We start from the raw sequence: 113,584 nt of genomic DNA, 5'->3' as shown, positions 1-113,584 counted from the left end.
ACGTGCGCGCGGGCGCGGCCTCCCGGCTGGCCGCGCTCGCGCACGCCGCGATCCTCGGCGTCATCGTGTTCACCGCCGCCGACCTGGTCGCCCGCATCCCGCTGGCGGCCCTGGCGGGGGTGCTGCTGGCCACCGCGGCGCGGATGGTCGAGGTCGGCTCGGTGACGTCGATGCTGCGCTCCACCCGGGCCGACGCCGTCGTCCTGGCCTCGACCGCGGTCGCGACCCTCGTCCTCGACCTGGTCACCGCCGTCATCCTCGGCCTGATCGTGGCCGGGGCGCTCGCGCTGCGCGCCATCGCCAGGAACGTGCGCCTGGACACCGTGCCCCTGCAGCCCGACCTGCCCGGCGACCACGGCGCCGAGGAGCACGAGCTGCTGGCCGAGCACATCGTCGCCTACCGGCTGGACGGGCCGCTGTTCTTCGCCGCGGCGCACCGCTTCCTGCTGGAGCTGTCGGAGGTCGCCGACGTCTCGGTGGTGATCCTGCGCATGTCCCGCATCACCACGATCGACGCCAGCGGCGCCCTGGTGCTCGGCGACGCCATCGCCCGCCTGGAACGACGCGGCATCACCGTGTACGTCTCCGGCATCCGGGACGGCCACCACCGGCCGCTGCGCGCCCTGGGCGCGATCGCCCGCCTGGACGAGGCCGGTCAGGTGTTCGCCTCGACGCCGGAGGCCATCGCGGCGGCCCGCCACCATCTCCACCGCACCGGCGTCCTGCCCGCCCCCATCGGCTGACCACCGACGAAGGCGGGCGGGCCGGTGTGGTGCCGCGATCAGTAGCAGTACCAGGAGAAGGCGTTGTGCTCGTCGTGGAAGGCGGCGTGGGACAGGGCCGCGCCGTGCTGCCAGCGGCACGCGTCGTGCATGTTGATGCCGTGCATGGTGCCGTCCACGCCGACGCAGCGCCAGCTCCAGACCGACTTCGGATTCTGGGCCACCGAGTTGAGGTGGCCCAGGCTCTGGCAGTACGCGTGCAGGCGGTCCAGGCCCGGCTGGCCGGTCGCGGGGGCCGCCTGGGCGGGCGACGCGGTCGTGGCGAGGGCGGCCAGGCCGAGCCCGGCGGCGAGTGCGGTGGCGGCGAGGGCCGCCATGACCTTACTGGTCCCGGGGCGCGGTGCGCTGGATGCGTTCACGGGTCTCTCCTTCGCTGCGGGCGGCCCGGTCGGCCGCCTCGCACCCCACGCAACCGGCCGGGCCGGGGTGTCCAACAGCAGGTCGGACGGACCCGGACGGACTCGTCTGGCATCCGCCCGGTCCCGCCCGCCCGGCCTCATTCGGGAGTCTGGTCCAGCAGGCCCTGGGCCAGCCGGCGGACGGCCGTGCGCAGCTCCGGCGGCGACAGGATCGTGAACGGGAAGCCGAGCCCGGCGAGCATGGCGGCCATGCCGTCCAGGGACTCGGCGCGCATCCGCAGCAGGACTCCGTCCGGGGTCTCGGTGAGCGTGGCCACCGACGGCGGGACGCGACGGGCCGCCTCGGCGAGGGGCACGCGCAGCACAACCTCGACGAGGTGCGCGTACGGCACCCGGGCCAGCGACGCGGTGACCTGCCGCACCGGGTCGGACTCCGCGGGGATCTCGTAGGAGGCCGTCCCCGGGACGACCGAGGAGATCCGGTCGAGGCGGAAGGTGCGCAGCTCGCCGGACAGGTGGTCGAGGCCGGTCACGTACCAGCGGCCTGAGTGGAAGACCAGGCCGTGGCCGTCCAGTTCGCGTTCGGTGGTGGAGCCCTTCCAAGAGCGGTAGCCCAGCGTGACCCGGCGGCGGTCACGGATCGCGGCGGCCAGGGTCAGCACGGCCCGGCCGGCGGGGGTCCGCGCGGCGCGGGCGGCGAGGGTGAAGTCGAGGGTCTCCTCCAGCGCGCCGGCCTGCTGCCGCAGCGTGGCCGGCAGCACCCGCCGGATCTTGGCCAGGGCGGCCTCGGTGGCCTCGGCGGCCAGGCCCAGGCGGCGTCCGGCGAGCAGGCCGAGGACCACGGCGGTGGCCTCGTCGTCGGTGAGCATCAGCGGCGGCAGCTTGTAGCCGGGCATCAGCCGGTAGCCGCCGTACCGGCCGCGCTCGGCGGCGACCGGGATGCCCAGGTCGGCGAGCCGGGCGGCGTAACGGCGGACGGTCCGTTCGTCCACGCCGAGCCGCTGGGCGAGGTCGCGGCCGCCCAGCCCGTGGTGGGCCTGGAGCAGTTCGAGCATCGCCAGCATCCGGGTCGCCGGATATGACACAGGTCACCCTCTTAATCCGGGCGGGTTCTGTCCGCTTTCGGCCTTAGCGTAGCGACATCGGTTCACTTGGAAGGACGACGAGATGGCGAACTACGTGCTGGTGCCCGGATTCTGGCTCGGCGCCTGGGCCTGGGACGAGGTGGCGGACGAACTGCGCGCCGCCGGGCACCAGGTGCGGGCGGTCACCCTGACGGGGGTGGCGGAGCGGGCCGCCGAGCTGTCGCCGGAGGTCGGCGTGGAGACACATGTCGCCGACATCCTGGCGGCGATGGACGGATGGGACGAGGTCGTCCTGGTCGGGCACAGCGGGGCGAGCGTCCCGGTGACCGCGGTCGCCGACCGGCATCCCGAGCGGCTCAGCCGGGTCGTCTACGTGGACGCCGGGCCGCTGCCGTCCGGGGCGGCGGTGATCGACTTCAACGACGAGGACACCCAGAAGGCCTGGCGCGCCCAGGTCGGGGACGGCCACGCGCTCGACGTGCCCGCCTACGAGCAGGGGCAGGGCAGGTTCGCGGGCCTGACCGAGGAACGCTGGGAGCAGATCCGCGCGAGGGCGACGCCCCAGCCGTGGGGCGCGGCCGTGCAGCCGGCGCAGCGGCCGGAGCGGATCCCGGCGACGCCGAAGACCATGGTCGCCTCGACCATGCCGGTGGCGGTGATCCGCGAGCTGATCGCCTCGGGGAACCCGGCGTTCGCCGCGCTCGGCGCGCCCGAGTGGACGTTCGCCGAGCTGCCGACCGGCCACTGGCCGATGTTCTCGCGGCCGGCCGAGCTCGCCGCGCTGCTCTGACGTCCGCGCGGGCGTTTCCGCCGGAAGGGGTGGGGTCAGCGCGGGTTCCCGCGGACGGGGGCCTGCTCGGGCGGGCGCGGCGTGCCGTCCAGGTAGGCGAGCACGGCGCGGACGCGGCGGTGGCCGGAGTCGTCCGGCGCCAGGCCGAGCTTGGCGAAGACGTTGCCGATGTGCTTGTGGACGGCGTTGTCGGAGATGCGCATGCGCTCGGCGATGGTGGCGTTGTCGTGCCCCTGCGCCATGAGGGCCAGGGACTCCCGCTCACGGGCGGTGAGCGCGGCGAGGGGGTCGTCGGCGCGGCGCGCGAAGAGCTGGGCGACCACTTCCGGGTCCATCGCGGTGCCGCCGGCCGCGACCCGCCGCAGGGCGTCGACGAACTCGGCCACCCGGCCGATGCGGTCCTTGAGCAGGTAGCCGATGCCGCCGCGGCCGTCGGCGAGCAGCTCGCCGGCGTACTCGCGCTCGACGTACTGCGAGAGCACCAGGATCGGCAGCGCGCCGTGCTCGCGGCGGGCCCGCAGCGCGGCGTGGATGCCCTCGTCGCGGAAAGACGGCGGCAGCCGCACGTCGACGATGGCGATGTCGGGGCGGTGCTCGGCGACGGCGCGCAGGAACGCCTCGCCGTCGCCGACGACCGCGACGACCTCGCAGCCCTTGGCCGCCAGCAGCAGCTTCAGCCCGCTGGCCAGCAGGACGTTGTCCTCGGCGATCACGACCCGCACGGGACCTCCTTCGACGATCCCGATGCGCACGGCATCCGGACGGCGAGCGTGGTGGGGCCGCCCGGCGGGCTGTCGAGGCGCAGGGTGCCGTCGAGGGCGGTGACCCGCCGGCGCATCCCGGGGATCCCGGTGCCGCGCGCCTCGTCGGCGCCGCCCCTGCCGTCGTCGGTGATCTCGATGGACAGCACGTCGCCGGCGCGCTCGATCCGCAGGGACGCCCGCGTGGCGGCGGCGTGCTTGGTCACGTTCGTCAGCGCCTCGGCGATCACGTAGTAGGCCACCGTCTCCACGGACGGCGGCAGCGCGCCCAGGCCGGCGAGCTCGATGTGGACCGGCACGCTCGACCGGGCGGCCAGCGCCGTCAGCGCGCCGTCGAGCCCGCGGTCGGCCAGGATCGGCGGGTAGATCGTCTGGAGCACCGCGCGCAGCTCGGCCATCGCCTCCTCCGTCGTCTCGTGCGCCTCCTGGAGCAGCAGGGCGACCGTGTCCGGGTCGTCGGCGAGCGACTCGCGGGCCAGGCCCAGATGCATGGCGATGGTCACCAGGCGGGCCTGCGTCCCGTCGTGCAGGTCGCGTTCGATGCGCTGGAGCTCCGCGCCGTGGGCGTCGACCACGCCGACCCGGCTCCTGGTCAGCACGTCGACCCGCTCGGTGAGCCGCTCGCGGGCCGACGGCGCGAGCAGCGCCAGGCACAGCCGCGCGTGCAGCCGCGCCAGCGCGGGCAGCCCCCACCAGGCCGCCGCGCCGAGGACGGCGATCTGCGCCGCCCCTCCGGCCAGCGCGGTCACCCAGTCGTCCACGGGGACGTCGAAGAACGAGAACAGCGTGGGACGCGTGTCCGCCGGGAACGCCTGCCACAGAACCATCGCCACCGCGGCGACCACGATGTTGCCCAGGCACAGCAGGGCGGCCAGCCCGAGCGGGAACCCGGTGGCGACGTGCGCGAGCGCCCAGGCGAGATCCCGCCGCCCGCCCGGCACCCCGCCGGCCGGGACGCCGAGCAGCCGGCCGGCCCGCCGGCGGTGCCAGCCCGCCCAGCCCCGCCCCGCGGCCGGCGCGAGCAGCACCGGGAGCACGAGCGCCGTGGCCACGGCGGTGGCCAGCGTGCCCAGCAGATAGACCGAGCCGGAGAACGACCGGGAGAGCGAGCCGGACGACAACAGGGAGGCCGAGCCGGAGAACAGCCGGGAGATCGGGCCGGGGAAGGCACGGTCACGCATGCGCACCTCCTCCTGACCTGCGTACCGGGGCACCAGTATCCCGGCACCGTCCGCGGCCGGACACTACAGCGGGCTGTACCAAGGGCCTGCGGCCGGCTGTATCGTGCCGGGCGTCCGGCCGGAATAGCGTCCCCGGCCATGAAACCGACACGTGTGCGGCCGCTCGGCCGTCTGGTCCCGGCCCTCGCCCTGATCGCCCTGTCCGTCGCCGTCGCGCCCCCGGCCGGGGCCGACGCCGGCGCGTCCGTGGCGACCGGCCGGAAACCTCCGGCGCTCGACTGGAAACGCTGCTCCCTGGGCCCGGACGACGCCGTCGGCGGGCAGCTCGACCGGGCGGGCGGGCGCTGCGCGGAGCTCGCCGTCCCGCTCGACCACTCCAGGCCGGGCGGCCGCACCATCAAGCTCGCGCTGTCCCGCATCCCGGCGACCGACCGCGCCCATCGCATCGGCACCCTGGTGCTCAACAGCGGCGGCCCCGGCGAGAGCACGCTCGGCATGCCCCTGCGGACGCGCGCGGCCATGAAGGACGTCGCCGCCCGGTACGACATCATCGGCCTGGACCCGCGTTTCGTCGGGCGCAGCACGCCGCTCGACTGCGGCTGGCCCATCGGCCTGTGGCTGCGCTCGGCCGGCTCGACCCGCGCCCGGTTCGACCACCAGGTGGCGATGCAGCGCGACCTGGCCGAACGCTGCGCCCGGCGGCACGCCGACGTGCTCCCGTACGCCAACACCCGCGACACGGCCCGCGACATCGACCTCGTGCGCCGCGCGCTGGGGGAGCGCCGGATCTCCTTCCTCGGCTACTCCTACGGCAGCTACCTGGGCGCGGTCTACACCCAGATGTTCCCCGGCCGTACCGACCGGGTGGTCCTGGACAGCCCGGGCAACCCGGACAAGTGGGGCCCCCGGGCGATGCAGGGCAGTGAGGACGAGGCGGACCGCGCGCTGCGCGCCTGGGCAGCCTGGGCCGCCGGACGCCACGCCGCCTACGGGCTCGGCGCCACCCCCGCCCGCGTGCTCGCCACCGTGGACACGATCGTCGCCGCCGCGGAGGAACGCCCGCTGCGCGTCGGCGCGTACGAGGTGGACGACCAGGCGGTTCCGTACCTGCTCTCCGTCGGCTCCGCCAGTGACCGTCCCGAGGCCCGCGCCGAGTTCGCCGCCACCGTCCGGACCCTGAACGAGGCCGCGCACGGCCGCCCGGCCGAACCCGGCGCCGAGTTCGCCGGATTCCTCGCGTTCGTCCTGACCAGCGCCGGTTCGCCGTTCGCGAGCCCGGCCGCCGCGATCACCTGCGGCGACCGGGCCGCGCCGGGCGACCCCGACGTCTACTGGGACGACGTCCAGCGCAGCCGGGCGCGCCACCCGCTCTTCGGCCCGGTCAAGAACAACATCTGGCCCTGCGCCTTCTGGCCGGACCCGCCGCGCGAGCGGCTCACGCACGTCGCCAACCCCACCCCCGCGCTGATCGTGTCGGCCACCGGCGACACCGCCACCACCTACGAGGGCAGCAAGGCCATGCACCGGGCGCTGACCGGCTCCCGCCTGCTCACCCTGCGCGGCGCCATCGCCCACGGGATCTACGGCGAGTACGGCAACGCCTGCGTGGACGCCAAGGTCAACGCCTACCTGGCCACCGGCGCGCTCCCCGCCGCCGACCAGACCTGCCGCCCCTGACCGTCCCGGCCCGCCCGCGGGTGGGCAGGCCGTGATCGGCGCCCGCGCTAGCGGCCTCTCACCCGTACCTCCGCCAGGGCGAGCGGGTCGGTGCCGGAGGAGAGCTGGATGCGCACGTGCCGGCCGGTGGTGCCGGCGGGCAGCTTGACCGTGCTGGGCCGGCCGGCCTGTTCCTGCACGTGCACGGCGGTCACACCCGGGGAAGTGCGGGCCGCCTCCAGGCCGTCGGCGGTGATCGGCTGCTCGGAGGACATCACCCAGTAGTCCCGCAACCGGTCGGCGCAGCAGTCGGTGCGGTTCCAGATCTCCACGCTGTCCAGGGCGGCCGAGGCCCCCAGATCGACCTGCCACCAGGCTTCCCTGGCCGGTTCCTGGGTGTGGGTGACCGAGCCGTTCCAGAAGCCGCCGTCGGTGTTGCCGTCCACGGCCCGTCCGGCCGGGGCGTCGTAGCCGGTGCTCTGCTGGGTGGCCGGTTTGCCCTCGGCCAGGTTCGGCAGGACCACCGAGACGGGGATCCGGTACGGCGCGCGCAGCCGTCCGGACCTGAGCGTCGCCTGGATCCCCAGCGCGGCGGGCTCGGCCCCGGGCGGCACGGTCACGGTGACGGGCACCTCGACGGCGGCCCCGGCGGCCAGGTGGCCGATCCGGGTGCTCGCCGGGGTCACCGTCCAGCCGGCGGGCGCGGTGAGGGTCAGCGAGGCCGCGCGCAGCGGCGTGGAGCCGGGGTTGGTGACGGTCACCTTGCCGGTGAGGCTCTCACCGGCCTGCACGTGCTCGGGCAGGTCCGTGCCGAAGCGCGGCAGGGCCGACACGCCGGGCGTCTCGATCTTGAACGAGTAGGCGTACTGCCCGGTCTCGGCGGGCGTGGTGACGACCACCCGGCCCTGCTCGTCGCGCTGCCACGGCAGCGGGCCGGCGTCGGAGCCGAGCAGCGTGATCCGCGTCCCGGGGCCCACCGGCACGTCCGCGCCCAGCGTGAGCCGCTCGCCCGGCCACTTCAGCGCGGTCGCGTAGAGGACGCCGTCCTTGGCGGTGTACCGGACGTCGTCCGGGCCGCCCTTCTCCTCGGCGCGCGTCCAGTACGTGGTGCCGTACATGGCCTCGCCGTTGACCTTCAGCCAGGAGCCCATGTCCAGCAGCCGTTCCCGCTGCACGTCAGGGATGGTGCCGTCGGCCTTCGGGCCCACGTCCAGCAGCAGGTTGCCGTTCTTGCTGACGATGTCCACGAAGGAGTCCACGAGCTGGTCGGAGGTCAGGTAGTCCTCGATGGGCTCGTTCTGGTTGTAGCCGTAGGAGTGCGCGATGCCGCGGCTGGCCTCCCACTTGACGGGGTCGATGTCCGGCTTGACGGAGTACTCGGGCGTCTGGAAGTCCAGCTCGTGGCTCTCCAGCGCGCCGCTCTCGATCTTGCACCGGTTGGCGACCGCCACCTCCTTGCCCTTTTGGGCCGCCTGGTTGTAGTAGTCGGCGATCACCCCCGCGGTCTGCCACTGGGCGGCCGAGCGGTCCCACTGGCCGTCGCACCACAGGATGTCGGGGTCGTAGCCGTCGATCAGCTCGCGCATCTGCGGGAGCATGTAGTCCTTGACGTAGTCGCCGCTCTGCGGAGCCCCGGTGTAGGGCACCGGCTGACCGGTGTACGGGTTGGTCGCCGGGCGGCCGGTGAACAGCGGGTTGTACCACTCCATGAGCGAGTAGTAGAAGCCCGCGCGCAGCTTCCCGTCGGCGCGGGCCGCGGTGAACAGCTCCTTGGCCAGGTCACTCTTCGGACCCAGCGCCATGGTGTCGCGCTCGCTCACCTTGCTGTCCCACAGGGCGACGCCCTCGTGGTGCTTGGAGGTGAGGACGAAGTACTTGGCCCCGGCGTCGTTGAAGAGCTTGACCCAGTCGGCGGCGTCGAACTTCTCGGCCTTCCACTGCTCGGCGAAGCGGTCGTAGGCGAAGTCCGGCCCGTAGGTGTCCCGGTGGTAGCTGTTGGTCGCGTTACCGGGGGAGTTCATGTAGTACCAGTACCACTCGGCGTAACTGCCGCGCGGGCCCCAGGCCGGGACGGAGTACGCCCCCCAATGGAGGAAGATGCCGAACTTGTCGTTGTTGAACCACTTAGGGGTCGGGTGACTGTTCAGGGATTCGACGGTCGGCTCGTAGGGGCCGTCCGTCGCGGCCTGAGCGGGAGCGGGAAGACATCCGATGACACTGAGCAGGGAGACGGCAAGAAGGCGACGTAAGCGAGCCATGTCCACTCCAAGGCGGGGGAGAGATTGGACGAAAGGTAGCCCGATCCCTGTTCCGTCGGCAAGAGTTGTGCGACGATTCATCCGATGTCTGTTCCGGAAGGGCGGGAAGGCGCTACGCCTGGGCCGCACCCGCCGCCGCGCTCCAGCGCCACGGCGGGACGTCGGTGCTGGACAGGGTCTGCCCGCCGGAGGCCGCCGCGTAGAGCTGCTCCAGGACGGTGTCGGCGGCGAGCCCGGCCGCGCCGGTGATCGATCCGCGTTCCTTCAGCGCCGAGGTGACGATCGACGGCGCCGGGCGTACCGTGCACAGGGCCTCGACGTGCCGGCGGAGCGGCTCCAGGAAGGTGTCGCCGGCGCGCGCGTTGCCGCCGCCGACCACCACGATCTCGGGGTCGATCGCGAGCACGAGCGCGGCGATGCCGATCGCGATCTCCCCGCTGAACCGGTCGACCGCCTGTACGGCCGCCGCCTCGCCGTCGGCCGCGGCGGCGAACACCTCCTCGCGGTTGAGCCGCCGCCCGTCGGCGAGCCGCACGTCGTGCAGGAACTCCTGGGCGTGCTCCCAGCCGACGTGCGGCAGCGCGCCGATCTCGCCGGCCGCGCCGTTCGCGCCGCGGACGACCATGCCGTTCAGCACGAGCCCCGCCCCCGTGCGGTTGCCCGAGTGCACGTAGATCATCGACGTCGCGTCGGTGGCGCTGCCCTTCCACGCCTCGGCGAACGCGGCGAGGTTCGAGTCGTTCTCCACCGCGATCGGGCACTCGAAGTGCGGTTCCAGCGCCGCGCGCACGCTGAAGCCGGCCCAGCCGTGCGCGCCCTTGGTGATGACGTCCTGGTAGACCACGGCGGGCACGGCCACGCCGATCGCCCACGCCTCGGCCCGCCCGCGGCCCTGCTCGGCCAGCAGCCGGTCGACGACCTGCACGGCGGCGGCGACGAGGTCGCCGGGGGCCTCGGAGACGGACGAGGCGACCGACCCGGCGGTCAGCACCTCGCCGTTCAGGTCGGCGATCTCGGCCCTGGTGGTGTGCTGGCCGATGTCGATGCCGACCACCACCGCCGCCTCGGCGCGGAAGCGGTAGCGGCTGGCCGGCCGCCCGGCGCCGGTCGGGGCCAGCGGCTCGACCGGGGCGGCCCAGCCGAGCGTGACGAGGTTGGCGACGACGGAGTCCGCGGCGGTCTTCGAGAGCCCCGTGGCCTGGGCGACCATCTGGATGGTGAGCGGCTCCCGCCGGATCGCCTCGATCACGGCCAGGGAGTTCAGGCGCCGCAGCCGCGACTGGTCTCCGGCGCGGCGCAGCGGGCCCCGCTCACGTCCGATCAGCACACTCATCCACAACCCTCTCGATTCCCGTGGCGCCGGATGACGCACGAAGTACGGTCAAGGCTCTTCCATTAATACAGAAACTGTCTTTATTATTGCGCAGCGCAGCCCCGTCTCGCGTCGCACGGCACTCCGTAGACGCCTGCCCCCAGAAGGGAACAGCAATGCGCAACGGCATCCGTGTCACGGCCGTCGTCGGCGCGCTCCTCGTCCTGAGCGCGTGCGGCACGAAGCTCCAAGGCGGCGAGTCCTCCGCCGCCCCGTCCGGTTCGGCCGCGAAACCCCTGGTCTACTGGGGGAAGTGGGCCAAGGGCACCCCGCAGGCCACGCTCTTCGAGAGCGTCATCGCCGACTACGCCAAGCAGACCGGCGTCAAGGTCGACGTGCAGTGGCTCGGCAAGGCCCAGGAAGAGCAGATCAAGAACGCGATCGCGACCGGCGAGGGGCCCGACTTCTTCGACACGGCGATCGACCACACCGCCGAGTTCCGCGCCGCCGGCGCGCTCGGCGACATGTCGGACGTCTTCCGGACCAGGATCCCCGGCGAGAACGCCACGATCGAGGAGGTCCTGCCCAAGAGCGTGCTGAAGGCGATCAGCGACGACAAGGGGTACGGGTTCGTGCCCCACAGCGTCTTCTCCGTGGGCCTGTGGTACGACGCCGCCCGCCACCCGGACTTCGCCACCACGCCGCCCAGGACCTTCGCGGACTTCCTCGCCCTCGCGGGCAAGGAGAAGGCCGCGGGACGCCGGCCGATCGCCCTCGACGGCACGGTCAACTCCTACAACGCGTTCTGGCTCTACCAGCTGCTGCTCTCGACGGCGGGCCCCGGCACGCTGCGTCAGCTCGCCGAGGACCCCGCCGCCTGGGACCGTCCCGACGTGAAGCGGGCCGTGACGGAGCTCGAATCGCTGGTCAAGGCCGGGCTCTTCCAGCCCGACCACATGGCCACGAAGTTCCCCGACGCGCAGAACGCCTGGGCGGCCGGCGACCACACCTTCAACCTCAACGGCACCTGGCTCGGCAGCGAGACGGCCTCGCTGCGCGCCCCGGCGGTCAAGGCGCGGATCATCGCGTTGCCGCCGGTCGACGCCTCGAAAGGCGCGGCGGTCACGATCGGCGCGCTCGGCTGGGGCGTGAACCCGAAGTCGGCGAACCGGCGGGCGGTCTCCGACTTCCTGGCGTTCGCGATGCAGAAGAAGTACATCGACCGGATCGCGACCGACGCCGACAACATCCCCTCGCGCTCCGACTCCCCGGCCCCCGAGGAGCTCACCTCGATCCAGGAGTCGATCCGCACCGCGACGGCGGTCAGCCTCGACTTCGACGGCGTCGCCACGGTGGCGCCCAAGTGGTTCAACGACGTCTTCCTCCCGCTCGACGACAAGCTCGTCGGCGGGTCGATCGACGCCGGGAAGTTCCTGGCCGAGGGCAAGGCGCAGACCGCCGAGCTGGGGGACTGATGGTCGCGGACACCGTGGCGCGGCCCGCGGCACGGCGGGGGCGGGTGCGGGCCGCCGGTGGCGCCCTGCACGTCGAGCGCCGCTGGCTGTACCTGCCGTTGCTGCTGCCGGCACTGGTCGCCTACCTGATCTTCTTCGTCGTGCCGTCGATCTTCGGTGTCGTGCTCAGTTTCGCCGAATGGTCGGGGCTGGGCACCGAGTTCTCCTGGGCCGGCCTCGCCAATTACGCCGAACTCCTGTCGAGCCGGATGTTCCTGTCGTCGTTCCTGAACACCGTCCTGCTGACGCTGGTCGTCGGGGTGGCGCTCTTCCTGATCGCGGTCGCCGCGATGGTCGCGCTGCGCACCGCCCGCGCCGGCGCCTTCATCCGGTCGGCCGTCTTCCTGCCGTTCATGATCTCACCGATCGCCGTCGGTCTCGCGGTCTCGTTCCTGTTCAACCCGAACGGCATGGTCAACAGCGTCCTCGGGCTGGCCGGGCTGGACGCGCTGCGCCAGCCGTGGCTCGGACCCGAGCTCATCTTCCGGGTGATCATGGCCGGGGTCGTGTGGAGCGCCGCCGGCTTCTACGTCGTCCTGGTGATGTCCGCGGTGGACGGGATCCCCCCGAGCCTGTACGAGGTGGCCCGCATCGAGGGCGCCGGCCTGATCCAGCAGTTCAGGTACGTCACCCTGCCACTGACCCGCGACATGATCGCGACCGCCGCGGCCCTCTGGGCGATCGCCGGCATCAAGACGTTCGAGATCGTCATCGCCTTCGTCGGCACGGCCGGCACCCCGCCGCCGGAGGCCAGGACCCTGGCCGTCGAGCAGTACCTGCGGGTCACGGGCGGACGCGTCGGCGGCCTGGCCCGGCTCGGTGAGGCGGCCGCCATCGGGGTGGTCATGACGGTCGTCACCGTCGGGCTGATCGTGCTGTCCCGCCGCATCCAGCGGCGCGACCGGCTGGAGTGGTCATGACCGGCCCCGCGGGCCGACGCCCGGCCGACGCCTTCGGCTCCGCGGCGATCCTCCTGGTCAGGGCCGGATTCTGGCTCTGGGTGCTGCTCAACCTGGCCATGGTCCTGTGGGTCATGCTGAACTCGGTCAAGACCTCGCGGTCGATCTTCGCCGACCCCGTGGGGCTGCCCGGCACCTGGATGTGGGAGAACTTCGCCACCGCCTGGTCGACCTCGGGGCTCGGGGCCGCCACGCTCAACTCGGTGGTCCTGGTGGCCGTCTCGGTCGCGGTCATCATGGGGCTCGGCATCCCGGCCGCGTACGCGGTGGCCCGGCTGGGCGGGCGGTCGAGCGGGCCGGTCGCGACGTTCTTCGCCGTCGGCATGAGCATCCCGTTCCAGGCGTTCGCCGTTCCGATGGTGCTGATCAGCGCCGGACTGTCGCGGTTCATGATCGACTGGATCACGGGGGCCTGGGACCCGCGCATCACCGTGGCGCTCTTCTACGTCGTGCTGAGCCTGCCGTTCAGCGTCTTCGTGCTCATCGGCTACTTCCGGTCGCTGCCCGGCGAACTGGAGGAGGCCGCGGCCCTGGACGGCGCGACGCCGTTCAGGACGTTCTGGCAGATCATGGTCCCGCTCGCCAGGCCCGGCATCACGACCGTGGCCGTGCTGAACGTGCTCAGCCTGTGGAACGAGACCGTGATCGTGCTGATGCTGGTGCCCGACCAGCGCATGCAGACGCTGAACGTCGCGCTGCTCAACTTCTACTCCAACATGCAATACACCTCGAACTGGGGCGGTCTCTTCGCCGGCGTCGTCATCGTCGTGCTCCCCATGATCGCGATCTACCTCTGGTTCGGCCGCCGCATCGTCAACGGCATGACGCAAGGCATCGGCAAATGACCGGCAATCACGCGGAAACGGATGGTCACCACATGCACGGAACGGTCGGACTCATCGGCGCGGGCGGCATCGCCAACGCGCATCTACCGGCCTGGCTCGACCTCGGCTACGACGTCGTGGTCTGCTCCGTCGCCGACGACGCGGAGCAGCTCATCGCCCGGCACGGCGGCGGCCGGCCCGTGGCCGATCTGGCGGCGCTGTTCGGCGCGGCCGACGTCGTCGACATCTGCACGCCCACGCACACCCACCGCGAGCTGGCCCTCGCCGCCCTGGAGCACCGCCTCCCGACCGTGTGCGAGAAACCCCTGACCCGCACCCTCGCGGAGGCGGAGGATCTCGTCGCGCGGTTCGCCGAGGCCGGGGTGCCGCTCTTCCCGGCGCACGTCGTCCGGTACTTCGCCGAGTACGAGGAGCTGTGGCACGCGGTGCGGCGCGGCGACGTGGGCCGGGTCGGCGTGCAACGCCACACCCGGCAGGGACGCAGCCCGCGCAGCGGCTGGTACCTGGACGAGCACCGCTCCGGCGGCGTGCTGCTCGACCTCATGATCCACGACATCGACATCGCCCGCTGGATCGGCGGCGACGTCGAGCGGGTGTTCGCCCGGACGAACGTCGTGGACGGCAGCCAGAGCACCCAGGCGTTCCTGACGCATGCCGGCGGCGCGATCTCGCTGCTCACCGCGACCTGGACCACGGCTCCGATCGAGTTCCGCACGCAGTTCGAGGTCGCCGGCTCCGACGGCGTCGTGCACGGCGACTCCGCCGAGCGCCGCGCCTTCCGCTACGAGGGAAGCGCCGAGCCCGGCGGGGACCTCCTGCCTGACTTCTCCCCGCTGACCAGCCCCTATCGCGCCGAGCTGGCGGATTTCCTGCACTCCATCGCGAGCGGTGCCGCGCCGAGGGTCACCGCCCTCGACGGCCTCGAGGCCATGCGCATCGCGGACGCCGTGGCCCGCTCGGCCGCCAGTGGCCTGCCCGTCGACCTTCAGCCCGCCACGGAAGAGGTATCTGCCGCATGAGGATCGGACTCCTCTCCTTCGCCCACCTGCACGCGACCGAGTACGCCGCCGCCCTGCGACGTGCCGGCGACATCGAGATCGCGGCGTGCGACCCCGGCCACGCCGACCGCCCCACCGGTGAGCTCGGCGGCCGGGCGCTCGCCGACGCGCTCGGCGTCGGCTACTTCGAGACCGAGGAGGACCTCTGGGCGTGGCGGCCGGACGGCGTGGTGATCTGCGCCGAGAACGTCCGGCACCGCGAGCTGGCGGTGCGCGCGGCTTCCGAGGGCGTGGCCGTGCTGTGCGAGAAGCCGCTGGCGACGTCGCTCGCGGACGCGGCCGAGATGCTCGACGCCGCGCGGGCCGCGGGCACCGTGCTGATGACGGCGTTCCCGGTCAGGTTCGCCCCCGTCTACGCCGAACTGCGCGCGGCGGTACGGCGCGGAGACCTCGGCCGGATCGTCTCCGTCGCGGCCACGAACTGCGGCGGCGTGCCCACCACCCGGGGCTGGTTCGTCGACCCGGCGCTCAGCGGCGGAGGCGCCCTGACCGACCACGTCGTGCACGTGGCCGACCTGCTCGCCGACCTCCTGGACGAGGACCCCGTCGAGGTGTACGCGATCGCCAACACGATCCCGAACCCGGGCCGCGACGGCGCCGCCGCACCGGTCGAGACGGCCGGGCTCGTCTCGCTGCGTTACCGCGACGGCGCCATCGCCTCGATCGACTGCTCCTGGTCGCGGCCGCCCGGCCGGCCCAACGCCGGCGACCTGGTGACGCTGACCGTCGTCGGCACCGAGGGCGTGGCCGAGATCGCGCCCTTCGCCGGCGTCCTCACCGGCTGGAACAGCAAGGGCGCGGTCGCCGCCGGTTACGGCGCGCCGCTGGACGACCTGCTGATCCGCGCCTTCCTCGACGCGGTCCGCACCGGCGAGGCCCGCCAGCCCGACGCGCGGGCGGGCTACCACACCGTCGCGCTGGTCGAGGCGGCGTACCGGTCGCTGACCGGGGCCGTCCCCGTACGTCTTGAGATGGGGAACCGATGAGCCGCGGCCTGCTCGGCGTCGCCCTGTCCGTCGCGGTCGCCGCGGCCCTGGCCGTCGTGCCGGGCCACGCCGCCACTGCCGCCGCCACTGCCGCCGCCACTGCCGCCGCCACTGCCGCCGCCACTGCCGCCGCCACTGCCGCCGAGACCCCGGCTCCCCGCACGACGGTGACCTTCACCGACACGCACGAGGTGCTGCACGGCAACCCGTACACCGGCACCGCCTTCGACATCAACTCGCCCAAGCCCGCGGGCCGGCGCGGCTACGTCTTCACCGACGATCCCGCGATCACCGCGTTCGTCGACGGCAAGGAGAAGATCCCCGACGACGCGGACATCGTCCGGCTGCAGATCGCGTGGGCCGACTTCGAGCCCGAGGACGACGCCTTCACCTGGGACCGCCTGGACGCGTTCATGAAGCGCGTCGTCGAGCAGGGCAAGACCGTCGAGTTCCAGCTCCTCATGTCCGAGGCGCCCGACATCGAGAACGACCCCAGCGTCTTCGCCTACGAGTACCCGCCCGCCTGGCTCTTCGACAAGCTCGGCGCGGGGTTCCGGCTCGCGCCGTACAACACGGTCTACAAGTCGCGGCAGCCCATCTACCACGACCCGATCTACCTCGCCGAGCTCAAGGAGGCGGTCGGCGCCTTCGCCGCCCGCTACGACAAGAACCCGGGGATGGCCTGGGTCGACCTGCGCGCCTTCGCGCTGTTCGGCGAATGGTCGGGCTGGAACGACGCGATGAACTTCCCGTGGCCCGACAACGCCACCCGCTCGGCGACGCTGCGCGCGATCATCGACATCTACGCCGACGCCTTCACCGAGACGATGGTCATGATGCCGAACCCCGGCGCCGACGTGATCGCGTCCGACCCCGACGCCGACACGCAGGCCAAGCGGTACGTCGCGTTCGGCTACGACCAGGCCGCCCGCAACGAGAACTGGGGCCTGCGGTCCGACACCGTGAACAGCGCGTTCCCGTGGATGCAGTACGGCACCGGCAGCGAGAACGTGTGGATCAACCGCAAGCTCCGCCGTGACCTCATCCAGGTCTCGGAGGGAGCGGGCTGGGACAGCGGGATCATGCTGAACAACCCGCGGCTCGTGGTCAAGAACGCGCTGGAGGGCTACCACTCGAACCTCCAGGGCATCAACAACACGAGCTTCGCGCAGTGGCAGGCGATGAAGGACGCCTACGGCGAGTGGTTCACGACGCTCGGGCGCTACTCCGGCTACCGCTTCCTCATGCCGCGGGCGACGTACGACTCGCAGGTCACGCCCGGTGGCCGGTTCACGCTCGCCCACACCTGGACCAACAACGGCGTCGGCTTCAGCCCGCGCAGGTACCCGCTGGAGGTGCGCTTCACCGACCGCGCCACGGGCGAGGTGGTGTGGCGCGGCACCGACGACTCGCTCGACCAGACGAAGTGGTTCAAGGGGGACGTGCGCGAGCTGCGGTCGGAGTTCACGCTGCCCGCCGGCGTCCCGGCCGGGACCTACGACGTCGCGGTGGCCATGCTCGGCGCCGACGGCAGGCCGCGCATCGAGCTGGCCATGCCGGACGGCGCCGGCAAGGTGTACCCGATCGGCACGGTCGAGGTCGTGCCCGGGGCCACGCCGCCGGCCGCGCTCGCGGCGCCGCTCGTCCAGTTCAAGGTCGAGAACGAGGACTACACCGAGGCCAGGGGCGCGTACGGCGTCGAGGCGCCGCCCGAGGGCGGCTTCGGCTCGGTCTACCTGGACGAGGCCGGCGAGTGGGCCGAGTACGACAACGTCGTGGTGCCCGCGAGCGGGACCTACCGGGCCGAGTTCCGGGTGTCGTCCGAGCAGGGCAACCGGTTCCGGGTCGAGGTGGACGGCCGGGACGCGCTGGGGACGGTCACCGTGCCGGACTCCGGCGGCTACAACGTCTACCGGACGGTCGAGCGCGACCTCGCCCTCTCCGAGGGCCGCCACACGATCCGGATCATCCGCGAGGACGGCCGCTGGTTCTTCATGAACTGGATGCGGTTCACCCGCGAGCGGCCCGAGTCGATCACGATCCAGGCCGAGAAGCCCACCGCGCAGGAGGGCGTCTGGCTCGCCGCCGAGGACGCGGTCAGCGACGACGGAACCCCCGGCGTCTCCGTCGTCGACACCGGCGACTGGCTGCGGTACGACGACGTCGAGATCCCCGCGAACGGCGACTACCTGCTGCAGTTCCAGTACTCGACGGTCAACGCCGACCCGCTGAGGTTCCGGGTCGAGGTCGACGGGGCCGACGTCTCGGGCGTGCTGAGCCTGCGCGACACGGGCGGGGTCAACCGGATCAGGACCGAGGACTTCGTCGTCAGGCTGACCGCCGGCAGGCATGCGATCAAGGTGGTGTGGACGGAGGCCCACTCCAACATCGTGTGGAACCGGATGCGCTTCGACCTTCAGGGCGCCGCCGCGCAGACGATCGAGGCGGAGCACTACACCATGCAGTGGAACCTGGGCCAGGAATGGGCCTGGAAGGGGGCCGACACCGGCGTGGTCGTGGGCGCGTACCAGGGCGCCGACGGCCCCGTGCGGGCGGTCGGCCATGTGGACGAGGGCGACTACCTGCGCTACGAGAACGTCTTCGCGCCGCACACCGGGCTCTACCGGGTCGGGTTCACCGCCGCGTCCGGCAAGGACACCTCCTTCCGCTTCGAGGTGGACGGCGACCGGTACCCGGTGCACGTGCCGGACACCGGCGGCGACGGCCACTTCACGACCGTCGGCACCTGGGTGAAGCTCACCGCGGGCGCGCACACGTTCCGGATCGTCGCCGAGGGGAGCGGCCTGCTGCTCGACGCGTTCACCGTCACCGCGGGCACCGCCGCGACCAAGGCACTGGTCGTGACCGGCGCCACCGCGCTCAAGGCGGGCGAGAGCGCCACGCTCACCGTCGAGGCCGTGCGCGCCGACGGCAGCCGCGTCCCGGTCTCCGACGGCGTCACCTACCTCAGCTCGGACCCGTCGGTCGCGACGGTGGACGCGCACGGCGTGGTGAAGGCGGTGTCCTGGGGCTCGACGACCATCACGGCGATCCACGACGGCCTGTCGGACGGCTACCCGCTGACCGTCACCGACCCCGCGCTGATCCTCACCCACGTCAACGACGACGATCAGCGGGTGAAATACTCCGGCGCCTTCGGCGTGGACCGGAACCGCGGTCTCGGCGACTACGGCGACGACGTGCACTACTCCACCGAGAAGGGGGACTACGCCGAGCTCACCTTCACCGGCACCGGCATCAGCTTCCTCACCGAGCGCTACACCGACATGGGGGTCGTCGACCTCTACGTGGACGGCGAGCTGCGCGCCTCGGCCGACTGCTACGGCCCCGTCCGTCAGGGACAGCAGCGGGTGTTCCGGGCGAGCGGCCTGAAACTGGGCGAGCACACGATCCGCGTCGTGAACCGGCAGAGCGCCGCCGACACCGGACGGATCGCCATCGTGGACGCCTTCGTCGTGGAGGTGCCGCGCCCGTGGGCCGACGGCGCCCAGCTGACCGCCGAGACGAAGAAGACGTCGGTGCGGCTGGCCTGGCCCAGGTCGCCGATCGCGACCGGCTACGCCGTCTTCGACGGTGACACCGAGGTCGCCCGCGTCCCGGCGAACCGGACCAAGGCGAAGATCGGCCCACTCGTGCCGGGCTCGGCCCACACGTTCACGGTGCGGCCCGTCCTGCCGGGGGGCACGGTGCTGTCGTTCGGGCTGACGGTCGAGGTCACGCCATGACGATCCTGCGCGAGGGAAGGCTCCGCGTCGAGGGGGCCGCCGACCCGGTCTCCGGGACGCTGCCGATCCTGTCCGGCGTGCGCCCGGCCACCGGCGACGGCGTGGGCGTGGACGACGAGATGCGCCGGAACCTGGTCTACGGCCGGCCGCGCTCACTCCTGCCGTACACCCGGCAGTGGGGGTACGGCCGCGACCGCGCCGAACGCGAGCTGCCCACGGCGGTCCTGGAGAACGACGTGCTCACAGCGACGTTCCTGCCGGGCTACGGCGGCCGCCTGTGGTCACTCGTGCACCGGCCCAGCGGCCGGGAACTGCTGCACCGCAACCCGATCCTGCAGCCCGCCAACCTCGCGCTGCGGGACGCGTGGGTCGCCGGCGGGGTGGAGTGGAACCTGGGCACGACCGGGCACTGGCCGCTGACCTGCGAGCCGCTGCACGCGGTCCGGGCGACCGCCGCCGACGGGACGCCGGTGCTGCGCATGTTCGAGTTCGAGCGGCTCCGGCGGCTGGTCGTGCGGATCGACGCCTGGCTGCCCGCCGGGTCGCCGGTGCTCTACGTGCACGTCTCCCTGCACAACCCCGCCGACCAGGTGACGCCGGTCTACTGGTGGTCCAACATCGCCGTGCCGGAGAGCGAGAAGGTCCGGGTGATCTCCCCGGCCGAGCACGCCTTCCACTTCGACTACGTGAGCGATCTGCGGCACGTGGACTTCCCCGGGACGGACGGCGCCGACCGCAGCTACCCGGCGCGGGCCGTCCGGGCGGCCGACTACTTCCTGGACCTGCCCGAGGGGGCGCGCCGCTGGATCGCGGCCCTGGACGAGGCCGGGTCGGGGCTCGTCCAGACGTCCACCGGCATGCTGCGCGGCCGCAAGCTGTTCTGCTGGGGGACCACGACCGGCGGCCGGCAGTGGCAGGAGTGGCTGTCCGGCCCCGGCGCGCCCTACCTGGAGATCCAGGCCGGGCTCGCCAGGACCCAGCTGGAACACCTGCCGATGCCCGGCGGCGCGACCTGGTCCTGGGTCGAGGCGTACGGCCGGCTCGACGTCGACGCGGCGGCCGTGCACGGGAGCTGGCGGGAGGCGTGCGCGGCGACGGCCGAGGCCCTGGAACGGCTCGTCACTCCGGCGCGGCTGGAGGAGGCGCTGGGGGAGGCGGCGGCGTTCGGGCCGAAGGAGGATTGGCTGGCCGAAGGCTCCGGCTGGGGCGGCCTGGAAGGACTCGCCGGCTTCCCGCCGCCGGGCCCCGAACAGTCGCCCTGGCAGGAGTTGCGAGCCACCGGCCGCCTGCCGGTCTGCGACCCGCCCGCGTCCCCGATCACCGGACGGCGCTGGCGGGAGTCGCTGGAGAGGAGCGCGGACGACTGGCACGCGTACTACCACCTGGCTCTGATGCGCCTGGCGGACGGCGAGGACGACGCGGCCCGCGACGCCTGCGAGCGGTCGGTCGGGGCGCGCAGGACCCCGTGGGCGCTGCGCGTCCTGGCCTTCCTCGCCGCGTCGCCGGACGAGGCGGCCGACCTCATGATCGAGGCGCACCGGCTGCGCCCGGACCTGCGGGAACTGGCCGTCGAGACCCTTGACGCGCTGCTCGTGGCCGGGCGGTCCGCGGCGGCGCTCGCCCTGATCGAGGCGCTGCCGTACCGCGACCACGGTCGCGTCCGGCTGGCCGAGGCCAGGGCCGCGCACGCGACCGGCGACCTCGGCCGCCTGCGCCGTCTGCTGGTGGACGGGATCCGCGTGGACGACCTGAGAGAGGGGGAGGTCTCGCTCGACCGCCTCTGGCTGGCCGTCCACCCCGGCGAACCCGTCCCGCCCCGGTACGACTTCCGCATGTCCGAACCCGGCTAGAAGTAGTCCGCCGGCCAGTGGGCGGCGTTCGCCGCGCCGGTCACGGGGGCCGGGTCGCCCAGGATCGCGCGGGCCATCCCGGCGCGGTCCCGCTCCCGGACGACGCTCGCGAACAGGTGCGGCAGGGCCGGCTCGGCCCAGGTCAGCCTGGCCCTGCCGGTGCGGACGCCCCTGGCCGCCGCCTCGGCGGCCAGCGCGGAGAGCACCTCGGGCAGGTCTCCGGCCACCTCCAGCACGTCGAGTACGCCGCCGTCCCATCGCACGGCGGCGTACCCGGCGTCCCCGGCCAGCAGCTCGACCGGGTCGCCGTACCAGATCGGCAGCCGGTCCCGCCAGTGCGCCTCGTCGCGCACGGCGGTCAGCGGACGCCGCGCGTTGTGCCGCTCGTACACCTCCCGCAGGATCGCCGCCTCGCCCACGGGGATCCGGCGCAGCCCGCGCCCGGCCGGGCCGGTACGGCGCAACGGGCCGGACACCGTCCGCAGCTCGAAGCCGGTCCACTCCTTGTAGACCCCCGGCGTGCCGGTGAACAGCAGGGACCAGGCGCAGCCGTCGGCCGCCATCGCCTCGGCCGCCATCGCCAGCAGCCGCCGGACGTGCCCGCGCCCGCGGACCGACGGATGGGCGGCGACGTTGGCCACGCCGCCCGCCCGCACCTCGCCGCCCTGGCCGTCGTGCAGCCGGCGCGGCAGGTAGTACACGCAGGCCGACACGTCGCCGGTGACGAACGTCCTGCCGTACCGGCCGGGGTCGGTCTCGTACAGGGGCACCACGTGCGGGGCGTCGAAGCAGGCGGCCCACAGCGCGTAGAGCGCCTCCCGGTCGCCGGGACGTGCGGTGCGCAGGGACGTCATCCCATCCTCCCCAGCAGCTCCGGGGTCACCTCGTGCGCCAGCGGGACGCCGCCGGCGTACCGGGCGATCTCCTCGACCACCAGCCGGCCCTGACGGGCCCGGCCCGAATCGGTGCCGGCCGCCTGATGCGGGGTGAGCAGCACGTTCGGCAGCGCGCGGAACGGGTGCCCGACCGGCAGCGGCTCCTCGTCGAAGACGTCGATCGCCGCGTCCAGCCGTCCCGTACGCAGCTCGGCCAGCAGGGCGGCCTCGTCCACCAGCCACGACCTGGCGGTGTTGACCAGCCCGGCGCCGTCGGGCATCAGCGCCAGCTCCCGCGCCCCCAGCAGGTGGCGCGTCTCCGGCAGCGCCGGCGCGTGCACGGCCACGATCCGGCTGGTGGACAGCAGCTCGTCCAGCTCCACGGCGCCCTCGTGGTACGGGTCGGCGACGGTGACCTCGGCGCCGAGCGCGCGGACGAGGTCGAGGTAGGCCCGGCCGGTCCTGGAGGCGCCGATGACGCCGATCGGGCAGCCGAGGATCTCCCGCCTGGCCGGCGCCCGCTCGGCCGCCTCCCACGGCCGGCCGCCGCGCAGGGCGTGGTCGAAGCGGTGCACCTGGTGCAGCAGCGCCAGCGTGAACGTCAGCGCCACCTCGGCGACCGACCGGGCCATGGCCGCGCCCGCCTGCGTCACCCGGACGCCCCGCGCCCACAGCTCGCCGGTGACGAACGGCTTGACCGTCGCTCCGGTGTGCGCGACCAGCCGCAGCCCCGGCGCCCGGTCGAGCAGCTCGGCGGTCAGCGGCGGCACCCCCCACGAGGTCACCAGCACCTCGGTGCCGGGCAGCGCCTCGGGCAGCGCGCGGTGGTCGTCGAGCAGCCGCACGTCCCCCAGGGCCAGCAGGGCGGCGGGGTCGGGGAAGAACTGCGCACGCAGCGGCGGCGGAACGCTGACCAGGACGCGCACGGCGGAGTCAGCCGAGCCAGGCATCGCGGTGCTCCGCCACGAAGTCGTCGTCGGTCAGCCACGGGTAGGCGGCGCTGACGCGGGTCAGCTCCTCGGCCTGGCCGGGGGAGAGGCCCTCGTCCGGGTCGAGGCACCAGGTGCCCGCCAGCAGGCCCTGCCTGCGCAGCACCTCGTGCACGCCGGCGATGCAGCCGGCGAAGGCGTTGGCGCTGTCGAAGACGGCGGCGTTGGCGTCGGTGAGCGCCGTGGCCCGGCCCCACCACGGCGCCGGGTCGTCACGCAGGGCGTCGACCATCTCCACCGCCGCCCGGGTCCACACCGCCCACTGGCCGAGCAGCCCGCCGGCGAAGCGCAGGCCGCCGGGCAGCTCGGCCAGCAGGTCGCCGATGATGTGGTCGTCGTTGCCCGTGTAGAGCGTGACCTGGTCGGCCCGGTCGGAGGCGGCCACGCCGTGCGCCACGTCCAGCGAGCGGTAGCGGTCGAACGCCGCCACCTTCACCGCGACCGTGGAGGGCTGGTCGGCCAGGGCCCGCCAGAAGCCGCGCGACAACACCGGCCCGCCGATCGCCGCCTGGAGGTAGAAGCCGACGACCGGCAGCACCTCGCCCACGGCCCGCGCCCGCGCCAGCAGGTCGTCCTCGGAGGCGCCCGGCACGACCGGCGAGAGCAGCACGGCGTCGTACCCGAGCGAGGCGGCCAGCTCGGCCTCGGCCACCGCCTGCGCGGTCGGCCCGCACGCCCCGGCGACCAGCACCGGCCGCTCCCCGGCGGACTCACGGGCGGACTCACTGGCGGACTCACGGGCGGACTCACGTGCGACGTCGGCGGCCAGCCGGAGGACCGGCTCCAGCAGCCCGGCCCCGCGGATCTCGAACTGGGTCGTGTGCACGCCCACGGCCAGGCCGCCGGCCCCCGCCGCCAGGTAGTACCGGGTGAGCGCGGCCTGGCGGCGCTCGTCCAGCGTCCGGTCCGCGGTCAGCGCCAGCGGGTGGGCGGGGATGACGGTCCCCGCCCGCAGGCGCGACAGCGCGGGGTTCGGCGTGGGCATCAGAATCTCCCGTCTCGTACGGCGAACTTGGTGGGCTTGCCCGACGTCGGCAGCCCGGCGGTCAGCCAGTCGGCCTGCCAGTCGACCAGCGTGCCCAGCGGCACGTGCGGGTAGCCGAAGAGGCGGTGGCAGAGCGTGGCGTCGTTCAGCAACGCCGTGCCGGCCTCCGAACCCTCGAAGGACACCGGCGTGCCGAGGCGCGCGCCGAAGGCGGCGGCCACCCGGCGCACCGAGGCGGTCTCGGGACCGGTCAGGTTCAGCGTGAACGGCGTGCCCGCCGTCGCGTGGGCCAGCGAGCGCAGCACGACCTCGTTGGCGTAGCCCTGCCACACCACGTTGACGTGCCCGGTCGTCACGTCCACCGGAGCGCCGGACAGCACCCGCTGCCCGATGTCGGCCAGCACGCCGTACCGCAGGTCCACGGCGTAGTTGAGGCGGACGATCGTCACGGCCGTGCCGCGGGTGGCGGCCGCGTGCTCGAAGACGCGCTCGCGGCCGAGGCAGCTCATCGCGTACTCGCCCACCGGCCCGACCGGGTCGCCCTCGACGCTCCCGCCGGACGACAGCGGCACCAGCGGGTAGACGTTGCCCGTGGACAGCGCGGCGACGCGCGCCCCGCCGTACCGCTCGGCGACGCGGGCGGGCAGGGCCGCGTTGACGACCCAGGCCAGGTACGGCGCGGCGGACGTGCCGAACTTCGCCCCGACCATGAAGACCACGTCCGCGGCGTCGGGCAGCGTGCCCAGGTCGCCGTCGAGCAGGTCGAAGGGGACGACGTCCACGCCGTGCCCGGCCAGTGCGCCGGCCGCCGCGCGGTCGGACCAGCGCGAGACGGCGAAGACGCGGTCCGCGCCGCGCCCGGCGGCGTCCAGGCCGCGCCGGGCCAGGCGGCACAGCGTGGGCCCCATCTTGCCCCCGGCGCCCAGCACGACCAGGTCGCCGGAGCCGGCGGCGAGGTCGGCGACGAGCGACTCGGACGGGCGGGTGAGGTGCTCTTCCAGATCGTCGACGGAGGTGAACATCAACCCTTGATCCCCGACATCGTGACTCCTTCGGTGAAATAACGCTGGCCGACCAGGTAGGCGGCGAAGATCGGTACGAACGCGACCGTGGCCCCGGCCAGCACGACGCTGAGCGGGACGTTCTCCGTCTGCAGGGAGGCGATGCCCACGGTGAGGGTGCGCATGTCGGCGCCGCCGCCGATGATGAGCGGCCAGAGCAGGTCGTTCCAGTGCCACAGGAAGACGAAGACGCCCAGCGTGGCCAGGATCGGCTTGCACAGCGGCAGGACGATCCTGATGAAGATCCGCCATTCGGAGGCGCCGTCGAGCCGGGCCGCCTCGAACAGCTCGTCCGGCAGGCCCATGATGAACTGCCGCATGAGGAAGACCGCCTGCGCGTTGGCGAGCGTCGGCAGGATCAGCCCCCAGTACGTGTCCACCCCGCCCAGCTCGGCGATGAGCATGAAGGTCGGGATGAGCGTCACGTGGTAGGGCACCATGACCATGGCCAGGAACGACCAGAACATGGGCTCGCGGCCGGGGAAACGTTTCTTGGCGAAGGCGTATCCGGCCAGCGAGGCCAGCAGCAGCACGGCCACCACGCTGACCACGGAGTAGATCAGCGTGTTGACCGTCCAGGTGACCAGGTCGCGGCCGCCCAGCACCTCGCCGTAGGCGCTGAAGTCGACCGGCCAGGGCAGCATGCTCTCCGGGAACGTCACGGCCGTGCCCGGCTTCAGCGACAGGACGACCATCGCGTAGAACGGGAACAGCGTGACCGGCGTGGCGACGGCCAGCAGGACGAACCTGGCGACCTTCCCGGCCCTGGTCGGTTCCAGCGCCTTGTACGGGCGGTATGTCGTCACTTCGACCTCCCGATCATCAGGCGCTGGATCAGCGCGACCACGAGGGTCATGACGAACAGCGCGACGCCGATGGCGCTGGCGTAGCCGAAGTCGAAGTTCTTGAACGCCTGCTCGTACAGGGCCATGACCAGCGTGAAGCTGCCGTGCGCCGGGCCGCCGCCGGTCATCACGTAGACCAGGTCGAACACCTGGAAGGAGTTCGTCGTCTCGATCACGGCGACGAAGAACAGCGCCGGGCGCAGCTGCGGGGCCACGATGTAGCGGAACCGCTGCCAGGTGGAGGCGCCGTCGGTGAGCGCGGCCTCCTCCAGCTCCCGCGGCAGGTCCTGCAGCCGGGCCAGGACGATCAGCATGCCGTAGCCGAACCTGGACCAGACCGAGACGATCACCAGGGCCGGGATGACCAGCGTGGTGGAGGCCAGCCAGGACTGCCCGGTGAGCTTGGTGATCGGCCCCTCGGAGGAGAACAGCCAGGTGAAGACCGTCCCGGCCAGGACCAGGCTGGTGACGACGGGCAGGAAGAAGACCGAGCGGAAGAAGGCGGCCCCGCGGAAGGCGCGGCGCACCAGCAGCGCCATGCCCACCGAGGCGGCCATCGACGCCGGAACGTACAGGATCGTGTAGATCAGCGTGATGCGCAGCGACTCCCAGAAGACGGGGTCGGCGGCCATCCGCCGGTAGTTGTCCACGCCGGTCCACTCCGGGCTGGCGCCGATGGAGGAGTCGAAGAACCCCAGCAGCACCCCGGCGACGGACGGGCCGAACCGGAACAGCAGGAAGAGCAGGAGGCACGGCAGGACGAACAGCAGTCCGGTCCGCGCCTCCCACCGCCTGACGTCGATCGCCGCCATCAGCCACCCAGCAGCGCGTCCGCGGCCTTGGCCGCGTCGGCGAGCGCCTGCTCGGGCGTCTTCTTGCCGATCAGCGCGGCCTGGATCTCGGGAGCCAGGACGCCCATCACGTCACGCGCCTTCTCGTGCAGCGGCCCGGCCGTGGTCAGGTCGAGCGCCTTCTCCACCTCGGCCTGCACCGGGTCGGCCGCGTACAGCGAGCCGGTGGACTTGCGCGGGGAGAAGTAGCCGGAGGCCAGGTCGTAGGCCTTGCTCGGGGCGGCGCCGGTGGCGAAGCCGATCCACTTGCCCGCCGCCTCCTTGTGGTCGGACGCCTTGAGCAGGGCCAGCGAGCCGACCGTGCCGTAGGCGACCTGCTTGGCGTCGGTCAGCGGAGGCAGGACCTTGATGTTCTCCTTGCCCCAGAACGACTCGACGTCGGCGGGCAGCTGCTGCCAGGTGCAGGCCACCTTGTTCTGCGCGGTCCTGGTCTGCTCGAACTTGGGCAGGCCGGTCAGCAGGTCCTTCTCCACGTAGCCGCCGTCGGCCAGCTTCTTCAGGAAGGTCAGCGCCTTGACGCCCTCGGCGCCGCCGAAGGCCGCCGACTTGCCGTCGGGGCTGAACACGTCGCCGCCCGCCTGCCACAGCAGCGGGTAGAACGACTGGTTGAGGGTGGCGGCGGGGTCGGCCCAGTAGTTGGTGACGTCGACGTCCTTGGCCTTGAACTTCGGGGCCAGGGCGAGCACGTCGTCCCAGGTCTTGGGGAACTCGGTGACGCCGGCGGCGTCGAACGCCTTCTGGTTGCAGACCAGCGGGTTGGCCGACATGAGGATCGGCGCGCCCATGACCTTGCCGTCGATGGTGACCGACTTCAGGGCGTTGTCCCGGTAGTCGGCCTTGTCGGCGAGGTAGGCGTCCACCGGCTCCAGCGTCCTGGCGTACTTGGGGAGCTGGTCGGGGATGAGGTAGACCACGTCGGGCGCCTTGTTGCCGGCGATCGCCGTGGACAGCGCCTCGTCGCGCTTGGCCCACGGGTAGATCTCGACCTTGACGTCGATGTTCGGGTTGGCCGCCTCGAACGCCTTGGTCTGCTCGTCCCAGAACGCCTGGTGCTTGGGCTGGTCGGCGATGTTCGGGTAGATCCACATGGTCACGGTCTGCTTCTCGTCGCCTCCGGAGCCGCCGCCGCAGGCGGTCAGCGTGCCGAGGGCGGCCGCAGCGGCGGCCAGCGCGCGCAGTCGCATGATGGTTCCTTCCTAGGATGCGGGCACGGTGACGACCGTGCCGCTGTGCCGGGCCTTCTCGGCGGCGAAGACCGCGAGGTGGCTGTGGAGCGACTCGGTGGGGCCCGAGCGCACGTGTGCGGGGTCGCCGGTGGCCAGCGCGGTGACGAAGGCGTCCATCACGCCGTCGTCGCCGCCGCCGTGGCCGTCGCCGGCGTTCGAGCCGGTCTCGGCGACGCTGCGCCGGCTGCTGCGGCCGTCGCGGAAGTCGAGGACCTCGACCGACTCGCCGTCGCCGATCAGCCGCCCGTGGGTGCCGAAGATCCTGGTCTGGCGGTGGGTCTGCTCGGTGAAGGCGGTCATGGTGAACGTCGCGGTCGCGCCGCCGGTCAGCTGCATGGCGAGCACCTGGTGGTCGACCACGTCGTTGTCGCAGGCGTAGACGCACCTGCCGTACGGGCCGGTGCGCAGGGCGTCCATGACCTGCTCCTCGTTCTCGCCGAGGACGCTGGTCGGCCAGTCGTAGCCGCGGTTCAGGTAGAGGCGGGGAGCCGAGTACGGGCACCCGGGCTCCAGGACGCAGTCGAGGCAGCGGTCGGCGGCCTGCTCCGGGCGCCGCTCGGGCCTGAAGTGGCCGAGCGAGCCGAAGCTGGCGACCTGCTCGATCCTGAGCCCGGTGACGTAGGTCAGCCAGTCGAGGTCGTGGGAGGACTTGGCCAGCAGCATCGGGCTGGCCAGGCGCTCGCTGCGCCAGGGGCCGCGCACGTAGGAGTGCGCGTGGTGCCACCAGCCGACCGGCTCCAGGTGCTCGACGCTCATGACCTCGCCGAGCACGCCGCTGTCGACGGTCTGCTTCACCAGCGCGGTGTAGGGCGTGTAGCGCAGCACGTGGCAGACGGCGAGGAGCACGCCGGTCTCGCCGACGGCCGCCACGATCTCGCGGCACTCCTCCTCGGTCGGCGCCATGGGCTTCTCGACGAGCAGCGCGTAGCCCGCCCGCGCCAGGGCTATGGCGGGCTCGACGTGCAGGCGGTCCTGGGTGGCCAGGACGACGGCGTCGGCCACCCGCTCGCGCAGCAGGTCGCGCCAGTCGCCGAACTCGCGCACGCCGGGGCCGGCCAGCCTGGCCCGGCGGGCGGGGTCGGGGTCGGCCACGGCGACCAGCTCCGCGCGATCGGGGTGCGCGGCGATCCAGGAGGCGTAGGTCTGCCCCCGGTTGCCCGCTCCCGCGACCGCCAGCGTTATCTTTCGCACCTAAATCACCAGATTTCCTGATGTGAGGACCTTCGGGCCGTCGGCCGGCAGCTCCCTGGCGACGCCCTCCTCGACGTTGCCCGTGTGCTGGACCACCTCGAAGGCCTTGATCGACAGACGGCCGCCGCCGAACTGGCAGCCGGTCGCCGCGTAGCGGTTCCTGCCGGCGTCGAGCTGGACGTGGGCCCCGGCGTTCTGGCTGCGGACCCCGGCCAGCTGCCAGGAGACGAGCCCGGCGGCCGCCACCCGCGACAGCCCGGCCTCGGCCAGCTCGGTGCCGCCGTCGAGGCGGATGCGCTGGTCGGCCTTGCCGGCGGCGGCCAGGCCCACGTTCTTGACCGTGCAGCCGGTCAGCGACACCGAACCGGCCAGGACCAGCGGGGCCGCGCCCTCGGCGCCGTTCAGCGTCGAGCCGGACAGGCGCAGGTCGGCGCCGTTGAAGGCGTTGCCGCTCAGGCCGTGGAACGTGGTGCGGCTGACGTGCAGCGGCGCGGTCACGTTCGCCTGGACGATCTCGCTCTTGGCCGGGACGGTGAAGACGCAGCCCTCGATCAGGTTGGGCCGGCGCGACAACTTCGACTGCTGGGAGACGATCAGCGTGTGGCTGGCCGAGCAGCCGCGCATCTGCACGCCGTCGGCGTTGACCCAGATCATGCCCGAGCCCTCCAGTGACGGCTTGCCGATGACCTGGAGGTCCTCCAGCGTCAGGTCGGTGACCTTCACCCGGGCCACGAACCACGAGCAGACGTGCTTGCGCACCGTGATCCGCTTGGCCGCCGAGCCCCAGGCCGCGCCGGAGTTGGCGAAGGTCATCAGGCCGGAGTTGCCGGTGTAGGTCAGGTCGTGCTCGTACTGGCCGTGGGTGACGAACGGGCCCTGGTCGTCGCCGTCGCCGTGGCAGTTCTCCACGTAGCAGTAGGCGCTGGCGGTGAAGTCGTTCAGGTGGCGGGCGTTGGCCGTGTGGCAGTCGCGGACGTGGCCGTACAGGCAGTAGATCTGCTGGGTCAGGTAGCCGGCCCCGCCCCAGGTCACGCTGGCGGGGTTCTTCAGGGTGCAGCGCTCGGTGCGGAAGTGGGTGGCCCAGCGCCGCATGACCAGCGGCCAGAACGTGCCCGTGCCGTGGATGCCCTCGACGTCGCAGTGGACGGCGTACTCGTAGGCCAGCGGGTGCGAGCCGGTGTACTGGTCGCCGTCCGCGACGCCCTCGAAGCGCAGGTTGCGCACGTGCACGCGCTCGACCGGCTCGACGAGGGTCCAGGTGATCGTGCGGCCGGCGGCCAGCTCCCAGCCGTTCTTGTAGTTGACCCGGATGTGCGTGCCGTCGACGATCTGGGTGACCTCGACCAGCTTCTGCAGCTCCCGCTCCCAGCGGCCGGACAGCGCGTTGACCTCGGCGCTCCACCACTGCCCGACCTTGAAGGCGGCGGAGTCGGCGACCTCGAAGACGTCCGACAGGTCGGGCACCGCGGCGCTCAGCTTGTGGCTGACCGTGGTGGCGGTGACCTTGCCGCGGAAGAACATGACCGCCGCGAACGGGTCGTCCTGGCCCGCCTTCTCGATGCCGGCGGTGGTCATGGTGTGGCCGCCGAAGTCCAGCACCAGGTCGGAGCGCTGGAACTTGTGGCGCTTGACGAAGTTGAGGTCGGTGTGGGCCTCGATCCTGGAGACGGCCGGGTCGCCGACCATGGCCTCCAGCGCGGCGTCGGCGGGCGTCTTGGTGTCGAAGACGCCGAAGGCGCGGAAGTCGAGGCAGCCGTCGTGCAGCTGGATCCAGCGGCCCTTGGGCGCGGAGCCGAGCACGGTGCCGCCGTTGGCGGGAGTGGTCGAGGCGGCGTCCCAGCGGACGAGCTTGCCGCCGCCGTCGCCCGGCTTGAGATAGCCCGCGACCTGCGCCAGCGTACCGTCCGCCAGTTTGGCGGCCTCGAAGGCGAGCAGCTCGGCGACGGTGGCGACCGCGTGCACCTCGTCCTTGGGCTTCTTGTCCGGCTCGGCGAGCGCGGGCTTGGCCATCAGGACGGTGCCGACAGCCGCTAAACCGGTGACGCGCAGGATGTCACGACGTTCCATGGGGTGGTTCCTTACAGTGCGAGGGTGTCGGCGATGAGGACGCGGGGGCCGGCGGGCGGGAAGGCGCGCTCGACGCCCTCCTCGGTGCAGCCGGTGTGCACCAGGACGGTGGCGGCGGTCAGGTCGAGCCGACCGCCGGTGAACCGGGAGCCGGTGGCGCGAAAGCGGTTGGCGCCGGTGGCCAGCTCGACGCGGGTGGCGGTGGCCGTGCAGGCGGCCAGTTCCCAGGTCAGGACGCCCGGACCGGCGGCCCGGCCGACGGTGGAGTTCTCCAGCGCGACGCCCTCCAGACGCAGCCGCTGGTCGCGTACGGCGCTCAGTTCGAGCTGCACGCCGTCGAGCCGGCCGCCGCTGATCACGACGTCGGCCGAGCCCACCGAGACCTTGCCCGACCCGCTCAGGACGCAGCCGGTGAAACGCAGGGCGCCGGAGCCGCGCAGGGTGGCGCCGTCGAGACCGGTGACGGCGCACTCCTTGAAGTGCAGCGTGTTGCTCACCGGCGTCTGCACCAGCACCTGGTCCTTCGGCAGGTCGAAGGAGCAGCCCTCGATGACGTTGGGCCGTCCGGAGCGGTTGGATCGCTGGCCGATCGCGACGGTCTTCGCCGAGCAGCCGCGCATGTGCAGGCCGTCGGCGTTCACCTGGAGCGTTCCCGCCGGGTCGAACGTCGAGCGCGGGATCACCCGGACGTCCTCCAGCGTCAGGTCGGTGATCTTCGTTCCGGCGACGAACCACGAGCACAGGTGCTTGCGCACGGTGATCCGCTTGGCGCTGGTGCCCCAGAGGGCGCCGCTGTTGGCGATGTCCATGAGGCCGGAGTTGCCGGTGAAGACCAGGTCGTGCTCGTACTGGCCGTGGGTGGTGAAGGGGTTGCCGCCCTCGTCGTCGCCGTCGCCGTGGCAGTTCTCGACCGTGCAGTAGGCGCTGGCGGTGAAGTCGTTGAGATGGCGGACGTTGGAGGTGGTGCAGTCGGCGACGTGGCCGTACAGGCAGTAGATCTGCTGGGTCAGGTAGCCGGCTCCGCCGTACATGACGGTCGGGGGGTTCTTCAGGCTGCAGCGCTCGGTGCGGAAGTGGGTGCACCAGCGTCGCATGATCACCGGCCAGAAGCTGCCGGTGGCGTGCACGTCCTCGACGTCGCAGTGGACGGCGTACTCGTAGGCGACGGGGTGCGAGCCGGTGTACTCGTCGCCGCCGGGGGCCGCCTCGAAGCGCAGGTCGCGCACGTCGACGCGCTCGACCGGGTCGACCAGCGTCCAGGTCAGCGTACGGCCGGCGGCCAGCTCCCAGCCGTTCTTGTAGTTGACCCGGACGTGCCGGCCGTCGACGACCTGGGTGATCTGGACCAGGCGCTGGAGCTCGCGTTCGTACGTGCCGGCCAGCGCATTGACCTCCACGGCCCACCACTGGCCGACCCGGAACCGCCCGGAATCGACCTCGAAGACGTCGGCCAGGTCGGGGATCGTGGCCGTGAGCGTGCCGGTGACGGTGGTCCCGGTCCGCTCGCCCTGGAAGAACAGGACCGCGCCGAAGGGGTTGTCGTGGGAGTTCTTCTCGATGCCGGCGGTGGTCATGGTGTGGCCGCCGAAGTCGAGCACCAGGTCGGAGCGCCGGAAGGTGTGGCGCTTGACGAAGTTGAGGTCGGTGTGGGCCTCGATCCTGGAGACGGCCGGGTCGCCGACCATGGCCTCCAGCGCGGCGTCGGCGGGCGTCTTGGTGTCGAAGACGCCGAACGCGCGGAAGTCGAGGCAGCCGTCGTGCAGCTGGATCCAGCGGCCCTTGGGCGCGGAGCCGAGCACGGTGCCGCCGTTGGCGGGCGTGGTCGAGGCGGCGTCCCAGCGGACGAGCTTGCCGCCGCCGTCACCGGCGCGGTGATAGCCCGCGACACGCAGCAGCGTGCCGTCGGCGAGTCGGGAGGCGTCGAGCGCGAGAAGGCGCGCGACGTCGGCTACATGGTTCATGGGGGGAGGCCTTCGGGAACGGGGTGATGGGAAGGCCGGGCGACGTGCGAAGGCGGGCAGGCGGCGGTGCTGCGGCCCAGACGTCCGGCGCCGGGGGCCGCGGCGCTCGGAGTCGGATCTTCGCCCGAAACGATTGGCGAGGACGCTAGACAGTGGTGAGGGATATGTCAAGCCGTCACGTGGCATGCCCGAGCTGCTGGGAGATCATCGCCGCCGTCTCTCTCACCTCCCGGCCGAGCTCCTGGTAGCGCCAGGCGGGCAGGTCGCGCTTGAGCGAGGTGATGCTGATCGCGCCCACGCAGGCGCCGGTGTGGTCGCGCAGCGCGCTGCCGATGCAGAAGATGCCGTCGGCGTCCTCCTCGTCGTCGACCGCGTAGCCGAGCTCCCTGACCGTCTTCAGGTGGGCCAGCAGCAGCGGCAGCTCGGTGATCGTGTTGCCGGTCCGGCGCGGCAGGCCGACGTGGCCGACGACCCTGGCGACCTCCTCGTCGCCCATCTCGGCCAGCAGCGCCTTGCCGAGCCCGGTGCAGTGGGGCAGCTCCCTGGTGCCCATCCGCAGGTCGACCTGGATGCGCTCGCCGTTGCTCACCTGGTCGACGACGACGGCCTGGCCGGCCTCGGGCACCGCGAGCCGGGAGTTCATCCCGGTGCGTTCGGTGAGCTCGACCAGCGCGGGGCGGGCCACGTCGCGCAGGGAGAGCTGCTCCTGGGCCCTGGCGCCCAGCCTGGCCAGCGCCATGCCCAGCCGGTAGCGGCGGTTCATGCCCTCGCCGTCGTCGGCGACCAGGCTGTAGCCGCGCAGCGTGTAGAGGGTGGCGAAGGCGGCGCTCTTGCTCAGCCCGCAGGCCGCGGCGACCTCGGTCACGCTCATGCCGCCCCCCGGCCCCACGCGGGACAGGACCTCCAGCACCTCGGCGGCGCGGGCGACGCTGCGGACCCAATATCGCGATTCCTCAGCAGCAGTGTTCGTCACAGCCGAACAGCTTAGCGGAATTCATCGTTGACCCCCACCCGTTCTCGTGTTTCAATCTCCCTCGTCTGTTCGGTATTGCCAAACACTGTTCGGAATTTGTGGCGGATGATCAGCGCTTCCTGGCCGGGCCGGGCCGGGAGGCGCGTCGGAGGAGAGAGAGATTTGAAGCACCTAGCCGAGCGCGCACGCCAGGTCATCCCCGGCGGCGTGAACAGCGGGCAGCGCAGCATCCCCGGGCTCACCGACCTGGTGATCACCCATGCCGCCGGCGCCCGCTTCCGCGACTCGCAAGGGCGGGAGTTCGTCGACTACCACGCCGCCTTCGGCCCGCCGCTGCTCGGCCACAACGACCCCGACGTCGCCGCGGCCGTCGCCGAGGCCGGCCGTACGGTGGACCTGTGCGGCGTCGGCGTCACCGCCGGCGAGGTCGAGCTCGCCGAGACGCTGGCCGAGCTCGTGCCGAGCGTGGAGAAGGTGCTCCTGACCAGCACCGGCAGCGAGGCCACCTTCCACGCCCTGCGCGTGGCCAGGGCCGCGACCGGCCGCCGGCTCGTGGTCAAGTTCCAGGGTTGCTACCACGGCTGGCACGACGCGGTCAGCCTCAACGTGATCTCCGCGCCGGAGAAGGTCGGCACGCACGACCCGATCTCGACCGGCATCCTGCCCGAGGTGCTGCAGGCCACGCTGGTCCTGCCGTTCAACGACCCCGAGGCGGTACGCCGGGCGTTCGCCGAGCACGGCGACGACATCGCCGCCGTCATCCTGGAGCCGGTGCCGCACAACGTCGGCTGCCTGCTGCCCGAGCAGGAGTTCCTGCAGACGCTGCGAGATGAGTGCACCAGGGCGGGCAGCGTGCTGATCTTCGACGAGGTCATCACCGGCTTCCGCCACCACCTGGGCGGCTGGCAGGCGATCTCCGGGATCACCCCCGACCTCACCACCATGGGCAAGGCGATCGCGAACGGCTACCCGGTGGGCGCGCTCGGAGGCCGCGCCGATCTCATGGAGCTGTTCAGCTCGCGGCCCGGCGGCCCCGCCTTCTTCGCCGGCACCTACAACGGCCACCCCGCCGTCGTGGCGGCCGCCCTGGCCACGCTGCGCAAGCTGCGCGAGGAGCCGGTGCACGAGCACGTCTTCCGCCTCGGCGAGCGGATCAGGACCGGCCTGGCCGAGGTCTTCGCCTCGCTGGACATCCCGGCGCTGGTCAGCGGGTACGGCTCGGTCTTCGTCGGCTACTTCATGACCGGACCCGCCCGCACCTACGACGACCTGCTGCGCAATGATGCCAACATGTTCATCGGGTACCGCCGCCGGCTGCTGGAGCACGGCATCTTCGAGCTGCCACTGAACCTCAAGCGCAGCCACGTCTCCTACGCCCACACCGACGCCGACGCCGACCACCTGCTGGAGGCGGCCGCCACCGCGGCCAGGCTCGCCCGCGGCGACGTGCTCGACCTGACCGACGTCAGCACCATGGGCGGCGCCGATGCTCACCGTTGACACCAGCCGCCCGGCCGGTCCCGCCGGCCGGATCAGCCGCGTCGAGACCCTCTCGCTGGGCACCGCCTGGCGCGACTTCTCCTACGTACGCATCCACACCGACGAGGGGCTGAGCGGCATCGGCGAGATCACCCACCCCTACCGGGGCCGGGAGACCTGCTCGCTGACCGAGGCCATGGCGCAGCGCCACCTGATCGGCGCCGATCCCTTCGACGTCGAGGAGATCTGGCTGCGGATGTACCAGGGCGACTTCCTGCGCGGCGGCGACGTCGGCGGCATCGTCGTCTCCGGCGTCGACCAGGCGCTCCACGACATCATGGGCAAGGCGCTGGGCGTGCCCGTCTACCGGCTGACCGGCGGCGCCTGCCGCGACCGGGTGCGGGTCTACGCCAACGGCTGGTACACCGGCGAGCGCGACCCGCAGGTGTTCGCGGCCAAGGCCAAGGAGGTCGCCGCCCGCGGCTACACCGGGCTGAAGTTCGACCCGTTCGGTGCGGGGCTGGGCGAGTTGTCCCGGGCCGAGCTGCGGCTCTCGGTCGACATCGTCGCGGCGGTCCGCGAGGCCGTGCCCGACCTCGACCTGTTCGTCGAGGGGCACGCCCGGTTCGCGATGCCGACCGCCGTCCGGCTCGTGCGCGAGCTGGAGCCGTTCGACCTCGGCTGGTTCGAGGAGCCGCTGCCGTGGACGCACATCGAGCGCTACGCCGAGCTGCGGGCCCGCGCCGCCATGCCCATCTCCGGCGGCGAGCACTTCCACAACCGCTACGAGTACGCCCGGCTGTTCGCCACCGGCGCGGTCGACATCATCCAGCCCGACCTGTCGATGGCCGGCGGGTTCACCGAGATCAGGAAGCTGGCCGCGCAGGCCGACGTGCACGCCATGCTCGTCGCCCCGCACAACTCCAACTCCCCGCTGTGCACCACTGCCTCCGTGCACGCAGTGCTCGGCATGCCGAACCTGCTCGTCCTGGAGACGTTCGACGGCATGCTGGAGCCGTACGTCTTCGACGCGCTGAAGGGCGCCCTGCCGGTGGTCGACGGCCACGTCGGCCTGCCGGAGCGGCCCGGCCTCGGCGTCGAGCTGGCCGACGAGGTCTTCGCCGAGCACCCGCCGTCCCACCGGTTCTGGAACATGTTCAAGGAGGGCTGGGAGAAGCGTGATCGTTGACGTCCACTCCCATCTGTTCAGCTGCCCGGACGACGTCGGCGACCCGTTCGCGGCCGAGTCCGCCCGCGCGCACGGCGGTCACGTCGACCTGACCGTGCGCTGGGCGGACTACGCCGCCACCTCGCCCGCCGGCACCCGTACCGTCGTGGTGGGCGGCAAGGCCAGGCGCTCGGGCCTGTGGGTGGACGACGCCGCCGTGGCCGCCTACGCCGGCGAGCACCCCGACCGGCTCATCGGCTACCTGTCGCTCGACCCCACCCAGCCCGGCTGGCGCGACGAGCTGGAACACGGCCACCGCGACCTGGGGTTGCGCGGCATCAAGCTGATGCCGATGTACGCCGGTTTCGACCCGGCCGCGCCCGAGCTGGACGACCTGTACGCCTACGCCGCCCGCCACGGCCTGCCGCTGCTCGTGCACACCGGGACCACGTTCGTCTCGGCCGCGCCCCTGCGCTACGCGCTGCCGGTGCACCTGGACGAGGTCGCCATCAGGCATCCGGAGCTGCGCATGGTCCTGGCCCACCTCGGCCACCCGTACGAGGGCGAGTGCATCGCGGTGATCCGCAAGCACCGCCACGTCTACGCCGACGTCTCCGCCCTGCACTACCGCCCCTTCCAGCTCTGGCACAGCCTGCGCCTGGCCCAGGACTACGGGGTGTGGGGCAAGCTCCTGTTCGGCAGCGACTACCCCTTCACCACGGTGGACGCCTCGATGGCGGGGCTGCGGACCGTCGGCGCCGTCCCCGGCATCCCCGGCCTGCCGCCCCTGGACCGGGAGGAGATCGAGAAGCTGATCCACCGCCCGTCGCTCGACCTGCTGGGGCTGTCATGACCGGACTGGCCGTGGTCACCGGGGCCGCCAGGGGCCTCGGCCAGGCCATCGCCGCGCGCCTGACGGACGACGGCTACCGGGTGATCACCGTCGACCGGCCGGGTGCGGGCTGCGACTACGGCTTCGACCTGGCCGACACCGAGGGCCTGGCCGGGCTGGCAGACGCGGTCCGCCGCGACCACGGGCCGATCCACGTCCTGGTCAACAACGCCGGGGTGGCCCGGCTCGAACACTTCAACGAGATCACCGTGGCCGGCTGGCAGGCCGTCATGCGGATCAACTGCGACGCGCCGTTCTTCCTGGCGCAGCGGGTGGCCGAGCACATGATCGCCGACGGCGTGCGGGGGCGGATCGTCAACGTCTCCTCCAAGAACGGGCTCATGGCCGAAGCCGGGCTGGCCCACTACAACGCCTCCAAGGGCGCCCTGGAGCTGATCACCCGCTCGCTCGCCGCCGAGCTGGGCGCCCACGGCATCACCGTCAACGCCGTGGCGCCCGGCATGATCGCCACCCCGATCGACGGCGACTTCCCCTTCGACCGCGCGGCCTTCGAGGCGGCCTGGGAGGAGCGCATCCCGCTGCGCGGCGGGTACGGCAGGCCGGACGACGTGGCCGGCGCGGTCGCGTACCTGGCCTCGGATTCGGCCCGCTACGTCACCGGCGCCACCCTGGTCGTGGACGGCGGCGTGCTGGCCGACCAGATGCCGAGGACGCGGTTCATGCCGCCGTACCGGAACTCGTTGCGGCCCGGTTCCTGACCTGCGGCGTCGGCGGGGTTCGGGTCAGTCGGCGGGGCTCGGGCCAGTCGCCGGGGCTCGGGTCAGACGGCGTCCAGAGGGTTGGCGGCGATCCGCCCCGCGGCGTCGTTACGGACCGACGCCGCGGCGGCGCTGTCCGGCTTGCGCCTGGCCTGATCCTGGAAACACGCCAGGAACTCGGCGCCGAAGCCCAGCCTGGGGTAGCGGGCGAGCAGCTCCGCCCTGGCGTCCGGCGCGAACTCCTCGGGCCGCCGCCCGACCACGTCCCAGCTCGTGGCGACCTGCAGCAGGTGGGCCTCGGGGTCGGCGGCGGCGGACACGTCGGCGCGCATGTGCAGCCTGATGATCTCGGTGGCCCGCTCGGCCCGCTCCGCCGGCCAGCCGGCCGCCGTGCCGAACACCCAGGCGAGCTGCCCGCCCGCCTCCTCGAACGGCAGCCGGTGGCTGTCGAAGGGCTCGGTCAGCCCCATGTCGTGGAGCAGCGCCGAGACGTAGTAGAGCTCGTCGTCGAAGGCGATGCCGTGGGCCGCGCCGTACATCGCTCCCCACAGGTAGGCGCGGACGCAGTGGTTGAGCAGCGCGGGCGAGCAGTAACGGCCGGCCACCGACAGCGCCGCCGCGGCGGCGGGAGTCTCCGGGAACATGCCGCCAGCCTCTCATCCGGCCGCCGGATCTCGTCGCAGGGGCCGCCACTTGCCTTCTGGATACCATAGGGGGGTATAGTGTCTTCAACGGCAACGAGCCGAGGGAGGGCTGGCATGGCTGGACACGGCAGTAACAAGCAGGACCAAGGGATGCGGTTGCGCCGCATCGAGGGGCAGGTCCGGGGCCTGCAGCGCATGGTCGAGGACGACAAGTACTGCATCGACATCCTGACCCAGGTGTCGGCCGCGACCAGCGCCTTGAAGTCGTTCTCCCTGTCGTTGCTGGAGGACCACCTGGCCCACTGCGTCGCCGAGGCCACCTCGAAGGGCGGCCCGGAGGCAGAGGCCAAGGTCAAGGAAGCCTCCGACGCCATCGCCAGACTTGTTCGTTCCTGACCGGATTGAAGGAGAGACCGATATGAGCACCACCACCTACACCGTCAAGGGCATGACCTGCGGCCACTGCGTCAGTTCGGTCAAGGAAGAGGTCGGCGAGGTCGCCGGAGTGACCGGCGTCGAGGTCGATCTGGCCTCCGGCCTGCTGACCGTCGAGAGTGACAGCCCGATCGAGGCGGCGAAGATCGTCGCCGCCGTCGAGGAGGCCGGGTACGAAGTGGCGAACCAGTCGTGAACACCGTAGCCAAGCTCGGCTCCTACGCCCTGGGGCTGGCCGTCGTCTTCGGCGGCGCCCTGGGCGTCGGCAAGGCCGTGGGCCCGGTCGGGGCCGCTCCCGCCGCCGACCACAGCGCCATGACGGCCACCACGGAGACCGCGGAGACCACGCAGAGCGCGGGCCACAACCAGCACACAGCCCAGCAGACGACGACGACGAAGACGAACGATACCCCTGGGGGGCTCCAAGTGTCCGAGAACGGTTACACCCTCAACCCGCTCACCACGTCGATCAAGCCCGGTGAGCCCGCCGACTTCCGCTTCTCCGTGACCGGCCCCGACGGCCGCCCGGTCACCGACTACCAGGTCCAGCACGACAAGAAGCTGCACTTCATCGTGGTCTCCCGAGACCTGGGCAGCTTCCAGCACGTCCATCCGGAGATGTCGGCCGACGGCATCTGGTCGGTCAAGGTCACCTTCCCCGAGGCGGGCGGCTACCGGGCCTTCGCCGACTTCGCGCCGACCGGCGGCGAGGCCCTGACGCTGGGCGCCGACCTGGCCGTGGCGGGCGACTACCAGCCCAAGCCGCTGCCGGAGACCGGCCGCGCGTCGAAGGTCGACGGCTACGAGGTCACCCTCGACGGCGACCTGACGCCGGGCCAGGCCAGCAAGCTCACCCTCAAGGTAAGCAAGGACGGCAAGCCGGTCACCGACCTGCAGCCCTACCTCGGCGCCTTCGGCCACCTGGTCGCCCTCCGCGCCCGTGACCTGGCCTACCTGCACGTCCACCCCGACGGCGAGCCGGGCGACGGCAGGACGCAGCCGGGCCCCGAGATCGTCTTCTACGCCGAGGTGCCGAGCGGCGGCGACTACCGCCTGTTCCTGGACTTCCAGCACGAGGGCGAGGTCCGTACCGCCGACTTCACGCTTGCCGCCGGGCCGAGGCCCGCCACCCCCGACGCGTCGCCGACGCCCGCCGGGCACGGCAACCACAGCCACTGAGAAAGCCACTGGGAAAGGGGAACGGTGATGACCTCTGTCACCGATGACCGGCAGAACGCGGTCGAACTCTCGATCGGCGGCATGACCTGCGCCTCGTGCGCCAACCGCATCGAGCGCAAGCTCAACAAGATGGACGGCGTGACCGCCACGGTCAACTACGCCACCGAGAAGGCGAAGGTCACCTTCCCCGAAGGCGTCGATCCGCAGCAGCTGATCGCCCAGGTGGAGGCGGCCGGCTACACCGCCGCCCTGCCCGCGCCGCCCAGGACCGAGGGCGAGCCGGGCGAGCAGGAGCCGGAGGACGAGCTGCGGCCGTTGCGCAGCCGGCTGATCACTTCGGTGGTGCTGGCGGTGCCGGTGATCGCGATGGCGATGATCCCGCCGTTGCAGTTCACGAACTGGCAGTGGATGTCGCTGGTGCTCACCGCGCCGGTCGTGGTCTACGCGGGCTGGCCGTTCCACAAGGCCGCCTGGACGAACCTGCGCCACGGCGCCGCCACGATGGACACGCTGATCTCGGTCGGCACCATCGCCGCGCTCGGCTGGTCGCTGTGGGCGCTGTTCTTCGGCACGGCGGGCACGCCGGGCATGACCCACCCCTTCGCGTTCACGATCGAGCGCACCGACGGTTCGGGCAACATCTACCTGGAGGCCGCGGCGGGGGTGACCGCGTTCATCCTGGCCGGGCGCTACTTCGAGGCCCGCTCCAAGCGGCGGGCGGGCGCCGCCCTGCGCGCCCTGCTCGAACTGGGCGCCAAGGACGTCGCGGTGCTGCGCGACGGCGTGGAGACCCGCATCCCCAGCGACCGGCTGGCCGTGGGCGACCGGTTCGTCGTGCGGCCCGGCGAGAAGATCGCCACGGACGGTGTGATCGAGGAGGGCACCTCCGCGGTCGACGCCTCGATGCTGACCGGTGAGTCCGTGCCCGTCGAGGTGCGTCCCGGCGACGCCGTGACCGGCGCGACCGTGAACGCGGGCGGCCGGTTGGTGGTGCGGGCCACCCGGGTCGGGGCCGACACGCAGCTCGCCCAGATGGCCAAGCTGGTCGAGGACGCCCAGACGGGCAAGGCGCAGGTGCAGCGGCTGGCCGACCGCGTGTCGGGCATCTTCGTGCCGATCGTGATCGCGCTGGCCCTGGGCACCCTGGGCTTCTGGCTCGGCACCGGCGACGGCGTCGGCGCGGCCTTCACCGCCGCCGTGGCCGTGCTGATCATCGCCTGCCCGTGCGCGCTCGGCCTGGCCACCCCGACGGCGCTGCTGGTCGGCACCGGCCGGGGCGCGCAGCTCGGCATCCTGATCAAGGGCCCGGAGGTGCTGGAGTCCACCCGCCGCATCGACACGGTGGTGCTCGACAAGACGGGCACCGTCACCGAGGGCAGGATGACGCTCACCGGCGTGCACCTGGCCGAGGGCGAGGACGAGGCCGAGGTGCTGCGCCTGGCGGGCGCTCTGGAGCACGCCTCCGAGCACCCGATCGCCCAGGCCATCGCCAAGGGCGCCGCCGCCCGCGTCGGCGACCTGCCCACCCCCGAGGACTTCGCGAACGTCGAGGGTCTCGGCGTCCAGGGCATCGTCGAGGGGCACGCGGTCCTGGTCGGCCGGCCGAGGCTGCTGGAGGAGTGGTCCCAGCACCTGTCGTCCGACCTGGAACGCGCTCTGCACGCCGCCCAGGCGGGTGGCAGGACCGCCGTGGCGGTCGGCTGGGACGGCAAGGCCCGCGCGGTGCTGGTGGTCGCCGACGTGATCAAGCCCACCAGCAAGGAGGCCATCCAGCAGCTCCGGGCGCTCGGTCTCACCCCGGTCCTGCTGACCGGCGACAACGAGGCCGTGGCGAAGACGGTGGCCGCCGAGGTCGGCATCGAGGAGGTGATCGCCGAGGTGCTGCCCGCCGACAAGGTCGACGTCGTCAAGGAGCTCCAGGGCGAGGGCAAGGTCGTGGCGATGGTCGGCGACGGCGTCAACGACGCGGCCGCGCTCGCCCAGGCCGACCTGGGCCTGGCCATGGGCACCGGCACCGACGCCGCGATCGAGGCGTCCGACCTGACCCTGGTGCGCGGCGACCTGAGGGTGGCCGCCGACGCGATCAGGCTCTCCCGCCGGACGCTCGGCACGATCAAGGGCAACCTGTTCTGGGCCTTCGCCTACAACGTGGCCGCCCTGCCGCTGGCCGCGCTCGGCCTGCTCAACCCGATGATCGCGGGGGCCGCGATGGCCTTCTCCAGCGTGTTCGTGGTCAGCAACAGCCTGCGGCTGCGCCGCTTCAAGTGAACAACCGCCACAGTTGAACATCCGCGAAGAGGGCTCCGAGCGCGACGCTCGGAGCCCCTTTCGCGTCCCCGGCCGGAGCGCCGCCGCTCCGGCACCCGAGAAGGAGCGACACCCGTTGGCCACCCACCCGGACGACATCCTCACCGCCCTCACCACCGAGGAGCTGCGCCGGCGAAACAGCGTCAAGTGGCGCGAGTTCCCGCCGGACGTCCTGCCCATGCGCATCGCCGAGATGGACACCCCGCTCGCCGGGCCCGTCGCCGACGCGCTGACGACGGCCGTCACCCGCGGCGACACCGGATACGCGCTCCCCGGCCGCCTCCCCGCGGCCTTCGCCGGGTTCGCCGCGCGCCGCTACGGCTGGTGCCCCGACCCCTCCACGGCACGACTGGTCCCGGACATCATGTCCGGCATCGTGGAGGTCCTCCGGATCGTCACCGAACCCGGGGACCGCGTCGTCGTCAACACCCCCGGCCACCCGCCCGCCTTCTCCTGGCTCGAACGCATCGGCCGCCGGGTGGTCACCAGCCCGCTGGCCCACGGGCCCGGCGGGCACCGCCTCGACCTGGACCGGCTGGAGCACGACTTCGCCTCGGGCGCGCGGGCGTACCTGCTGTGCAACCCGCACAACCCCACCGGCCTGGTGCTCAGCCGCGAGGAGCTGACCCAGGTCGCCGTGCTGGCCGACCGCCATGACGTACGCGTCGTCACCGACGAGATCCTTGCGCCCCTCACCTATCCGGGCCACCGGCACGTGCCGTTCCCGTCCCTGGACCACCCGGCGGCGGCGCGTTCCGTCGCCTTCGTCTCGGCGTCCAAGGCCTGGAACGTGGCCGGGCTCAAGGCCGCGCTGGCGGTCCCAGGGCCGGACGCCCGCGCCGACGTGGCGGCGATCCACGAGACGGTCAGCGAGGGGGCCGGGCTGTTCGGCGTGCTCGCCTCCGAGGCCGCCTTCACCCACGGCCTTCCCTGGCTCGACCACGTGATCACCGCCCTCGACGGCAACCGGCGGCTGCTCGCCGACCGGCTGGCCGTCCTGCTGCCCGGCGTCGGCCACCACCCGCCGCAGGGCGGCTATGTCGCCTGGCTCGACTGCCGGTCGCTGGGCCTGGGCGACGACCCCGCCCAGGTGTTCCTGGACGAGGGCAGGGTCGGCCTGTCGTCCGGGCTGCGGTTCGGGCCGGAGGGGTGCGGGTTCGTCCGGCTCAACTTCGCCACCTCACCGGCCCGGGTCGCCGAGGCCGTCGAGCGGATGGCCGCCGCCGTCGCCGGTCAGGGGCGGACCGCCCCGAGCAGCCGGGTGCGCCAGTAGTCGTCGAGGTCGACCACCTTGACGACGTCCCCGGTCTGGGGCGCGTGGACCATCTTTCCGTTGCCGGCGTACATGCCCATGTGCCCGAGCCCCTTGCTGAAGAGCAGGTCGCCGGGCTGCAACGCGTCGAGCGAAACGCGTCTGCTCGCGCCCCAGGCCCATTGCGTCCAGGTGGTGCGGGGCAGCTCGACCCCGGCGGTGCGCCAGGCGGCCTGGGTGAGGCCGGAGCAGTCGAAGGAGTTCGGGCCCTCGGCGCCGTACTGGTAGGGCTTGCCGACCTGGGCGAAGGCGAACTGCAACGCCTGGCGGGCGTTTCCGGAGGCCGAGCCGGTGTACCTGATGCCGGCGCTGTTCGGATCGCCGGCCCGGAAGGCGCCCAGCCTGCGCAGGAGCTTCGTCTGCGCCTCGACCAGCTTGTCGACCTTCGCCTTCTCCGCCCGCACCTTGTCGCGCGCCGCGTCGGCCTCGGCGAGGACGGTCCGGGCCTCGTCGCGCCGGGCCCGCAGGTCCTTGGTCGTCGCCTGGAACGCGGCCAGTTTCGCCGCCCTGGCCCGGGAGATCTGTTCCAGGGCGGCCATGCCGCTCAGGACCTCGTCGGGGGTGCCGTCGGCGACGAAGCGGCCCCAGGTCGTGAGCGGGCCCGACTGGTAGTCGCTGACCACCGCCGAGACGAGGTCTTTGCGTAACCCGTCCGCCTGGGCGTTCTTGCGCGCGACCTCGGCGTTGAGCGCGTCGTACTTCTGCTTGGCCTTCTTGTGCGCCTCGGTGGCCTGGTTGTACTGCTCGACCACCTCGTCGGCGCGTTCGTTCAGCTTCACCAGCCTGGCCCTGGCCTTGGCGGGCGACGGATCGGCCGAGGCGACGCCCGGGATGGAGACCGCCGCGACCGCCGCAAGTGTCACGGCCACTGCCGCTCGCCTCAGCCTCGTCGCCACGACCACTACGATGCCTCCTCGTACGCCTCCATACCTGAGGCGGAATAGTACAGAAGTTCGCCCTGCTTGTTGGCATTTCGCCGGTACTATCCGGCGTAACAGGCCGTCGTTCCGGCTCGTTGGGGGATACGCACGCCGCGTTCGGCGCGTTCACCGGAACGCCGAAACGCCCGGCTCCGGTGGGAGCCGGGCGTTTCTCGACGACCTCAGCGGGCCGCGCGGTGCTCGGCGGCGCGACGGGCGTCGGCCAGCGGCTTGGACGGGACGATCAGCGTGGGCCGCGCGGTGGCGTGCATGACGTGGGTGGACGTGCTGCCCGACAGCAGCGCCCGCAGCCCCTGCCGCCCGCGGGAGCCCAGGACGATCAGCGAGGCGTCGACCTCCTCGGCGGCGTCGACGATGGCGGCGGCGACGACCTCCTCCGGGACCGAGGCGACCCGCGGCTCGGCCCGCAGCCCGAGGGAGCGGGCGAGGTCGGCGCCCTCGGCGGCCAGCCGTTCCGAGGCGTCCATGGTCCTGGCGTCGATGTCCCGCAGGTCCTCCAGGGCGGGATGCCCTTCGAGGTGGGCGGCGAGGCTCTCCAGTGGCTGACGGGCGTACAGCACCACCGCGGACGCGCCGGGGAACAGCCGGGCGGCCTCCTCGACGGCGTGGCGGGCGTCGGGTGAACCGTCGTAGGCGATGAGGATGGACATGGGGATCTCCTTCGGAGCTGTGAGCGTCGAGGTCAGCCGCGGGTGGCGGCGGTCTCGGCGGTGTCGGCGGCCTCGGCGGGTGCGGCGCCCCGCGAGCGGAGCGTCAGCGCGGCGATCAGGGCGCCGGCGACCGCGATCCCGGCGGCTCCCACGAAGGCCGAGGAGAAGCCGTCGGTCAGCGCGGGCAGGTTCCCGAGCTGGGCGGCGCCATTGGCGGCGGCGACGGCCGTCATGGCGGCCAGTCCGAGTGCCGAGCCGACCTGGTAGCTGGTGTTGACGATGCCGGAGGCCAGGCCGCCCTCCTCGGGACGGGCGGAGGAGATGGCGGTGCCGAGCGAGGGGATGAAGGCCAGCGACATGCCGAGCGCGGCCACCAGGCTGGCGGGCAGGACGTCGACCGCGAAGCTGCCCTCGGGGCTGATCAGCGACAGCCAGCCCATCCCGACGGCGAGCAGGACGAGGCCCGCCACCGTGACGGCCTTGGGGCCGAACCGGTTGATGGCGCGCGGCGCCAGGACGATCATGCCGAGCATGATGAGGACGGTCATCGGCACCAGGGCCGCGCCGCTGGGGAAGGCGCTGTAGCCGAGGACCTGCTGCAGGTACAGGTTCAGGAAGAACCACATCGGGATCCAGGCCCCGCCGAGCAGGAGCTGGGTCAGGTTGGCGGCGGCGAGGTTCGGCGTACGGAAGATCGACAGCCTCATCAGCGGCTCGCGGCGGCGGGCCTGGATCGCGAGGAAGGCGATGAGCAGCGCGATCGCGGCGGCCAGCACGCCCCAGGTCTGGGCGGAGCCCCAGCCGACCTCGGGTGCCCGGACGATGGCGTAGACGGCCGCGCCCAGACCGGCGGTGACGGTCAGCGCGCCGAGGATGTCGATGGAGCCGCGCTGGGACTGGCCGGCGGGCATCAGCGGGCGGGTGGCGAAGAGTGCGACGAGCGCGATCGGGATGTTGATGTAGAAGACCCAGGGCCAGCTCAGGTACTCGGTGATGACGCCGCCGAGGAACACGCCCGCGGTGCCGCCCGCCGGGGCGGCCGCGCCGTACAGGGCGAGGGCCTTGGTGAGCTCCTTGGGGTCGTGGCCGAACAGCATCATCAGCAGGGTCAGCGCGGACGGGGCGATCAGGGCCGCGCCGACGCCCTGGACGGCACGTCCGGTGAGCTCGACCCACACCTCGGGGGCGATGCCGGCGACGAGCGAGCCGGCGAGCAGGATGAGCCAGCCGGCGCTGAACAGCTTGCGTGCACCGAACAGGTCCGAGAGCCGGCCGCCGAGCAGCAGGAGCCCGCCGAAGGCGACGACGTAGGCGTTGAAGACCCACGACAGGTTCTCCTGCGAGAAGCCGAGGTCTTCCTGGATGCGGGGGAGGGCCACGCCGATGATCGACGTGTCCATGATGACGATGAACTGGGCCGTGGCGATCAGGGCCAGGGCGGTCCATCGCCGGGGGGATGGTGCGGACATGAGCATTCTCCAGCACTACGCCGTACCCCGGTGGGGGATGCGGGCGGGTCTTTGGGTTCCTCGGAAATACCGGTAGGGGGTATCTGGCGATGAACATACATACACCGGGGGGGTATCTGTCAAGTCCGCGCGCCGAAGATCGCATCAGCGACACCGCGGAACGGCCGGTCCACGTGCGCTGCCGATTCGTCCCGGCGGCCGGGCGACTGCCGCATACCCGCAGCTCCGGGGCTCTATGGCGACGCGTCGGAGGGCGGGGTGACGCGTCACGGAGCCGCGACGGGGGGCGTGTCGGGGCGGGGTTGCGCGGGATTAGTCGCGCGGCATGAGGGGCGGGGGTATGTGGGACACGTCACCGGTCGGCTGCGTGCGGGGGGTGTGCGGGGCACGTCGCGCAGTATGCGGGGTGGGGGTATGTGGGACGGGTCAGGGGGCGGGGTGTGCGGGCGAGGGGTATGCGGAGAAGCGTCCAGGGGGGCTGGGGGCTTTGAGTGCCGGGAAGCCGGGTGTGTGGGCTGCGTGTCGCGAGGGGCGGGATGTCGCGCTCTCCTGGTCGGGGACGGGGACCGCCCGTGGTGGCGCCAGGAAATCCGGCTCATGGCCGCGAGCCGGGGGCGTTGTGTTCTGCGGGCTCGGCGTCGAGAGGCGGCCCTTGCGGTGGCGGGAGAGGCCCGCTCATGGCGGCGGGACGGGTGTCCGCGAGCGGGCCCGCCTCTCGTCCGGGATCCCTGGGTGATCGCGGACGGCGGCGGGTCGGCTCATGTCGTGCCTGGGGCGACGGCCGGTCAGTGGCCGTGGTGGCCCTGGTGACCTTGGTGGTCCTCATGACCTTGATGGCCGCCGTGGCCGCCGTGGCCGCCGTGGCCGCCGTGGCCGCCGTGGCCGCCGTGGTCGCCGTGGCCCTGGTGGTACTGATGGATCACGGCGTGGCCCTTGCCGCGGGAGATCAGCCACTTGTTCACCGGCGTCGTCAGCAGGAACGCCACCAGCAGCGACCCGGCCAGCGCCACCCAGAACAGCCAGTTGGCCAGCCCGGCGTCCATGGCGCCCGGCACGGTCACCATCACGGTGTTGTCCAGCACCTCCATCACCGCGATCGAGATGGTGTCGGCGGCCAGCGCCACCTTCAGCGCCGCCTTGAAGTCCAGCCCGGCGCGCAGGACGCCGCGCATGGTCAGCGCGTAACCGAACACGAAGGCCAGCGCCACCGAGAGGATCACGGTGGCGAGGTTGGACAGGCCGACCGCGGTGCCGATCACCATGCCGAGCACTTCGCCGATCGCGCACCCGGTCAGGCAGTGCAGGGTCGCCTGGGCGGCCATGGCCCACGTGGCGGCGGGCGGAGCGGCGTGATGTTGCTCGGAGGAGGAGGAGGGAGGGTGATGTCCACTATGGTCCATGGTGATACTCCTTAGGTGGGGTGACCGATTTTAGGGGTATGGGGTATGCCGGTAAAGAGGCAGGTGAGCCTCCTGTGGGCGGCATGTGGACGAAGGGAGAGGTCGGGGATCGGCTTCGCGTGGACGGACCATTCTACTATCCTGCATAGTAGCTATCCTCGTCGGTGTGCGGGGCGAGGGCATGGCCCCGACGCCGTCCGATCCTCACGGCCTGCGCGGATCCGTCTCGGGAACGGCCCGCCCCCGTTCGGGCGGGCATGAACAGGCGAGGGCACGGTGGCGTGGTGGCTGCGCTGGACCGTGCCCTGTGGCTCCATGGAGATCCGGCCCGGCCCTGCGCGCTGCGTGCGCGGAAACTCCGTCCATACCCGTGGCGCAGGCCATGTCGCTGTTCGTCCAGGCCTTCGTCACGCTGCTCGACGCGGTCGGCCGGGCCGGGGGCCGTCGCAGCGACGATGCCGGACGCGCTGGGGCGTCGCCTGGCGCCGACCGCTACTAAGGAAAGTAGTAGGTCAGAGGGACAGCAGTGAGTGGCAGTGGTGGGCCAGGAACGAGCCGACCCCCGGCGCCAGCGCCACCGCCGCGGGCCCGCCGAGCAGCGCGCTGACCGCCAGCAGCCCGGTCAGCCGTTCGCGGCGGCCGAGCGGTTCCTCGGGGCCGAGCAGCCGGCGTACGCGGCTGAGCGCCGTCTCCCCGCCCGCCCCGAGCGTGAACGCGGGCGCGCGCCCGGTGGCCAGGCTCACCAGCGCCGCGGCGATCTGGGCGCGCGGGTGGCGGCGGGCCGCGACGTCGTCGGCGAGCAGCTCGACCAGCCGGGCGATCTCGGTCCTGGCCCGCTCGAACAGCGGCACCCTGGGGAAGGCCCGCACCAGGGCCTCGGCCCCGGCCAGCACCAGATGATGACGGCCGCGCAGGTGCGCCCGCTCGTGCTCCAGCACGGCGGCGATCTGCTCCGGGGTCAGCGCCCGCAGCGCGCTCGTGGTGATGACCGTCTGCGCGCGCCGGCCCGGCACGCAGTACGCCAGCCGCTCGTCGTAGTCGATCACCACCACGCCCAGCTCGGCGTCGCGCCGCCCGAGCAGCCGCAACATGGCGGCGTGCCGGCGACGCTCCACGGCGGCTTTCACCAGCACCGTCCCGCCGCACCAGAGCACCCTGGCCAGGACCGCGCCGGCCGCCAGCATGGCCGCGAACCCCACCCGGGACACGCTCGAGCCGTCGCCCAGCATGTCGGCGCACGCCTCGAACAACCCCGCCAGCCCGTGGCCCACGATCTCGGCCGGCACGGCGAAGGCCAGCGCGGCCAGCACGGCCGAGGCGACCACGGACGCCGCCCCCGCCTGCCACAGCGCGATCGCCAGCCGCGGCGCCCGGTCGGACCATTTCGCGGCCCGCTGCCCCAGCACGGGCAGCCAGAGGGCCGCCACCACCGTGTAACAGGCCAGGACGACGGCGGCGATCATGCGGGCCGGCCCCGGTGCGGGTAGACCTGCAGGGCCGCCTCCAGCGCCGCGGCCTCCTCGGGGGTGAGCCGTTCGAGGAAGTGCACGAGGGTGGCGGCCTGGTTGCCGCTGCCCGCGAGCGCGCGGCGCATCAGGTCGGCGGTGTAGGCCTCCTTGGAGGCGACCGGTTCGTAGACGTAGGCGCGGCCGACGGCCTCGCGCCGGAGCATGCCCTTGGTGTGCAGCTTGTCCATCACGGTCATCACCGTGGTGTAGGCGATGGTCCGCCGCTGCTTGAGGTCTTCGAAGACGTCGCGGACGGAGGCGGGACGCCGCCTGGCCCACATCCAGTCCATGATCGTGGATTCGAGCTCGCCAAGGCCACGCATCATGCCGGTCATGCTACCCGCGGTCGTAGTCAGAGCGCCTCGCCCGCGGCGATGGACCGCTTGAGCCTGATCAGGTCCTTCGGCGCGTTGACGGCGACCGCGCCCACCAGCACGCCCTCACGGGCGAAGGCCACGGCGAAGCGGTCCTCCTCCGGGTCGCCGGCGACGACGCGCGCCTCGTCGGCCAGATGGGGCAGCCCGGCCGTCTGGATGCGGGCGCCGTGCACGTGGGTGGCGAAGTTGGGCACGTCCGCGAACGGCTGCGCCTCGTCGGGCCCGGCCAGCAGGTTGCGGGCGGCCACCGCGCCCTGCTCGTTGGCGTTGGACCAGTGCTCGACGCGGATCAGGGCGTCGCCGTACAGACGGTGCGGCCAGCGGGCCACGTCGCCCGCCGCGACGACGTTCACCGAGCCGGCGGCGTACAGCGTCGGCTCGCACAGCACGCCGTCGTCCACGGCCAGGCCGCTGCCCGCCAGCCATTCGGTGTTGGGCGTCACGCCCATGCCGCCGACGACCAGGTCGGCGGAGAGGACGCGGCCGTCGCCGAGCCGCACCTGACCGCCGGTCACCTCGGTGACACGGACGCCGGTGACGAGTTCGACGCCGTTGCGCTCGTGGTGCCCGGCCAGCCAGCGCGCCGCCTCGGCGCCGAGGCCCGCGTGCATGGGGTGCGGGCCGGAGTCGACCAGGGTGACCTTGCGGCCGAGCTGCCTGGCCGTGGTCGCCACCTCGCCCCCGATGAACCCGCCGCCGATGACCAGCACGTGCTCGTGGCCGGACTCCAGTTCGGCGCGCAGGGCCAGGGCGTCCTCGAGGGTGCGCAGGGTGTGCACGCCGTCGAGCCGCCTGGGACGGGCGCCGCTCGCGACGACCAGGCCGTCGTAGCCGAGCTCGGCGCCGTCGTCGAGGACGACCGTGCGGCTCGTGGCGTCCAGGCGGACGGCCTGCCTGCCGCGCAGCCAGTCGTCACCGAGCTCCTCCGCGCCGGGGAGCGTGACGTCCTCGTCGCCGCGCAGGACACTCTTGGACAGCGGCGGCCGGTTGTACGGCACGTGCGCCTCCGCGCCGACCAGCGTGAGCACGCCGTCGAAGCCCTCCCGGCGCAGGGTCTGGACGGCCCGCAGCCCCGCCAGCGAGGCGCCGACCACAACGATCTTGTCAAGGGTTCTCATGCGGGGCAACCATACCGGGTGGGGGTATAGGTGAGGCAATGTGACGCGCGTCTCATATACCCCACCGCCGTATGGCTTGCCTTTCCGGAAGATCGGGCGTACGTTCTCTTCGACATACCCGGCCGGGGTATTATGAGAGGAGCGAGGCGATGAGCACGAAGACCTACACGGTGTCCGGAATGACCTGCGGCGGCTGCGCGGGCACCGTCAAGACCGAGATCGGCAAGGTCGCCGGGGTCTCCTCGGTCGACGTCGAGCTGGCCACGGGGCAGGTGACCGTCACCTCGACCGACGCCCTCGACGACGCGAAGATCAGGGACGTCGTCGAAGAGGCGGGCTACGAGCTGGTGGCCGGCTGAGCACGCGAGACCACCGAAGCGGCGCCGGGCCGACCCCGGCGCCGCTTCGGCATGTCCGGGGCTGATCCCGCCGGCGGTTCGGCTTGGTCGGCGGGATCGGCGCCGGGCCGGTTCAGGGCTCGCGGGTCAGCACCTGGTGGAGGCCCCGGCAGGCCCGGGTTAGCGAGGTCGAGCCGCGTCTGCCCGCGTGGGCGGCCACCTCCGGGATCCCGCCGCGCGCGCCGGCCCACATGGCGACCTCCGTGGCCAGCACGACGGCGTCGGTGTGCGCACCCCGGGCCCGCTCGCCCTCGCGCGGGAGGAGGACGGCCAGGAAGTGGCGCAGGATCGTCCACACCTCGGCGTGCGCGCCCTGTCGGGCGGCCAGCTCCAGTGACGGCAGGGCGAGGCCGGCCCCCGAGCCGCTGCGGCGGCTCAGCATGCCCAGCAGGCGGCCCGTCTCGGCGGCGGGGAGCGCGCCCCTGGCCGCCAGTTCGAGCAGCGGGGGCACCGCGTCGTCGCCCTTCACGGTGAGCAGGTAGGCCAGGACCAGGGCCGTGGCCGGGCCGGACCCGCCTTCGGCCAGCGCCAGGCCGCGCAGGTCGTCGATGCCGGGCGGAACCGCGTGGTCGAGCAGGCCGAGCGCCAGGTGGGCCGCCGCGAGCTCCCGGTGGTGGGGCGTCATCCCCGGCCAGAAGTCACGTGCCCCGCGCCGGAAGTCACGCCTCCCGGAGGGCGCGGCCAGCAGGGCGTCGACGTGGGCGAGGCCGGTGGGCTCGGCAGGCGGCCAGCTCACGCCGGTGATCCCGCGCCGGTCGAGGACATGGTCGTGGGGCACCGAGCCCGGATCGGTGGTCCAGGTCACCTCGACCCGCGGGGGAGAAGGCGCGCCGCGGCCGAGCCGGCGGGCCACCGTGGCGGCGGCCGCCGAGCCGATGCCCTTCGCCCGTTCGGCCAGGTCGGGGGCGGGATCGGGCGGCAGGCGCAGCAGGGCCTGTGCCAGGTCGAACGGCAGCGGTTCGCGGCCGGAGCGCGCGCACCCGGCCAGGCGGCTGAGCAGGGTCTCGGGGTCGAGGTGGCCGTCGGCGCGGGTGGGTGTGGCCAGCAGGACCGGGGGCAGGGCTCCGGCCTTCGCGGCGCGCAGCAGCTCGTCGAGGCGGGACAGCAGGAAGGCGTGGGGGCCGACGCATCCCTCCCGGTGGGGGAGGCGGTTCCAGTCGGCGGGCGCCGGTCGGGCGGCGGGGTCGTAGGGATCGGTCTCGACGTCGTCCGTCCGCAGCAGCTCCTCCTGCACGTCGTCGGGCAGGTCGTGCAGCGGGAGCATCGTGCGCAGGCCGGGGAGCAGCCGGAAGGCCGTGGCCGCGAGGTTCACCATGCCGTCGTACAGGGCCTGCCCGAAGTCGTCGGGCGAGCCGGGCCCGCTCCGGTACGGCGGCCACCGCCGCGGCGGACGCGAGCCGGGCGGCCCGGGATCCTCGCCCGGGTTGACGAGCTCCCTGGCCAGCGCGGTGCACCAGTCGCGCGGCGACTCCCACACCGGCATGTCGTAGAGCACCGGCCGCAGCTCCTCGCCGAACCGCCGGGCCAGCGTCTCCCGCAGCGGGCCGGGGTTCGCGTGGGCCTCCCGCACGACCGCCGCCAGCCACGCCTCGACGGCGATCCAGCCGGTCTCCGCCGGCGGCCCGGCCTCCGGGCCGCGGACGGGGAACGGGCCGGGGACGGTGACATCGGGCAGTCGGCCAGGGGTGAAGTCGCCGGTCCGGCCCGCGCCGAAGCGTTCGTGGAGCCTCCGGGCCGCGGACGGGGGCAGCAGCTCGGCCCCCTCCAGGAGCGCGGCGGTGTCGGTGAGGTGGCCGGCGTACTTGAGGGTGAGGGCGACCGCGCGGTCGCGCACCTCGTGGGAGGCGTGCGCGTACGCGTTGGTCAGCGCCGTGACGTGGTCGTTCACCCGTTCCGGGTGGGGGCCGAGGTCGCGGTCGAGCCAGGTCAGGCCCTTCACCGCGAGCTTGGCCTCCGGGCGGAAGGTCATCGACTCGACGGCCTCGGCGACGTCCGCCGGGTCGAGCCGGGCCCCGCGCACCTGCCGCCAGGCCAGCTCGGCCACCGGGCCCGGCGCGGTGGCCAGCAGCCGCAGGTAGTCGCGCACCCGCCCGGCCGTCTCCGCCGGCGTGGGCGCCACGAGCGTGTGCAGCCGGACGAAGAAGCGCAGGTCACGCGTGTCGCCGCCGAGCAGGAAACGGCGCACGCAGCCCGCGATGGCCTGCTCGCGCGGCAGCGCGCGGCCGGTCAGGGCCAGCCAGTGGGACGGCTCTGGGGTGAGCCTCTCGTCGGCCAGCGCCCGGCCCGCGCCGGCCGCCTCGAAGATCCGCGGAAGCAGGTGGGGCGTCAGCGGGTCGTCGGCCACGGCCGCCGCCGACAACCAGGCCGCCACCAGCGGCTCGTGGTCGGGCGGGGTGACCGCGCCGTCGCGCAGCAGCGCCAGGGCCAACGGCGCGGCCCGGTCGTCGGGACGGCGGACGCGGCGCGCGAGCCGGACCGCCAGATCGGCCCGCCAGGCCGCCGGGCGGCCGGAGACCGCTCTGACCAGCCGGTGCGGGCTCGGCGCGCCGGACGTTCCCGGATCGAGGTCGCGCTTCATCAGCCACGTGGCCGCGCCGGCCGGGCCGGGAACGGTCGCCGCGCCCACCATCATCAGCGCCTCGGCGGGACCGGTGAGCTGGTCGAAGGCGCCCCAGCGGGCGGTGAGCAGCCGCGGGCGCAGCTCGGCGAGCAGGCCCGGCAGCTCGGCGGCGACGGCGGCCCGCTCGTCGCCGGTGAGGTTCGGCAACCGCGAGGCCAGCCGCTCGGTGTCATGGGCGAGCACGAGGCGCCTGACCTCGGCGCGGACGTCGTCGGCGGTCATGAGGTGGCTCCGGTGAGCTGGGCGTGGAGGCGCCGGCACGCGTGGGCGAAGCGGGTCGTCCGGCGGCTGCGCGCGAACTCGGCGACGACCGGGATCTCCCCGCGCGCGCCGGTCCAGAGCGCCACGTCGGTGGCGAAGGCGACGAGCCGGGTGTGGCTCACGGTGACGCGCCGCCCCTCGCCGGGCAACATCACGGGCAGCAGGGCCCGCATGACGCGCCACACCTCGTGGTGGCCACCGGCCTCGGCCAGCCGGGTCAGGGCCGCGATGGCAGGGGTGGTCTCCTGCCAGGTGCGGCGCAGCACCAGCGAGAGCTGGCGGCCGATCGCCTCGGCGGGCAGCTCGCCCCTGGCGGCCATGCGCAGGACCAGCGGGATCATCTCGGGCACCTCGCCGGCCAGGAGGAAGGCGAGGATCACCGCGGTGGACTCGCCCATCGGCCCCTGGGCGATCTCCAGGCCGGTGATCTCCGCCGGGGCGCGCCAGGTGCCCCAGTGGCCGCGCAGCAGGTAGGGCAGGAAGTTGACGGCCACGACCTCGCGGTGGGAGGGCAGGACGGCGGGCCACGCCCACAGCGTGTGGCCGGACTCGCTGCCCATCCAGTCGGGCGGTTCGCGCAGCAGCACCTCGTCGATCAGCCGATGACCGGTCGGGGCCGTCACCCGCAGCACGGGCCGCAGCCTGACCTCGGTGAAGTGTTCCGGCTCACCGTCGCCGAACTCGACCATGGACGCGTTGACCATGTGACGCCACACGTGGCCGCACTCGGGGTCGGCCATGCCGTCACCGGCGAGCCAGCGGGCGGCCGACCGCGCCGCCTCCGACTCGACCTTGGCGGCCCGCTCGGCCGCCGCCGGATGGCGGCCCCGCGGCAGCCGCAGCAACGCCTGCGCCAGGTCGGCCGGGAGCGGCTCCACCCCGGCGGCGGCGCACGTCTCCAGCCGGCCGACCAGCACGTCGGGGTCGAGGTGGCCGCTCGTCCAGGTCGGCGTGGCCAGCAGCACCGGCGGGAGGGCGCCCTCGCGCAGGGCCGCGGCGAGCTCCGCGTAACGGTGCAGCAGGAAGTCGTGGGGCGGGGCGACTCGGCCGAGGAGGGGCAGCCGGTTGCGCCGCCGCCACTCGTCCTGCTCGGACAGCGCCCCGGGCAGGTACGAACGCCGCCGCGGCGGGACGAACACGACGGTCACCTGCGCGAGCGGCTCGTCCGGGCCCGGCGGGGGCACCGGTTCCCCCAGTCGCATCGCCGCGATCCGGACGGGGTCGACGCCCAGCTCGAGCATCTGGTCGTAGGCGTGGTCGAGGACGTGGTACGGCATGGCCTCCACGGAGTCGTCGTACCGGACGCCGGGCCTCTTCCGCACCGGGTGGAGATCATCGGGCTCGTTCAGCCGGATCCGGCCTCCGGCGAAGGGGATCTCCTGGTCGCCCTCGCGGGCCACCGCCTTGGCCGGGCCCTCGTCGCTGGTCCAGGTGATGACGAAGGCGCGCAGCGGGGCGTCGTCGTCGAGGAAGCGACCGGGCCGGTAGGCGCCGCCCATCACGATCCGCCTGGTCGACGGCTCCGGTTCGGGCTCCTGCCCGCGGGTGACGGCGTGCACTCCCATGGAGTGGCCGGCGCGGTCCCAGAACCTCTCCGGCTGGATCGGCGGGAGCTCCGGCACGCTGCCGGGGGTGACGAGCTCGGCGGCCAGCGCCGACTGCCAGTCGCCGGGATGGAGGCACACGTCGCTGGGCCGCCAGTGGCCGTGGGCCTGTTCGACGTGGAACGCGAGCGTGCTGCGCAGCTCCGCGCGGTCGTCGGCGACGCCGGTGACGAAGGCCGCCAGCCAGCGCTCCTGCTCGATCCAGGGCTCGTGCGTGCCAGGGGAGATCGACGGCTCGGGGAAGGGCCGCGCCTGCGCAGGTTCGGGCAGCGGCGGGAACTCCTTGGGCTCCAGCAGCTCCTCGACCGGGATCTCCCCGCCGAACCGCGCGGCCAGCTTCGCACCCAGGTCCGCGGGGAGGCCGCGGACGGCGTCGAGGATCGCCTCGGCGTGCTCGGTGAGCAGGCCGGCGTGTTTGAGGGTCAGCTCGACCGCGCGGTTGCGCACGTCGAAGGACGTGTGCGCGTACGCCGTGGCCAGCGCGGTGACGAAGTCGGCGGCGGTCTCCGGCGTGGCCCGGATCGCCTGGTCGAGCCAGCGCAGGCCGGTGGCGGCGAGCTTGGCCTCGGCCCGGAAGGTGAGCGCGTCGACCGCCTCGACCAGGTCGGCGTGGTCGAGCGGCATCGCGGCGCGAACCTGCGCGGCGGCCAGCTCGGCGACCGTGCCCGGCGCCGACGGCAACAACCGCAGGTAGTCGCGCAGGCGGGGAGCCGACTCCGCGGGCGTGGGATCGAGCAGCGTGTGCAGCCGGACGAAGAACCGCAGGTCCTGCTGCTCGCCGCCGCGCAGGAACCGGCTCACGCAGCCGTCGAGCGCCTGCTCCCTGGGCAGCGTGCGGACGACGGCGGCCAGCCAGCGGGAGGGCCGGGGCTGCAGCGACTCCTCCCGCAGGACGCGGCCGGCGCCGTCGGCGTCGAAGACCCGGGGCAGCAGCACGGGGGCCAGCGGGTCACCGGGCACGGTCGGCAGGGACAGCCAGGCGGCCACCAGCGGGTCGTGGTCGGGCGGCACCGCGCCGGACTGGCGCAGCAGCTCCACGGCCAGCGGCGCGATGCGGTCGGCGGGACGGCGCACCCGCCGGGCCAGCCGGACCGCGACGTCCCGGCGCCATTCCGGCGGACGGGCGGCCGCCACCCGGCACACCTGACCGGCGTTGACGGCCGGCGCCCAGCGGCGGTTGACGTCGCGGCCGGTCATCCACGTCACCGCCGCGGCCGGGCCGGTGATGAGGCCGACGCCGGCCAGCAGCAGCGCCCCGGCCATGCCGTCGAGCAGCTCGCCGACCTCCCAGGAGACCAGCTCCTCGAAGTCGCCGGGGTGCTCGGCGCGCACCTGCTCGGTGCGGACCCGACGCACCTCCTTGAGCAGGCCGGGCAGCTGCCCGGCCTGCTCGGCGCGCTCCTGCTCGGTGAGCGTGACCAGGAGGTCGGCCAGGCGGCCGACCTCCTTGCGGACGACGAGGTCGCGGATCTCCGTCCAGACGGTCATCGGGAGACCTCCACGGCGGCGCGGGCGACGATCCGGGCGGCCAGCACGTGTTTGCACGGGCCACGGGAGCCGCGGTGGTCCCACCACCACTCGCAGGTGCAGGAGCCGTCGGCCAGCGTGACCTGACGCGTGCCGCCCGAGGTGCGGACGGTGGCCGACTCGCCGTCGAGCCGCACGGCGCCCGCCTCGACGAGCCTGCGCGCCTTGGCCAGCCGCGGGTTGAGCACGATCACGTTGTCCTTGTCGTAGGGCAGCTCACGGTGGAAGTGGGCGGCCTCCGCCAGGTCGTAGCCGACCCGGCCGGCGACGCCGAGCTGTGTCAGCGCGGCCCGGACCCGGTCGGCGGGGATGCCAGCGCGGTCGGCCAGCAGGCCGATCTCGACCTCGGGCTCGAAGTTGAGCAGCATGCCGACCAGGTCGGCGTCGTTCTCGGCCTCGTCGGTGGCCAGGTCGTCGAGCACCGCGCCCTCGCCGGAGAAGCCGCGCCAGCGCTCGGGCGACAGGGTGAGCGTGTAGCGCATGCCCGGCAGCTCCAGCTCCCAGGCGCTGGAGGCGGCGTCGGACGGGCCGTACACCCGCAGGGCCTTGGCGAAGCGGAGCAGCGGCAGCAGGGTGGCGAGCCGGTTGGGGCCGGCGAGCTGGACGGATCCGGGAACCCGGCGGTCGGAGACCTTCAGGTCGCGCCCCGCCTGCGCCACCCACACCGTGCCCTTCCTGGGCAGCCCGCGCAGGAAGCGCACCGCCGCCATGCCGGCCAGCTCGCCGCGCTGGTCCATGCCCGAGGCGATGACCTGCACCTCGGCGAACCCGCGCAGCCAGCGCTCGGGCAGCGGCACCTTCTTCTCCACCACCGCGCCGTCCGTCGTGGTCACGACCAGCTCGTCGAGGCCCACTCCCAGGTGCAGCGGGTCGCGCGCGCCGATGCGCGCCAGCGCCTCCCGCAGCGGGGCGTTCACGTCGACGTTGGTGGTGCCCCGGTCGAACACCTCGCCGTCGAGGGCGCCGTTCAGCAGGTCGAGCCGGGCGTACACGCCGCCGCAGGCCGAGAAGGACTCGAACCGCAGGCGGTCGCCGTTGCACGTCACCACCGGGTCGCGCACCCAGCCGGGCCGCTCCTGCGCCTGGTGGTAGCGGGCCAGCGCCACGTCGGCGACGCCGAGCAGGGCCGCCGCGGCGGGGGCGGCCTGGGTCACCACGCCGCTGAAGAAGCGGGGGGCCACGGCGGGGCCGGACAGGGCACGGCCGCCGGAGGTCGCGAGCCCGAGGCGACCGTCGATGAGGGAGGAGGGCGCGGCGTACGTGTACGCCTGCGTCGCTGAAGTCATGGCCGGGACGATAGATCGCGCCACCGACAAGATCTTCGTGTCGCCGTCCGCCAATCTTGAGGCCAGATCATCTTTAATTCCGGATGGTCTACTCATTTCGGACACACCGGTTTATGCTCTGGGCATCTTGAAGTGGATCACTCCCCGGGAGGCGCCCATGAAGAAGATGACCATCCGCCGCAAGAGCACGCAGCGCCTGATGTCCGGTGCCCGCCGGCTCTGGATCGAGTGGTGCTGGTAGGTGCCGAGACGGCGGGCGCTCTCGGGTGCCCGCCCCTGCGGTCGCCGGTGCGGCCGTGAACCGCTTCGACTGCCATCGCGGCCACGGGCCCTACGCCGGGGTCGCCGGATTCCTCGCCACGATCGCCGCCGACCGTCCCCGCCTGGCCGCCCGCCATCGGGTCGAGCTGTACGCGATCGCCCCCTGGCTCGACCGCACGGCGCGGCCGGCCGCCGAGGAGGAGCCGATCAGGTTCCACCCCGCCCGCCGCACCGCCTGCCTGGCGTACGGCGCCGCCGAGTTCGCCGCCGCCTGGGCCGGCACCCTCCGCCGCCCGGTCACCGTCACCTTCGACCACGTCGCGAACGCCGACGAGACCACCGCCGAACTGCTGGACACCCTGGTCCCGCGGACCGCCGCCACCCCGCTGGTCCTGGACCTGCGTGACGACGGCCCCGCCGAGCCGCCGCCGCTCCCCACGGCCCCGGACGCCGTCCGCGCCGCCCTCGGCGACAGCCTGGCCCGCGGCTTCTACCACCACGCGGCCCGCGTCGCCGCCCACGGACGCGCCCTCGTCACCCCGGACGGCGACCTGCGGCAATGGTGGGCCTGCACCACCGGCCTGGCCACCGCACTGGCGGCGCTGGAGCGCGCCGAGGAGGCGCTCGATCTCTACGACGAGGCCCGCGCCGCCACCGGCGACCCGAAGATCAACATGTCCGCCGCGTACGCCACCGCCATGTTGCACGCCCGCCACCTCCCGGCCGCCCGCCAGGACCCCGCTCGGGCCCGGCACTGGCTGGAACAGGCGCTCGAACTGGCACAGGACGTGGACGACCCGCGCCACCAGGTGATCTCCACCGTCTTCTACGAGCAGGGCCTGGCATTGCTGGACGCCAAGGCAGGCGCGCCCGACCAGGCGCTGCGGCTGGTCGACGACGGGCTGGCCAGGCTGACCGCGGTGCTCGCGCCGGGCGAGCACCCGCAGCACCTGGCCCGCCTGCGGCACAACCGCGCCCAGGTGCACCTGGCACTCGGCGACCCGGAGCGGGCCCTGGCCGACCTGGACAGCGTGATCGCCCACGATCCGGACAACAGCGAGTACTACGTGGACCGGGCCGCCCTGCACCGCGCAGCCGGTCGCGTCCAGCCCGCGATCAAGGACTACGGCACCGCCATCAGCCTGGGGCCGCACCTGCCCGAGGCCTACTACAACCGCGCCGTGCTCCACCTGGAACGCGGCCGTGACGACCGGGCCCGCGAGGACCTGGAGCACGCGCTCGCCATCGACCCGGGCCACCTGGACGCCCGGATCGCCCTGGTCAACGCCCACCTGGAGCGCGGCGCGCTGGACGCCGCCGAACGGGACGCGCTGGCCGGCCTCGCGCTGGCCCCCAAGGACCCCGCGCTGCTGTGCACGCTCGGCCTGATCCGCTCCGAGCGCGGCGAACCGGCCGAAGACCTGTTCACCCAGGCGCTGGAGGGCGACGAGACGCTGGTCGAGGCGTGGACCAATCGCGCCGCGGTGCGCTTCGAACGCGGTGAGGTGAGCGCCGCCGTGGCCGACCTGGACCGGGCGGTGGCCCTGTCGCCCGCGCCCGAGCCGCGCTACAACCGGGGCACCGCGCTGGCCCGGCTCGGCCGCTGGGAGGAGGCGGCCCGCGACTTCGCCGACGCGCTCGCCCAGCCCGGCCTGGACCGGGCGCTCCGCCGCGACCTGCGCGCCGAGCTGGCCCGCTGCCGACGCGCCCGATCCGGCTGACCAGCGGCGGGGCTCACCCCGCCGCTCGATCCCCGGCCGGGATCACCCCCGGCCGGCCTTGTCGCAGGTGGTGTCCCCGCCAGGCAGGACGCCGTCCACCAGGTACCGGTTGACGGTGGCGTCCACGCAGGTGTCGCCCGCGGCGAGGTAGGCGCCGTGGCGGAAGGCGCCGCGCAGGGTGATCATGCGCGAGCCGGTCAGCGCCCGGTGCATGGACCGCTGGCCGGCGAAGGGCGTGACGGGGTCGCCGTCGGCCCCGACGACCAGCAGCGGGACGTCGTTGCCGAGCTCGGTGGGCGCCTCCACCGGTGCGGCCGGCCAGAAGGAGCAGGGGCCGAGGTTGCGGGTCATCGGCCCGAACAGCGGCTCGTCCGCGCGGTGGGCCTGGATGTCGCGGTAGTAGGACTCCAGGTCGTGGGAGGCGGCCCGGTCCGCGCAGAGGATCGGGGTGCCCGACCGGTCCTCGGCCGACCCCGACCCGGTGAACAGGCCGTCGAGCGTCTCCTTCAGCGACGCCGGGACGGTGACCGCGTCGCCGCGGGCGGCGCCGGCCAGCGTCCGCACCTCCGCGGCAAGTCCGGCGTACGCCTTGGCACTGTCGTCGTAGAGGCGGATGAACAGCAGGTAGGGGACGTGGTGGGCGTCGATCCGGTACGCGCCGACGCGCAGCGGACGACGGGACGCGGCCCGGTTCACCCGCTCCACGGTGGCCAGGACGTCGGCCTCGGTGGCGCCCAGGCCGTACTCGGAGTCGCGCGCGGCGGCCCAGGAGGCCCAGTGCCCCAGCGCGGCGTCGATCGCCGGGCCGTTCGCGGACAGCAGGTCGGGGCCGTAGACGTCCGGGTCCACCGCGCTGTCCAGCACGAACCGGTCGGCGCGGCCACCGAACAGCTGCGTGTAGACGGCGCCCAGGTAGGTGCCGTAGGAGTAGCCGAGGTAGGACAGTCTGGGCTCGCCGAGCGCGGCGCGGATGACGTCCATGTCGCGGGCGGTGTTGCGGGTGGAGGCGTGCGGCAGCAGGTCACGGTTGCCCGGGACGCATCCGGCGGCCAGCTCCTTCATGAGGGTCGCGCTCTCGTCGAACGTGCGGCGGGTCGGGCCGGCCGACCGGGTGGGGGTGTCGGTCGTCCACCGGCAGCGGATCGGCGTGCTGCGGCCGACGAAGCGCGGATCCATCCCGATCAGGTCGTAGCGGGCCGCGACGGCGGGCATGAGCCCGCCGAGCAGCGGCTGCCGCAGCCCGCTCCCGCCCGGACCGCCGGGATTGATCAGCAGGACGCCCCGGCGCGCGCCGGGATCGGCCGCCTTGATCCGTGAGATCGCCACCGACACGGTCCGCCCCCGGGGCCTGCGGTAGTCCAGCGGGACGGTGACCTCGGCGCACTGGGCGCCCGCCGCGTCCAGAGCCGCGCCGGCGTCGTCGCCCGGACCGGTCGCGCAGCGGTGCCAGGCGAGCGCCTGGCGGTGGAACCTCGTCACGCCGTCGGTCCCGTTGGCACGCATGACGTCCGCCGACGCCTGGCCGGTGACCGCCATCCCCGCCATCAGGGTCGCGCTCGCGGCGACGGCTGTGACGATCTTTCGTGCACGCACAGAAAGCCCCCTCTTCTGATGATGTCGGCACCGACGCTAGGGGGCCGTGCGGTTGATCTTGATCGGCCGAACGGCCGACCGGGGTCGGCCGTACGGACATTCCGCCGTCTTGGTCCGGGCGGCCTTCACCTGGCGAAACGGCCGCCCCTCGCCGCCGGACGCGCCGGCCGAGGACGCCGTGCGCGACTACGCCGCCCCGGCACAGCGCGGGCGGGACTCGTTCAGTGGCCGTCGCAGCAGGCGGTGCGGGCCTTGTCGAGGTGGGCGGGGTCGTTCCACCAGTGGCCCGCCGTGCTCGGATGGACGGGGACGCGGGCCTTGACTCCGCCGGCAGGCGCGGAGGCCGCGGACGCCGCCTGGTCGGTGGCGGTGGCGGACGGGTAGGGCGCGAGAAGCCGCTCGACGGTGTGATGCCTGCCGCCGACGACGACGGCGGTGACGTTGGCCGCGTCCTCGATGCGGGACAGCGGGTCGCCGTCGACGATGGCCAGGTCGGCGTACATGCCCTTGGCGATCCGGCCCAGCGGGAGACCCAAGTACGCACCGGACGTGCTGGTCGCGGCGGTGAGCGTCTCGCGCGGGGTCAGGCCGTAGCGGACCATGGCCCGCAGGTTCATGTGCAGGCTGAGCCCGAGGTGGTCGATCGGCGCGTCGGTGCCGGCGGTGACCACGCCACCGCCCCGGATCATCGCCGTGAGCTGCGCGACCTGGTTGGCGAGGTTCGTCCGGACCACCTGGACCGTCGCCGGGTCGGCGGTCTGCGCCGCGGTGACCGTCGCCCGGAGCGCGGCCATCCGCCAGTTCGGGTAGAGCCGGCGCACCCGTTCGTCGGTGACCAGCGAGGTGTCCTCCCGGTACAGGGTCGAGGAGTTGAACAGGGTGGGGGTCCTGGCCATCTTCGAGGCGTTGAACATGGAGATGACGTCGGAGTAGGCCGAGCCGACGTTCGTGACGGTGCGCGAGTAGCCGAACCGGTTGGTGGCGCCGACGTGCTCGGTCTGGTCGCCGCCCATGGCGATCGCCGGATAGTGGTAATGCGAGCTGACCGGCTTGCCCTGGCGGTGGGCCCAGTCGATGACCTCCCGGTGCCAGCCGACCGGCAGCCGCACGTAGCACTTCAGCAGGTCGTAGTCGAGGGCGGCGGCCCGCCGCAGTTCGAGCCGCAGCTGCTCGTGCGAGTACGTCGGGCGCATGAAGTTGTAGTAGATGCGCGCCCCGTCGATGGCCTCGCCGGTGCCCAGGTAGCGCGGCGCGAGCCGGGCGCCGGACTGCACCGACTCCCGTTCCTCGACCATGTGGTACGCGGGCGAGCCCGGCGAGCGCGTGGTGGTGACGCCCAGGGCCAGCCACAGCGGCCCCTGCCGCGACCCGTAGGCGTAGCCCTGCATCTCGCGGTGGTGGTGGATGTCGATCAGGCCGGGCATGACGAACCCGTCGCGGGCGTCGATCAGGTCACCGGGCCGTCCCTCCCGGTGCGGCTCGATCGCGGCGATGCGCTGGCCCCGTACGACGATGTCGACGTCACGGACGACGCGGCCCGAGACGCCGTCCCACATGCGGCCCGCGTGAATGACGACCTGGTCGGGGCCGGGGTCGTTGCGCCAGGTCAGCCGCACCGGGACCGGCCGGGCGGGTCTCCCGTCGAGGCTCGCCCTCTTGAGACGGCCCTCGTTCAGGTAGAGGAGGGTGGCCGAGTCGCCGGCCCAGACGGGGGCGTCGGAGACCTCGCGGGTGACCTGACGGGCCGCGCCGGTGGGCCGGCCGGTCCGGTCGACGGGCAGCACCCACAGCAGCGACTCCATGGCGAAGGCGAGCATCGTGCCGTCGGGCGACCAGACGGGGCCGTCGTCGCCGCGGGTCTGCAGGGACCGGTGGGGCGCGGGGTCGACGTACGTGCCGGCGCCCGTGGCCCGGTCCACGAGCAGGATCTTGGACAGCCCCTCCCGGTAACGCCGCGAGTACGGCACCACCGCGGCCATCGCCAGGGTCCTGCCGTCGGGTGACCAGGTCGGGCGGCCCGGTTCGAAGGTCGCGTCGTAGATCTTCTGGCGGTCGCCGGTGGAGACCTCCACGACCCACAGGGCGCCGTCCTGGTCCAGGTAGGCGATCTCGTTCCCGTCCGGTGACCAGCGGACCGACAGGGCGGCGGAGTCGGTCAGCCGGGTCACCTGCCGGTCGGCGCCGGTGTCCAGGTCGTGGACCCAGACGTTGAGCGTGCCGGTGCGGTCGGTGACGAATGCCAGCCGCCGCCCGTCCGGGGAGAAATCCGGGTCGGCTTTCCACCAGCGGTCCCGGAAAAGCGGTTCGGGCGTTCCGTCGCCGCGCACGAGATAGATGTCGTTGAGCGCGCGGAAGGCGATGGCCGAGCCGTCCGGTGAAACGGCCGGACTGCCGATTCCGACGACCGGGAACGAGCCCGGCTCGTCGAATACCCGGACTTTTTTCCGGTACTTCGGAGTGGTCGTCGTCAGCGCGGCGGTGAAGCCGACCGTGCCGGCGGTGGGAGAGCCGAGGCGGCGGACCTTGATGGTGCCCGCGGAGGTGTAGTAATAGCGTCCGTCCGCGGCGAACCGGGCGCGGAACGGGAACACCTCCTCGCCGGTGACCAGGGCGCCCGCGGTGCCGGCCAGGTCGTTGGCGCCCGCGTGGAAGTGGTGGTAGGCGAGGTCGGTGCCGTTCGGCAGCCAGGACGGCTGGTGGACGACCTGCCCGGCGGGCACCGTGACCGCGGTGGCGCGCGTGCCGGTGGCGACCTCGACGACGTCGATCCTGGTGTCGGCGACGACGAAGGCGATCCTGCTCCCGTCCGGCGACCAGGCCGGCTCGTACTCCTCGGCCGAGCCGTCGGTCAGCACGCGGCTCGCTCCGGTGGCGACGTCGAGCAGGTGGATGCCGTAGCTGCCGCCCGCGTCGGAGGAGTAGGCGATGGTGCGGCCGTCCGGGCTGTGGCGGGGCTCGCGGTGGTCGAACGGGCCGGTGGTCAGCTTCCTGATCGCGGATCCGTCGGGCCGGATCGTCCACAGGTCGAAGACGCCGTCGCGGTACGACTGGAACACGATCGTCTCGCCGTCGGGGGACCAGTCGGGCTGGGCGATGTCGTACAGGTCGCTGGTGAGCCTGCGGGCGGCGCCGCCGGAGGACGAGCAGACCCACAGGACGCCGAGCAGGTCGAGGGCGAGCAGGCGGCCGTCGGGCGAGGGCGCGACGGCGAAGTCGGTGCCGGAGGTGACGGCCGTCCGGCCGGCGTCCCGCGCCGCACGGGCCCGCGCCGGTGCGGCCGGGGCCAGCACGGCGGCGAGCGCGGCGCCGCCACCCGCCAGGACGGCCCGCCGGGACGGCCCTGACATCGATCCGGACAGGGAGGCGGAGGCGTCGGAGGGAACCGGTGCGTGGGACATCACGAATTTCCATTCCACTGTTCAGATGGTCGGCGAAAGGCTGAACGTGACGACGCGCGATTCATGGTCCCAGACGAATTGCCTGATCGCCTCGGAGTTCATCTGCTCGGCCAACATTGCGTGGCTGGAATATGCCTTCAGGAAAGTAGATATGTCGGTCAAAAGAATAAGTCAAGAGGGACGGGCGGGACGGGATCGCCGGCAGAAGTGGGGCCAGCCCCACCCACCCGTACGGCCAACCCCATGTTCCGGCCCGGTGGGTGCTTCCTAAGCTCGCTGCCACAACGACACGGAGGAGACAGATCATGACGAACACCGGCGACACCACGACCGCGACGTCGGCCCTCGGCGACCCCCGTGCCCAGCAGGCCCTCGCCACGGTGAAGAAGTGCGTCGCGCTCTTCGGGGCCATCGGTGTCATCGTTCTCGGCGTGGTCGCGGTGATGGCGTTCACCGGCGGCGAGGCGTCCGGTTTCATGTGGGTCCGGGGGGTCGTGCTGGTCGCGATGGCTCCGCTGATCCACCGGATGACCGTCCGCGCCGCGGAGGGGTCGTACAAGGCGTTCGACCGGGTGCGCACCCTGTCCACCGTTGTGCCGATCGCGATCATCGGCGTGGACCTGATCCCCGGACTCTGCCCGGCCTGGTACGCCGTGCTCCAGGGCCTGTCGGCGCTGGCCCTGGCCGGCGTCGCCGTCATCACCCGCGGCGCCGCGCTGCGCGCCGCCTTCCCCGGCGGGAGGTGAGGCCCCGGGCCCCGCGGGTCAGGCGGGCGGCTGGAGCATGGGCACGAGGAAGCGCCTGGCCACCTCGGCGAGCTGCCTGTCGTCGTCGAGGTCGATGACGGCGCTGGGGATCGCCAGGAAGGAGGTGGAGATGCGCACCATCATCTCCGCCACCAGGTCGGCGTCGAGGCCGTCGGACACGTTGCCCGCGCGTTGCTCCCGGCGGAGCTGGCCGGCGACGAACTGCCGCACCGTGGCGAGGGTCTGGCCGCCGTCGGTCATCATGGACGGCACGAGCAGGTCGGGCTCGGTGGCGATGAGACCGCCGATCAGCGGGTTGCCGCGGATGGCCCGCAACGAGCTGACGAAGCCGAGGACCACCCGGTCGGCCGGGGTGTGGGCCTGCTCTATGTCGATGAGGAACTGGTCGAAGTAACGGCGGAACTCCCGGCGCACCACATGCTCGACCAGCGTGTCCTTGGTGTCGAAGCGCCGGTAGACGGTGATCCGCGACACCTTGGCCAGGCGTGCGACGTCCTCCATGGTGGAGCGCCTGATGCCCATCCGGCAGAACTGCTCGTAGGCCGCGTCGAGGATGCGTGCCCTCAACTCGTCGGGGTCGCCGACGCGTTCGACGGCGTCGACGAAGGCGCGCTCCAGCAACGACTCCGAGCCCGACGGCGCCATGAAGCCGGACAGCACGGATTCCACGATCACCTCCTGGATCGATTCTGCCTCAGGGGCGGGTCTTGTGATGTCCATCACAACGTGCTCTCATGATGATACACAGACTCATGGTTTGTTTCTCAGTATCACCCACTTCTCGGCCCCGGACGAGAAGGAGGAAGCGGCGTGGGAGAACTCAGCAGGCGTGATTCCGGCGACGGCGCCGACACGCGCTCCCTGTTCGGTGGATCTCCGGCGAGCCGATCGAGACTGCCCTGAGCGGGACCCCCCATCTCGAAGGAGTGCAGAGCATGGCAGAGCTGAGCAGGCGCGAGATACTGATCTCGGGCGGCGCCCTCGGAGCCCTCGGCGCGCTGGGGATCACCTCCCCGGCCCAGGCCAAGACCCTCGCCGACGGCTGGGAGTGGCCCTCATCCGGCTCGGTCGCGGGCTCCGGCACCGGCGCCGACCCTCGCTGGGTGTGGGACGACGTCGCCGACCCCCTCCTCGCCTCGCTGTTCGACCGCGGGCTCATCCCCGAGGTCAACCGGCTGCTCTACGACTGGAACCGCAACGACCAGCCCCTGCCCACCGGGCTGCCGGCCGACCTGCGGGCCTTCATCGAGCAGGCGCGCCGGCTCCCGTCGTGGGCCGACCAGGCCAAGCTGGACGCCGCGTCGCGGTTCCACGCGCTCAAGGGCAACTACATCGTCGTCCTCACCATCGTCGGGGCCGGCATGCTGGCCACCGCCATCCCCAAGGAGGCCCGCGCGGTCTACTACTCCGCGGGCGGCGCCGACCTGAAGGACCGGGTCGCCAAGACGAACGTCCTGGCGTACGCGGTCAGGCCCCAGAACGCCTGGGGGCCCGGCGGGACGGCCGTGGTCGAGGCCGTCAAGACCCGGCTGGTGCACGCGGCGGTGCGGCACCTGCTCAAGTCGTCCCCCCACTGGCCGGGGCCCATCCCGATCAGCCAGGAGGACATGCTGGTCACCTGGCACACCCTGGCGACCTACTCCATGCGCGGGATGCGCGAGTGGAAGGTGCGCATCTCCGCCGCAGAGTCCGCGGCCTACCTGCACTCGTTGCAGCTGCTGGCGCACATGCTGGGCATCAGGGACGAGTTCATCCCCGCCACCTGGGACACCTCCTACGCCCAGTCGGACATCGTCCTGCCCAGGAACATGGGGCCGACGCCGGAGGGCGTGGAGCTGAACGACATCCTGCGCGACATGCTCGCGGAGCTGACCAGCCCCGGCAGCATCGACAAGCCGCTCGTCAACGCGTTCTCCAGGTACCTCACCGGCAACCAGGCCGCCGACTGGAACGGCATCCCGCGCGAGCCGCTGTGGGACCCGGTCGTCAAAACCGCCTGGCCGCTGCTGGTGGCGTTCAGGGAAGGCGTGATCGGGTTGCCGCTGGTGCCCGCCGCGGCCTGGCTCCTCGACGAGATGATCAAGAAGTGGACCACGTTCTACCTGACCAAGGGCGCGCAGACCAAGATCGTGATCCCGACCGGCAACCGCCCCGGCTGACCCCGGCGGGTCCGCCCGGGGAACGCGTACAGGACAGCTCCGGAGGTCGCGGCGGGCCGGACCACCGGCCCGCCGTCCCCGGCGGCCCTCCATTAATCGGGTCGACAGGCGGGCTCGCGGTGCACTGTGATGGTCCGGCCGCCCGCCGCACGGAGCGGGCCCGTCGCTGGAGTCGTCCTTGGCAGTCCCGGGAACCGCGCACGCCCGCCCCACGATCGACGCCGCCCTGGTCAGGAGACTGGTCGACACGCAGTTCCCGCAGTGGGCCGCGTTGCCGCTGCGGCTGCTCGACCCGGCGGGCTCCGACCACGTGATCTACCGGCTGGGGGAGGAGCTGTCCGTCCGGCTGCCCCGCCACGCCGACGCCGTCGGGCAGGCCGACAAGGAACTCGAGTGGCTGCCCAGGCTCGCGCCGAGGCTGCCCCTGGCCGTCCCGGTGCCGGTGGAAGTGGGCGAGCCCGGCTTCGGCTACCCGTGGCGGTGGGCGGTGTCCCGCTGGCTGGAGGGCGAGGTGGCCACCGTCGAGGCGCTGGCCGACTCGTCCGTGGCCGCCGAGCGGCTGGCGGAGTTCCTGGTCGCCCTGCAGCGGTTCGCGCCCGGGTCCGTCCCGTCGCTGCAGACCCGCCCGGACCTCGCCGGGCAGCTGCTGGCGGGCCGTGACCGCGCGACGCGGGCCGCCATCGCGGCGCTCGGCGGCGTGTTCGACCGCGCCGCCATGACCGGGCTGTGGGACGCGGCCATGAGCGCCCCCGGCTGGGACCGCGCGCCGGTCTGGTTCCACGGCGACTTCCACACCGGCAACGTGCTGACCGTCGACGGCCGCGTCAGCGCGGTCATCGACTTCGGCGGGCTCGGCATCGGCGACCCGGCCGCCGACCTGATGATCGCCTTCACCCTGATGTCGGCCGGCAGCCGGGCCGCCTTCCGTGCCGCGCTCGGCGTGGACGAGGCCACCTGGACCAGGGGCCGCGGCTGGGCCCTTGCCACCGGCCTGAACGCGTACACCGCCTACGCCGCCGTCAGCCCGAGGGTCGCCGCGCAGACCACCCGTCAGATCACCGAGGCCCTCGCCGGCTAGACCGGTTCGCGAGAGATCCGGAACCGGGATGTAAGAAAGCCGTCCTTCAGACCACATGTTCTACGAACGACTCATCCGCGATCGAAGGACACGGTTTGCCCGACCCACCCGAGCGCTTCACCGTGCTCTACGACACCTACCGGCCGCGGGTGTACGCCTACGCGGCCGGCCGCGCCGGGCATCAGCTCGCGGAGGAAGTGGTCAGCGAGACCTTCCTGGTGGCCTGGCGGCGGCTGGACGACATCCCGGCCCACGCCGAGTTGCCATGGCTCTTCCGCGTCGCCCGCAACGTCCTGCGCGACGACTTCCGGCAGACCGTACGGCGTCAGGCCCTGGAAGCCGAGCTGCGGACCTGGGTCGAGGAGGCCGCCCTCGACGCGGGCGAACAGGCCACCGAGCGGATCGCCGTACTGCGGGCGCTCTCCTCCTTGTCCGAGGCCGACAAGGAGCTGCTGACCCTGACCACCTGGCACGGCCTGTCCACCGCTGAGGCGGCCGAGGTGCTCGGCTGCACCAAGGCCGTCTTCTTCGTCCGGCTGCACCGGGCGCGTCGCCGGCTGCGGTCGGCGATGGAGGCCGGCGGCACCGCCACGTCCCCCCAGCCCGTCACCGTTCCAGGAAGGAAGCTCCGATGAGCCGCAAGCCCGACCCGATGGACCTGCTCGCCAAGGCCCGCCCGGCCTCGCTGGACCGCGGGTCGCGGCTCTCCGCCGCCGATGTGCTCGTCCTGGCCGCCCTCGACTCGCCCGGAGAGCCTGGTCGCCGACGCTCGCGCCCGAGAAGGAGGCTGCCGGCCACCCTGCGGTTCACCGCCGTCGCGGCGGTCGCGGTGGCGGCGGTCGTCCTCGTGCGGAGCACGGACCAGCGGCCCGCGGCGCCTGTCCCCATGTCCGCCCGCACCGTGCTGCTGGCCGCCGCGCAGCGCATCGAGACCGCGACCCCGGTGACCGGCCGCTACTGGCACACCGTCGGGCAGAGCATGGCGCTGCAGGAGGCGGGCCAGGGGCCCCCCGACGGCGGGACACCCAAGAGCGTCAGGTACCGGGTGACGTGCGCCCACGAGCTCTGGATGGCGAAGGCGGCGCGCGAGCCGAGCTGGCTGGTCGTCACCGCCCAGTCGGGCAAGCCGCTCACCCCGGCCGATGAGGAGACCTGGCGCGGGCAGGGCGCGTGGCGGCTCGGCGACTGCGCGGGAGCCGCCGTCCCCGGGGTGGGCGGGGTGCTGCCCGCGCCGCCGTTCGCGAACCGACTCGACGACAGGCGCAACCCGGAGGTGTCCTACCCCCATGTCGGTGCCGCGCACGTCACCACGGAACAGGTGATGGGCCTGCCGGACGATCCGGCGGCGCTCAAGAAGGTCCTCCAGCGGTGGACCGGGCCGATCGGCCAGCCGTCCGACGAGTCGTTGTTCGCGCAGGCCACCAGCCTGCTGTCCCAGCTGCCGACCACGCTCAAGGTGCGGGCCGGGCTGTACCGGATGCTCGCGGGCCTGCCGAGCGTGCGGAACATCGGCGCGACCAGCGACCCTCTGGGGCGCATGGGGACGGGGATCGAGCTGCTGGGCGGATCGCGACGGATCGTCATCGACGACGCGTCCGGCCGGCTGCTGGCCGTGGAGGAGCGGCTCTCCGACGGCGACCGGGCGGAGGTCACCGCGTGGACCGCACTGACGGCGTCGGGCTGGACCGACGCGACCCCGGTGCTGCCCAGGAAACTCTGACCCCCGCCGAGACGCCGGCCGACTCGGTCGCGCACGGGAAGGGACGTCAGCGGTGGGGGCGGAAGGTGCGGCGGAGGTCTGTCACCCATTCGTCGGGGATCTCCCACGGGATGAAGTGCCCGCCGCGATCGTGGGAGGTGACGTCGGCGTGGTTGTACCAGGCGGCCCGGTCGCCGTCGAGGAAGCTCCGGATCCGCTGTTCGCCGGTCGTCACGCCGGGCGGGTTCTCGAAGTCGACGAACGTGATGCCCGTGGGCGCCTCGACGACCGGCCACCGGTCGTGCGACGGCGTCCAGGGGTAGCGGTTGTTGTTGGCGTAGGTGCGGATCGAGCTGTCGATCGTGTTGCCCGCCCAGAAGATCGTCGCGTGGGTGAGCAGGTCGTCCTTGGTGAACACGTTCTCGACGTCGCCGTGGTTGTCGGACCACTTCGTCCAGCGTTCCAGGATCCAGGCCAGCATGCCAGTGGGGGAGTCGGCCAGGCCGTGGCCGAGCGTGGACGGCGCCAGCATGTGCGCCGCCAGATGCACCGCGAACCGCCGGTCCAGCTCGACGAACCGGGCGTGCACGTCGGCGGGCAGGCCGTCCGGGATGGGCATGCCGCCGCTCAGGTCCCAGGCGCGGTCGCCGTTGAAGAACGTGAGCTTCTGCGCCGAGCCGATGTGGATCGCGTACAGCTCGTCGGCGTACTTGTGGCCGAGCTGCCCGGTGACCAGCGCCCCGACGTCGCATCCGGCGGCGGCGTACCGGTCATGGCCGAGGACGCCGGTCATCAGCTCGTGCCACACGTCGGCGATCTTCCAGAAGTTCATGTCCGGCCGGCCGTCCAGCGGGGCCGAGAAGCCGAAACCCGGCAGCGACGGCACGATCACGTCGAACGCCTCCGCCGGATCCCCTCCGTGGGCGCCGGGGTCGGCGAGCGGGTCGATCACCTTCGACCAGTGCCAGAACGTCCAGGGCCAGCCGTGGCTGAGGATCAGCGGCACGGGGTCGGGGCCGACGCCGGGCTTGCGCATGAAGTGCACCGGCACGCCGCCGACGTCCACCCGGTAGTGCTCGTAGGCGTTGATCGCCCGCTCCGCCGCCCGCCAGTCGAAGCCGTCGGCCCAGTAGGCGACCAGCTCGCGCAGGTACTCGCCGCGCACGCCGTAGAAGCCGTCATCGTTCCCGGCGGACGGCGACCATCGGGTCATGGTGAGCCTGCGGCGCAGGTCGTCCAGCACCTCGTCCGGTACGTGCAGCGGCTCCGGGCGCAACGGGAAGGGGCGATTCGTCAAGGGAACTGTCCTCCTAGTCTTCGACACGCGCGGCGATCTCGGTCAGGCGGCCGAGGACGCCCGCGTACCGGGCCAGCTCCGCCCGCTCGTCGTCGCTCAGGTGCGCCACCAGGCGGGCGACCCGCGCCACCCGGTCGGCGCGCCGGGAACGCACGATGTCCCTGCCCTCCTCGGTGAGGGTCAGCAGGACGGCGCGGCCGTCGCGCGGGTCGGGGCGGCGCGAGACCAGCCCGTCCCGTTCGAGCTTGGCGACCAGGCTGGTGAGCGCGGGCTGCTTGAGCTGTTCCGTCGCCGTCAGGTCGGTGAGCCGCATCGGACCCTTGCCCGCCAGCGTGTGCAGCACGGACAGGGTCGAGAAGCTGAGCCGCCTGACCGAGGGCAGCCGGATGAAGTACGCGTTGAAGTCCTCGATCGCGCCGACCAGCTCGTCGAGGTCGAGGGCGGGGCCGGGGTCCGCCTGAGAGGATGCCACGCCCTATTTATATCGAACTTCGATGTAACTCGACGAAGAGGCCCGGAAACGAAAAGGCGCGAGGGCCGGCAGGTTTCCATGGGCCTTCGCGCCTTGGCTCGATATATTTGGTGGACTACACCATTAATGAGGAAGGAGGTTCCGCGACCGACAGGTCGATCTCCGGGTCGAAGAGCACCTTGGCCAGATGCTCGACGCCGTGGCACACGGCCCCGATGGCCACGCACTCGTCGCCGAGCACCGAGGCCCGCAGCTCGGGCGTGCGCAGGCACATCGTCTCCAGCTCGACCCTCAGCGGCTCCATGAGCACGTCGGCCGACCGCGAGAACCCCCCGCCGAGCACCACCAGGTCGGGGTCGACGGTGAGGGCCATCGCGGTGGTGGCCAGCGCGAGCACCTTGACGTAGCGCAGGACGGCCCGGCGCGCCTCGACGTCACCCTGCCTGGCGGCCTCGAACACCGCTCCCGCGACCGCCTCCGGCGGCGTGCCGGGCTCGACCGACGGGACGGCCTGCAGCAGCTCGCCCACGTGACCGAGGTTGAACAGCGGATGCACGCCGATCTCCCCGGCGGCGCCGCCGCTGCCGCGCAGGGGGACCCCGTCGAGCACGACGGCCGCGCCGGCCCGGCGGCCGACGTGCAGGAAGATCAGGTTCCGCGCGTCGCGGGCGATGCCCCTGCGGCACTCGGCGAGCGCGGCGAGCCTGCTGTCGTTCTCCACCAGGACGGGGCAGCGCAGCCGGTCGCCGAGATGGTCGGCCAGCGGCACGTCCGACCAGTCCTGGATGGCCCGCGAGAGCACGACGCGCCCCTGCAGGTCGACATAGCCCGTGCTGCCCGCGACCGCGAGCCAGACGTCGGGGGCGGCGGTGCCCGAGCCGGTCAGGCAGGCGTCGATGGCCCGGTCCACGGCGGCCAGCCGCTCGGCGCGCGGCTGCTCGGGGGTGACCGGCTCGCGGGTGGTGTGCAGGACGTTGCCGTCGAGGTCGGCCACGACCACGAGCACCTTGTGCGCTCCTATGTCGAGCCCGAGCACCCGGCCCGCCTCCGCGTGGAACCGGTAGCGGCGCGCGGGCCTGCCCTTCTCGCCGCCGCTCGGATCCATCTGGACCACCCAGCCCAGCTCCATGAGGTCCTTGACCACCACCTTGATGGTGGCCCTGGCCAGGTCGGCGCGCTCGGCGAGCTGGGTCAGCGTCGCCGGCCCGCCGGTGCGCAGGGCCGAGAGCGCGGCGAGCGCGTTGAGCCGCCGAAGCCGCTGAAGGTCGCCGCCGGTCACGGAGAGCGTCACTGATGACCCTTCTTGACGAATCTTAATGGTGAGCTCCATCATAAATCCTGATCGAGGCGCTCACCGAGAAAAGAGGCCAGATCACGGGCATGGCCGCGGGCGGCTCGCGGCGACCGGAAGCCGAGCGCCATGCTACGACCCGCCGCCCGCCCTGTCACCGACCGACGATCCCGCCCCCGAACCCCCCAGGGACCTGTCTTGCTGCTGCCACGACCCGTCCATGTGACCCCAGACGGCGGGGAACCCTTCGCCCTCACCGCGACCACAGTGATCGCCGCCCCTCCCGGCCTGTCGCGGGTGGAGGGCTGGCTGCGGGCGGCGTTGTCGCCCGCAACCGGCCTGCCGCTGCCCGCCGGAGCGCCGGGGCCGGGGGCGATCGAGTTCGTCCTGACCGCCGGGCTCGGCCCGGAGGGCTACCGCCTGACCGTACGCCCCGACGGGGTGCGCGTCGAGGCGGGTGACGCGGCCGGGGCGTTCTACGGCGCGCAGACCCTGCGCCAGCTCCTCCCGCCCGCGGCCTTCCGCAGGGGCGCGGTCGGCGAGCAGGACTGGCTCCTCGCCCCGGTCACCGTCGCCGACCGGCCGCGCTTCCGGTGGCGCGGTTGCCTGATCGACGTGGCCAGGCACTTCCTGCCGAAGCCCGACCTGCTGCGCTACATCGACCTGCTGGCCGCCCACAAGCTCAACGTGCTGCATCTGCACCTCACCGACGACCAGGGCTGGCGGCTGGAGGTCAAGGGCTATCCGAAGCTCACCGAGGTCGGCGCCTGGCGCAGGGAGAGCCCGCTCGGGGACCGCCGGCACGGCGTGTTCGACGGCCGCCCGCACGGCGGCTTCTACACCCAGGACGACCTGCGCGAGATCGTGTCGTACGCGGCCGACCGGTTCGTCACCGTGGTGCCGGAGATCGAGCTGCCCGGTCACTCGCAGGCGGCCATCGCGGCCTATCCGGAGCTGGGCAACCTCGACGAACAACTCGAGGTCGCCACCGGGTGGGGCGTCTCTCCCAACGTGCTCAACGTCGAGGACGCCACCCTCGCCTTCTACCGGGACGTGCTCGACCAGGTAATGGAGATCTTCCCCGGCGAGTACGTCTGCGTGGGCGGCGACGAGTGCCCCAAGGAGCAGTGGCGGCAGAGCCCCTCGGCCCAGCGCCGCATCGCCGAGCTCGGCCTGCGCGACGAGGAGGAGCTGCAGAGCTGGTTCATCCGCCAGTTCTCCGACCACCTGGCGGCGCGCGGGCGGCGGCTGCTCGGCTGGGACGAGATCATCGAGGGCGGCCTGCCGCCGGGGGCGACCGTGGCGTCCTGGCGCGGGACGTACGGCGCGGTCGCGGCGGCGCGCGCCGGGCACGACGTGGTCACCTGCCCCTTCACCGAGCTCTACCTGGACTTCCGGCAGTCCGACCGGCCCGACGAGCCGGTCCCGATCGGCAACGTGATCTCGCTGCGTGACGTCCACGCCTACGAGCCGGTGCCGCCGGAGCTGACCGAGGCCGAGGCCGCCCGGGTCCTCGGCGCGCAGGCCAACCTCTGGACCGAGCACATCGACTCGCCCCGCGGGCTCGACTACATGGCCTTCCCGCGGCTGTCGGCCTTCGCCGAGGTCGTGTGGAGCCCCGCCGGAGGCGACTTCGACGACTTCCGGGCGCGGCTGCACCACCACGAGCGCCGGCTCGCCGCGCTGGGCGTGGAGTACCGCAAGGAGACCGGTCCCGAGCCGTGGCAGACCCGGCCGGACGTCCGCGGCCGGCCCCGGGAGCGGGCGGAGACCGAGGCCGAGGTGGCGGCCTGGACCCGCGACCTGCGGCGGAACCTCAGCGAAGGGAAGCGAGCATGATCAAGCGTCTGTCCGTCGTCCTCGTCGGCCTGTCCTGCCTGCTCGGCCTGGTCACCCCGGCCCAGGCGGCGGCTCCGGAGCTGTCGGCGTACTTCAGCAGGCCGAGCGTCGACGGCACGCTCGCCGATCCCCTGCCCGCGAAGGTGCTGGAGCTGATCGGGCTGGCCGCCCCGGACTCCACGCTGCGCGTGGCGACCTTCGTGCTGGAGATCAAGGCCGTCAAGGACGCGCTGGTGGCGGCGCACGCCCGGCGGGTCGACGTACGGGTGGTGTCCGAGGGATCGGGGCACAACGCGCTCCTGGACGAGCTGGCCGCGGCCGGCGTGCCCGTCACGCTCTGCGACAAGGGCTGCAACGGGCCGGACACCGACATCAGCCACCACAAGTTCCTCGTGTTCAGCCGGCTCACGGACGGCAGGACCGACGTGGTCGTGCAGAGCTCGCAGAACCTCGCCCCCGACAACGGCCTGCACCAGAACATGCTGATCAGCTCGGGCGACGCCGCGCTGGCCGACGGCTACCGGCAGGTGTTCGACACGCTCGTCTCCCAGGTGCGCACCTCCTGGCGGGCGCCGTTCACCGCCACCAGCGGCAGGGTCACGGTCTGGATGGAGCCCCGCGACACCGCCTACGACCAGAGCACCTACGGCAGCGCCGACCTGGTCGCGGCCATGATCCGGGACGTGGGCTGCCCCGGCGCGATCCGCGTGGTGCAGTCGCAGTTCGCCACGGACCGGCCGCTGGTCATCGCCGAGCTCAAGGCCAAGAAGCAGCAGGGCTGCGACGTCGAGGTGCTCGTGGCCGAGGGCAACCAGACCGTCGCGACCGCCGCGGAGCTCGCCAAGGGCGGGATCGTGGTGCACACCTTCCGGCCCGGCGGCTGCCACTACCCGGCCGGCGACACCTGCGCGCCGGACAGCATCCACTCCAAGATCATCCTGGTGGACGGGCCGTCGGCGGCGGCGGGCGGCGCGCGGCGCAGCTACGTCTACACCGGCTCCCACAACCTCAACGGCGGCTCCCTGACCGCCTCGGACGACTCCTTCGTCCGCGTCGACGACCCGGCCGTCTACGCGGCCTACGACGCCGACTTCACCGCCATGAAGGACGAGGTCGTCAAGATCGTCCCCAGGGCCTTCCCGGGGGCAGAACTCCAGATGACCGCCAACGGCCCCGACGACCAGCGCGCGCCCAGGGCCGCCGCCGTGCGGTCCGGCTACACGGCCGTGGCCTGGGAGGACGACCGCGACCGCGCCTCGGTGGAGGGCACCGAGGTCTACGCGCGCATCTACCGCGACGGGCAGCCGGTGACCGGCCCCGTCAAGGTCTCGATGGGCGGCGTCGGCTGCGTCACCGGCTGGAACCACGTGCAGCCGTCGGCCGGCGTGGACGACGCGGGCAACGCCTACGTCGCCTGGGCCGAGGACGGCGACTGCCGCGGCGAGCACAACATCGCGGTGCGCAGGCTCTCGCCGTCGGGCACGCTGAGCGCGACGATCTGGGCCAACGACCCGCAGTGGAGCGGCGACCAGACCCGGCCGAGGATCGCGGTCCGCGGCGCCGGCGGGTTCACGGTGGCCTGGGAGGACGGGCCGACCAGTACCGTCCGCGCGGCCGGCTACGCCTCGCTGACCGCCCGTTCCTTCGCGCCGCTCCAGGTGGGCACGGGGGACCGGCCCGACGTGGCCGTCGACGGCGCGGGCACCGCGACCGTGGTCTGGCAGCAGGCGCCCGACGTGTACGGCAGGCGGATCTCGGCGACCGGCGCGACCGTCGCCCCCGCCACCCGGATCAACACCAACTCCGCGACCCAGCACCTGGCCCCCGCCGTGGCGACGACCCCCGGCGGCGACAGCGTCGTGGTCTGGAGCGACAACGTGGCGGTCACCGGCGGCGACGTGACGACCGTCTGGCGGGTGCGGACGCGCGGCCTGACGCCCTCCCTGGGGCAGAGGTTCGCGGAGACCCCCGTCGCGTTCGGCAAGTTCGCGCCGAACACGCCCTCCGACGGCGGCAAGGAGTACCCGCCGCTCTGCGGGAAGATGGACCAGACCTATCGCTGCGCCGTCCAGGGGTCACCGTCCGTGGCCGTCGACGACACCGGGCGGTTCGTGGTCGGCTGGACCGAGTCCGACCTGTGGAACGCCGGCCGTTCCCACGAGGTGTACGCCCGCGGGTTCAACGCCGACGGCACGACGACCGGCCGCTTCCCCTGCGAGCGCATGAACCCGAACACCGCCGGCGACCAGTCGGGCACCGCCGTCGCCGCCGACGGCCGCGGGTTCCACCTCTTCTACGTCGAGGACTTCGACGCCAACGGATACGGCGACGTCGTGGCCAGGACCGGCTTCACCAACACCGGACTGTGAGCCCGCCGAGATCGAGACCCTGATCATCATCCCCCGACGCCGTGCTCCGGCTTGCCCGCCGACGGCTTCTAGAGAAAAGGAAATGCCCGTGCGCCTGCGTATGGCACTCGCCGCCGCCCTGGCGATGACACTGGCCGGTTGTGGCTCCGGCTCCGACACCACCGCCACCAAGCCAGGAAAAGTCACGATCAGCTACGCGATCTGGGAGAAGAACGACCAGCCCAGCACCCAGAAGATCATCGACGCCTTCCAGAAGCAGCACCCCGACGTCACGGTCAAGCTTGAGATCACGCCGTGGGACCAGTACTGGACCAAGCTCCAGACCGCGGCCACCGGCGGCGCGGCCCCGGACGTCTTCTGGATGAACAGCCTCAACGTGCGCATGTACGCCAAGGGCGGCGTCATCGCCCCCTTCGAGAACGCCGACGTCAGCGCCTTCCCGCAGGCCATCGTGGACGGCTACCGCTACGACGGCAAGCTGTACGGCATGCCGCGCGACGTCGGCGTCCCCGTGCTCTGGTACGACAAGGAGCTCTTCGACAAGGGCGGCGTCGCGTACCCGACCGCCGACTGGACCTGGGACGACCTCAAGGCCGCCGCCAAGAAGCTGACCGACCCGGCCAAGAAGCAGTACGGCCTGCTGGCCCCCCTGTGGGACCAGGGCGGCTTCTACCCGACGATGATCCAGGCCGGCGGCCACGTCATCTCCGCCGACGGCAAGAAGTCGGGCTTCGACGAGCCCGGCTCCATCCAGGGCCTGGAGTTCTGGACCGACATGATCAACAAGGACAAGGTGGCCCCGCCCGCCCAGGCGACCACCGACACCAGCCCCGTGCAGCTGTTCATGACCGGCAAGTACGCCATGTACTACGGCGGCTCGTGGCTGGCCACCACGTTCAAGGCCAACACCGAGCGCGGCGGCAAGGTCGACGTGGCGCCCCTGCCCAAGGGGCCGGCGCAGGAGGCCGTCATCCTGCTCGGCCTGGCCAACTCCGTCTCGGCCAAGAGCGAGCACCCGGCCGAGGCCGCGCAGTTCGCCGCGTTCCTCTCCTCCGACGAGGCCGAGAAGATCCTCAGCGACTCCGGCGGCGCCTCGGTCTCCTCGCGGGCCGGCACCCAGGACGGCTGGTTCGCCGCCTTCCCCGACTACCACCTGAAGGAGGCCTTCGACGCCTCGATCCCGAACGGCGTGCCGTACCCCGTCTCGCTCAACACCGCCAAGTGGCAGGACGTGCAGAACAAGCTCCTGGCCGAGGCGTGGGCGGGCAAGCGGCCGACCGCGGAGGCGGCCAAGGAGATCGCCGCGCAGATGAACGAGATCCTGGCCAAGGAGTAGCCGATGGTGCTGACCGAGGAACGGGCCGCCGTCAAGGCGGCGGCCCCGCCGGGGCGGCGGTCGCGACGCGACTGGCTGTGGGGTTACGGGCTGATCGCGCCCATGGCCCTCGGGCTGGCCGTGTTCTACCTGTGGCCCATCGTCCAGACGCTCTACCTCAGCTTCACCGAGTCGGGTGTGTTCGGCGGGCAGACGTGGGTGGGCCTGGACAACTTCGCCGCCCTCTTCAGCGACGAGGAGATGGCCGGCGCGCTGCGCAACACGCTGCTCTACTCCGTGCTCGTGCTGATCGGGGTGCCGCTGTCGATCGTGATCGCGGCGCTGCTGAACGTGCCGGGGCTGCGCGGGCTCGGCTTCTACCGCACGCTGTACTTCCTGCCGGTGGTCACCATGCCCGCGGCCGTCGGCCTGACCTGGCGTTACCTGTACAACGGCGACTTCGGGCCGATCAACTACGTGCTCGGCCTGGTCGGGATCGACGGGCCGTACTGGGTGTCCGACCCCGAGTTCGCGATCTACGCGGTCGCGGTGGTCGGGATCTGGACCTCGCTCGGGTACAACGCGGTGTTGTTCCTGGCCGGGTTGCAGGGCATCCCCAAGCACTACTACGAGGCCGCCTCGATCGACGGCGCGGGCCGGCTGCGGCAGTTCTTCCGCATCACCCTGCCGCTGCTCACGCCCACCACGTTCTTCGTCGTGGTGATCACGCTGATCAACGCGCTGCAGGTCTTCGACCTGGTCTACCTCATGATCGACACCAAGAGCCCGGCGCTGGCGGGGAGCCGCACGATCGTCTACCTCTTCTACGAGCAGGGTTTCGTGCAGAACAGCCGCGGCTACGCCGCCGCGATCGCGGTCGTGCTGCTGGCCCTGATCCTCATGCTGACCGCTGTCCAGTTCCGACTGCAGAGGCGGTGGGTCCACTATGAGTAGGCGCTGGATCGTGCACACGGTCCTGCTCACCGGCGGCCTGATCATGGTCATGCCGTTCGTCTGGCAGCTCGTGGTCTCGCTGCAGACCATGACCGAGTCGATGCGGGTGCCGCCCACGGCGGTCCCCTCCTGGCAGTGGCACAACTTCGCCGACGTGTTCCGGACCGTGCCGCTCGGGCGGCAGTTCCTCAACACGGTGGTCGTGACGGTCGCGGTGACGGCCGGGCAGCTGCTGCTGTGCTCGCTGGCGGCCTTCGCCTTCGCGCGGCTGGACTTCCCCGGGCGCGGACCGGTCTTCATGTTGTTCCTGGCCGTGCTGATGGTGCCGGGAGAGCTGTTCCTGCTGCCGCGGTACGAGATCATGCAGGGGCTCGGGTGGCTCAACAGCCTCCAGGCGCTCATCGCGCCCGGCGTCTTCGGCGCCTTCGGCACGTTCCTGCTGCGGCAGTTCTTCAAGACCCTGCCCAAGGAGCTGGACGAGGCGGCGCGGCTGGACGGCGCCAACCCGCTGCAGATCTACTGGTGGATCATGTTGCCGCTGGTCCGGCCCGGCCTGCTGGCGCTCGGGCTGCTGACCGTCATGTGGTCCTGGAGCAGCCTGCTCTGGCCGCTGGTGGTCAACACCGATCCGGAGATGATGACGCTCTCCGCCGGGCTGGCCTCGCTGCGCGGCCAGTACCTGACCAACTACCCCATCCTCTTCGCCGGGTCCGTCGTGGCCTCGCTGCCGGTGGTCGTTCTCTTCGTGGTCATGCAACGGCAGCTGATCGCCGGGATCGCGTTCACCGGCTCGAAGGGCTGATCCGCAAGTCTTTTCTCCCGCTATATCCCCCTATTTAGGAGTATGCGTGTCTTCGTTCCGTAAGTGGATCATTGTCGCCTTAGGCGTCACTCTGGCCTCGTCCGCCTCACCGGCGCTGGCCGCGCCCAAGCCCGTGGACGTACAGTTGCTGTCGATCACCGACTTCCACGGCTACATCACCCCGCAGAGCAACGCCACGGACGGCACGATCAAGGATCCGCAGGGGAAGACCCTGGTGGTGGGTGGCGCGCCGTACCTGGCGGCCCATCTCGACCGGCTCCGGCAGGGGCACGAGAACACGGTCACCTTCTCCAGCGGCGACAATTTCAGCGGCTGGCCCACCGAGGTGTCGTACCACGCCGACGAGCCCACGATCGAGTTCCTGAACAAGATCAAGGTGGAGTTCACCACGGTCGGGAACCACGAGCTGGACCGCTCCCTGGAGTTCCTGCGCGACCACATGGGCAAGGGGGAGTGCTTCGGCGAGGTCGGGCTCGACAGCTGCTTCACCGACTCCGACGGGCAGCCCTTCCAGGGCGCCGACTTCGACATCTCCACGGCCAACATCACCATGAAGGGCGACACCCGCCCGGTGCTCCCGCCGTACGTGATCAAGCGGTTCCAGGGCATCCCCGTCGGTTTCATCAACCTGACCACGCCCACCACCGTGGACGGCTCCACCTCCTACCAGCCGTCGCTGGACAACCTGCCGCTGGTGGAGACGGCCAACAAGTACGCCGAGATCCTCAAGCGCCGCGGCGTCAAGGCCATCGTCGCCAACGTGCACGAGGGCGGCAAGGCCGGCGAGGACTACAGCGGCTGCGGGGACCAGAAGGCCGGGCCCATCTGGGACTTCGCCAAGAACGCCTCGCCCGACATCGACGCCATCGTCACGGGCCACTGGCACTGGTACTTCAACTGCTCGATCCCCGACCCCGAGGGCAACCCCCGCCCGGTCGTCGAGGCCGCCAACCACGGCCGCCTCATCAGCGAGGTCAACCTCAAGCTCGACCGCCGTACCCGCGACGTCATCAGGACCGCGACCACCGCGGCCAACCACCCGGTGACCCGCGACATCGCCCCCGACCCCGCCATGGTGAAGCTGGTCGACCACTGGAACGCCATGCAGAAGGAGACCTACGCCAAGCCGTACGGCACCATCACCGGCGACCTCACCAGGACCCGCGACGTGACCGGGCAGAGCACGCTCGGCAACACCGTGGCCGACGTGGAGTACTTCGACTCCCAGCAGACCGAGGGCGGCAAGGCCGACCTGGCCATGGTGGCCGTGGCGCCGACCAAGGGCTCGAACTCGCTGCGCGGCGACCTCAAGTTCGCCAAGGGCACCAACGCCGCCGACGCCGACGGCAAGGTGCTCATGGGCGAGTCGTGGGCCGCGTGGGGTTACGCCAACCCGGTGGTCACGGTGTCGGTCAAGGGCTCGCAGCTTGAGCTGGCCCTGGAGCAGCAGTGGCAGACGCAGGCCGACGGCACCGTGAAGTTCGCGCCGCTGGCCGTGTCGAAGAACGTGCGCTTCTCCTACTCCCCGAACCGGCCCGTGGGCGACCGGATCAACCCCGCCGACGTGGTCATCAACGGGCAGCCGCTCGACACCGGCAGGACCTACCGGCTCGCGGCGCTGGCGTACACGCTGCTCGGCGCCGACGGCTACACCGCCTTCGCCGGGTACACCGACGCGGTGCGCGGCAGCCGCGACTACGAGGCCATGCGGGCCTACCTGCGACAGGGGCCGGTGACCCCGCCCGCCCTGGACCGGGCGGTGGCGCTGCCGTAGGGCTCCGGGCGCGGGGCGCCTCGCGGCCTCCCGCGCCCCGGAGTTGCGGCATGCTCAGATCATCGGTATATATCGTCGGCATGACTTCCAGAGCAATGCAGGAGCCGACGTTCCTCATCCTGACCGCGCTCGCGGCCGGGCCGCAGCACGGCTACGGCATCATCACCGACGTCGTGCGGATCTCCGGCGAGCGGGTGCGGCTGCGGGCCGGCACCCTCTACGCCGCCCTCGACCGGCTCCAGGCCGAAGGGCTGGTGGCGGCCGACCGGGAGGAGGTCGTCGACGGGCGGGCGCGGCGCTACTACCGGCTGACGTCCGACGGCGAGCTCCGCCTGGCGGCCGAGGCCGAGCAGTTGCGGCACAACGCCGAAACGGCCACGGCCCGGCTGCGCGGCCGGGCAGCATGGCGGTCCCGCGGGGAGCTGGGATCGGCGTTCGCCGGCCCACCGCGGGCGCTCGGCAAGCTGTCCGCGGCGTTCGGCGGCCTGCCGGTGGCGCTCGGCGGGCCGTCCGCGGCGTTCGGCGGGCCGGGGAGGTCGTTGTGACGTCCCTGGAACGGCGTTGCCGGCGGCTGCTCGCCCGGTGGTACCCGGCCGACCACCGTGCCCTGCACGAGGAGGAGATGGTCGCGGTGCTGCTGGCGGGCGCGCGGCCCGGCCGGCGACGGCCCGGCGTGCGGGACACCTTCGACCTGGTGCGGGGCGGCCTGGCGATCCGGGTGCGGCGCGGGGCGGGCGCTCAGTGGCGGGCCGCGGTCGACGTCGCCGCCCTCCTCGTGCCCGTCGCGCTGCTGCTCAGCGCGCTCGCTCGGGCCGTCATGTTCGCAGCGGCGGCCTGGCAGCCGCCCTTCGTGGACGACGAGCTCCGGCAGTTCCTGCGCATCCTCACCTTCGCCCTGCCGTACGCGGTCGTGGTGCTGCTGGCCTGGCGCGGGAGGGCCGGCGCGGCGGCCGCCTGCGCGTGGGCGTACGCGCTGGTGATCCTCGGGGAGCACGTGTGGGGCAGCGTGTCCGCTTCGGTCACGTACACCGTGGTCGGCGACGGGGTGCTCCTGATCGGGGGCGTGCCGCTCGACGTCGGCGGGATGGCGATGTCGGCGCTGCCGCTGGTCCTGTGCGGGGCGATGCTGCTCCTCGCGCCTTCTCCCGGGCCCGGCCCGCTGGGCGGCCGGCGGCTGCTGTGGTGGATGGCCGTGCTCTTCGCCGGCGCGGTCGCCGGGGCGGCGATCTCGTCCCGGTGGGCCTCTCCGCCCGTGTGGGCGCTGGCCGCGGTGGCCGCTGGGCTGGCGCTGCGGTCGCCGGTCGGGCGCCGCGCGCTGGTGGTGCTGCTGCCGATGGTCGGCATCCACGTGGGAGGGCTGCCCGGGGTCGGCCACCTGCTGAACTCGGTGCTGCTGGGAGTGCTGGCGGCCGTGGTGCTGGGCGTGACGGCCTGGATGGCCAGGGTCGCCGGAAAAGCCCCGGCGCCGTCTCGTGTGGGACAAACCGGTCAGTGAATGACTGGTAACGTCTGCGCGATGACGATTTCTTATGACGTGGCAGGCGACGGACCGGCGCTGCTCCTCCTGCACGCGGGGGTCTGCGACCGGCGCATGTGGGACCCCCAGTGGGAGCCGCTGATCGCCGCCGGGTTCCGGGTGGTCCGGTGCGACCTGCGTGGCTTCGGGCAGAGCCCGCTGCCCACCGAGCCGTACAGCAACTCCGGCGACGTCCTGGGCCTGCTCGACAGCCTGGGCATCGACCGGTTCTTCCTGGTCGGCTGCTCCTACGGCGGGAAGGTGGCGCTGGAGGTCGCCGCGAGCAGCCCCGAGCGGGTGGAGGCGCTGATCCTGCTCTCCGCCGCGCTGCCCTGGCGGGAGCCGAGCGCCGAGCTGCGCGCGGTCGGTGAGCGCGAGGACGCGCTGGTCGAGGCGGGCGACCTGGCGGGCGCCGCGCAGCTGATGGTCGACCGCTGGCTGGGCCCCGAGGGCGGCGAGGAGGCCGGGCGGGCCGTGCACGAGATGCAGCTTCGCGCCTACGAGCTTCAGCTCGCCGAGGGGGTCGTCGGCCCGGTCAAGGTCCAGGTGGACCCGGCGGCCGTGACGATGCCGTGCCTGGCCGTGTCGGGCGCGCACGACGTCGCCGACTTCCGGCACACCGAGGCCGACCTGCCCGCCGCCCGTAACGTCGAGCTGCCCTGGGCGGCCCATCTGGCGAGCATGGAACGGCCGGCCGAGGTCACCGAGCTGATCGTCGAGTTCCTGCGCGAGCAGACCCGCGCCTGACGCGCCAAGTCACGAGGAGGGGCAGTGAGCCGGCACGTCGACCGCGAACTCGTCCAGGCCGCCGCGGAGGTCGCCCGCACTCGCTGCAGGGGTGACAACCACACCATGGCGGCCGCCGCGCGCGTCCGCGACGGCCGGATCGTCACGGCGGTGAACGCCTACCACTTCACCGGCGGGCCCTGCGCCGAGCTGGTCCTCATCGGCGCGGCGGCCGCACAGGGCGCGTACGAGCTGGACACGGTCGTCGCCGTGGGGGACCGGGAGCGTGGGGTCGTCCCGCCGTGCGGCCGCTGCCGTCAGGTCCTGCTGGACTACTTCCCGGCCCTCCAGGTCATCGTGGGCGAGGGCGACCGTCTCCGTACGGTCGCCGTCGCCGACCTGCTGCCCGAGACCTACGTCTGGGCCGACCACCAACTGCCTCCCGGCACTCCGGACTGACCTCTCGCGCGGCCCTCGCCGGCGAGGGCCGGCGAGGGCGGACGGGGTGCCGGCGCGGTCAGATGAGGCCCAGCGCGAGCATGGCGTCGGCGACCCGGCGGAAGCCGTCGATGTTGGCGCCCGCCACGTAGTTGCCCGGCATGCCGTACTCGTCGGCGGTCTGCAGGCAGCGGCCGTGGATGTCCTGCATGATCTCCTGGAGGCGGCGCTCGGAGAACTCGAACGTCCAGGAGTCGCGGCTGGCGTTCTGCTGCATCTCCAGCGCGCTGGTCGCCACCCCGCCCGCGTTGGCCGCCTTGCCCGGCCCGAATGCGACGCCCGCCTCCAGGAACACCTTGATGCCCTCCGGAGTGGTCGGCATGTTGGCCCCCTCGCCGACCGCGACCAAGCCGTTGTCGACCAGGAACGCGGCGTCCCGGCCGGTGATCTCGTTCTGCGTGGCGGACGGCATCGCCACCTCGCAGGGCACCTCCCACACGCTGCGGTCCGGGACGAAGACGGCCTGCTCGCCCCGGCGCTCCGCGTACGCCTCCAGGCGGCCCCGCTCGACCTGCTTGACCTGCTTGAGCAGGTCAAGGTCGATGCCCTTCTCGTCGAGCACGTAGCCGGAGGAGTCGGAGCAGGCCACCACGACGCCGCCGAGCTGCTCGATCTTCTCGATCGTGTAGACGGCCACGTTGCCGGAGCCCGACACGACGACCCGCTTGCCGTCGAACGACGTGCCGCGGGCCTTGAGCATCTCCTCCACGAAGAACGTGCAGCCGTAGCCGGTGGCCTCGGTGCGTACCTGGGCGCCGCCGTACACCAGGCCCTTGCCGGTGATCACGCCGGATTCGTAGCGGTTGGTGATGCGCTTGTACTGGCCGAACAGGTAGCCGATCTCGCGTCCGCCGACGCCGATGTCACCGGCCGGGACGTCGGTGTACTCGCCGATGTGCCGGTAGAGCTCGGTCATGAAGCTCTGGCAGAAGCTCATCACCTCGCGGTCGGAGCGGCCCTTGGGGTCGAAGTCGGAGCCGCCCTTGCCGCCGCCGATGGGCAGGCCGGTCAGGCCGTTCTTGAAGATCTGCTCGAACCCGAGGAACTTGACGATGCCCAGGTAGACCGACGGGTGGAAGCGCAGCCCGCCCTTGTACGGCCCGAGCGCGCTGTTGAACTCCACCCGGAAACCGCGGTTGATCTGCACCTCGCCCCGGTCGTCCAGCCACGGCACGCGGAAGATGATCTGCCGCTCGGGCTCGCAGATCCGCTCGATGATCTTCGATTCTGCGTACTCGGGATGCTTGCCGAGAACCGGGCCGATGCTTTCGAGCACCTCACGCACCGCCTGGTGGAACTCGACCTCGCCGGGGTTCCGGCGCAGGACGTTGTCGTAGGTCGACGACAGTTTCTCGTGCAAGAAGGGCTCCCTACATCACTGGTGCAATCGTGCTCACTTTACGATTCGGCCACGTGTGAGCAGCAGCCGCCCCGCCCCGAGGACACCGGCGGCGGCGCCAGGACGGCGCCGGTAAAGGAAGGTTTGCCCGCCTGACCGAGTGTGGGAGAAGGGCGGGGTAGCGCGGTTCGTATGACCGGCAAGCGCAAGGACGATCCGTCCGTGGGTGACGAGGTCTCCTGGAAGAGCCACGGGTCCACGGCCCGCGGCAAGGTGGAGAAGAAGATCACCAAGAGGACGAAGGAGGCCGGCCGTACCGTGGCGGCCTCGCCCGACGACCCGCAGTACGTCGTGCGCAGCGACAAGAGCGGGCGCGAGGCCGTGCACAAGCCGTCCGCCCTGCGCAAGGGCAAGGACAAGGGCGCGAAGTGAGCGGCGACCGGGACGTGGCGGCCGAGTTCGGCCAGGCCGTCAACATGACCGCGCACGAGCTGGAACGCTGGCTGGAGTCCGCGGAGTCGAAGGAGGTCGGCCAGAAGCAGGACGGCGGCGAGTCGACCGGCCACGCCTCCGGCCGCGAGATCGTCCGGCTCCTCCGCAAGGGCAGATCGTCCTGGACCGGCCACGACTACGAGCACATGACCAAGGTGATCGGCTACATCCGCCGGCACCTGGCGCAGCGCCCGTCCGGTGACGTCCGGGAGACCCGGTGGCGCTACTCACTGATGAACTGGGGGCACGACCCGCTCAAGTGAGGCGGACGAGCGGCGCCCGCTGCTCAGTCGTCGTGGGCGATGAGCATGAGCTGCCGCCACAGCAGCACCACGAACACCGCCGAACCGGCGAAGGCGAACCAGAAGGGCGCCGCGACGCCGAAACGGGTGGCCAGCACGCCGCCGATCAACGAGCCGACCACCAGGCCGGCGTAGACGCAGACGGTGTTGACGCTGCCCACCCGCCCCTGCAGCTCCTGCGGGACCGCGCGCTGGCGGACGGTGCCCGAGGTGGTGCCCCAGATGAAGGCGTGCGCGCCGAAGACCAGGAAGATGGCTCCGGCGACCCACGGCGAACGGGTCAGGGCCAGGCCCAGGTGGGTGAACGTCTCGATGATGAGCCCGATCCGCATCAAGGCGCCGAGGCTGACCCTGCGGGTGATGGTCCCGTACAGGCCGGTGCCGATCAGGCCGCCGATGCCGCCGATGGTGGTCATCAGCCCGAACCCCATCGCGCCGAGGCCGAGCTGCTCCTGGGTGTAGAGGACGAGGACCGACCAGGCCGCGCCGAAGGTGAAGTTGAAGATCAGGATGGTGAGCGCCAGCGTGCGCACCGCCGGGTGCCGCACGGTCCAGCTGAACCCGGCGACGAGCTCGCGCACGGTGTTCGGGCGCCGAGCGTCGTCCGGCCGGGCCCGCGGCGGCAGCGCGATCCGGGAGACCAGGACCATCCCCGCCAGCACCAGGAGCAGCTGGCTCGCGAACGGCCAGGTCAGACCCAGCCCGAACAGCGCCGCGCCGATCGGCGGCCCGGCGAGCTGGTTGAGCGTGATGAACCCGGTGCCGAGGCGGGCGTTGGCGACGATCAGGTCGTCCCTGGCGACCATCATGGGCGTCAGGGTGGAGGTCGCGTTGTCGGCGAACACCTCGGCGATGGACCGGAGCGTGAGCGCCGCCAGCGCCGTCGCCACGGTCACGGTGCCGGTCGCCATGAGCACGACGAGCGCCGCCAGCACCACGGCGCGTACGGCGTTCGCGGCCAGCACGATCCTGCGGCGGTCGTACCGGTCGGACAGGACGCCGGCGTACAGGCTGAACATCAGCGGCGGCGCCCAGCTCACCAGGGCGGACAGCGAGATCATCAGGGGGTCGCGGGTCAGCGTCGCGATCAGCAGCGGGCCGGCGGCGGCCGCGATCCCGTCACCGAGATTCGTCAGCCAGCTCGACGCCAGCAACCATCGGAACCCTGTCCCCAGCCGGGCCGGCAGGACCCGCTCCACCACTGTGACCACGAGCGCAAAACCATACGTTTCACCGAGCGTCCGGGGCAACGCGTTTTTCCGCCAGGGCCCGGAGCGCCCGCCCCCGCGGCCTTCCCAGGACGCCCCGGGGCCGTCACGGGGTGCGGAAACCCCGGAAGGTCACGGTCCTGCGGGTGCGGAAGCCGAGCCGCTCGTAGAGGGCGATCGCGCCGGTGTTCGCCTCGGCCACGTGCAGGAACGGACGCTCGCCGCGGGCCACGATCCGCGCGACGAGCGCGCCGACCAGGCGGGCCGCGTGGCCCCGGCCGCGTGCCTCGGGCGCGGTGCACACGGCGCTGATCTCGGTCCAGCCCGGTGGCCGCAGCCGCTCGCCCGCCATCGCGACCAGCTTTCCGCCGTCGAAGACGCCGAGGTAGGCGCCCATCTCGCGGGTACGCGCCCAGAACGGCCCAGGTCGCGTCCTGGCGACGAGGTCGAGCATGTCCGGGACGTCGTCCGCGCCCAGTTCGGTGACGTCGCCGGGGGCGGCGGGGATGCGGTCGTCGCCCCAGATCAGCTGGCGGCCGTCGAGGGCGAACACCGGCTCCCAGCCGGACGGCGGGGTCGCCGGGGAGCTGAACAGGTCGGCCAGCTCGCCCGGCCCGAGCAGCCGGGCCAGGTCGGCCCACGCCCGCTCGTCCGGCTCGGCCGGGACCGAGGAGAAGGTCGCCACCTCCGCCCGGTACGTGGCCGCCGCGCCGAGCCGCCGGGCGAGGTGCGCGTGCCGGCCGCGCAGTGACGCGGCGACCGGGTCGTCGAGCGGGGTGGCGTCGCGGTCCGCCATCGTGGTGTGCGCCTCTCGGGTGGTGCGGGGGAGCCGGCTGGAGGGACGGGAGGTCGTCCGGCGCCGGTCATCCTAGTGACCTCGCACCGGTGCTCCTGTGCCGGGCCCTGTGCCGGGCCCTGTGCCGGGGCAGCGGTAGGGCGGCGGTGGGTCAGTGGTGGGACGTGGCCTCGATCGCCTGCCTCATCTCCGCCGCGCCGTACCGCATCCGCAGGCCGACCTCGGCGGCGCGCGCGTCGGGCAGCACGTCGGTGATCCAGATCAGCCGGCCGGCCCCCTCGCCCTCCGGGCGGACCTCGAAGGAGGCGTGATGGTGGGCCAGCGGCGGCCTGGCGCCCTCCACGACCGCGTAGGCCAGGCGGCGGGCGTCGTCGTCGATCGCCACGATCAGCTCGCGGATCACGTGCCCGTCGGGGAACGTCAGGAACCGCTGGTCGCCGTCCAGCCGGGTGTCCGCGACGCGGCCCGGGAGCAGTCGTTCGTGCACGGCTCCGACGTCACGCAGGACGTCCCAGATGTGGTCGGGGGAGGCGTCGATGACGACTTCGTGCCGGATGGAGGCCATGGGGGATCCTTTTCTTTACGTACTTCATAAAGAAGTACTTCGCTATGTTAGCGAACGTCCCAGTCCTCCCTTCGCGGCGGGTAGGCGAAGGTCTGGTGGTGGGCCCAGTCGCCGCGCACGACGCGGTAGTCGTGCGCGGCCTCGCTCGCGGGATGGTCGGGGCCCACGTCGACCCGGTCGGCGACCGACCAGACGCCGTTGATCCGGTGCTCCACGGTGTAGAGGAACTCGTTGAACCCCGAGTCGGACACACACGTGTTGACGATGGTGAGCGCGCGCCGTCCCGCCGTCAGCCCCGGCGGAAGATCGACGATCTGGTTCCGCCACTTGTGGACGGCGTCCTCCAGCAGCGGCCGCCACCGTGCCGCCGGCGCGCCGTCGACGGTGACGGTCGCGTCCTGCAGGCCGACGCCGGCGTCGAGCCGGCGAGTCAGCCGTACGCCGGTGTTGGCCGGGCTGACGCTCACGGTGAACCGGCTCGACCCGCCTCGGGGGAACGCGCGGCCGTCGTCGGTGACGATGTGGCCGGGGTCCACGGCCTGGCCGGACGCGCCTTCGGGGGGCGGCTCGGGCCGTCCCGTCAGCCGCAGGGCGACGACGACGGCCAGGGCCAGCGCGGCGGCCACCGGCACGGCGATCCCGGCGAACAGCACGGCCCGCCGCGGCCCGCCGCCGCCCAGGACCGACGCTGCCCGGCCCGGCAGGACCGGTCCTGCCGGGCCGGGCACGGCGGGTGCCGGGCCGCCGGACGCCTGCGAGCCGCCGGACGCCTGCGAGCCGCCGGACGCCTGCGAGCCGTCGGACGTCTGGGGGCCGCGATCGTCCCAGGCCCCGGCGGGCAGCCGGCTGATCCGCACCCGGTCCCAGGCCCGCTCCCACGCGGGGAGCTGGTGGTCGGGCACGCGGCACCCCCGCAGGAACGCCACCATGACCGCCTTCTTGGGAAAGCGCCGACCGGCCAGCATGTCGGCGCACGTGCTGCGCGGCAACCGGGCGCCGCCCGACCTGTCGGCCCGCGCCTGCAACTCCCGCAGCGACACGTCGGCCCGGGCGAACTGCTCGGCCAGCAGCCGCACCAGGTCCTCGTGACAGGTCACCGACTCCGGGCCGGTGGCCTCCGCGGCGCCCGGCGGCGGCCCGCCGTCGTGGACCTCGCTCATCGCTCCCCACCCCGCCCTCTCTTGACCGGGCCGTAAGGCCACGCAGACCAGCGACAGAAAGTGTACGGACGGTCGCGCCGCGTGTCCGGATTCTCGTGGCCCCGCCGTTGCTACGCTCCTGTGCCGTGCGGGAGACGCGGCTCGACACTGCTCGGATCCGGGCGGCACGCCCGATGATCGACCCCATGTTCCTCGACACCCCGCTGTTCCCCTGCCCGGCGCTGGAGCCCCACCTCGGGTGCGCGGTGAGCGTCAAGCTGGAGACGGCGAACCCGGTGCGCAGCTTCAAGGCCCGCGGCACGGAGCTGGTCGCAAGCCTGCTCGCCGACGGCGGCGCGCGGGCCGTGGTGTGCGCCAGCGCGGGCAACCTCGGCCAGGCCCTCGCCTGGTCCGGCCGCCGGCGGGGGCTCGACGTCACCGTCGTGGCCCCCCGTTCCGCGCCCGCCGCCAAGCTCGACCGCATCCGCGCCCTCGACGCCGGGCTGGAGCTCGTGGACGGCGACTTCGACCTGGCCCGCGCGCGGGCGGCGGCCATGGCCGGGCACGACGGCATCCGGCTGGTCGAGGACAGCCTCGACGTCGAGACCTGCGAGGGCGCGGCGACCATCGGCCTGGAACTGGCCGGGGCCGTGCCGTCGTACGACGCCGTGCTGATCGCCCTGGGCGGCGGGGCGCTGGCCACCGGCGTGGGGCACGTGCTGAAGGAGCTCGCGCCCGGCGTCGAGGTGATCTGCGTCCAGCCGCTGGGCGCCCCCGCGATGACCCGCTCGTGGCGGCGGCGGCGCGTCGTCACCACCGGCCCGACCCGCACCATCGCCGACGGCGTCGCGGGCCGGCGTCCGATCCCGGTCGTCCTCGACGACCTCCTCCTGGTCGCCGACGACGCCGTCCTGGTGCGGGAGGAGTCGATCGTGGCCGGCCTGCGGATGCTCCTCGACCACGCCGGTCTGGTCGTGGAGCCGTCGGCCGCGCTGGGCGTCGCGGCGATCCTCGAGGACCGCGAGCGCTTCGCCGGGCGGCACGTGGTCACCATCGTCTGCGGCGCCAACGTCGACATGGACGCCTACCGCCGCTGGATCGGCGCGCCCATTCCGCCCCCGCCGTAGCCCACGACCGCTCAGCGTTTCTCCTGGGGTTCGCCGGCCAGCCAGTCCCAGCTGGTGATCGTGGTGCGCATCAGGCGGGCGGCGGTGGACAGGTGGCTGTCGGCGCCCCAGAACAGGGTGAGCGTACGGCGGCAGTCGGGGTCGTCGACGTCCACCCAGGTGAGCGGGGCGCGGGTGGTGGAGCGGCGGGCGAGCGACGGGACGAGCCCGATGCCCAGCCCCGTGCTGATCAGGTCGGCGATGGCGCTGGGCTCGTCACCCTCGCAGACGATCCGCGGCGTGCGGCCCCTGGCGGCGAAGAGCCGGTCGAGCAGCCGGCGTTGCCAGTGTCCCTTGCGGGCGGTGACGAAGGGCTGGTCGGCCAGCTCGTCGATGGTCACCGACGTACGGCCGGCCAGCGGGTGGTCGAGCGAGGTGGCCAGCCCGACCGGCTCGTCCAGCAGCTCGGCCGCCTCCAGCCCGTCGGTGTGGATCGGCTGGGAGGCGACGCACAGGTCGAACTCCTGGGCGCGCAGGCGGCGGGTCATGTCGTCGGCGGGGGCCCAGTGGAGCTCGATCTCGACGGAGGGATGGGCGCGCTTGTAGGCCGCGAGCGGCCCGGTGAGGGTCAGGAAGGTCTCCGAGGCCAGGCGTACGGTGCCGAAACCCTCGCCGGCGGCCTCGGCGACGGCTCGCCGTCCGGCGTCGAGCTCGCCGAGCGCCCGTTCGACGAAACCGCGGAACAGCATGCCCGCGCCGTTGAGCCGGAGCCGGCCGCCGCGGTCGAACAGTGGCGTGCCCAGCTCGCTCTCCAGCCGCGCGATCGTCCGACTCAGGGACGGCTGCGCGACGCGCAGCTCCTCGGCGGCGGCGCTGAGGTGTTCGAGCCGGGCCACCACCAGGAACTGGCGGAGCGCGTTCAGATCCATCATGCCTCCCAACGCATAACACCATAGCAATATAGATCTTGGACAAGATAACCCGGGAGCCATAGCGTCGGAGGCGTTTCACCAGGACGGACATGAGGAGGACCCCCGATGCTCAGCGTGCTCGACGGGCCGCGAGCCGATGCGGCGCGCCGCACGGCACCCGTGGGCTGGACGTTGCGGGCGATGGTCAGCGCCCACATGGTGGCGATCGCCGGGCAGCCGGTGTTCGCCGGCGTGTACCTGACCGGCGACTACGACAGCCTGCGCTGGCACTCCATCGGCGCCGACGTGGTCACCTCCGTCGGTTACCTGCAGCTGATCGTGGCGATCGTGGTGTGGGCGCGCCTGCGCCGCAGCGGGCCGTTCCTGGCCACGGCGGCGGTGGTCGCGGCCGAGACGGCGCAGTACTTCGCCGGGCTCGACGGCGCGTTGTGGCTGCACATCCCGCTGGGGGTGGCGACCGTCGCCGCGCTCACGGTGCAGTTCATCGACGTGTGGCGCCGGCCCTTCCCGCGCCGGGCGGCCCGCGATGCCTGAGCTCGACCGGCCGGCCCGCGGCGTGACCAGGCGGCAGGCGCTCGGCATCGGCGGCGCGCTCGGGCTGATGGCGGCCACCGGGCTCGGCGCCTCGGCCGCGATGGCCCGGCGGCCCTCGATCACCGGCGCCGAGCTGCGCAGCGACCTGCCGCTGCCGCCGCCGTTCCAGGTGCCGCTGCCGATCCCCGCCGTGCTGGCGCCGTCCGGCACCTCGGGCGGCGCCGACCGTTACGAGATCGTCCAGCGCGAGACGACCCTGGAGATCCTGCCCGGCGTGCGGACCCGGGCCTGGACGTACGGGGGCACCTTCCCCGGGCCGACGATCGAGGCGCGCCGGGGCCGGCCGATCACCGTGACCCACCGCAACGACCTGCCCGTGCCGACCGTCGTCCACCTGCACGGCGGGCGCACCCCGGCCGCCTCCGACGGCTACCCGACCGACCTCGTGCTGCCCGAGGGCTGGACGGAGCCCACCATGCACATGGCACACGGCTCCGGGATGGGGAACATGCGCGACCCGCGGGCAGTGCTGAGCAGGCGCACCAGGGACTACACCTTCCCGCTGGACCAGCGGCCGACGTTGCTGTGGTACCACGACCACCGGATGGACTTCACCGCCCCGGCGATCTGGCGCGGCCTGGCCGGGCTGCAGATCGTCCGCGACGACGCCGAGCAGGCACTCGGCCTGCCCGCGGGGCCGCGCGAGCTGCCGCTCATGATCGCGGACCGGGCGTTCACCGCCGAGGGCGAGCTCGCCTACCCCGCCCTCGACCCCACCCTGCGGGAGCGGCCGGGCGTGCTCGAACCGTACATAGCCGGGGTGCTCGGAGACGTGATCCTGGTCAACGGCGCCCCCTGGCCTGTCCACGAGGTGGACGCGGCCCGCTACCGGCTGCGCCTGCTGAACGCCTCCAACGCCCGCCACTACGAGCTCGAAGCCGTGCTCGACGACGGGCGGCGGCTCGACCTCGTGCAGATCGGCGCCGACCAGGGGCTGCTCGCGGCCCCCGTCACCCACCAGGTCCTGCCGATCGCGCCGGCCGAGCGCTACGACGTGGTCGTGGACTTCGCCCGCGTCCCGGTCGGCGGGCGCGTCCGGATCGTCAACCGGCTCGGCTCGGGCCGTACCAGGGACGTGATGGCCTTCCGGGTCGCGCGCGCCGCGGCCGACGACAGCCGGGTCCCGCGCGTGTTGTCCACCGACCTGCCGGAGTGGCGGCGGGCGGACGCCGTACGGGTGCGCGAGCTCTCCTTCCGCGCCGGCCGGATGCACGACGGCCGCGGCTGGCTGATCGGCGGGCTGCCGTTCGACCCCGCCCGGTCCGACGTCACCGTGGGCCTCGGGGACGTCGAGGTATGGCGGATGGTTGCCGACGTCCACCACCCCGTCCACCTGCACCTGGTCGGCTTCCGGGTGCTCTCGCGCAGCGGCCGTCCGCCGTTGCCCCATGACGCGGGGCTGAAGGACACCGTCTCCCTGCGTCCGGGCGAGTCGGTGGAGATCATCACCCGGTTCGACGGCTACCGCGGCCGTTACCTCTTCCACTGCCACAACGCCGAGCACGAGGACATGGCCATGATGGCCAACCTCCAGGTCGTCTGACCCCCTCGCGCCACCCCGTCCGTTCACAAGGAGCGTCCCCATGCCCGCCGATCCCGGCATCGTCATCATCGGCGCCAGCCTCGCCGGCGCGCAGGCCGCGCGGGCCCTGCGGCTCGACCACGGCTACGACGGGCCGGTCACGCTCGTCGGCGACGAGCACCCCCTGCCCTACCAGCGTCCCGCGCTGTCGAAGGGCTACCTGCTGGGCACCACCGAGGCCGCCGAGCTCGACGTCCTGGACCCGCGGTTCTACGCCGCCCAGGACGTCGCCCTGGCCCTCGGCGCCCCCGCCACCCTGCTCGACCTCGACGGCCGGCGGGTGAAGCTGGGGCGCAACGTGGAGCTGCCGTTCGGCCAGGTGCTGATCGCCACCGGCGCCCGCCCGCGCCGCCTCCGGGTGCCGGGCGCCGACCTCGACGGCGTCCACTACCTGCGCGACCGCGAGGACAGCGAACGCCTCGGCGCGGGCCTGCGCGCGGCCTCCGCCGTCGTCGTGGTCGGCGCCGGCTGGCTCGGCTGCGAGGTCGCCGCCGCCGCCCGCGCGCTCGGCGTGCGCACGACCGTCGTCGACCCGCTGCCCACGCCGCTCTACCACGTGCTGGGCGACCGGATCGGCGGCGCCGTCGCCCGCCGGCACCTCGACCACGGCGTCGAGCTGCTCACCGGCGACGGCGTCGAGGCGGTGCTCGGGACGGGCTCGGTCGAGGCGGTGCGCACCGTCGCCGGGCGGCGCGTCCCGGCCGACCTCGTCGTGGTCGCCGTGGGCGTCGTCCCCAACACCGAGCTGGCCGAGGCGGCGGGGCTGCGCGTCGACGGCGGCATCGTCACCGACGGCCACCTGCGCACCTCGCACCCGGCCGCGCTGGCCGCCGGCGACGTCGCCCGCCACCGGCACCCGCGCTACCTCAAACCGGTCCGGATCGAGCATTGGGACAACGCCGTCGTCCACGGGACCGCCGCCGCGGCCACGCTGGTGGGCGAGCCGGTCACCATCGACCACGTCCCGTACTTCTTCTCCACGCAGTACGGCTCCACCCTCGAATACGTCGGCCTCCCCGCCACCTCCGACCGCGTCGTCACCAGGGGCGAGCCGGGCGAGCCCGGGTTCACCGCCTTCTGGCTCGACCGCGGCGTCCCGGTGGCCGCCCTGACCATGGACGGCCAAGGCGCCGCCGGCCACCTCCGGGCCCTGGTGGCCGCCGGGCACACCGCCGATCCGCGCCGGCTGGCCGACCCCGGCGTCCCCGTGGCGGAGCTGCTGCCGCACGCGCCCACCGGCGCCTCCTGAACGGCGACGGCCCGGCTCAGACGCGGACGACCGCCGTACGGGTGTGCCCGCGGCTGCCGCCGACCTCGACCTTGACCGCCCGCTTGGACCGGCGCACCCCCCGGTCGCCCTCCTTGACCGACCTGACCGGCCACGGCAGCTTGATCCGCACCTCGTCGGCGGTCCTGGACGGGTCGGAGACGGCCAGCCGGACCCGGTGGCGGTCGTGGCGGAGCAGCACGGCGCACGGGCCGTCGGCGGCGAGCGGCCCGTGCGGGGTCTCGACGGCCCCCGCCCGCCAGAACACGGCGGCGATCAGGTCGTCCCGGCTGACGGCCTGCACCGTGCGGGAGTTGGCCAGGATCTCGACCCGCCCGCGGTAGGCCGCGGTCTGCTCGGCGGTGGCGTCGGGCAGCACGGCGTAGGCGTAGCGGGCCCGGCGCGGATCGACGCCGTGGTCGACCAGGATCGTCGTGTAGTGCCTGCTGACGGGGGTCCGGTCGCCGCCGGTGGTGGCGCCGGTGTCGATGTCGCGCCAGCGGCCGGTGCGCCGCTCGCGGATCACCTTCGCCTCGGCGCCGTCGAGCAGCGCGTATCCGGCCACGCCGGACAGGTGGACCCAGCCGTCGCCGCGGGTCAGCGGGGGATGGGCGCCGTGGGTGTTGCGGTTCTCCACGACGGTCTCGACGCGGCGGCCGTCGGAGGCGGTGATGCCGGCCCCGAGGGCGATCACCCCGTCGTCGAGCAGGAACCACGCCTTCCTGGCCCGCAGCGAGGAGCCGTCGGCGATCAGCCTCATCGCCGCCACGCCGTACTCGCCGTCGAGCGCCGCGCCGCCCGCCCACGGGGTGGGCGGCCGGCGGCGCGCGCCGTGCGGGAGGTCGGCGCGCCCGCGGGTGTCGACCGTGGTGCCCGGCAGCCGGTACGGGTCGATCGTCGGCCACAGGTCGTCGTTCCAGTGGGTCAGGTCGTCGGTGTAGAGGTACGTCATGCCGTCGCCGGTGTACCAGCCGTGCAGGTTCTCCTGGTTCATGCCCTCGGCCGCGCCGATGCGCTCCGAGCTCATCGCGATCGCGTACGCCCAGGTCGGACGCCGGTGCACGACCCGGTCCATGTCGGCGAAGACGTACGTGCCGGTCGTGCGGGGGCCGACCGGCACCGACGCGTCCGCCAGCAGGGCCTGCGCCCGTGCGACGCCGGCCAGCGGGGCGACCGCCGCGTACGGGACGGCCTGGTTGCGGGTGAGCCAGCCCTTCACCATCGGCCGCCAGCGCCGGGCGTGGCGCTCGGGCGCCGTCTCCAGCAGCGTCAGGATGGCCTCGACCGCCTTCTGCCCGGAGTGGTGGTCGCGGTGGCCCTGCACCGAGATCTGCCGGCCGCGCACGCAGTCCATCATCAGCCCGTCGAAGATGAACGGCGTGAACGAACGGTCGACGATGTCGTAGACGTTCCCGATGTCGCGGATCTCCCACGGTGATCTGGCGAGCATGGCGATCAGCTTGGCCACGCTCTCCAGATAGTCCACGCCGTAGCTGCCGTTGTAGGGGAACACGCCGTGCTGGATGAAGGACCCGTCGCGGTAGAAGCCGTCGCCCGGCCCGCCGGTGCGGCGCAGCAGGTCGGAGACGGCCTTCCTGGCCCGTTTGAGCAGGCGGGCGTCGTGGGTGAGCAGCCCGCGCATCGCCACCGCCATGGCCTTGCTCGCCCGGTTGGCGCCGGTCTCGACGACGCCGGGGTGGCTGACGCGGCGCTCGGGGTCGGGGCACCAGTGGCGCAGCGGACGCAGCCAGCGGCGCAGGTCGTCCTTGGGCAGCCCGTCGTAGAGCAGGGCGCAGGTGTCGGTCAGCGCGCGCGGGACGCCGATCTCCCACCAGTACCAGTTGCTGCCGCGGCGGTCGAGGCCCTCGCGGTAGGCGTGCTCGTACAGGAAGTCCAGGGCCCTGGCCGCGGTCTCGGCGACCCGCTGGTCCCGGTGCATGTCGGTGCCCGGCGTGGCCCAGCCGAGCGCCAGCGTGCGCATGCGGTTGTAGGCGCGGTTGAAGTTGCCCGTACGGGGGTCGTCGAGCGGCAGGTCGGGCCAGAGGCTGGGCCGGCCGGGAGCGGGGCTCATCTTGCGCAGCACCGCGTTGGCCGAACCCTCGACGGCCTGCGTCTTGTCCAGGTAGGCCGGGTCGTACGTGGCGCCGGCCAGCAGGCTCACCCATCGCTCCCGGGCCGCGTCGAACGCGGCGGCGCCGGCCGCCTCGGCCGGCTTCTCCCACAGAGCGATTCCGGCCACGGCCGCGGCCCCCAGCAGGGCGGACCGGCGGCTGAGGGGGTGGGTCATGGAAGCCTTTCGACAATCAGCCATCTACCAGATGAAAAGATCCTATGTCGGTGACAGGGGCGATCATTTCGCCCTCGCGACGGGGTACCCGGCATCAACCACATTGAACTGCCATGAACCGTATTGAACTGTTCGCTCCGGCGATCGATCATCGAGGGCAGTAGCGCTTCCTCGCGTCAGAGAGGATCTCCATGATTCGCCGCGCATCGCTCGCCGTCCTGCTCGCCCTCGGCGCCCTCACCGTCGTCGGCTCGCCCGCCCAGGCCCGCGCCTGCCAGATCGACTTCCACTGCGAGACGTACTACTACAGCGACTCCACCCGCACCACGGTGGTCGGCGTCAAGTACGAGAACTGCGTGGGCGACGTGACGTGGGTGGGCACCCGCGGCTCGTACCCGCAGTTCTACGAGACCCCCTGCTAGGCGCCGCCCGCGAACCCCTGACGCCGTAGCGGGCTAGTAACGGGTGTAAGCCCGCTACGGCGATAGGACATCGATGGGCCCACCTGACCTGCTCGGCGACGAGAGAGACGACGCGCTGCTGGTCGCGCGTTCCCTGGAGGATCCCGGCTGCTTCGGCGAGGTGTTCCGCAGGCACGCCCCGCCGTTGCACCGCTACGCCGCCCGGCGCCTCGGCGGCGACCTCGCCGACGACATCGTGGCGGAGACGTTCCACACGGCCTTCAGGATCCGCGCCCGTTACGACCCCGCCCGGGGCGAGGTGCGGCCGTGGCTGTGGCGGATCGCCACCAACCTGATCAGCCGGCACCACCGGTCCGAGCTGCGCATGTTGCGCGCGCTGACGCGCACCGGCGTGGACCCGGTGCTGGACGGTCACGCCGATCGCGTCGCCGAGCAGGTCAGCGCGCAGGCGGAGAGCCCTCGGCTGGCCGCCGCGCTGGCCGCCTTACGCAAGGGCGACCGCGACGTGCTGCTGCTCACCGCCTGGGGCGAGCTGAGCTACCAGCAGGTCGCCGACGTGCTGGACATCCCCGTGGGCACCGTGCGCTCGCGCCTGAACAGAGCCCGGACGAAGGTGCGCGAAGCGCTTGGAGGAACCGCCGATGCGTGAGATCGAGCAGATCGAGCGGATGAGGTCGCAGATCCCGCTGCCCGACCCCGGCGAGCTGGCCGCCCGGATCGGCTGGCGGCCCGGAGAAGCCGCGCGGTCACGGCGCGGGCGCGGGCGGCTGCTGGTGCTCGCGCCGGTGACGGCGATCCTCGCGGCCGTCCTGCTGGCGGTCCTGTCGGCGCTGCCGCCCGGAGTGGTGACGTCGTACGCCAACGCGGCCATCGCGGTCACCCGGGAGGGCGACGCATGGGTGGCCAGAATCAAGGACCCGCTCGCCGAGTCCGCCATGTACGCCGAGGCGTTCACCGCCGTGGGCCTGGACGTCGAGCTTCAGCTCGTACCGGCCTCGCCCGCGCGGGTGGGGGACCTCATCCTGGTCAGGGGCGTCCGGCCGGCCGGCGAGTTCCAGGGCGGCCTGGAACCCGAAGGCTGCCGGATCGGCCAGGCGGGGTGCCGGCTCACCTTCCGCGTCCCCGCCGGCTTCGAGGGGCCGGTGCGTGCCCAGCTCGGCAGGCCCGCCGTCCGCGACGAGCTCTACCGGGCGGCCGCCGGGGCGACGGAGCCGGGCGAGAGGCTCGAAGGCGTCACGGTGAAGGACCGCCGGGTGGGCGACGTGCGCGCCGAGCTCCGCGGACGCGGCCTGGAAGCCGTCTACGAGCGGGTGCGCGACGATCCCGGCAACACGGAGATCAACTTCATCGACGGCATGAAAGGGAAGTTCCAACTCACCTATGAGCCCGTCGGCGCCGCCGACGTCGGCGACGACTGGCTCGTCTGGGAGGCGCTGGCGTACCGCGAGGGCGTGGTGAAGCTCCAGGTCACGCCCCGCCCGCTGCGCCCGGTCGGTGCTCGGGGCTGACCGGCTCACACGGTGATCACGACCTTGCCGAACGGCCCGCCCGACAGGTAGTGGCGGTAGGCGTCGGGCGCCCGGTCGAAAGGGAAGACACGGTCGATGACCGGGCGCAGCCGGTTGGCCTCGATGAGCCGGTTCATGGCCAGGAACTGCGCGCGGCTGCCGACGGCGATGCCCCGGAGCGTGGCTCCCGACCGGAAGACCGCCCGCGCGTCGAGGGGCGGCGGGTCGCCGAGGACGAACCCGACGCTGGCGACCTGGCCGCCGATCGCGGTGGCCGCCAGCGACAGCCCGAGATCGCCGACGACGTCGATGACGTGTTCCGCGCCCTCGCCCGCGGTCAGCTCGCGCACCCTGGCCGCCCAGTCGGGGGTGGCCCGGTAGTCGACGACCTCGTCGGCGCCCAGCGCGTACAGGCGTTCGGCCTTGGCAGGGCTGCTGGTCGTGGCGATCACGCGGGCGCCCAGTGCCTTGGCGAACTGCAGCGCGAACAGCGACACCCCGCCGGTGCCCTGGGTGACGACGGTCCGGCCGGGCAGCGGACCGGAGCCGTCGCCGGTCAGGGCGTTCCAGGCGGTGACCGCGGCGCAGGGGAGCGTCGCGGCCTCCTCGTAGGTCAGGTGGGCCGGGATCGGCACGAGCGCGTGCTCGTCGAGCAGCGCGTACTCGGTGAGCATGCCGTCCAGCGAGCCGCCGAGCTGCGGCAGGTGCCGCAGGGCGAACGGGCCGTCCTGCCAGCTCGGGAAGAGGGTGGCGGTGACCCGGTCGCCGACGCCGACCGACTCGACGCCGGGGCCGGTCGCGACGACCTCGCCGGCGCCGTCGGAGACCGGCACCACGTCCGGTTTCACCGGGAGCACGTAGTCGCCGCGCAGGATCATCAGCTCGCGGTAGCTGAGGGAGGTGGCGCGTACCGCGACCACCACCTGCCCGGGGCCGGGAGTCGGGACGGGGTGTTCCTTGATCGACAGGCCGTCGACGCCGGCTCCGCTGTCGACGTGGTAGCTGCGCATGACGTCCATCAGGCGGTGGCCAGGGGAACTTCGCCGGCGGTCTTGCTGAAGCCGAGTGCCTCGACGATCCGCCCGTCGCGGACGCGCATGAGGTTCACGCCGCTGACCCAGTCGGAGGGGCCGGGGCCGTAGCGGTAGTGCCAGTGGATGGTGGCGCGGTCACCGGCGACGATGACCTCCTGCGGCTCGAACGCGCTGGTCAGGTCGTCCACGAGCGCGCCCCACCAGTCCAGGCACGCCTGGCGGCCGGTGACGCGTTCGCCGGTGGGGGCCGGCTGGACGGACTCCATCACGCAGTCCTCGGCGACCAGGTCGTCGAGCAGGCCGCGGTCACGCTCGACGAAGGCCCGGTTGAAGCGCTCCATGACGTCGGCGGTGGATGGGAAGGACACGGTTCCTCCAGAAGGAAGCGGGTAGATCGATCGGTCTATCTATGTATATCGACCGGTTGATCTACTCGTCAACCCGTGGCAACCTGAAGGCATGACAGTTCGTACGGGACCGGGCCCCCGGGAGCGCCTGCTGACGGCCGCCGACCAGCTGATCTACAGCCAGGGCGTCAATGTCGGCGTCGACGCCCTGCTCAAGGCGGCCAACGTGGCCCGGCGTTCGCTGTACGAGCACTTCGGCGGCAAGGACGGCCTGATCGTCGAGGTGCTCAGGTCGGCCGCCGACGCCGACGCCGCCGACTACCGCCGCACCATGGACGCCGCCGGCCACGACCCGCGCGAGCGCCTGCTGGCCGTCTTCGACCGGATCGGCGAGATCGTCGCCATGCCCGGCTTCCACGGCTGCCGTTACCTGGCCGCCGACCTCGGCCTGACCGACCCCGGTCACCCCGCGCACGAGATCACCCGCGACTACCGCCGGCACGTGCACGAGCTGCTGGCGCGCGAGCTGACCGCGCTCGGCCACCCGCGTCCCGACCACGCCGCCGACCAGCTCCTCATCCTCATCGACGGCACCCTCGCCGTCGGCGCGACCCGCCCCGGCACCGCTCCGGCCGCCGCCGCCCGCGAGCTCGCCGAACACGTCATCGCCCCCTGACGGGCGGCGCGCGGTCTTCGGAGGTCGTGGGCGGTGCCTACCCGGCCGTCACGGTCAGGGTGGTGTGCGGGCCGGTCGTCGCGCCCTCAGGGCCGACCAGGTCGAGCGCGAAGCCGTCCGACGTGCTGCGGCCCAGCAGGCGTGCCGGCTGCCCGCAGAACAGCGGCCGGTTGTTGCGGTGCGCGACCCGCCTCACCCGCTCGGGACGCCTCTCCAGCCGCAGCGTCTCGGCCAGGGCGAGGGTCATCAGCGGCCCGTGCACCAGCAGGCCGGGATATCCCTCCACGCGGGTGGCGTACGGCCAGTCGTAGTGGATGCGGTGGGCGTTGGCGGTGGCGGCGGAGAACCGCATGAGCAGGGTCGGATCGGTGTCGAAGTGCCACTCCCAGGCGCCCGCCCTGCGGAACGGGGAACCGGCGGCACGCGCCGCCACGGCCTCCTCGGCCGTCGCCGCCGGGCCGGTGGGCGCCACGGCCTCGCGGTAGATCAGGTCCTGCCGCTCCTCCAGCCCGGGACTGCCGTCCTGGCCGGTCAGCCGGGTGCGCACGACCACCACGACCAGCCGTCCCGACCGCCCGGACTTCTCGGTGACCGACTCCACCGTGCTCTGCCTGCGTACGGTCTCGCCGACCCGCAGCGGCCCGTGGAACACGACCTCGCCCCCGGCGAACATCCGCCGCGGCAGGCCGACGGGCGGCAGGAACGAGCCGCGTACGGGATGCCCGTCGCCCCCCAGCACGGACGAGACGGGCCAGCGCGCCAGCGCCGCCCAATGCCAGAGCGGCGGCAGCTCCGCGCCCGGTCCCGGGACCGGCACGCCGTCGTCGAACAGGGCCGCGAGCGCGGCGACCGGCGACGGGTCGACCAGCTCGTCACTGACGACAGTCGACGGCTCCCACCCCTGCACGCTGCTACCGCCCTCCGCCGTGACCGCCGCGAACCACGGTACGCCCCGGCCGGGCCCGCAGGGCAGAGCGCGGTCGCCCCGGGGGGAGGGCGAACGTCAGCGGGCGGTGATGATGCCGCCGGGCAGCAGGGCGCCGAGGGTGGACGTGTCGTTGACCATGTTGAACACGTCCAGCACCGGCTGGAGCAGCGCGCCGACGGGCCCGCCGGCGGCCAGCGAGTCGGCGGCGGCCGGGGTGGTGAGCGCGACGGTCAGCAGCGCGCCACCGGCCATGGCGCAGGCGATACGGCCCTTGAGTTTCATGGACACCTCCATGGGAGTTACTGAGAGTGATCGTCCAGCACTCTATGTGACAAGCGGGCGTCCGGCCGGTAAGGCGCACGGTCAGGGCTGGACGGGCAGCATGACCTCCACCGTGGTGCCCGCGCCCGGGGCGCCGCTGACCAGGCAGATCCCGCCCAGTTCGGCCGTGCGCTCGCGCATCGAGGTCAGGCCGACGCCGGACCGGTGCTCCGGCGGCAGGCCCCTGCCGTCGTCGGCGACCAGCAGCCGCAGCGCGCCGGGCTCGCGGCGCAGCTCGACCCGGACGCGGGTGGCCCGCGCGTGCCGCCGCACGTTCGTCAGCGCCTCCTGCGCGATCCGGTAGACGGCCACCTCGACGGCGGCGGGCAGGCCGGTCAGGTCGCCCTCGGCGATCACCTCCGCGGCTGGGCCGTCCGGCGCGGCCAGCGCCCGTACGGCGGCGGCCAGGCCCAGGTCGTCCAGGGCGGGCGGGCGCAGGCCGTAGACCAGCTGCCGCAGGTCGCCCGTGACGGCGTCCATACCGGTACGCAGCTCGCGCAGCAGCCCGTCGGCCGCCTCCGGCGAGCTCTTCAGGCTGAGACGGGCCATGTTGACGGTCATGGCCAGCCCGCTGAGCGTCTGGCCGAGGCCGTCGTGCAGGTCCCGGCGCAGCCGGCGGCGCTCCTCCTCGCGGGCGGCCAGCATACGTTCGCGAGAACGTTGCAGGTCGGCGGCCAGGCGGACCGCGTGGGCCACGTCGGCCGCGTACGGGACCAGCGTGTCCAGCACCCGCTCGTCGTGCGCGGCGGGGAAGCGGCGCGCGGCGGGCGGGCCGACCAGGAGCCGCCCCACCCATTCGCCGTGCCAGATCAGGGGCACCTCGCGCGGGGAGTCGCCGACCTGCCCGCGGTCCGTGCTCGCCACGCTGACCGGGTGGCCGGGCTCGCCGCTGGTCACCTCGACGGCGACGCCGCGTACGGCCAGGCCCTCGCGCAGCACGCCGATCACCGCCGCCAGCGCCTGCGCCGGATCGCCCCGGCGCACCTCCTGCGCCAGCCGCTCGGCCAGCACGCGCGGATCGCCCACCGGCCCGTAGAGCAGGCGGTCGACCGCGCGTTGCAGCGCCCGCCGCAACGGCTGGAAGAACGCGCCCGTGAGCAGCGCGGAGGCGAGCCCGGCGACCTGGTGGTACCCCGACACCAGCAGGCTCGACAGCGTGGCCACCCCGAAGTAGACCCCGCCGACCACGGCCAGCAGCCCGGCGGCGACGAACGTCCGGCTGACGACGGTGTCGATGCCGTAGAGCCGGTAGCGGGTCACCGAGATCACCATCGACACGGGGATGATCGCCGCCCACCCGATCGACAACCAGTACAGCTCCGGCACGACGACACCGGCGAGCATGAAGACGATGTACCCGCCGAAGGAGAACAGCGGCCAGCCGATCTGCCGCCGCACGACCGGATCGGCCCGGCGGAAGCGCAGCAACATCGACCACGCCGCCAGCGGCAGCGTCGAGAGGATCCCGGTCCAGGCCACCACCGTCACCACCGGCCAGATCGGCGCCAGCTCCGGGACCTGTAACGGGTTGGGGATGACCGCGGGCAGCGGATAGCCCTCGGCCGGCGGGTCGGGACGCAGGAACATGTGGGCCAGCTCCACCGCGGTCGACACCGCGCCGAGCAGCACCACCAGACGCCAGCGCCGCGACGGCAGCCTGCCGTCGGGGGAGTACAGCGGCAGCAACATCTCCAGCAGCAGCCCGGACACCGCCCAGCCGACCTGCGCGGGGAACCTCAGCAGCCCCGCCAGCGCGAGATCCCCGCCCGCCGCGGCGGCCAGCATCGCCGACTGGCAGAACGTGTTGACCGCGCCGCCGAGACCGCCCGCGCACATCAGCCACGCCAGCCTGAGCCGCGGCCGGTGCACGATGAGGAACGCGCTGAAGGCCGGGAAGGTGACCCCCGCCGCGGCCAGCGGGCTGAAGATCTCCGGCAGCCGCCACTCCGGCGGCAGCGCCGCGTACATCAGGACCGCCGCGAGCACCAGCACCGGCGAGACCACGGCCATGACGACGGCGACCACCCGGGCTGCCCACGCCATCCGTCCCCGCCTTCCGGCTGCCGTTCCCGCCCGACCCTAGCGTGCCCGCGGAACGGTCCGCCATGAGCGGGCCCGCCGGCCGGATCGACCGGCGAGGGGCGGGTCAGCGCAGTGACCGCAGCAGGACGCTCCGGTCGAGGACGTCGACGGGCCACGTACGGGAGCGCAGGGTGCCCCGGTCGCGGTAGGCGCGCATGATCGCGACGTGTTCGGGCAACCGGACGAACCCCCGCAGATCCTCCTCGCTCCGCCACACCGACAGCGAGCCGACCCGGCGGCCGGCGAGGTCCGCCCAGAGCCACATGCCCACCGCGCCCGGCAGGCCGGGCCAGTGGCGGCTCAGGGACCGGCCGTGCCGGGCGATGCCGGGCAGGTCGAGCAGCCGCCGCATGCGGAAGTCCGTCAGGGCGGCGACCAGCGGCCCCGGGCGGTCGCTCTCGGGGCCGGGGATCCAGCGTGAGGTCAGCATGCGGCGCACGGCCCGGCGGTGGTGTCGGATGTCATGCCACCAAACTATATTAACGACCGATCGTTTGTATATCTGGGTGGCGTTCAGGCGCGGCCGGGGGAGAGGGCGCCGGCCAGCTCGCGCCAGTGGGGCATCGCCGTCCGGCCCGGCTCGATCCCGATCACCTGCACGGCGACGTGGTCGGCGCCCGCGTCCACGTGTCCGCGCAGCTTGCCGACGACGGTGTCCAGGTCGCCCCAGAAGACGAAGTCGTCCACCAGGCGGTCGCTGCCGCCGCCGGTGATCTCGTCCTCCGCGTACCCGAGCCGCCGGAACTTCGCCACGTTGTACGGGGTGCTCAGGTAGGGGCGCAGGTGCTCGCGGGCGGCGGCGCGGGCCTTGGCGGGGTCGGTCTCGAACAGCACCGGATGCTCGACGGCCAGGAAGGCGTCCGGGCCGAGGAGCCGCCGTGACTCGGCGGTGTGCGCGACGTTGACGTGGTAGGTCTGCGCGCCCGCCGCGCGGTCGCGGGCCAGTTCGAGCATCTTGGGTCCGTACGCGGCCAGCAGGCGGCGCACGCCTGACTTCGGGACGGGGTTGACGGTCTCCAGCTCGTCCAGCTCGTCGAGGTAGGCCCGCATGGCCGTCAGCGGGGTCGTCCCGGGGCGGGGCTCGCCACCGAAACCCAGGCCGAGGACGTGCCGGTCGGGGTAGGCGTCGGCCAGCAGCAGGGCTGCGCCGTGCGTCCACCTGGCCTCGCGGGCCCAGATCTGGGCGATGCCGTTCACGATGTGCATCCGCCGCGTGCACGACAGCAGGAAGCCGGCGTGCGTGAGCGCCTCGCGGCCCAGGAGCTCGGGCATCCAGAACGCCCCCCACCCCTGCTCCTCCAGCTCCTGGATCGACTCGCGCATGTGCGCGGCCGGCACGTGCTCGAAGTCGAACGTGTAGATCCCGTACGTGCCGAGGTCCAGGCCGTCGATGCTGCCCATGGGACATCCCCTCATCGTCATGTCGATCGTTAGAAGGATAGACATATCGCAAAATGTCGATATATGGAAACCGGCCTCTGCCGTAGGCGAGCGGGTGCGGCTTCTACAGCGTGCGGCCGAGCGTGGCGACGAGCTGGGCGATGCGCCGCTCGTCGCGCTTGTAGTGCGTCCACTTGCCCACGCGGGTGGCGCGCACCAGCCCCGCGTGCTGCAGCTCGCTCAGGTACGCCGACACCGTCGACTGCGCCAGGCCCACCCGGGCCTGGATGTGCGTCACGCACACGCCGACCTCCGCCGGGTCGGCGATCGCTCCCTCCAGGGAGAAATGGCGCTCCGGCTCCCGCAACCACGACAGCAGCCGCAGCCGGGTCGGGTTCGCCAGCGCCCGCAGCGCCTCGGACAGCTCGGAATCGGTCATAAGTGGAGCCTCCGCCATGGACGCGATCATAGTGAGTCATCGACGTATCGCGGTAACCCGATGCGTGCCAGCTCGGAGGCGGTGGGGTTTCCCAAGGCGAGGCAACGCCTCGGGAGATTTTCCGCACCCGCAGTAATCCATCCAGTCAAGACGATTGCCTCAAATAAGGCGATCGCCTTATATTCCGAAGTGTCGGGCTTTCAAGCTGGAGGACGCATGACCGCTGACGCGATCCCCGATTTCCCCTTCGACCGCCCCGCGGCGCTGGAACCGCCCCCACAACTCGCCGACCTGCGGGAGAAATGCCCCGTGGCCCACGTACGCCTGCCCAGCGGCGACGTGGCGGCCCTGGTGACCAGGTACGACGACGCCCGCGCCGTCATGGCCGACCCCCGCTTCAGCCGCGACCTCGCCCGCGAGGGCGCCGCCCGGCTGTCCACCACCGAGGACGGCGGCCTGTTCAACCGGCGCAAGGACGCCGGCGACATCGGCGAGGGCGAGGGCCACATGCGCTGGCGGCGCCTGCTGAGCCGCTGGTTCACGGCCCGGAAGATGGAGGTCTGGCGCCCCCGGGTCCAGGCCATGGCCGAGGACCTCCTCGACTCCATGCTGGCCAAGGGCTCCCCGGGCAACCTGTCGTCCGGCCTGGCCCTGCCCCTGCCGGTACGGGTCATCTGCGCGCTGGTCGGCGCGCCGAGCTCGGACCAGGACAAGTTCGCGCACTGGTCGCGCACGATGCTGACCCTGACGCGCAACACGCAGGAGGAGGTCGACACGGCCTACCGGGAGTTCAACGCGTACGTGTCGGACCTGATCGACCGCAACCGCGCCGACCCCGGCGACGACCTGCTCAGCGAGCTGACCCAGATCACCGACGCCGAGGACGGCAGGCTCAGCCAGGACGAGCTCATCGCCACCGTGCGCGGGCTGCTGCTGGCCGGCCACGAGACCACGTCCAACATGATCGCCATCATGACGGCGATGTTGCTGTCCGACCGGCAGCGCTACGAGGCCGTGATCGACGACCCCGACCTGGTCCCGGGCACCGTGGAGGAGGTCCTGCGGCTGGACAGCACGTTGTCGGCCATCGGCGGCGTGCCCCGCTTCATCACCGAGGACGTCGAGCTGAGCGGGATCACCGTGCCCGCCGGCAGCACGCTGATCCCCAACATCCCGGCGGCCAACCGCGACCCGGCCAAGTTCGCCGACCCCGACCGGTTCGACCCGCGCCGGGAGAACAGCGGCCAGCACCTCACCTTCGGCGCCGGCCGCCACTACTGCCTCGGCCAGCCGCTGGCCAGGGTGGAGCTGCAGGTCGTCCTGGACCTGCTGACGCGGCGGCTGCCCGGCCTGCGGCTCCGCGACGACGCCGGCGAGCTGCGGCTGCGCACGGGCGGCCTGTCCGGCGGCCTCCAGGACGTGTGGGTCACCTGGTGACCCGCTGACCTCCGCCGGCGGCATGGGATAGCGTTCGGGGACGGTGGTGGAAACGAGATCGAGGACCGGTCATGGACGTCAGTACGGCGGTCGCCGCGCCGTCTCCCCGCTCGATCCGGGCCAAGGACAGGATCATGCAGACCGCGGAGCGGCTCTATGCCGAGCACGGCTTCGCGCACGTGTCGATCAGGATGATCCGCGAGGCCGCGGGCCAGCGGAACAAGTCCGCCGTCCAATACCACTTCAGCACCCGTGACGAGCTGATCCACGCGATCCTGTCCCGTCACGCGGCCGCCATCGACCGGCACCGCCTGCCGATGGTGGCCGCGCTGGAGACGTCGGGCGAGGTGTCGCTGCGCGACTGGATCACGTGCGCGATCGCGCCGAGCATCGAGCACCACATCGAGCTGGGCACCCCGTCCTGGTACGGGCGGTTCCTCGCCCAGGCCGTCGTGGAGCCGTCCCTGCGCGAGTACGCGGCGCGGGCGACGTTGAGCACGCCCTCGTTCCGCCGGCTGGAGCTGCTGCGCCCGCCGTCGATGCGGGACCGGGAGCGCGAGCTGTCCGAGCGGCAGACGGCGATGATCCGGCTGCTCGTCGTCCACATGAGCGCCGAGCTGGAGGCCGACCTGGCGGCCGGCCACGCCGCCGCCGGTTCAGTCGAAGAATCCTGGCGGGCTCTGGGCGAACATCTTGTCACCGCCGTCTGCGGACTCAGCGGCGCCCTGCTGCCTTAGAGAGTCCCTGTCCGGTACGCGCACGATCTCCCCGCCGGTGCCGCGAGGGGCGCCGTAGTGGCGGACCGCCTGGTAGTACAGCTTGGCCAGCGCGTTGCAGCTCGGCTGACGGAAGATCGAGTACTGGGTGCACACCTGCTTGAGGTCGAAGAAGAACGCCTTGTCGATGCGCTCCTTGTTCGCCGGGAAGTCGCCGACGGCCTGGTAGTTCCGGTAGCCGAAGTCGTGCCGCCGGCACGGGATCGAGAAGTCGAAGCCCATCGGCTGGTCGGGGCTGCTCGTACAGCCGTCGCTCGACCAGTCGAAGTCGAAGTCGGCCCACGACCCCCGGTCGGCCCAGGCGTCCCGCCAGGCCTCGGCGCTGGAGGCGGTGGGTTGCGTGAACCCCGAGAGCGCGGAGAGCTTCTCCTCCAGCGTCACCGCCTGGGCCGACGGCGCGACCGCGAGGGCGGCGACCAGCGAGAGAGCGAGCGGGACCGGCGCCACGAGAGCCCGTCTGACCATGGGAACCTGCCTGTTTCGACCGGGACGGGAACATTTCATGGTCAGGTTCGCCCGCCGGCCCGCCGCGACCTGGGAATTCCGGGAAAACCCGTGGCAAAGGTCGTGTCCGCTTTCTGAACCGCGGGCCGGCCGTTCATCGTCCGAGGCCGGGGTGGTCAGGCGTCGGCGTCAGCCCAGGCCGTCGGCGTGGTTCATCTCCTCGGCCTGGGCCAGGGCCTCGGCCAGCGGCGGGACGTCCCAGACCGTGCGTTCGGCGTCCGTGGTGACGGGGTCGACGCGGTAGAGGGACCAGCGGCCGCCGGTGTCGACGTACTGGGTGCCGTAGCGCTGGGGCAGGCCCATGTGCAGCAGCCACCGGTCGAGGGCCGAGGCCGCCAGCCGGCGGGCGGGCCGGCAACCGGCGTCGGCCGCCCGCCGTGCCAGTTCGAAGGCCAGGTGGTAGTGCTCGGCCAGCCCGCCGTGCTGCATCACCGTGGCCAGGTGGTAGTAGTCGCCCGGCGAGCGCACCTCTCCGGCCGCGAACTTCTCCATGCAGCGCGCCCGCCGGGCCGGGCCGCGCTCGTCGCCGTCGCCGGGCACGCCGTCGCGCCGGTCGTCCTGGTCGCGTTCGAACAAGTCACGCAGCTCCGGATCGCCGGGCGCCTCGCGGTCGGGGTCGGCGAGCTTGGCGAGGATTTCCGGAAGGCTGAACATTTGGCTGCGCGGCGCGGCCGACCATCTGCGCGCCGCTCGCGCGCGGCCCTTTCCAGTACGGTTATCCGCCACGTCTGCCAGCGTGCCGGGACAACCCGGGGCGCGCAAGACGGCGCCACGCCGCAATATAGGGAAAATGTAGGGCCCTCCCCGTTGACGCTTTATTGGGCCGGGGCGATGATGGCCGCGAAAGGGGCGCCCGCGCCTCCACCGGAAATGAGGGAATGCGTGACCCTGCTTAAGGATGCGAATACTCGACACCCCGGGGCGCCTGCCGGCGTGCCCGCCAGGCGCCGTCACACGGCCGTGAGCTGCGGGTTCCTGGCAGGTGGTGGCAGGGGCTGAGCAGATGAAACCCGCGCCTGGTGCTCCGGCGCTCCTTCACGCCGGCCGGCCCGAGTTCGCCGCCGATTTCCGGGCGCATGAATTCATGCCCTTCGGCCCGGAGGTCCCGTCC

Annotated in this window: 100 protein-coding genes (1 of these 100 running past the window's edge); 49 read left to right on the top strand and 51 right to left on the bottom strand. The window is 72.8% G+C overall.

Features of this window, described 5'->3' with window-relative positions:
- A protein-coding gene (locus ABZ459_RS21155; RefSeq protein ID WP_357972487.1) for a SulP family inorganic anion transporter crosses the window boundary here: on the top strand, positions 1-743 show its end. It extends 952 nt beyond the left edge of the window; only the last 743 of its 1,695 coding nucleotides appear in the window; its start codon lies beyond the left edge, outside the window; the stop codon is at positions 741-743.
- Between the two features lie 38 nt (positions 744-781).
- On the opposite strand, the gene ABZ459_RS21150 is transcribed toward ABZ459_RS21155, so the two are convergent.
- Positions 782-1,141, bottom strand: a complete 360-nt coding sequence (locus ABZ459_RS21150; RefSeq protein WP_357972484.1) for a hypothetical protein — start codon at positions 1,139-1,141, stop codon at positions 782-784.
- Positions 1,142-1,278: 137 nt separating this feature from the next.
- Positions 1,279-2,226 carry a YafY family protein gene (locus ABZ459_RS21145; protein WP_357972481.1) on the bottom strand — a complete coding sequence of 316 codons (948 nt, stop codon included), beginning with the start codon at positions 2,224-2,226 and terminating at the stop codon, positions 1,279-1,281.
- An 82-nt stretch (positions 2,227-2,308) separates the two neighbouring features.
- Here ABZ459_RS21145 and ABZ459_RS21140 point away from each other — a divergent pair, with 82 nt between their 5' ends.
- Positions 2,309-3,016 carry an alpha/beta fold hydrolase gene (locus tag ABZ459_RS21140; RefSeq protein ID WP_357972478.1) on the top strand — a complete coding sequence of 236 codons (708 nt, stop codon included), beginning with the start codon at positions 2,309-2,311 and terminating at the stop codon, positions 3,014-3,016.
- A 35-nt stretch (positions 3,017-3,051) separates the two neighbouring features.
- Here the strand turns inward: ABZ459_RS21140 and ABZ459_RS21135 are convergent, their stop codons facing one another.
- Both ABZ459_RS21135 and ABZ459_RS21130 read right to left on the bottom strand, forming a co-directional pair.
- A complete protein-coding gene (locus ABZ459_RS21135) occupies positions 3,052-3,738 on the bottom strand; it encodes a response regulator transcription factor (protein ID WP_357972475.1) in 687 nt (228 codons plus the stop codon).
- Positions 3,726-4,958 (bottom strand): histidine kinase, encoded by a 1,233-nt coding sequence (locus ABZ459_RS21130; RefSeq protein ID WP_357972472.1) that lies wholly within the window; start codon positions 4,956-4,958, stop codon positions 3,726-3,728. The genes ABZ459_RS21135 and ABZ459_RS21130 overlap by 13 nt, the downstream gene beginning before the upstream one ends.
- A gap of 138 nt (positions 4,959-5,096) precedes the next feature.
- Here ABZ459_RS21130 and ABZ459_RS21125 point away from each other — a divergent pair, with 138 nt between their 5' ends.
- Entirely contained in the window at positions 5,097-6,635 is a 1,539-nt protein-coding gene (locus ABZ459_RS21125; RefSeq protein ID WP_357972469.1) for an alpha/beta hydrolase, read from the top strand.
- Positions 6,636-6,682: 47 nt separating this feature from the next.
- Here ABZ459_RS21125 and ABZ459_RS21120 read toward each other — a convergent pair whose 3' ends face one another.
- Both ABZ459_RS21120 and ABZ459_RS21115 read right to left on the bottom strand, forming a co-directional pair.
- Complete coding sequence (locus ABZ459_RS21120) at positions 6,683-8,872, bottom strand: alpha-L-fucosidase (RefSeq protein ID WP_357972466.1); 2,190 nt, start codon at positions 8,870-8,872, stop codon at positions 6,683-6,685.
- Positions 8,873-8,984: 112 nt separating this feature from the next.
- Positions 8,985-10,205, bottom strand: coding sequence for an ROK family protein (locus ABZ459_RS21115; protein ID WP_357972463.1), 1,221 nt, complete (start codon positions 10,203-10,205; stop codon positions 8,985-8,987).
- 155 nt (positions 10,206-10,360) lie between these two features.
- Between ABZ459_RS21115 and ABZ459_RS21110 the strand changes: the two genes are divergently transcribed.
- The 7 genes from ABZ459_RS21110 to ABZ459_RS21080 are packed head-to-tail and all read left to right on the top strand — an operon-like array spanning position 10,361 to position 21,142.
- Positions 10,361-11,659, top strand: coding sequence for an ABC transporter substrate-binding protein (locus ABZ459_RS21110; RefSeq protein ID WP_357972460.1), 1,299 nt, complete (start codon positions 10,361-10,363; stop codon positions 11,657-11,659).
- Complete coding sequence (locus tag ABZ459_RS21105; protein ID WP_357972457.1) at positions 11,659-12,618, top strand: sugar ABC transporter permease; 960 nt, start codon at positions 11,659-11,661, stop codon at positions 12,616-12,618. Before ABZ459_RS21110 ends, ABZ459_RS21105 begins: the two co-directional genes overlap by 1 nt.
- Positions 12,615-13,502: a carbohydrate ABC transporter permease gene (locus ABZ459_RS21100; protein WP_357972454.1), complete on the top strand. Its 888-nt coding sequence runs from the start codon at positions 12,615-12,617 to the stop codon at positions 13,500-13,502. Before ABZ459_RS21105 ends, ABZ459_RS21100 begins: the two co-directional genes overlap by 4 nt.
- Before the next feature lie 32 nt (positions 13,503-13,534).
- Entirely contained in the window at positions 13,535-14,521 is a 987-nt protein-coding gene (locus tag ABZ459_RS21095) for a Gfo/Idh/MocA family oxidoreductase (RefSeq protein ID WP_357972452.1), read from the top strand.
- A complete protein-coding gene (locus ABZ459_RS21090) occupies positions 14,518-15,546 on the top strand; it encodes a Gfo/Idh/MocA family oxidoreductase (RefSeq protein ID WP_357972449.1) in 1,029 nt (342 codons plus the stop codon). The genes ABZ459_RS21095 and ABZ459_RS21090 overlap by 4 nt, the downstream gene beginning before the upstream one ends.
- Positions 15,543-19,292 (top strand): carbohydrate-binding protein, encoded by a 3,750-nt coding sequence (locus ABZ459_RS21085; RefSeq protein WP_357972446.1) that lies wholly within the window; start codon positions 15,543-15,545, stop codon positions 19,290-19,292. Before ABZ459_RS21090 ends, ABZ459_RS21085 begins: the two co-directional genes overlap by 4 nt.
- Positions 19,289-21,142 (top strand): DUF5107 domain-containing protein, encoded by a 1,854-nt coding sequence (locus tag ABZ459_RS21080; RefSeq protein ID WP_357972442.1) that lies wholly within the window; start codon positions 19,289-19,291, stop codon positions 21,140-21,142. The genes ABZ459_RS21085 and ABZ459_RS21080 overlap by 4 nt, the downstream gene beginning before the upstream one ends.
- Here the strand turns inward: ABZ459_RS21080 and ABZ459_RS21075 are convergent.
- The 11 genes from ABZ459_RS21075 to ABZ459_RS21025 all read right to left on the bottom strand — a co-directional run bounded on the left by ABZ459_RS21075 (position 21,139) and on the right by ABZ459_RS21025 (position 34,166).
- A complete protein-coding gene (locus ABZ459_RS21075) occupies positions 21,139-21,996 on the bottom strand; it encodes a GNAT family N-acetyltransferase (protein ID WP_357972439.1) in 858 nt (285 codons plus the stop codon). The genes ABZ459_RS21080 and ABZ459_RS21075 overlap by 4 nt on opposite strands.
- Positions 21,993-22,967, bottom strand: a complete 975-nt coding sequence (locus tag ABZ459_RS21070) for a hydroxyacid dehydrogenase (protein WP_357972436.1) — start codon at positions 22,965-22,967, stop codon at positions 21,993-21,995. The genes ABZ459_RS21075 and ABZ459_RS21070 overlap by 4 nt, the downstream gene beginning before the upstream one ends.
- The gene (locus ABZ459_RS21065; RefSeq protein ID WP_357972433.1) at positions 22,951-23,991 is read right to left on the bottom strand and encodes a dihydrodipicolinate synthase family protein; all 1,041 of its coding nucleotides are present in this window, start codon (positions 23,989-23,991) and stop codon (positions 22,951-22,953) included. The genes ABZ459_RS21070 and ABZ459_RS21065 overlap by 17 nt, the downstream gene beginning before the upstream one ends.
- Positions 23,991-25,013: an NAD-dependent epimerase/dehydratase family protein gene (locus ABZ459_RS21060; RefSeq protein ID WP_357972430.1), complete on the bottom strand. Its 1,023-nt coding sequence runs from the start codon at positions 25,011-25,013 to the stop codon at positions 23,991-23,993. The genes ABZ459_RS21065 and ABZ459_RS21060 overlap by 1 nt, the downstream gene beginning before the upstream one ends.
- Positions 25,013-25,858: a carbohydrate ABC transporter permease gene (locus ABZ459_RS21055; protein WP_344207377.1), complete on the bottom strand. Its 846-nt coding sequence runs from the start codon at positions 25,856-25,858 to the stop codon at positions 25,013-25,015. The genes ABZ459_RS21060 and ABZ459_RS21055 overlap by 1 nt, the downstream gene beginning before the upstream one ends.
- Complete coding sequence (locus ABZ459_RS21050) at positions 25,855-26,709, bottom strand: sugar ABC transporter permease (RefSeq protein WP_352328753.1); 855 nt, start codon at positions 26,707-26,709, stop codon at positions 25,855-25,857. Before ABZ459_RS21050 ends, ABZ459_RS21055 begins: the two co-directional genes overlap by 4 nt.
- Positions 26,709-27,932 carry a sugar ABC transporter substrate-binding protein gene (locus ABZ459_RS21045; RefSeq protein WP_352356043.1) on the bottom strand — a complete coding sequence of 408 codons (1,224 nt, stop codon included), beginning with the start codon at positions 27,930-27,932 and terminating at the stop codon, positions 26,709-26,711. The genes ABZ459_RS21050 and ABZ459_RS21045 overlap by 1 nt, the downstream gene beginning before the upstream one ends.
- A 12-nt stretch (positions 27,933-27,944) precedes the next feature.
- Positions 27,945-29,165: a Gfo/Idh/MocA family oxidoreductase gene (locus ABZ459_RS21040; RefSeq protein WP_357972426.1), complete on the bottom strand. Its 1,221-nt coding sequence runs from the start codon at positions 29,163-29,165 to the stop codon at positions 27,945-27,947.
- Positions 29,166-31,232: a hypothetical protein gene (locus tag ABZ459_RS21035; protein ID WP_357972423.1), complete on the bottom strand. Its 2,067-nt coding sequence runs from the start codon at positions 31,230-31,232 to the stop codon at positions 29,166-29,168.
- 11 nt (positions 31,233-31,243) lie between these two features.
- A complete protein-coding gene (locus tag ABZ459_RS21030; protein WP_357972420.1) occupies positions 31,244-33,193 on the bottom strand; it encodes a hypothetical protein in 1,950 nt (649 codons plus the stop codon).
- 175 nt (positions 33,194-33,368) lie between these two features.
- On the bottom strand, positions 33,369-34,166 hold the full coding sequence (locus tag ABZ459_RS21025; RefSeq protein WP_357972417.1) for an IclR family transcriptional regulator: 798 nt from the start codon (positions 34,164-34,166) through the stop codon (positions 33,369-33,371).
- Positions 34,167-34,328: 162 nt separating this feature from the next.
- Here ABZ459_RS21025 and ABZ459_RS21020 point away from each other — a divergent pair, with 162 nt between their 5' ends.
- Genes ABZ459_RS21020 through ABZ459_RS21005 form a run of 4 tightly spaced genes read left to right on the top strand, consistent with a single transcriptional unit; the run spans position 34,329 to position 38,424 of the window.
- Positions 34,329-35,666: an aspartate aminotransferase family protein gene (locus ABZ459_RS21020; RefSeq protein ID WP_357972414.1), complete on the top strand. Its 1,338-nt coding sequence runs from the start codon at positions 34,329-34,331 to the stop codon at positions 35,664-35,666.
- A complete protein-coding gene (locus ABZ459_RS21015; RefSeq protein WP_357972411.1) occupies positions 35,653-36,834 on the top strand; it encodes a mandelate racemase/muconate lactonizing enzyme family protein in 1,182 nt (393 codons plus the stop codon). The genes ABZ459_RS21020 and ABZ459_RS21015 overlap by 14 nt, the downstream gene beginning before the upstream one ends.
- The gene (locus tag ABZ459_RS21010) at positions 36,824-37,666 is read left to right on the top strand and encodes an amidohydrolase family protein (RefSeq protein WP_357972408.1); all 843 of its coding nucleotides are present in this window, start codon (positions 36,824-36,826) and stop codon (positions 37,664-37,666) included. The genes ABZ459_RS21015 and ABZ459_RS21010 overlap by 11 nt, the downstream gene beginning before the upstream one ends.
- Positions 37,663-38,424, top strand: a complete 762-nt coding sequence (locus ABZ459_RS21005) for an SDR family oxidoreductase (protein ID WP_357972405.1) — start codon at positions 37,663-37,665, stop codon at positions 38,422-38,424. Before ABZ459_RS21010 ends, ABZ459_RS21005 begins: the two co-directional genes overlap by 4 nt.
- A gap of 62 nt (positions 38,425-38,486) precedes the next feature.
- Here the strand turns inward: ABZ459_RS21005 and ABZ459_RS21000 are convergent, their stop codons facing one another.
- On the bottom strand, positions 38,487-39,068 hold the full coding sequence (locus ABZ459_RS21000) for an HD domain-containing protein (RefSeq protein WP_357972402.1): 582 nt from the start codon (positions 39,066-39,068) through the stop codon (positions 38,487-38,489).
- Between the two features lie 114 nt (positions 39,069-39,182).
- Here ABZ459_RS21000 and ABZ459_RS20995 point away from each other — a divergent pair, with 114 nt between their 5' ends.
- From ABZ459_RS20995 to ABZ459_RS20975, 5 genes are all read left to right on the top strand, one after another.
- A complete protein-coding gene (locus ABZ459_RS20995; protein WP_357972399.1) occupies positions 39,183-39,464 on the top strand; it encodes a metal-sensitive transcriptional regulator in 282 nt (93 codons plus the stop codon).
- 22 nt (positions 39,465-39,486) lie between these two features.
- On the top strand, positions 39,487-39,699 hold the full coding sequence (locus ABZ459_RS20990; protein WP_357972396.1) for a copper ion binding protein: 213 nt from the start codon (positions 39,487-39,489) through the stop codon (positions 39,697-39,699).
- Positions 39,696-40,682, top strand: a complete 987-nt coding sequence (locus ABZ459_RS20985) for a hypothetical protein (protein WP_357972393.1) — start codon at positions 39,696-39,698, stop codon at positions 40,680-40,682. Before ABZ459_RS20990 ends, ABZ459_RS20985 begins: the two co-directional genes overlap by 4 nt.
- Positions 40,683-40,709: 27 nt before the next feature.
- Positions 40,710-42,950, top strand: a complete 2,241-nt coding sequence (locus tag ABZ459_RS20980; RefSeq protein WP_357972390.1) for a heavy metal translocating P-type ATPase — start codon at positions 40,710-40,712, stop codon at positions 42,948-42,950.
- Between the two features lie 115 nt (positions 42,951-43,065).
- Positions 43,066-44,262, top strand: coding sequence for an aminotransferase class I/II-fold pyridoxal phosphate-dependent enzyme (locus ABZ459_RS20975; protein WP_357972387.1), 1,197 nt, complete (start codon positions 43,066-43,068; stop codon positions 44,260-44,262).
- Here ABZ459_RS20975 and ABZ459_RS20970 read toward each other — a convergent pair.
- From ABZ459_RS20970 to ABZ459_RS20940, 7 genes are all read right to left on the bottom strand, one after another.
- Entirely contained in the window at positions 44,223-45,170 is a 948-nt protein-coding gene (locus ABZ459_RS20970) for an NlpC/P60 family protein (protein ID WP_357972384.1), read from the bottom strand. The genes ABZ459_RS20975 and ABZ459_RS20970 overlap by 40 nt on opposite strands.
- Positions 45,171-45,403: 233 nt before the next feature.
- The gene (locus ABZ459_RS20965) at positions 45,404-45,892 is read right to left on the bottom strand and encodes a universal stress protein (RefSeq protein WP_352356013.1); all 489 of its coding nucleotides are present in this window, start codon (positions 45,890-45,892) and stop codon (positions 45,404-45,406) included.
- Between the two features lie 32 nt (positions 45,893-45,924).
- Entirely contained in the window at positions 45,925-47,361 is a 1,437-nt protein-coding gene (locus tag ABZ459_RS20960) for an MFS transporter (RefSeq protein WP_357972381.1), read from the bottom strand.
- Between the two features lie 785 nt (positions 47,362-48,146).
- The gene (locus ABZ459_RS20955; protein ID WP_357972378.1) at positions 48,147-48,761 is read right to left on the bottom strand and encodes a DUF4396 domain-containing protein; all 615 of its coding nucleotides are present in this window, start codon (positions 48,759-48,761) and stop codon (positions 48,147-48,149) included.
- 512 nt (positions 48,762-49,273) lie between these two features.
- Positions 49,274-50,224 carry a M56 family metallopeptidase gene (locus ABZ459_RS20950; protein ID WP_357972375.1) on the bottom strand — a complete coding sequence of 317 codons (951 nt, stop codon included), beginning with the start codon at positions 50,222-50,224 and terminating at the stop codon, positions 49,274-49,276.
- Positions 50,221-50,595 (bottom strand): BlaI/MecI/CopY family transcriptional regulator, encoded by a 375-nt coding sequence (locus tag ABZ459_RS20945; protein WP_357972372.1) that lies wholly within the window; start codon positions 50,593-50,595, stop codon positions 50,221-50,223. The genes ABZ459_RS20950 and ABZ459_RS20945 overlap by 4 nt, the downstream gene beginning before the upstream one ends.
- A gap of 26 nt (positions 50,596-50,621) precedes the next feature.
- Positions 50,622-51,764 carry an FAD-dependent oxidoreductase gene (locus ABZ459_RS20940; protein WP_357972369.1) on the bottom strand — a complete coding sequence of 381 codons (1,143 nt, stop codon included), beginning with the start codon at positions 51,762-51,764 and terminating at the stop codon, positions 50,622-50,624.
- Positions 51,765-51,913: 149 nt separating this feature from the next.
- On the opposite strand from ABZ459_RS20940, the gene ABZ459_RS20935 reads away from it, so the two are divergent.
- Entirely contained in the window at positions 51,914-52,123 is a 210-nt protein-coding gene (locus tag ABZ459_RS20935) for a heavy-metal-associated domain-containing protein (protein ID WP_352329364.1), read from the top strand.
- 112 nt (positions 52,124-52,235) lie between these two features.
- On the opposite strand, the gene ABZ459_RS20930 is transcribed toward ABZ459_RS20935, so the two are convergent.
- The 3 genes from ABZ459_RS20930 to ABZ459_RS20920 are packed head-to-tail and all read right to left on the bottom strand — an operon-like array spanning position 52,236 to position 59,460.
- On the bottom strand, positions 52,236-55,004 hold the full coding sequence (locus ABZ459_RS20930) for a hypothetical protein (RefSeq protein WP_357972366.1): 2,769 nt from the start codon (positions 55,002-55,004) through the stop codon (positions 52,236-52,238).
- Positions 55,001-58,135, bottom strand: a complete 3,135-nt coding sequence (locus ABZ459_RS20925; RefSeq protein ID WP_357972363.1) for a hypothetical protein — start codon at positions 58,133-58,135, stop codon at positions 55,001-55,003. The genes ABZ459_RS20930 and ABZ459_RS20925 overlap by 4 nt, the downstream gene beginning before the upstream one ends.
- Positions 58,132-59,460 (bottom strand): SWIM zinc finger family protein, encoded by a 1,329-nt coding sequence (locus ABZ459_RS20920; RefSeq protein WP_357972360.1) that lies wholly within the window; start codon positions 59,458-59,460, stop codon positions 58,132-58,134. Before ABZ459_RS20920 ends, ABZ459_RS20925 begins: the two co-directional genes overlap by 4 nt.
- On the opposite strand from ABZ459_RS20920, the gene ABZ459_RS20915 reads away from it, so the two are divergent.
- Complete coding sequence (locus ABZ459_RS20915) at positions 59,435-59,701, top strand: hypothetical protein (RefSeq protein WP_357972357.1); 267 nt, start codon at positions 59,435-59,437, stop codon at positions 59,699-59,701. The genes ABZ459_RS20920 and ABZ459_RS20915 overlap by 26 nt on opposite strands.
- A 55-nt stretch (positions 59,702-59,756) precedes the next feature.
- Positions 59,757-61,442: a tetratricopeptide repeat protein gene (locus tag ABZ459_RS20910; RefSeq protein WP_357972354.1), complete on the top strand. Its 1,686-nt coding sequence runs from the start codon at positions 59,757-59,759 to the stop codon at positions 61,440-61,442.
- A 42-nt stretch (positions 61,443-61,484) separates the two neighbouring features.
- Here the strand turns inward: ABZ459_RS20910 and ABZ459_RS20905 are convergent, their stop codons facing one another.
- Together ABZ459_RS20905 and ABZ459_RS20900 are read right to left on the bottom strand one after the other, a co-directional pair.
- A complete protein-coding gene (locus ABZ459_RS20905) occupies positions 61,485-63,035 on the bottom strand; it encodes an alpha/beta hydrolase (protein WP_357972351.1) in 1,551 nt (516 codons plus the stop codon).
- 221 nt (positions 63,036-63,256) lie between these two features.
- A complete protein-coding gene (locus ABZ459_RS20900; RefSeq protein WP_357972348.1) occupies positions 63,257-66,433 on the bottom strand; it encodes an amidohydrolase family protein in 3,177 nt (1,058 codons plus the stop codon).
- Between the two features lie 305 nt (positions 66,434-66,738).
- On the opposite strand from ABZ459_RS20900, the gene ABZ459_RS20895 reads away from it, so the two are divergent.
- Complete coding sequence (locus ABZ459_RS20895; protein ID WP_357972345.1) at positions 66,739-67,179, top strand: hypothetical protein; 441 nt, start codon at positions 66,739-66,741, stop codon at positions 67,177-67,179.
- 18 nt (positions 67,180-67,197) lie between these two features.
- Here ABZ459_RS20895 and ABZ459_RS20890 read toward each other — a convergent pair whose 3' ends face one another.
- Entirely contained in the window at positions 67,198-67,845 is a 648-nt protein-coding gene (locus ABZ459_RS20890) for a TetR/AcrR family transcriptional regulator (RefSeq protein ID WP_357972809.1), read from the bottom strand.
- A 290-nt stretch (positions 67,846-68,135) separates the two neighbouring features.
- On the opposite strand from ABZ459_RS20890, the gene ABZ459_RS20885 reads away from it, so the two are divergent.
- The 4 genes from ABZ459_RS20885 to ABZ459_RS20870 all read left to right on the top strand — a co-directional run bounded on the left by ABZ459_RS20885 (position 68,136) and on the right by ABZ459_RS20870 (position 72,157).
- Entirely contained in the window at positions 68,136-69,359 is a 1,224-nt protein-coding gene (locus ABZ459_RS20885; protein ID WP_357972341.1) for an oxygenase MpaB family protein, read from the top strand.
- Positions 69,360-69,537: 178 nt separating this feature from the next.
- Positions 69,538-70,437, top strand: a complete 900-nt coding sequence (locus tag ABZ459_RS20880) for an aminoglycoside phosphotransferase family protein (RefSeq protein WP_357972338.1) — start codon at positions 69,538-69,540, stop codon at positions 70,435-70,437.
- Positions 70,438-70,532: 95 nt separating this feature from the next.
- Complete coding sequence (locus ABZ459_RS20875; protein ID WP_357972335.1) at positions 70,533-71,072, top strand: RNA polymerase sigma factor; 540 nt, start codon at positions 70,533-70,535, stop codon at positions 71,070-71,072.
- Positions 71,069-72,157 (top strand): CU044_5270 family protein, encoded by a 1,089-nt coding sequence (locus ABZ459_RS20870; protein WP_357972332.1) that lies wholly within the window; start codon positions 71,069-71,071, stop codon positions 72,155-72,157. The genes ABZ459_RS20875 and ABZ459_RS20870 overlap by 4 nt, the downstream gene beginning before the upstream one ends.
- Positions 72,158-72,203: 46 nt before the next feature.
- On the opposite strand, the gene ABZ459_RS20865 is transcribed toward ABZ459_RS20870, so the two are convergent.
- From ABZ459_RS20865 to ABZ459_RS20855, 3 genes are all read right to left on the bottom strand, one after another.
- The gene (locus ABZ459_RS20865) at positions 72,204-73,433 is read right to left on the bottom strand and encodes an epoxide hydrolase (protein WP_357972329.1); all 1,230 of its coding nucleotides are present in this window, start codon (positions 73,431-73,433) and stop codon (positions 72,204-72,206) included.
- A gap of 13 nt (positions 73,434-73,446) precedes the next feature.
- Positions 73,447-73,905 carry a MarR family transcriptional regulator gene (locus ABZ459_RS20860; protein WP_357972326.1) on the bottom strand — a complete coding sequence of 153 codons (459 nt, stop codon included), beginning with the start codon at positions 73,903-73,905 and terminating at the stop codon, positions 73,447-73,449.
- A 115-nt stretch (positions 73,906-74,020) separates the two neighbouring features.
- Positions 74,021-75,196, bottom strand: coding sequence for an ROK family protein (locus tag ABZ459_RS20855; protein ID WP_357972323.1), 1,176 nt, complete (start codon positions 75,194-75,196; stop codon positions 74,021-74,023).
- A gap of 129 nt (positions 75,197-75,325) precedes the next feature.
- Here ABZ459_RS20855 and ABZ459_RS20850 point away from each other — a divergent pair, with 129 nt between their 5' ends.
- From ABZ459_RS20850 to ABZ459_RS20805, 10 genes are all read left to right on the top strand, one after another.
- A complete protein-coding gene (locus tag ABZ459_RS20850; RefSeq protein ID WP_357972320.1) occupies positions 75,326-77,035 on the top strand; it encodes a beta-N-acetylhexosaminidase in 1,710 nt (569 codons plus the stop codon).
- Positions 77,032-79,404 (top strand): phospholipase D-like domain-containing protein, encoded by a 2,373-nt coding sequence (locus ABZ459_RS20845; RefSeq protein WP_357972317.1) that lies wholly within the window; start codon positions 77,032-77,034, stop codon positions 79,402-79,404. Before ABZ459_RS20850 ends, ABZ459_RS20845 begins: the two co-directional genes overlap by 4 nt.
- 88 nt (positions 79,405-79,492) lie before the next feature.
- Positions 79,493-80,740, top strand: a complete 1,248-nt coding sequence (locus tag ABZ459_RS20840) for a sugar ABC transporter substrate-binding protein (protein WP_357972314.1) — start codon at positions 79,493-79,495, stop codon at positions 80,738-80,740.
- A 3-nt stretch (positions 80,741-80,743) separates the two neighbouring features.
- Positions 80,744-81,673, top strand: a complete 930-nt coding sequence (locus ABZ459_RS20835) for a sugar ABC transporter permease (RefSeq protein WP_357972311.1) — start codon at positions 80,744-80,746, stop codon at positions 81,671-81,673.
- A complete protein-coding gene (locus tag ABZ459_RS20830) occupies positions 81,666-82,475 on the top strand; it encodes a carbohydrate ABC transporter permease (RefSeq protein WP_357972308.1) in 810 nt (269 codons plus the stop codon). The genes ABZ459_RS20835 and ABZ459_RS20830 overlap by 8 nt, the downstream gene beginning before the upstream one ends.
- Before the next feature lie 46 nt (positions 82,476-82,521).
- On the top strand, positions 82,522-84,270 hold the full coding sequence (locus ABZ459_RS20825) for a bifunctional metallophosphatase/5'-nucleotidase (RefSeq protein ID WP_357972305.1): 1,749 nt from the start codon (positions 82,522-82,524) through the stop codon (positions 84,268-84,270).
- 80 nt (positions 84,271-84,350) lie between these two features.
- Positions 84,351-84,815, top strand: a complete 465-nt coding sequence (locus ABZ459_RS20820) for a helix-turn-helix transcriptional regulator (protein ID WP_357972302.1) — start codon at positions 84,351-84,353, stop codon at positions 84,813-84,815.
- Entirely contained in the window at positions 84,812-85,765 is a 954-nt protein-coding gene (locus ABZ459_RS20815) for a hypothetical protein (protein ID WP_357972299.1), read from the top strand. The genes ABZ459_RS20820 and ABZ459_RS20815 overlap by 4 nt, the downstream gene beginning before the upstream one ends.
- Before the next feature lie 21 nt (positions 85,766-85,786).
- Positions 85,787-86,533 (top strand): alpha/beta hydrolase, encoded by a 747-nt coding sequence (locus ABZ459_RS20810; protein ID WP_357972296.1) that lies wholly within the window; start codon positions 85,787-85,789, stop codon positions 86,531-86,533.
- A gap of 24 nt (positions 86,534-86,557) precedes the next feature.
- Complete coding sequence (locus tag ABZ459_RS20805; RefSeq protein WP_357972293.1) at positions 86,558-86,971, top strand: hypothetical protein; 414 nt, start codon at positions 86,558-86,560, stop codon at positions 86,969-86,971.
- 58 nt (positions 86,972-87,029) lie between these two features.
- Here the strand turns inward: ABZ459_RS20805 and gdhA are convergent, their stop codons facing one another.
- The gene (gdhA, locus tag ABZ459_RS20800) at positions 87,030-88,370 is read right to left on the bottom strand and encodes an NADP-specific glutamate dehydrogenase (RefSeq protein WP_357972290.1); all 1,341 of its coding nucleotides are present in this window, start codon (positions 88,368-88,370) and stop codon (positions 87,030-87,032) included.
- A 171-nt stretch (positions 88,371-88,541) separates the two neighbouring features.
- Here gdhA and ABZ459_RS20795 point away from each other — a divergent pair, with 171 nt between their 5' ends.
- On the top strand, positions 88,542-88,781 hold the full coding sequence (locus ABZ459_RS20795) for a DUF2945 domain-containing protein (protein ID WP_357972288.1): 240 nt from the start codon (positions 88,542-88,544) through the stop codon (positions 88,779-88,781).
- Complete coding sequence (locus tag ABZ459_RS20790; protein WP_357972285.1) at positions 88,778-89,104, top strand: DUF3140 domain-containing protein; 327 nt, start codon at positions 88,778-88,780, stop codon at positions 89,102-89,104. The genes ABZ459_RS20795 and ABZ459_RS20790 overlap by 4 nt, the downstream gene beginning before the upstream one ends.
- 23 nt (positions 89,105-89,127) lie before the next feature.
- Here the strand turns inward: ABZ459_RS20790 and ABZ459_RS20785 are convergent, their stop codons facing one another.
- The 4 genes from ABZ459_RS20785 to ABZ459_RS20770 form a co-directional block, all read right to left on the bottom strand.
- Complete coding sequence (locus tag ABZ459_RS20785; protein WP_357972282.1) at positions 89,128-90,354, bottom strand: MFS transporter; 1,227 nt, start codon at positions 90,352-90,354, stop codon at positions 89,128-89,130.
- A gap of 103 nt (positions 90,355-90,457) precedes the next feature.
- Positions 90,458-91,147, bottom strand: coding sequence for a GNAT family N-acetyltransferase (locus ABZ459_RS20780; protein ID WP_357972279.1), 690 nt, complete (start codon positions 91,145-91,147; stop codon positions 90,458-90,460).
- Between the two features lie 151 nt (positions 91,148-91,298).
- Positions 91,299-91,712: an SRPBCC family protein gene (locus tag ABZ459_RS20775; protein ID WP_357972276.1), complete on the bottom strand. Its 414-nt coding sequence runs from the start codon at positions 91,710-91,712 to the stop codon at positions 91,299-91,301.
- Positions 91,713-91,759: 47 nt separating this feature from the next.
- Positions 91,760-92,872, bottom strand: coding sequence for a hypothetical protein (locus ABZ459_RS20770; protein WP_357972273.1), 1,113 nt, complete (start codon positions 92,870-92,872; stop codon positions 91,760-91,762).
- A 125-nt stretch (positions 92,873-92,997) separates the two neighbouring features.
- On the opposite strand from ABZ459_RS20770, the gene ABZ459_RS20765 reads away from it, so the two are divergent.
- A complete protein-coding gene (locus ABZ459_RS20765) occupies positions 92,998-93,978 on the top strand; it encodes a pyridoxal-phosphate dependent enzyme (RefSeq protein ID WP_357972270.1) in 981 nt (326 codons plus the stop codon).
- An 11-nt stretch (positions 93,979-93,989) separates the two neighbouring features.
- On the opposite strand, the gene ABZ459_RS20760 is transcribed toward ABZ459_RS20765, so the two are convergent.
- Positions 93,990-94,889 carry a LysR family transcriptional regulator gene (locus ABZ459_RS20760; RefSeq protein WP_357972267.1) on the bottom strand — a complete coding sequence of 300 codons (900 nt, stop codon included), beginning with the start codon at positions 94,887-94,889 and terminating at the stop codon, positions 93,990-93,992.
- A gap of 105 nt (positions 94,890-94,994) precedes the next feature.
- Between ABZ459_RS20760 and ABZ459_RS20755 the strand changes: the two genes are divergently transcribed.
- The 3 genes from ABZ459_RS20755 to ABZ459_RS20745 are packed head-to-tail and all read left to right on the top strand — an operon-like array spanning position 94,995 to position 98,314.
- Positions 94,995-95,423: a hypothetical protein gene (locus ABZ459_RS20755; protein ID WP_357972264.1), complete on the top strand. Its 429-nt coding sequence runs from the start codon at positions 94,995-94,997 to the stop codon at positions 95,421-95,423.
- Positions 95,416-97,026, top strand: coding sequence for a multicopper oxidase family protein (locus tag ABZ459_RS20750; RefSeq protein WP_357972261.1), 1,611 nt, complete (start codon positions 95,416-95,418; stop codon positions 97,024-97,026). Before ABZ459_RS20755 ends, ABZ459_RS20750 begins: the two co-directional genes overlap by 8 nt.
- 40 nt (positions 97,027-97,066) lie before the next feature.
- Positions 97,067-98,314, top strand: coding sequence for an FAD-dependent oxidoreductase (locus ABZ459_RS20745; protein WP_357972258.1), 1,248 nt, complete (start codon positions 97,067-97,069; stop codon positions 98,312-98,314).
- A 16-nt stretch (positions 98,315-98,330) separates the two neighbouring features.
- Here the strand turns inward: ABZ459_RS20745 and ABZ459_RS20740 are convergent, their stop codons facing one another.
- Positions 98,331-100,619, bottom strand: coding sequence for a polysaccharide lyase 8 family protein (locus ABZ459_RS20740; protein WP_357972255.1), 2,289 nt, complete (start codon positions 100,617-100,619; stop codon positions 98,331-98,333).
- Between the two features lie 191 nt (positions 100,620-100,810).
- Here ABZ459_RS20740 and ABZ459_RS20735 point away from each other — a divergent pair, with 191 nt between their 5' ends.
- The 3 genes from ABZ459_RS20735 (at position 100,811) to ABZ459_RS20725 (ending at position 102,549) form a co-directional block, all read left to right on the top strand.
- Positions 100,811-101,041, top strand: coding sequence for a DUF6289 family protein (locus ABZ459_RS20735; RefSeq protein ID WP_357972252.1), 231 nt, complete (start codon positions 100,811-100,813; stop codon positions 101,039-101,041).
- Between the two features lie 73 nt (positions 101,042-101,114).
- Positions 101,115-101,690, top strand: a complete 576-nt coding sequence (locus ABZ459_RS20730; protein ID WP_357972249.1) for an RNA polymerase sigma factor — start codon at positions 101,115-101,117, stop codon at positions 101,688-101,690.
- Entirely contained in the window at positions 101,683-102,549 is an 867-nt protein-coding gene (locus ABZ459_RS20725) for a hypothetical protein (RefSeq protein ID WP_357972246.1), read from the top strand. The genes ABZ459_RS20730 and ABZ459_RS20725 overlap by 8 nt, the downstream gene beginning before the upstream one ends.
- A 5-nt stretch (positions 102,550-102,554) precedes the next feature.
- Here ABZ459_RS20725 and ABZ459_RS20720 read toward each other — a convergent pair whose 3' ends face one another.
- A complete protein-coding gene (locus tag ABZ459_RS20720) occupies positions 102,555-103,559 on the bottom strand; it encodes an NAD(P)-dependent alcohol dehydrogenase (RefSeq protein ID WP_357972244.1) in 1,005 nt (334 codons plus the stop codon).
- 8 nt (positions 103,560-103,567) lie between these two features.
- Entirely contained in the window at positions 103,568-103,951 is a 384-nt protein-coding gene (locus tag ABZ459_RS20715) for a nuclear transport factor 2 family protein (RefSeq protein ID WP_357972241.1), read from the bottom strand.
- Positions 103,952-104,042: 91 nt separating this feature from the next.
- On the opposite strand from ABZ459_RS20715, the gene ABZ459_RS20710 reads away from it, so the two are divergent.
- Entirely contained in the window at positions 104,043-104,606 is a 564-nt protein-coding gene (locus ABZ459_RS20710; protein ID WP_357972238.1) for a TetR/AcrR family transcriptional regulator, read from the top strand.
- Between the two features lie 37 nt (positions 104,607-104,643).
- Here ABZ459_RS20710 and ABZ459_RS20705 read toward each other — a convergent pair whose 3' ends face one another.
- The 6 genes from ABZ459_RS20705 to ABZ459_RS20680 form a co-directional block, all read right to left on the bottom strand.
- Positions 104,644-105,513 carry a MaoC family dehydratase N-terminal domain-containing protein gene (locus ABZ459_RS20705; RefSeq protein ID WP_357972235.1) on the bottom strand — a complete coding sequence of 290 codons (870 nt, stop codon included), beginning with the start codon at positions 105,511-105,513 and terminating at the stop codon, positions 104,644-104,646.
- Between the two features lie 96 nt (positions 105,514-105,609).
- Complete coding sequence (locus tag ABZ459_RS20700) at positions 105,610-105,816, bottom strand: hypothetical protein (protein WP_357972232.1); 207 nt, start codon at positions 105,814-105,816, stop codon at positions 105,610-105,612.
- An 81-nt stretch (positions 105,817-105,897) separates the two neighbouring features.
- Entirely contained in the window at positions 105,898-107,898 is a 2,001-nt protein-coding gene (locus ABZ459_RS20695) for a sensor histidine kinase (protein WP_357972230.1), read from the bottom strand.
- A gap of 103 nt (positions 107,899-108,001) precedes the next feature.
- Entirely contained in the window at positions 108,002-108,367 is a 366-nt protein-coding gene (locus tag ABZ459_RS20690) for a hypothetical protein (RefSeq protein WP_357972227.1), read from the bottom strand.
- 83 nt (positions 108,368-108,450) lie between these two features.
- On the bottom strand, positions 108,451-109,338 hold the full coding sequence (locus tag ABZ459_RS20685) for a TIGR03620 family F420-dependent LLM class oxidoreductase (protein ID WP_357972224.1): 888 nt from the start codon (positions 109,336-109,338) through the stop codon (positions 108,451-108,453).
- Positions 109,339-109,441: 103 nt separating this feature from the next.
- Positions 109,442-109,756: a metalloregulator ArsR/SmtB family transcription factor gene (locus tag ABZ459_RS20680; protein ID WP_357972221.1), complete on the bottom strand. Its 315-nt coding sequence runs from the start codon at positions 109,754-109,756 to the stop codon at positions 109,442-109,444.
- Between the two features lie 216 nt (positions 109,757-109,972).
- On the opposite strand from ABZ459_RS20680, the gene ABZ459_RS20675 reads away from it, so the two are divergent.
- Together ABZ459_RS20675 and ABZ459_RS20670 are read left to right on the top strand one after the other, a co-directional pair.
- A complete protein-coding gene (locus tag ABZ459_RS20675; protein ID WP_357972218.1) occupies positions 109,973-111,193 on the top strand; it encodes a cytochrome P450 in 1,221 nt (406 codons plus the stop codon).
- 71 nt (positions 111,194-111,264) lie between these two features.
- Positions 111,265-111,930, top strand: a complete 666-nt coding sequence (locus ABZ459_RS20670; RefSeq protein WP_357972216.1) for a helix-turn-helix domain-containing protein — start codon at positions 111,265-111,267, stop codon at positions 111,928-111,930.
- Here ABZ459_RS20670 and ABZ459_RS20665 read toward each other — a convergent pair.
- Together ABZ459_RS20665 and ABZ459_RS20660 are read right to left on the bottom strand one after the other, a co-directional pair.
- Positions 111,850-112,434 (bottom strand): phospholipase, encoded by a 585-nt coding sequence (locus ABZ459_RS20665; RefSeq protein ID WP_357972214.1) that lies wholly within the window; start codon positions 112,432-112,434, stop codon positions 111,850-111,852. The two genes, ABZ459_RS20670 and ABZ459_RS20665, sit on opposite strands and share 81 nt — an antisense overlap.
- Before the next feature lie 168 nt (positions 112,435-112,602).
- The gene (locus ABZ459_RS20660) at positions 112,603-113,127 is read right to left on the bottom strand and encodes a hypothetical protein (RefSeq protein ID WP_357972212.1); all 525 of its coding nucleotides are present in this window, start codon (positions 113,125-113,127) and stop codon (positions 112,603-112,605) included.
- Positions 113,128-113,584 lie beyond the last annotated feature (457 nt).

The organism is Nonomuraea sp. NPDC005692 (genome assembly GCF_040631115.1).
GTDB lineage: Bacteria > Actinomycetota > Actinomycetes > Streptosporangiales > Streptosporangiaceae > Nonomuraea.
Note: the sequence above shows the minus strand (reverse complement) of the source record. Positions and strands in the feature narration are given on the sequence as shown.

Excerpts from the sequence above, each read along its gene's own strand:
- ABZ459_RS20835 (WP_357972311.1), top strand. The coding sequence starts at position 80,744 with ATGGTGCTGACCGAGGAACGGGCCGCCGTCAAGGCGGCGGCCCCGCCG.
- ABZ459_RS20685 (WP_357972224.1), bottom strand. The coding sequence starts at position 109,338 with ATGGGCAGCATCGACGGCCTGGACCTCGGCACGTACGGGATCTACACG.
- ABZ459_RS21070 (WP_357972436.1), bottom strand. The coding sequence starts at position 22,967 with ATGCCTGGCTCGGCTGACTCCGCCGTGCGCGTCCTGGTCAGCGTTCCG.
- ABZ459_RS20665 (WP_357972214.1), bottom strand. The coding sequence starts at position 112,434 with ATGGTCAGACGGGCTCTCGTGGCGCCGGTCCCGCTCGCTCTCTCGCTG.
- ABZ459_RS20995 (WP_357972399.1), top strand. The coding sequence starts at position 39,183 with ATGGCTGGACACGGCAGTAACAAGCAGGACCAAGGGATGCGGTTGCGC.
- ABZ459_RS20890 (WP_357972809.1), bottom strand. The coding sequence starts at position 67,845 with ATGGCGCCGTCGGGCTCGGAGTCGTTGCTGGAGCGCGCCTTCGTCGAC.
- ABZ459_RS21140 (WP_357972478.1), top strand. The coding sequence starts at position 2,309 with ATGGCGAACTACGTGCTGGTGCCCGGATTCTGGCTCGGCGCCTGGGCC.
- ABZ459_RS20980 (WP_357972390.1), top strand. The coding sequence starts at position 40,710 with ATGACCTCTGTCACCGATGACCGGCAGAACGCGGTCGAACTCTCGATC.
- ABZ459_RS20795 (WP_357972288.1), top strand. The coding sequence starts at position 88,542 with ATGACCGGCAAGCGCAAGGACGATCCGTCCGTGGGTGACGAGGTCTCC.
- ABZ459_RS20960 (WP_357972381.1), bottom strand. The coding sequence starts at position 47,361 with ATGTCCGCACCATCCCCCCGGCGATGGACCGCCCTGGCCCTGATCGCC.
- ABZ459_RS20950 (WP_357972375.1), bottom strand. The coding sequence starts at position 50,224 with ATGATCGCCGCCGTCGTCCTGGCCTGTTACACGGTGGTGGCGGCCCTC.
- ABZ459_RS21110 (WP_357972460.1), top strand. The coding sequence starts at position 10,361 with ATGCGCAACGGCATCCGTGTCACGGCCGTCGTCGGCGCGCTCCTCGTC.
- ABZ459_RS20755 (WP_357972264.1), top strand. The coding sequence starts at position 94,995 with ATGCTCAGCGTGCTCGACGGGCCGCGAGCCGATGCGGCGCGCCGCACG.
- ABZ459_RS21115 (WP_357972463.1), bottom strand. The coding sequence starts at position 10,205 with ATGAGTGTGCTGATCGGACGTGAGCGGGGCCCGCTGCGCCGCGCCGGA.
- ABZ459_RS20870 (WP_357972332.1), top strand. The coding sequence starts at position 71,069 with ATGAGCCGCAAGCCCGACCCGATGGACCTGCTCGCCAAGGCCCGCCCG.
- ABZ459_RS20730 (WP_357972249.1), top strand. The coding sequence starts at position 101,115 with ATGGGCCCACCTGACCTGCTCGGCGACGAGAGAGACGACGCGCTGCTG.
- ABZ459_RS20720 (WP_357972244.1), bottom strand. The coding sequence starts at position 103,559 with ATGCGCAGCTACCACGTCGACAGCGGAGCCGGCGTCGACGGCCTGTCG.
- ABZ459_RS20745 (WP_357972258.1), top strand. The coding sequence starts at position 97,067 with ATGCCCGCCGATCCCGGCATCGTCATCATCGGCGCCAGCCTCGCCGGC.
- ABZ459_RS20675 (WP_357972218.1), top strand. The coding sequence starts at position 109,973 with ATGACCGCTGACGCGATCCCCGATTTCCCCTTCGACCGCCCCGCGGCG.
- ABZ459_RS21030 (WP_357972420.1), bottom strand. The coding sequence starts at position 33,193 with ATGAACCATGTAGCCGACGTCGCGCGCCTTCTCGCGCTCGACGCCTCC.
- ABZ459_RS20945 (WP_357972372.1), bottom strand. The coding sequence starts at position 50,595 with ATGATGCGTGGCCTTGGCGAGCTCGAATCCACGATCATGGACTGGATG.
- ABZ459_RS21125 (WP_357972469.1), top strand. The coding sequence starts at position 5,097 with ATGAAACCGACACGTGTGCGGCCGCTCGGCCGTCTGGTCCCGGCCCTC.
- ABZ459_RS20740 (WP_357972255.1), bottom strand. The coding sequence starts at position 100,619 with ATGACCCACCCCCTCAGCCGCCGGTCCGCCCTGCTGGGGGCCGCGGCC.
- ABZ459_RS20930 (WP_357972366.1), bottom strand. The coding sequence starts at position 55,004 with ATGACCGCCGACGACGTCCGCGCCGAGGTCAGGCGCCTCGTGCTCGCC.
- ABZ459_RS21095 (WP_357972452.1), top strand. The coding sequence starts at position 13,535 with ATGCACGGAACGGTCGGACTCATCGGCGCGGGCGGCATCGCCAACGCG.
- ABZ459_RS20820 (WP_357972302.1), top strand. The coding sequence starts at position 84,351 with ATGACTTCCAGAGCAATGCAGGAGCCGACGTTCCTCATCCTGACCGCG.
- ABZ459_RS20760 (WP_357972267.1), bottom strand. The coding sequence starts at position 94,889 with ATGATGGATCTGAACGCGCTCCGCCAGTTCCTGGTGGTGGCCCGGCTC.
- ABZ459_RS21035 (WP_357972423.1), bottom strand. The coding sequence starts at position 31,232 with ATGGAACGTCGTGACATCCTGCGCGTCACCGGTTTAGCGGCTGTCGGC.
- ABZ459_RS20965 (WP_352356013.1), bottom strand. The coding sequence starts at position 45,892 with ATGTCCATCCTCATCGCCTACGACGGTTCACCCGACGCCCGCCACGCC.
- ABZ459_RS20850 (WP_357972320.1), top strand. The coding sequence starts at position 75,326 with ATGCTACGACCCGCCGCCCGCCCTGTCACCGACCGACGATCCCGCCCC.
- ABZ459_RS21045 (WP_352356043.1), bottom strand. The coding sequence starts at position 27,932 with ATGCGACTGCGCGCGCTGGCCGCCGCTGCGGCCGCCCTCGGCACGCTG.
- ABZ459_RS20680 (WP_357972221.1), bottom strand. The coding sequence starts at position 109,756 with ATGACCGATTCCGAGCTGTCCGAGGCGCTGCGGGCGCTGGCGAACCCG.
- ABZ459_RS20725 (WP_357972246.1), top strand. The coding sequence starts at position 101,683 with ATGCGTGAGATCGAGCAGATCGAGCGGATGAGGTCGCAGATCCCGCTG.
- ABZ459_RS20990 (WP_357972396.1), top strand. The coding sequence starts at position 39,487 with ATGAGCACCACCACCTACACCGTCAAGGGCATGACCTGCGGCCACTGC.
- ABZ459_RS20885 (WP_357972341.1), top strand. The coding sequence starts at position 68,136 with ATGGCAGAGCTGAGCAGGCGCGAGATACTGATCTCGGGCGGCGCCCTC.
- ABZ459_RS20690 (WP_357972227.1), bottom strand. The coding sequence starts at position 108,367 with ATGCTGACCTCACGCTGGATCCCCGGCCCCGAGAGCGACCGCCCGGGG.
- ABZ459_RS20830 (WP_357972308.1), top strand. The coding sequence starts at position 81,666 with ATGAGTAGGCGCTGGATCGTGCACACGGTCCTGCTCACCGGCGGCCTG.
- ABZ459_RS20920 (WP_357972360.1), bottom strand. The coding sequence starts at position 59,460 with ATGACTTCAGCGACGCAGGCGTACACGTACGCCGCGCCCTCCTCCCTC.
- ABZ459_RS20935 (WP_352329364.1), top strand. The coding sequence starts at position 51,914 with ATGAGCACGAAGACCTACACGGTGTCCGGAATGACCTGCGGCGGCTGC.
- ABZ459_RS21015 (WP_357972411.1), top strand. The coding sequence starts at position 35,653 with ATGCTCACCGTTGACACCAGCCGCCCGGCCGGTCCCGCCGGCCGGATC.
- ABZ459_RS20770 (WP_357972273.1), bottom strand. The coding sequence starts at position 92,872 with ATGAGCGAGGTCCACGACGGCGGGCCGCCGCCGGGCGCCGCGGAGGCC.
- ABZ459_RS20900 (WP_357972348.1), bottom strand. The coding sequence starts at position 66,433 with ATGTCCCACGCACCGGTTCCCTCCGACGCCTCCGCCTCCCTGTCCGGA.
- ABZ459_RS21060 (WP_357972430.1), bottom strand. The coding sequence starts at position 25,013 with ATGTTCACCTCCGTCGACGATCTGGAAGAGCACCTCACCCGCCCGTCC.
- ABZ459_RS20780 (WP_357972279.1), bottom strand. The coding sequence starts at position 91,147 with ATGGCGGACCGCGACGCCACCCCGCTCGACGACCCGGTCGCCGCGTCA.
- ABZ459_RS21100 (WP_357972454.1), top strand. The coding sequence starts at position 12,615 with ATGACCGGCCCCGCGGGCCGACGCCCGGCCGACGCCTTCGGCTCCGCG.
- ABZ459_RS21000 (WP_357972402.1), bottom strand. The coding sequence starts at position 39,068 with ATGTTCCCGGAGACTCCCGCCGCCGCGGCGGCGCTGTCGGTGGCCGGC.
- ABZ459_RS20895 (WP_357972345.1), top strand. The coding sequence starts at position 66,739 with ATGACGAACACCGGCGACACCACGACCGCGACGTCGGCCCTCGGCGAC.
- ABZ459_RS20810 (WP_357972296.1), top strand. The coding sequence starts at position 85,787 with ATGACGATTTCTTATGACGTGGCAGGCGACGGACCGGCGCTGCTCCTC.
- ABZ459_RS20710 (WP_357972238.1), top strand. The coding sequence starts at position 104,043 with ATGACAGTTCGTACGGGACCGGGCCCCCGGGAGCGCCTGCTGACGGCC.
- ABZ459_RS20735 (WP_357972252.1), top strand. The coding sequence starts at position 100,811 with ATGATTCGCCGCGCATCGCTCGCCGTCCTGCTCGCCCTCGGCGCCCTC.
- ABZ459_RS21090 (WP_357972449.1), top strand. The coding sequence starts at position 14,518 with ATGAGGATCGGACTCCTCTCCTTCGCCCACCTGCACGCGACCGAGTAC.
- ABZ459_RS21085 (WP_357972446.1), top strand. The coding sequence starts at position 15,543 with ATGAGCCGCGGCCTGCTCGGCGTCGCCCTGTCCGTCGCGGTCGCCGCG.
- ABZ459_RS20670 (WP_357972216.1), top strand. The coding sequence starts at position 111,265 with ATGGACGTCAGTACGGCGGTCGCCGCGCCGTCTCCCCGCTCGATCCGG.
- ABZ459_RS20750 (WP_357972261.1), top strand. The coding sequence starts at position 95,416 with ATGCCTGAGCTCGACCGGCCGGCCCGCGGCGTGACCAGGCGGCAGGCG.
- ABZ459_RS20955 (WP_357972378.1), bottom strand. The coding sequence starts at position 48,761 with ATGGACCATAGTGGACATCACCCTCCCTCCTCCTCCTCCGAGCAACAT.
- ABZ459_RS20695 (WP_357972230.1), bottom strand. The coding sequence starts at position 107,898 with ATGGCGTGGGCAGCCCGGGTGGTCGCCGTCGTCATGGCCGTGGTCTCG.
- ABZ459_RS21080 (WP_357972442.1), top strand. The coding sequence starts at position 19,289 with ATGACGATCCTGCGCGAGGGAAGGCTCCGCGTCGAGGGGGCCGCCGAC.
- ABZ459_RS21130 (WP_357972472.1), bottom strand. The coding sequence starts at position 4,958 with ATGCGTGACCGTGCCTTCCCCGGCCCGATCTCCCGGCTGTTCTCCGGC.
- ABZ459_RS20700 (WP_357972232.1), bottom strand. The coding sequence starts at position 105,816 with ATGAAACTCAAGGGCCGTATCGCCTGCGCCATGGCCGGTGGCGCGCTG.
- ABZ459_RS21065 (WP_357972433.1), bottom strand. The coding sequence starts at position 23,991 with ATGCCCACGCCGAACCCCGCGCTGTCGCGCCTGCGGGCGGGGACCGTC.
- ABZ459_RS20845 (WP_357972317.1), top strand. The coding sequence starts at position 77,032 with ATGATCAAGCGTCTGTCCGTCGTCCTCGTCGGCCTGTCCTGCCTGCTC.
- ABZ459_RS21050 (WP_352328753.1), bottom strand. The coding sequence starts at position 26,709 with ATGGCGGCGATCGACGTCAGGCGGTGGGAGGCGCGGACCGGACTGCTG.
- ABZ459_RS20925 (WP_357972363.1), bottom strand. The coding sequence starts at position 58,135 with ATGACCGTCTGGACGGAGATCCGCGACCTCGTCGTCCGCAAGGAGGTC.
- ABZ459_RS20660 (WP_357972212.1), bottom strand. The coding sequence starts at position 113,127 with ATGTTCAGCCTTCCGGAAATCCTCGCCAAGCTCGCCGACCCCGACCGC.
- ABZ459_RS21120 (WP_357972466.1), bottom strand. The coding sequence starts at position 8,872 with ATGGCTCGCTTACGTCGCCTTCTTGCCGTCTCCCTGCTCAGTGTCATC.
- ABZ459_RS20940 (WP_357972369.1), bottom strand. The coding sequence starts at position 51,764 with ATGAGAACCCTTGACAAGATCGTTGTGGTCGGCGCCTCGCTGGCGGGG.
- ABZ459_RS21075 (WP_357972439.1), bottom strand. The coding sequence starts at position 21,996 with ATGACGTCCCTGCGCACCGCACGTCCCGGCGACCGGGAGGCGCTCTAC.
- ABZ459_RS21005 (WP_357972405.1), top strand. The coding sequence starts at position 37,663 with ATGACCGGACTGGCCGTGGTCACCGGGGCCGCCAGGGGCCTCGGCCAG.
- ABZ459_RS20775 (WP_357972276.1), bottom strand. The coding sequence starts at position 91,712 with ATGGCCTCCATCCGGCACGAAGTCGTCATCGACGCCTCCCCCGACCAC.
- ABZ459_RS21105 (WP_357972457.1), top strand. The coding sequence starts at position 11,659 with ATGGTCGCGGACACCGTGGCGCGGCCCGCGGCACGGCGGGGGCGGGTG.